At 71.4% G+C, this 115,343-nt stretch carries 105 protein-coding genes, 1 tRNA gene and 1 pseudogene (2 of these 107 cut by a window edge); 92 read left to right on the top strand and 15 right to left on the bottom strand.

The genetic code is table 11. The features are described 5' to 3' along the window. A protein-coding gene (locus ABIC61_RS02340; protein ID WP_354028664.1) for a TPM domain-containing protein crosses the window boundary here: on the bottom strand, positions 1-1,867 show its 5' portion. The gene continues 122 nt to the left of window position 1, outside the view; the window shows 1,867 of its 1,989 coding nt (coding positions 1-1,867); its start codon is at positions 1,865-1,867; its stop codon lies off the left edge, out of view. A 209-nt stretch (positions 1,868-2,076) separates the two neighbouring features. On the opposite strand from ABIC61_RS02340, the gene ABIC61_RS02335 reads away from it, so the two are divergent. Together ABIC61_RS02335 and ABIC61_RS02330 are read left to right on the top strand one after the other, a co-directional pair. After that, positions 2,077-2,280: a hypothetical protein gene (locus ABIC61_RS02335; RefSeq protein WP_071291810.1), complete on the top strand. Its 204-nt coding sequence runs from the start codon at positions 2,077-2,079 to the stop codon at positions 2,278-2,280. 21 nt (positions 2,281-2,301) lie between these two features. Then, positions 2,302-2,892 (top strand): 4'-phosphopantetheinyl transferase family protein, encoded by a 591-nt coding sequence (locus tag ABIC61_RS02330; protein ID WP_354028663.1) that lies wholly within the window; start codon positions 2,302-2,304, stop codon positions 2,890-2,892. Here the strand turns inward: ABIC61_RS02330 and map are convergent. Then, positions 2,852-3,619 carry a type I methionyl aminopeptidase gene (gene map, locus ABIC61_RS02325; RefSeq protein ID WP_354028662.1) on the bottom strand — a complete coding sequence of 256 codons (768 nt, stop codon included), beginning with the start codon at positions 3,617-3,619 and terminating at the stop codon, positions 2,852-2,854. The genes ABIC61_RS02330 and map overlap by 41 nt on opposite strands. Positions 3,620-3,664: 45 nt before the next feature. On the opposite strand from map, the gene ABIC61_RS02320 reads away from it, so the two are divergent. Then, a complete protein-coding gene (locus ABIC61_RS02320; RefSeq protein WP_144749519.1) occupies positions 3,665-3,940 on the top strand; it encodes a helix-turn-helix domain-containing protein in 276 nt (91 codons plus the stop codon). On the opposite strand, the gene ABIC61_RS02315 is transcribed toward ABIC61_RS02320, so the two are convergent. From ABIC61_RS02315 to ABIC61_RS02295, 5 genes are all read right to left on the bottom strand, one after another. Further along, positions 3,937-5,259, bottom strand: a complete 1,323-nt coding sequence (locus ABIC61_RS02315; RefSeq protein ID WP_354028661.1) for a M1 family metallopeptidase — start codon at positions 5,257-5,259, stop codon at positions 3,937-3,939. The genes ABIC61_RS02320 and ABIC61_RS02315 overlap by 4 nt on opposite strands. After that, entirely contained in the window at positions 5,256-9,191 is a 3,936-nt protein-coding gene (locus ABIC61_RS02310; protein ID WP_354028660.1) for a Pls/PosA family non-ribosomal peptide synthetase, read from the bottom strand. Before ABIC61_RS02310 ends, ABIC61_RS02315 begins: the two co-directional genes overlap by 4 nt. A gap of 44 nt (positions 9,192-9,235) precedes the next feature. Further along, the gene (locus tag ABIC61_RS02305) at positions 9,236-10,288 is read right to left on the bottom strand and encodes a Gfo/Idh/MocA family protein (protein WP_354028659.1); all 1,053 of its coding nucleotides are present in this window, start codon (positions 10,286-10,288) and stop codon (positions 9,236-9,238) included. 121 nt (positions 10,289-10,409) lie between these two features. Continuing rightward, positions 10,410-10,481, bottom strand: a tRNA-Arg gene (locus ABIC61_RS02300). Between the two features lie 110 nt (positions 10,482-10,591). After that, positions 10,592-11,170 carry a hypothetical protein gene (locus tag ABIC61_RS02295; RefSeq protein ID WP_354028658.1) on the bottom strand — a complete coding sequence of 193 codons (579 nt, stop codon included), beginning with the start codon at positions 11,168-11,170 and terminating at the stop codon, positions 10,592-10,594. Positions 11,171-11,241: 71 nt separating this feature from the next. On the opposite strand from ABIC61_RS02295, the gene argS reads away from it, so the two are divergent. The 9 genes from argS to prmC all read left to right on the top strand — a co-directional run bounded on the left by argS (position 11,242) and on the right by prmC (position 23,191). Further along, a complete protein-coding gene (gene argS / locus ABIC61_RS02290; RefSeq protein ID WP_354028657.1) occupies positions 11,242-12,912 on the top strand; it encodes an arginine--tRNA ligase in 1,671 nt (556 codons plus the stop codon). A gap of 205 nt (positions 12,913-13,117) precedes the next feature. Continuing rightward, positions 13,118-13,873 (top strand): LmeA family phospholipid-binding protein, encoded by a 756-nt coding sequence (locus tag ABIC61_RS02285; RefSeq protein WP_354028656.1) that lies wholly within the window; start codon positions 13,118-13,120, stop codon positions 13,871-13,873. A 58-nt stretch (positions 13,874-13,931) separates the two neighbouring features. Beyond that, positions 13,932-15,356, top strand: coding sequence for a diaminopimelate decarboxylase (gene lysA / locus ABIC61_RS02280; RefSeq protein WP_354028655.1), 1,425 nt, complete (start codon positions 13,932-13,934; stop codon positions 15,354-15,356). Between the two features lie 45 nt (positions 15,357-15,401). Continuing rightward, positions 15,402-16,709, top strand: a complete 1,308-nt coding sequence (locus tag ABIC61_RS02275) for a homoserine dehydrogenase (RefSeq protein ID WP_354028654.1) — start codon at positions 15,402-15,404, stop codon at positions 16,707-16,709. A 52-nt stretch (positions 16,710-16,761) separates the two neighbouring features. Then, entirely contained in the window at positions 16,762-17,841 is a 1,080-nt protein-coding gene (thrC, locus tag ABIC61_RS02270; RefSeq protein ID WP_354028653.1) for a threonine synthase, read from the top strand. 32 nt (positions 17,842-17,873) lie between these two features. Then, a complete protein-coding gene (thrB, locus tag ABIC61_RS02265) occupies positions 17,874-18,830 on the top strand; it encodes a homoserine kinase (protein ID WP_354028652.1) in 957 nt (318 codons plus the stop codon). 162 nt (positions 18,831-18,992) lie between these two features. Further along, positions 18,993-21,209, top strand: coding sequence for a transcription termination factor Rho (rho, locus tag ABIC61_RS02260; RefSeq protein ID WP_354028651.1), 2,217 nt, complete (start codon positions 18,993-18,995; stop codon positions 21,207-21,209). A 3-nt stretch (positions 21,210-21,212) separates the two neighbouring features. After that, a complete protein-coding gene (prfA, locus tag ABIC61_RS02255; protein ID WP_354028650.1) occupies positions 21,213-22,295 on the top strand; it encodes a peptide chain release factor 1 in 1,083 nt (360 codons plus the stop codon). A gap of 26 nt (positions 22,296-22,321) precedes the next feature. After that, positions 22,322-23,191 (top strand): peptide chain release factor N(5)-glutamine methyltransferase, encoded by an 870-nt coding sequence (gene prmC, locus ABIC61_RS02250; protein ID WP_354028649.1) that lies wholly within the window; start codon positions 22,322-22,324, stop codon positions 23,189-23,191. Between the two features lie 156 nt (positions 23,192-23,347). On the opposite strand, the gene ABIC61_RS02245 is transcribed toward prmC, so the two are convergent. Then, on the bottom strand, positions 23,348-23,998 hold the full coding sequence (locus tag ABIC61_RS02245; protein ID WP_354028648.1) for an HAD-IA family hydrolase: 651 nt from the start codon (positions 23,996-23,998) through the stop codon (positions 23,348-23,350). Positions 23,999-24,035: 37 nt separating this feature from the next. Here ABIC61_RS02245 and ABIC61_RS02240 point away from each other — a divergent pair, with 37 nt between their 5' ends. The 23 genes and pseudogenes from ABIC61_RS02240 to ABIC61_RS02130 all read left to right on the top strand — a co-directional run bounded on the left by ABIC61_RS02240 (position 24,036) and on the right by ABIC61_RS02130 (position 51,281). Next, on the top strand, positions 24,036-24,710 hold the full coding sequence (locus ABIC61_RS02240) for an L-threonylcarbamoyladenylate synthase (protein WP_144749546.1): 675 nt from the start codon (positions 24,036-24,038) through the stop codon (positions 24,708-24,710). Continuing rightward, entirely contained in the window at positions 24,707-25,933 is a 1,227-nt protein-coding gene (locus tag ABIC61_RS02235; RefSeq protein ID WP_354028647.1) for an MraY family glycosyltransferase, read from the top strand. Before ABIC61_RS02240 ends, ABIC61_RS02235 begins: the two co-directional genes overlap by 4 nt. Next, positions 25,930-26,409 (top strand): Cg1360 family ATP-synthase-associated protein, encoded by a 480-nt coding sequence (locus ABIC61_RS02230; protein WP_260852477.1) that lies wholly within the window; start codon positions 25,930-25,932, stop codon positions 26,407-26,409. Before ABIC61_RS02235 ends, ABIC61_RS02230 begins: the two co-directional genes overlap by 4 nt. 104 nt (positions 26,410-26,513) lie before the next feature. Continuing rightward, positions 26,514-27,374 (top strand): F0F1 ATP synthase subunit A, encoded by an 861-nt coding sequence (atpB, locus tag ABIC61_RS02225; RefSeq protein WP_144749550.1) that lies wholly within the window; start codon positions 26,514-26,516, stop codon positions 27,372-27,374. A 67-nt stretch (positions 27,375-27,441) separates the two neighbouring features. Then, the gene (atpE, locus tag ABIC61_RS02220; protein ID WP_070416292.1) at positions 27,442-27,678 is read left to right on the top strand and encodes an ATP synthase F0 subunit C; all 237 of its coding nucleotides are present in this window, start codon (positions 27,442-27,444) and stop codon (positions 27,676-27,678) included. Positions 27,679-27,687: 9 nt separating this feature from the next. After that, a complete protein-coding gene (locus ABIC61_RS02215) occupies positions 27,688-28,242 on the top strand; it encodes a F0F1 ATP synthase subunit B (RefSeq protein ID WP_144749552.1) in 555 nt (184 codons plus the stop codon). Positions 28,243-28,244: 2 nt separating this feature from the next. Next, on the top strand, positions 28,245-29,039 hold the full coding sequence (locus tag ABIC61_RS02210) for a F0F1 ATP synthase subunit delta (RefSeq protein ID WP_354028646.1): 795 nt from the start codon (positions 28,245-28,247) through the stop codon (positions 29,037-29,039). Between the two features lie 107 nt (positions 29,040-29,146). Further along, on the top strand, positions 29,147-30,775 hold the full coding sequence (gene atpA, locus ABIC61_RS02205; RefSeq protein ID WP_144749556.1) for a F0F1 ATP synthase subunit alpha: 1,629 nt from the start codon (positions 29,147-29,149) through the stop codon (positions 30,773-30,775). Then, on the top strand, positions 30,776-31,678 hold the full coding sequence (locus tag ABIC61_RS02200) for a F0F1 ATP synthase subunit gamma (RefSeq protein ID WP_079236203.1): 903 nt from the start codon (positions 30,776-30,778) through the stop codon (positions 31,676-31,678). It begins immediately after the preceding gene. Between the two features lie 47 nt (positions 31,679-31,725). Further along, entirely contained in the window at positions 31,726-33,180 is a 1,455-nt protein-coding gene (gene atpD / locus ABIC61_RS02195) for a F0F1 ATP synthase subunit beta (protein WP_022905457.1), read from the top strand. A 1-nt stretch (position 33,181) separates the two neighbouring features. Beyond that, the gene (locus tag ABIC61_RS02190; RefSeq protein ID WP_022905458.1) at positions 33,182-33,445 is read left to right on the top strand and encodes a F0F1 ATP synthase subunit epsilon; all 264 of its coding nucleotides are present in this window, start codon (positions 33,182-33,184) and stop codon (positions 33,443-33,445) included. Next, positions 33,442-34,215, top strand: coding sequence for a YaaA family protein (locus ABIC61_RS02185; protein ID WP_354028719.1), 774 nt, complete (start codon positions 33,442-33,444; stop codon positions 34,213-34,215). The genes ABIC61_RS02190 and ABIC61_RS02185 overlap by 4 nt, the downstream gene beginning before the upstream one ends. 103 nt (positions 34,216-34,318) lie before the next feature. Further along, positions 34,319-34,876 carry a hypothetical protein gene (locus ABIC61_RS02180; protein WP_354028645.1) on the top strand — a complete coding sequence of 186 codons (558 nt, stop codon included), beginning with the start codon at positions 34,319-34,321 and terminating at the stop codon, positions 34,874-34,876. A gap of 55 nt (positions 34,877-34,931) precedes the next feature. After that, positions 34,932-35,663 carry an FHA domain-containing protein gene (locus ABIC61_RS02175; RefSeq protein WP_354028644.1) on the top strand — a complete coding sequence of 244 codons (732 nt, stop codon included), beginning with the start codon at positions 34,932-34,934 and terminating at the stop codon, positions 35,661-35,663. 3 nt (positions 35,664-35,666) lie between these two features. Beyond that, on the top strand, positions 35,667-36,488 hold the full coding sequence (locus ABIC61_RS02170; protein ID WP_354028643.1) for a PP2C family protein-serine/threonine phosphatase: 822 nt from the start codon (positions 35,667-35,669) through the stop codon (positions 36,486-36,488). Between the two features lie 132 nt (positions 36,489-36,620). Further along, positions 36,621-38,033 carry a serine/threonine-protein kinase gene (locus tag ABIC61_RS02165; RefSeq protein WP_354028642.1) on the top strand — a complete coding sequence of 471 codons (1,413 nt, stop codon included), beginning with the start codon at positions 36,621-36,623 and terminating at the stop codon, positions 38,031-38,033. Beyond that, a complete protein-coding gene (locus ABIC61_RS02160) occupies positions 38,030-43,822 on the top strand; it encodes an Ig-like domain-containing protein (protein WP_354028641.1) in 5,793 nt (1,930 codons plus the stop codon). The genes ABIC61_RS02165 and ABIC61_RS02160 overlap by 4 nt, the downstream gene beginning before the upstream one ends. Before the next feature lie 29 nt (positions 43,823-43,851). Further along, a complete protein-coding gene (locus tag ABIC61_RS02155; protein WP_144749569.1) occupies positions 43,852-44,823 on the top strand; it encodes an AAA family ATPase in 972 nt (323 codons plus the stop codon). 140 nt (positions 44,824-44,963) lie between these two features. Next, positions 44,964-46,235: a DUF58 domain-containing protein gene (locus ABIC61_RS02150; protein WP_354028640.1), complete on the top strand. Its 1,272-nt coding sequence runs from the start codon at positions 44,964-44,966 to the stop codon at positions 46,233-46,235. Beyond that, on the top strand, positions 46,232-48,718 hold the full coding sequence (locus tag ABIC61_RS02145) for a transglutaminase TgpA family protein (RefSeq protein WP_354028639.1): 2,487 nt from the start codon (positions 46,232-46,234) through the stop codon (positions 48,716-48,718). Before ABIC61_RS02150 ends, ABIC61_RS02145 begins: the two co-directional genes overlap by 4 nt. Continuing rightward, positions 48,715-48,783: pseudogene (locus ABIC61_RS02140) on the top strand (zinc-ribbon domain-containing protein); the annotation flags it as partial. The gene ABIC61_RS02145 and the pseudogene ABIC61_RS02140, both read left to right, overlap by 4 nt. A gap of 84 nt (positions 48,784-48,867) precedes the next feature. After that, positions 48,868-50,487 carry a hypothetical protein gene (locus ABIC61_RS02135; RefSeq protein WP_354028721.1) on the top strand — a complete coding sequence of 540 codons (1,620 nt, stop codon included), beginning with the start codon at positions 48,868-48,870 and terminating at the stop codon, positions 50,485-50,487. Between the two features lie 101 nt (positions 50,488-50,588). Continuing rightward, positions 50,589-51,281 (top strand): hypothetical protein, encoded by a 693-nt coding sequence (locus tag ABIC61_RS02130; protein WP_354028638.1) that lies wholly within the window; start codon positions 50,589-50,591, stop codon positions 51,279-51,281. Between the two features lie 17 nt (positions 51,282-51,298). Here the strand turns inward: ABIC61_RS02130 and ABIC61_RS02125 are convergent, their stop codons facing one another. Then, positions 51,299-52,291: an asparaginase gene (locus tag ABIC61_RS02125; RefSeq protein WP_144749579.1), complete on the bottom strand. Its 993-nt coding sequence runs from the start codon at positions 52,289-52,291 to the stop codon at positions 51,299-51,301. Positions 52,292-52,385: 94 nt separating this feature from the next. Here ABIC61_RS02125 and ABIC61_RS02120 point away from each other — a divergent pair, with 94 nt between their 5' ends. The 12 genes from ABIC61_RS02120 (at position 52,386) to rbfA (ending at position 66,417) form a co-directional block, all read left to right on the top strand. Continuing rightward, on the top strand, positions 52,386-52,862 hold the full coding sequence (locus ABIC61_RS02120; RefSeq protein ID WP_354028637.1) for an OsmC family protein: 477 nt from the start codon (positions 52,386-52,388) through the stop codon (positions 52,860-52,862). A 6-nt stretch (positions 52,863-52,868) separates the two neighbouring features. Then, a complete protein-coding gene (locus ABIC61_RS02115) occupies positions 52,869-53,840 on the top strand; it encodes an FKBP-type peptidyl-prolyl cis-trans isomerase (RefSeq protein ID WP_354028636.1) in 972 nt (323 codons plus the stop codon). 3 nt (positions 53,841-53,843) lie between these two features. Then, the gene (gene dxr / locus ABIC61_RS02110; protein WP_354028635.1) at positions 53,844-54,962 is read left to right on the top strand and encodes a 1-deoxy-D-xylulose-5-phosphate reductoisomerase; all 1,119 of its coding nucleotides are present in this window, start codon (positions 53,844-53,846) and stop codon (positions 54,960-54,962) included. 73 nt (positions 54,963-55,035) lie between these two features. Further along, the gene (locus ABIC61_RS02105) at positions 55,036-56,370 is read left to right on the top strand and encodes a M50 family metallopeptidase (RefSeq protein WP_354028634.1); all 1,335 of its coding nucleotides are present in this window, start codon (positions 55,036-55,038) and stop codon (positions 56,368-56,370) included. 34 nt (positions 56,371-56,404) lie between these two features. Continuing rightward, positions 56,405-57,850: a purine-cytosine permease family protein gene (locus ABIC61_RS02100; protein ID WP_354028633.1), complete on the top strand. Its 1,446-nt coding sequence runs from the start codon at positions 56,405-56,407 to the stop codon at positions 57,848-57,850. Next, positions 57,847-58,407 carry a cysteine hydrolase family protein gene (locus ABIC61_RS02095; protein ID WP_354028632.1) on the top strand — a complete coding sequence of 187 codons (561 nt, stop codon included), beginning with the start codon at positions 57,847-57,849 and terminating at the stop codon, positions 58,405-58,407. Before ABIC61_RS02100 ends, ABIC61_RS02095 begins: the two co-directional genes overlap by 4 nt. A 57-nt stretch (positions 58,408-58,464) precedes the next feature. Beyond that, positions 58,465-59,595, top strand: coding sequence for a flavodoxin-dependent (E)-4-hydroxy-3-methylbut-2-enyl-diphosphate synthase (gene ispG / locus ABIC61_RS02090; RefSeq protein WP_079238924.1), 1,131 nt, complete (start codon positions 58,465-58,467; stop codon positions 59,593-59,595). Positions 59,596-59,639: 44 nt separating this feature from the next. Next, complete coding sequence (locus ABIC61_RS02085; protein WP_354028631.1) at positions 59,640-61,391, top strand: proline--tRNA ligase; 1,752 nt, start codon at positions 59,640-59,642, stop codon at positions 61,389-61,391. Between the two features lie 173 nt (positions 61,392-61,564). Then, positions 61,565-62,560: a transcription termination factor NusA gene (gene nusA, locus ABIC61_RS02080; RefSeq protein WP_144749593.1), complete on the top strand. Its 996-nt coding sequence runs from the start codon at positions 61,565-61,567 to the stop codon at positions 62,558-62,560. Between the two features lie 66 nt (positions 62,561-62,626). After that, positions 62,627-62,941 carry a YlxR family protein gene (locus ABIC61_RS02075; RefSeq protein ID WP_144749595.1) on the top strand — a complete coding sequence of 105 codons (315 nt, stop codon included), beginning with the start codon at positions 62,627-62,629 and terminating at the stop codon, positions 62,939-62,941. Positions 62,942-63,016: 75 nt separating this feature from the next. Further along, positions 63,017-65,869, top strand: a complete 2,853-nt coding sequence (infB, locus tag ABIC61_RS02070; protein WP_354028630.1) for a translation initiation factor IF-2 — start codon at positions 63,017-63,019, stop codon at positions 65,867-65,869. Between the two features lie 89 nt (positions 65,870-65,958). Beyond that, positions 65,959-66,417 carry a 30S ribosome-binding factor RbfA gene (rbfA, locus tag ABIC61_RS02065; RefSeq protein WP_144749600.1) on the top strand — a complete coding sequence of 153 codons (459 nt, stop codon included), beginning with the start codon at positions 65,959-65,961 and terminating at the stop codon, positions 66,415-66,417. A gap of 9 nt (positions 66,418-66,426) precedes the next feature. On the opposite strand, the gene ABIC61_RS02060 is transcribed toward rbfA, so the two are convergent. Continuing rightward, complete coding sequence (locus ABIC61_RS02060) at positions 66,427-67,338, bottom strand: iron-sulfur binding domain-containing protein (RefSeq protein ID WP_354028629.1); 912 nt, start codon at positions 67,336-67,338, stop codon at positions 66,427-66,429. A gap of 52 nt (positions 67,339-67,390) precedes the next feature. Here ABIC61_RS02060 and ABIC61_RS02055 point away from each other — a divergent pair, with 52 nt between their 5' ends. The 5 genes from ABIC61_RS02055 to ABIC61_RS02035 all read left to right on the top strand — a co-directional run bounded on the left by ABIC61_RS02055 (position 67,391) and on the right by ABIC61_RS02035 (position 70,656). Next, the gene (locus ABIC61_RS02055; RefSeq protein WP_354028628.1) at positions 67,391-67,837 is read left to right on the top strand and encodes a hypothetical protein; all 447 of its coding nucleotides are present in this window, start codon (positions 67,391-67,393) and stop codon (positions 67,835-67,837) included. A gap of 28 nt (positions 67,838-67,865) precedes the next feature. Then, positions 67,866-68,807 carry a tRNA pseudouridine(55) synthase TruB gene (gene truB, locus ABIC61_RS02050; RefSeq protein WP_354028627.1) on the top strand — a complete coding sequence of 314 codons (942 nt, stop codon included), beginning with the start codon at positions 67,866-67,868 and terminating at the stop codon, positions 68,805-68,807. Then, positions 68,804-69,169 carry a hypothetical protein gene (locus ABIC61_RS02045; protein ID WP_079236179.1) on the top strand — a complete coding sequence of 122 codons (366 nt, stop codon included), beginning with the start codon at positions 68,804-68,806 and terminating at the stop codon, positions 69,167-69,169. The genes truB and ABIC61_RS02045 overlap by 4 nt, the downstream gene beginning before the upstream one ends. Positions 69,170-69,240: 71 nt before the next feature. Continuing rightward, on the top strand, positions 69,241-69,684 hold the full coding sequence (locus tag ABIC61_RS02040; protein WP_354028626.1) for a hypothetical protein: 444 nt from the start codon (positions 69,241-69,243) through the stop codon (positions 69,682-69,684). A 9-nt stretch (positions 69,685-69,693) separates the two neighbouring features. Next, positions 69,694-70,656: a bifunctional riboflavin kinase/FAD synthetase gene (locus ABIC61_RS02035; RefSeq protein ID WP_354028625.1), complete on the top strand. Its 963-nt coding sequence runs from the start codon at positions 69,694-69,696 to the stop codon at positions 70,654-70,656. Positions 70,657-70,771: 115 nt separating this feature from the next. On the opposite strand, the gene ABIC61_RS02030 is transcribed toward ABIC61_RS02035, so the two are convergent. Together ABIC61_RS02030 and ABIC61_RS02025 are read right to left on the bottom strand one after the other, a co-directional pair. Continuing rightward, positions 70,772-72,004 (bottom strand): DUF349 domain-containing protein, encoded by a 1,233-nt coding sequence (locus ABIC61_RS02030; RefSeq protein ID WP_354028624.1) that lies wholly within the window; start codon positions 72,002-72,004, stop codon positions 70,772-70,774. Positions 72,005-72,117: 113 nt separating this feature from the next. Continuing rightward, on the bottom strand, positions 72,118-72,933 hold the full coding sequence (locus tag ABIC61_RS02025; RefSeq protein WP_354028623.1) for a peptidylprolyl isomerase: 816 nt from the start codon (positions 72,931-72,933) through the stop codon (positions 72,118-72,120). Positions 72,934-73,040: 107 nt separating this feature from the next. On the opposite strand from ABIC61_RS02025, the gene ABIC61_RS02020 reads away from it, so the two are divergent. From ABIC61_RS02020 to ABIC61_RS01975, 10 genes are all read left to right on the top strand, one after another. Then, complete coding sequence (locus ABIC61_RS02020; protein WP_440130691.1) at positions 73,041-74,435, top strand: replication-associated recombination protein A; 1,395 nt, start codon at positions 73,041-73,043, stop codon at positions 74,433-74,435. 224 nt (positions 74,436-74,659) lie between these two features. Next, positions 74,660-75,289 (top strand): 30S ribosomal protein S4, encoded by a 630-nt coding sequence (gene rpsD, locus ABIC61_RS02015; protein ID WP_022905490.1) that lies wholly within the window; start codon positions 74,660-74,662, stop codon positions 75,287-75,289. A 129-nt stretch (positions 75,290-75,418) separates the two neighbouring features. Beyond that, positions 75,419-75,601 (top strand): hypothetical protein, encoded by a 183-nt coding sequence (locus ABIC61_RS02010; RefSeq protein WP_144749612.1) that lies wholly within the window; start codon positions 75,419-75,421, stop codon positions 75,599-75,601. 55 nt (positions 75,602-75,656) lie between these two features. Further along, positions 75,657-78,314 carry an alanine--tRNA ligase gene (alaS, locus tag ABIC61_RS02005; protein ID WP_354028622.1) on the top strand — a complete coding sequence of 886 codons (2,658 nt, stop codon included), beginning with the start codon at positions 75,657-75,659 and terminating at the stop codon, positions 78,312-78,314. 8 nt (positions 78,315-78,322) lie between these two features. Further along, complete coding sequence (gene ruvX / locus ABIC61_RS02000) at positions 78,323-78,766, top strand: Holliday junction resolvase RuvX (protein WP_354028718.1); 444 nt, start codon at positions 78,323-78,325, stop codon at positions 78,764-78,766. 96 nt (positions 78,767-78,862) lie between these two features. Next, entirely contained in the window at positions 78,863-80,293 is a 1,431-nt protein-coding gene (mltG, locus tag ABIC61_RS01995) for an endolytic transglycosylase MltG (RefSeq protein ID WP_354028621.1), read from the top strand. Positions 80,294-80,338: 45 nt separating this feature from the next. After that, positions 80,339-81,559, top strand: a complete 1,221-nt coding sequence (gene aroC / locus ABIC61_RS01990) for a chorismate synthase (RefSeq protein WP_354028620.1) — start codon at positions 80,339-80,341, stop codon at positions 81,557-81,559. A 71-nt stretch (positions 81,560-81,630) separates the two neighbouring features. Then, complete coding sequence (locus tag ABIC61_RS01985) at positions 81,631-82,143, top strand: shikimate kinase (protein WP_079238919.1); 513 nt, start codon at positions 81,631-81,633, stop codon at positions 82,141-82,143. Between the two features lie 20 nt (positions 82,144-82,163). Then, on the top strand, positions 82,164-83,246 hold the full coding sequence (gene aroB, locus ABIC61_RS01980; protein ID WP_079238918.1) for a 3-dehydroquinate synthase: 1,083 nt from the start codon (positions 82,164-82,166) through the stop codon (positions 83,244-83,246). An 80-nt stretch (positions 83,247-83,326) separates the two neighbouring features. Further along, positions 83,327-83,941 carry a deaminase gene (locus ABIC61_RS01975; RefSeq protein WP_354028619.1) on the top strand — a complete coding sequence of 205 codons (615 nt, stop codon included), beginning with the start codon at positions 83,327-83,329 and terminating at the stop codon, positions 83,939-83,941. Positions 83,942-83,951: 10 nt separating this feature from the next. On the opposite strand, the gene ABIC61_RS01970 is transcribed toward ABIC61_RS01975, so the two are convergent. Both ABIC61_RS01970 and ABIC61_RS01965 read right to left on the bottom strand, forming a co-directional pair. Further along, on the bottom strand, positions 83,952-84,131 hold the full coding sequence (locus ABIC61_RS01970; protein WP_354028618.1) for a hypothetical protein: 180 nt from the start codon (positions 84,129-84,131) through the stop codon (positions 83,952-83,954). Then, complete coding sequence (locus tag ABIC61_RS01965) at positions 84,131-84,430, bottom strand: hypothetical protein (RefSeq protein WP_354028617.1); 300 nt, start codon at positions 84,428-84,430, stop codon at positions 84,131-84,133. Before ABIC61_RS01965 ends, ABIC61_RS01970 begins: the two co-directional genes overlap by 1 nt. Before the next feature lie 121 nt (positions 84,431-84,551). On the opposite strand from ABIC61_RS01965, the gene ABIC61_RS01960 reads away from it, so the two are divergent. From ABIC61_RS01960 to ABIC61_RS01885, 16 genes are all read left to right on the top strand, one after another. Next, a complete protein-coding gene (locus ABIC61_RS01960) occupies positions 84,552-86,243 on the top strand; it encodes an ABC1 kinase family protein (protein ID WP_354028616.1) in 1,692 nt (563 codons plus the stop codon). 75 nt (positions 86,244-86,318) lie between these two features. Then, positions 86,319-86,882, top strand: a complete 564-nt coding sequence (gene efp / locus ABIC61_RS01955; protein WP_144749623.1) for an elongation factor P — start codon at positions 86,319-86,321, stop codon at positions 86,880-86,882. 11 nt (positions 86,883-86,893) lie between these two features. After that, positions 86,894-87,370: a transcription antitermination factor NusB gene (nusB, locus tag ABIC61_RS01950; protein WP_354028615.1), complete on the top strand. Its 477-nt coding sequence runs from the start codon at positions 86,894-86,896 to the stop codon at positions 87,368-87,370. 24 nt (positions 87,371-87,394) lie between these two features. Further along, positions 87,395-88,039, top strand: coding sequence for a bifunctional pyr operon transcriptional regulator/uracil phosphoribosyltransferase PyrR (gene pyrR, locus ABIC61_RS01945; RefSeq protein WP_502908776.1), 645 nt, complete (start codon positions 87,395-87,397; stop codon positions 88,037-88,039). Beyond that, on the top strand, positions 88,036-89,007 hold the full coding sequence (locus ABIC61_RS01940; protein ID WP_354028613.1) for an aspartate carbamoyltransferase catalytic subunit: 972 nt from the start codon (positions 88,036-88,038) through the stop codon (positions 89,005-89,007). Before pyrR ends, ABIC61_RS01940 begins: the two co-directional genes overlap by 4 nt. Next, the gene (locus ABIC61_RS01935; RefSeq protein ID WP_354028612.1) at positions 89,004-90,362 is read left to right on the top strand and encodes a dihydroorotase; all 1,359 of its coding nucleotides are present in this window, start codon (positions 89,004-89,006) and stop codon (positions 90,360-90,362) included. The genes ABIC61_RS01940 and ABIC61_RS01935 overlap by 4 nt, the downstream gene beginning before the upstream one ends. After that, complete coding sequence (locus ABIC61_RS01930; protein WP_097178993.1) at positions 90,359-90,901, top strand: PH-like domain-containing protein; 543 nt, start codon at positions 90,359-90,361, stop codon at positions 90,899-90,901. The genes ABIC61_RS01935 and ABIC61_RS01930 overlap by 4 nt, the downstream gene beginning before the upstream one ends. Continuing rightward, positions 90,901-92,100 carry a glutamine-hydrolyzing carbamoyl-phosphate synthase small subunit gene (gene carA, locus ABIC61_RS01925; protein ID WP_354028611.1) on the top strand — a complete coding sequence of 400 codons (1,200 nt, stop codon included), beginning with the start codon at positions 90,901-90,903 and terminating at the stop codon, positions 92,098-92,100. The genes ABIC61_RS01930 and carA overlap by 1 nt, the downstream gene beginning before the upstream one ends. Then, on the top strand, positions 92,100-95,378 hold the full coding sequence (gene carB, locus ABIC61_RS01920; protein WP_354028610.1) for a carbamoyl-phosphate synthase large subunit: 3,279 nt from the start codon (positions 92,100-92,102) through the stop codon (positions 95,376-95,378). Before carA ends, carB begins: the two co-directional genes overlap by 1 nt. After that, a complete protein-coding gene (gene pyrF / locus ABIC61_RS01915) occupies positions 95,375-96,262 on the top strand; it encodes an orotidine-5'-phosphate decarboxylase (RefSeq protein WP_354028609.1) in 888 nt (295 codons plus the stop codon). The genes carB and pyrF overlap by 4 nt, the downstream gene beginning before the upstream one ends. Continuing rightward, complete coding sequence (gmk, locus tag ABIC61_RS01910; RefSeq protein WP_144749636.1) at positions 96,259-97,173, top strand: guanylate kinase; 915 nt, start codon at positions 96,259-96,261, stop codon at positions 97,171-97,173. Before pyrF ends, gmk begins: the two co-directional genes overlap by 4 nt. A 57-nt stretch (positions 97,174-97,230) precedes the next feature. Beyond that, entirely contained in the window at positions 97,231-97,494 is a 264-nt protein-coding gene (gene rpoZ, locus ABIC61_RS01905) for a DNA-directed RNA polymerase subunit omega (RefSeq protein ID WP_071249552.1), read from the top strand. Between the two features lie 5 nt (positions 97,495-97,499). Beyond that, positions 97,500-98,714, top strand: a complete 1,215-nt coding sequence (gene metK / locus ABIC61_RS01900; protein WP_354028608.1) for a methionine adenosyltransferase — start codon at positions 97,500-97,502, stop codon at positions 98,712-98,714. Positions 98,715-98,722: 8 nt separating this feature from the next. Continuing rightward, positions 98,723-100,705, top strand: coding sequence for a primosomal protein N' family DNA-binding protein (locus ABIC61_RS01895; RefSeq protein ID WP_354028607.1), 1,983 nt, complete (start codon positions 98,723-98,725; stop codon positions 100,703-100,705). Positions 100,706-101,036: 331 nt separating this feature from the next. Then, entirely contained in the window at positions 101,037-102,092 is a 1,056-nt protein-coding gene (gene tdh / locus ABIC61_RS01890; protein WP_354028717.1) for an L-threonine 3-dehydrogenase, read from the top strand. Then, positions 102,092-103,309, top strand: a complete 1,218-nt coding sequence (locus ABIC61_RS01885; RefSeq protein ID WP_354028606.1) for a glycine C-acetyltransferase — start codon at positions 102,092-102,094, stop codon at positions 103,307-103,309. The genes tdh and ABIC61_RS01885 overlap by 1 nt, the downstream gene beginning before the upstream one ends. Here the strand turns inward: ABIC61_RS01885 and ABIC61_RS01880 are convergent. Further along, positions 103,296-103,754, bottom strand: coding sequence for a DUF4383 domain-containing protein (locus ABIC61_RS01880; RefSeq protein ID WP_354028605.1), 459 nt, complete (start codon positions 103,752-103,754; stop codon positions 103,296-103,298). The two genes, ABIC61_RS01885 and ABIC61_RS01880, sit on opposite strands and share 14 nt — an antisense overlap. A gap of 87 nt (positions 103,755-103,841) precedes the next feature. Between ABIC61_RS01880 and fmt the strand changes: the two genes are divergently transcribed. From fmt to lgt, 14 genes are all read left to right on the top strand, one after another. Continuing rightward, the gene (gene fmt, locus ABIC61_RS01875) at positions 103,842-104,777 is read left to right on the top strand and encodes a methionyl-tRNA formyltransferase (RefSeq protein WP_354028604.1); all 936 of its coding nucleotides are present in this window, start codon (positions 103,842-103,844) and stop codon (positions 104,775-104,777) included. Continuing rightward, a complete protein-coding gene (locus ABIC61_RS01870; RefSeq protein WP_354028603.1) occupies positions 104,774-106,315 on the top strand; it encodes an RsmB/NOP family class I SAM-dependent RNA methyltransferase in 1,542 nt (513 codons plus the stop codon). The genes fmt and ABIC61_RS01870 overlap by 4 nt, the downstream gene beginning before the upstream one ends. A gap of 124 nt (positions 106,316-106,439) precedes the next feature. Beyond that, positions 106,440-107,099: a ribulose-phosphate 3-epimerase gene (rpe, locus tag ABIC61_RS01865; RefSeq protein WP_144749646.1), complete on the top strand. Its 660-nt coding sequence runs from the start codon at positions 106,440-106,442 to the stop codon at positions 107,097-107,099. Positions 107,100-107,155: 56 nt separating this feature from the next. Continuing rightward, on the top strand, positions 107,156-107,419 hold the full coding sequence (locus ABIC61_RS01860; RefSeq protein ID WP_079238914.1) for a phosphoribosyl-ATP diphosphatase: 264 nt from the start codon (positions 107,156-107,158) through the stop codon (positions 107,417-107,419). Between the two features lie 75 nt (positions 107,420-107,494). After that, positions 107,495-108,334, top strand: a complete 840-nt coding sequence (gene hisG / locus ABIC61_RS01855) for an ATP phosphoribosyltransferase (protein ID WP_354028602.1) — start codon at positions 107,495-107,497, stop codon at positions 108,332-108,334. After that, positions 108,331-109,095 carry an imidazole glycerol phosphate synthase subunit HisF gene (gene hisF, locus ABIC61_RS01850; RefSeq protein ID WP_354028601.1) on the top strand — a complete coding sequence of 255 codons (765 nt, stop codon included), beginning with the start codon at positions 108,331-108,333 and terminating at the stop codon, positions 109,093-109,095. Before hisG ends, hisF begins: the two co-directional genes overlap by 4 nt. 7 nt (positions 109,096-109,102) lie before the next feature. Then, the gene (hisI, locus tag ABIC61_RS01845) at positions 109,103-109,525 is read left to right on the top strand and encodes a phosphoribosyl-AMP cyclohydrolase (RefSeq protein ID WP_354028600.1); all 423 of its coding nucleotides are present in this window, start codon (positions 109,103-109,105) and stop codon (positions 109,523-109,525) included. Then, the gene (locus tag ABIC61_RS01840) at positions 109,522-111,066 is read left to right on the top strand and encodes an anthranilate synthase component I (RefSeq protein WP_354028599.1); all 1,545 of its coding nucleotides are present in this window, start codon (positions 109,522-109,524) and stop codon (positions 111,064-111,066) included. Before hisI ends, ABIC61_RS01840 begins: the two co-directional genes overlap by 4 nt. Continuing rightward, the gene (locus ABIC61_RS01835) at positions 111,063-111,779 is read left to right on the top strand and encodes a Trp biosynthesis-associated membrane protein (RefSeq protein ID WP_354028598.1); all 717 of its coding nucleotides are present in this window, start codon (positions 111,063-111,065) and stop codon (positions 111,777-111,779) included. Before ABIC61_RS01840 ends, ABIC61_RS01835 begins: the two co-directional genes overlap by 4 nt. Further along, on the top strand, positions 111,776-112,015 hold the full coding sequence (locus ABIC61_RS01830; protein WP_097179007.1) for a DUF6704 family protein: 240 nt from the start codon (positions 111,776-111,778) through the stop codon (positions 112,013-112,015). The genes ABIC61_RS01835 and ABIC61_RS01830 overlap by 4 nt, the downstream gene beginning before the upstream one ends. A gap of 16 nt (positions 112,016-112,031) precedes the next feature. Then, positions 112,032-112,817, top strand: a complete 786-nt coding sequence (gene trpC, locus ABIC61_RS01825; protein WP_354028716.1) for an indole-3-glycerol phosphate synthase TrpC — start codon at positions 112,032-112,034, stop codon at positions 112,815-112,817. A 75-nt stretch (positions 112,818-112,892) separates the two neighbouring features. Further along, positions 112,893-114,107, top strand: coding sequence for a tryptophan synthase subunit beta (gene trpB, locus ABIC61_RS01820; protein ID WP_354028597.1), 1,215 nt, complete (start codon positions 112,893-112,895; stop codon positions 114,105-114,107). Continuing rightward, on the top strand, positions 114,104-114,913 hold the full coding sequence (gene trpA / locus ABIC61_RS01815) for a tryptophan synthase subunit alpha (protein ID WP_144749660.1): 810 nt from the start codon (positions 114,104-114,106) through the stop codon (positions 114,911-114,913). The genes trpB and trpA overlap by 4 nt, the downstream gene beginning before the upstream one ends. 125 nt (positions 114,914-115,038) lie before the next feature. Then, positions 115,039-115,343, top strand: partial view of a prolipoprotein diacylglyceryl transferase gene (lgt, locus tag ABIC61_RS01810; RefSeq protein ID WP_354028596.1) — the start only. Its footprint extends 694 nt past the window's final position; only the first 305 of its 999 coding nucleotides appear in the window; its start codon is at positions 115,039-115,041; its stop codon lies off the right edge, out of view.

Genomic DNA, 115,343 nt, shown 5'->3' with positions numbered 1-115,343 from the left:
GCAGACCGCCGAGGACGATGCCGGTGACGAGCCCGCCGAGCTGCGCGCCGTTGCCGCCCCCGCCCCCGAAGCCGCCACCGCCGCCCCAGCCGCCCATGTCGTCGTTCGCAGCGTCCATCGCCGCGGCCGCGTACTGCTCGGCGGCCCGGGCGGCCTGCAGCGCCTGACCGGGGTCGGTGGTGGCGAGGTGCACGGCGTCGTCGAGGGCGCGTTCGGCCTCGGACAGCCGGGTCCGTGCGGTGGGTCCGACGCCGCCGCGGTGCAGCGAGATGAACTCTCGGGCCTGGCTGATCCGGTTGCGCGCGTCGCGGAGGGCGTCGTCGAGGGCCCGGGCCGCCCGCTGCTGCTGCTCCTGGGCACCCCGTGCCGTGGCGATCGCCTGGTCTATCTCGGTGTTCGCCTTCGTCAGGGCGTCCACCGCGGCGATCGGGTCCTTCGGGTCGAGGCCCTGGCGCAGGACGGTCTCGGCGCGGGTGACCGCGGCGGCGAGTTCCGGGCCACCGTCCTGCAGGGTGCGAGCGGCTGCGACGTCGCCCTCGATGTCGATCCGCATGGCCTCGGCCCGCGCGGTCGCCTCGGCGAAGGTGGACTCGGCCGCGACGGCGCTCGACGTGAGCTGCTGCACCTGGGCGAGGGCGTGCTGGGCGTCCCGCACGGCGACGACCGCCTCGCCCTTGTCGCCCGACGCGATGGCAGCGGTGGCGGCCTGCGAGCGTTCGGTGGCGTACGCCAGGACCTGCTGCGCCTGGTCGACGCTGTCGGACACCGTGGCGAGGGTCCGGCCGCCGTAGGCGCCCCGCACCCGCTCCAGTGCTGCCCCGGCCGCGCTGACGGACGCCGGCGCTGCGGCGACGGCCTCGGCGAGGGCCACGGCCGCCTCGTCGACGCCGTCCTCGAGTGAGCGGAGTTTGTCGAACGAGTCCGTCTGTTCCTCGATCGACGCGTGTGCCTGCTCGCAGATCGCGATGATCTGGTTCGCCCAGTCGGCGCGCTGCTGCGGGGTGTCCGGGATCTCGTCGTCGAGCTGCTGCTGGATCGTGAAGGCCTTGCGGACGTTCTGCTGCGCGGCTGCCACGGCCTCGGCGAAGGGCTTCGCGGCGTCGGCGCCGAACTGCGCCGTCGCGAACCCGACCTCTTGTTCGGCGGTGCGCAGCTCGTCGTCGATCGTGACGAGTGCGCCGCCGGCGGTCCGTTCGAGGTCGGCGAGCGAGGCCTCTTGTGCCCTGGTCGCGGCGGCGGTGCGGCGCTTGTTCCGGGCACGGATGACCAGCACGATGACGACGAGCGCGACGACGACCACCAGGAGCAGGATCCACAGCCAGGTGAGGTTCGGCGGGGCCTGCGTGTCGGTCAGGCCGTTCGCGAACGCGAGGGCGGCTCCGGCCCAGTCACCGTTCTTGAGTGCGGGGACCGCGTCGTCGTTGTACGCGGACTCGGCGTCGCTCGCCGAGATCGAGGTCTCGTTCGTCTGCTGGACGTCGGCGATCCGGTCGTCGACCGCGATGGACAGCACGATGCTGTCGGTGTCGATCTGGTTCCGCTGCATCGTGGCGTCACCCCACGCGGCGTGTTCCGACGGGTTCGTGAAGGTCGGCACGAACACGACGTACAGCTGTGTCTGCGTCTCGTCGTAGAGCTTCTTGATCGCGCTCTCGATGTCGGACTGCTGCGAGGAGCTCAGCACGTTCGCCTCGTCGAGGACGTACGCACCGCCGAGGTCGACCGGCGCCGTCGCCCGCGCCGTCGTCGCCGGCGCCAGCACGAGGAGGACGGCGAGCAGTGCCGCGGCGAGGCGTCCGATCAGTCGCGATGTCCCCCTGTCCGTGCTCGTCCTGGCCGTGGCCGATCCGCCCTGGACCGCTCGCATCCGTCCTCCGTCCGTCGCCGTGGTCGCCGTCCCGAGGACCCCCGGAACCGCGCCCCGGAGCGCTGTTGCCCGGAGTCTATCCACGCCGCGCAACGCTCGGACAGACTCCGGGCGAACCCTCGTGGAACCAGGGATCTGTGGACGGCTTGTCCCCCGGACCGGGGTATGCTCCAGGTGCGTTCGACGACGAACGAGACAGGGGAACTGCAATGGAGCGAACAACGAGTACCGAGGTCGTCCCGCTCGAGGACGGCTACCACCGTGTGTCGACGCCCGCGAGCGGCGTGATCGGCTTCGTCCGCGAGCACAACGGCCGCTACGAGGTCCTCCGTGGCCGCGTCCGACAGGCAACCCGTTCCGAGGGTCTCTACAGCACCATGAACGTCGCGCTCATCGCGCTGACGCACGCCTGATCCGCTCGTAGGCTCACCTGTGTGAGTCTCCCGCGCCTCCCGTCCGTCGTCGTGACGCTGGCAGCGCCGGGCGCGACCGCAGCGGACGACCGGGAGGCCCTGCTCGCCGCCGTCGCGTCGGCCGCGGCCGTCGACGTCTCGGCCGTGCGCGCGGGGCGCGTCTGTGCGCACTGCGGCGCGACCGACCACGGTCGTCCCTGGGCCGCGGTCGACGGCTCCGCCGTCGGCGTGAGCCTGTCGCGCACCACGGACCTCGTCGCGTTGGCCGTCGGGCCCACCGATCTCGGCGTGGACGTCGAGCGCGTCTCCCGGGTCGCCGCCGCCCCGGTCGAGGCGTTCACTGCGCGAGAGGCAGCCCGGGCATGCGGTGACACCACCGAACTCGCGGTGCTCTGGTCGGTGAAGGAGGCCGTGCTGAAGCGCGACGGCCGCGGGCTGCGCGTCGACCCACGGTCGGTGGAGGTCGACCTGGACCGCATGGTCGCCGTCCTCGACGGTGTCGAGCACCCGGTGACGGTGCTGTTCCCGGCGCCGGACACGGTCCTCGCCGTCGCGACCGGTGGCGTGCCGGTCACCGTGGCAGGGTCAGCACCTCGACGCCGTCCCCGGTGATCGCGACGGTGTGCTCCGTGTGCGCGGTGCGTGCCCCGGTGGCGCTCCGGAGCGTCCAGCCGTCCGGGTCGGTGACGAGCACGTCGGTGTCCGCCATCACCCAGGGCTCGAGCGCCAGGAGGAGTCCGGGCCGGAGTGTGTAACCGCGTCCGGGCCGGCCCGTGTTCGACACGTGCGGGTCCTGGTGCATGGTCGACCCGATGCCGTGGCCGCCGAACTCGACGTTGACCGGGTAGCCGGCGCCCGCGAGCACCGTTCCGATCGCGTGCGAGAGGTCCCCGGTGCGCGTGCCTGGCCCGGCGATCGCGATGGCGGCGGCGAGGGCGCGTTCGGTGGCGTCGATGAGGGCGAGGTCCGCGGGGTCGGGCGTGCCGACCACGAAGCTGATCGCCGCATCGGCCGCGATGCCGTCGAGGGAGACGGCGAGGTCGAGGGTGAGGAGGTCGCCGTCCGCCAGCACGCGGTCGTGGGGGAGGCCGTGCAGCACGGCGTCGTTCACCGCGGTGCAGATGTGGTGGCCGAAGGGGCCGCGGCCGAACGAGGGCGCGTAGTCCACGTAGCAGGAGTCGGCGCCGGCGTCCTCGATCATCGCCTTCGCCCAGCGGTCGATCTCGAGCAGGTTCGTGCCGACGCGGACACGGTCGCGCAGGGTGTGCAGGATCGTGCCGACGAGGGCGCCGCTCGCGCGGGCCTTCTCGACCTCGGCGGGGGTGAGGATCTCGATCATGGGATGATCATACCGGTACAGGAAGACCGGTATTAGTATGGCCGCATGGTCCGTCTCCCGCTCAGCCCCGACGAGGTCGCCCGTGGGCGTCGCCTCGGAGCGCTCCTCCGCCGTGCACGGGGTCCGCGTTCCATGCTCGACACCGCGCTCGCGGCCGGGATCTCGCCCGAGACGCTCCGGAAGATCGAGACCGGACGCATCGCGACGCCGGCGTTCTCCACGATCGCGTCGGTCGCCGGGGTCGTCGGGCTGTCGCTCGACGCCGTGTGGGCCGAGGTCAGCTGTGAGCCCGACCTGGCCGGTACCGCGGCCGCGGGTTAGACGGCTCCGGGGACGCCCGGTTCGTCGATCCACGGCGCCGTGACCGCGCGCACCGCGTCGACGGTGGTGCCGGCGGAATCAGCGAACGCGCTGAGCACGTCGTCCGGCTGCACCGTGCTGTGCCGGTGCCGCTCGGTGATCGTCCGGAGCCCCGTGAAGAACGCGTCGTCGCCGATCGAACGGCGGACGGCGTGCAGGGCGAGTGCGCCGCGCTTGTAGACACGGTCGTCGAACATGTCCTTCGCGCCCGGGTCGCCCACCACGAGGTCCTGCGGCTGCTCGAGGAGCCCGTCGCGGTACCGCTGCGCGAGTTCGTCGGCGGTGTCGCCGCCGCGGTGCTCGGACCACAGCCACTCCGCGTAGCAGGCGAACCCCTCGTGCAGCCAGATGTCCCGCCACCGGGCGACGGTCACCGAGTTGCCGAACCACTGGTGCGCCAGCTCGTGCGCGATCAGTCGGTCGGTGCCGTGCTCGCCGTCGACGTGGTTCCGGCCGAAGACCGCGAGGCCGTGTGCCTCGAGCGGGATCTCCAGGTCGTCGTCGGTCACCACGACGCCGTACGCCGGGAACGGGTACGGCCCGAACCGGTCGGCGTACAGGGCGAGCATGTCCGGCACCTTCCCGAAGTCCGTCTTCGCGGCACTCGCGAGGTCGGCGGGGTGGTGCAGGGTGACGGGGACCTCCGAGCCGCGGAGCTTCGTGGTGCGGTACCGACCGATCTGCACGGTCGCGAGGTAGGTGGCCATCGGGTCGGTCGTGGCGTAGGTCCAGGTGGTGCCGGCACGGGCACGCTCCTTGCCGAGCAGGTCGCCGTTCGCGAGGACGTCGTAGGCGGCCTCGGCGGTGATCTCGAACCGGTAGGTGGCCTTGTCGTCCGGCCGGTCGTTGCACGGGAACCACGAGGGTGCGCCGGTCGGCTGCGCGGCGACGATGACGCCGTCGGTCAGTTCCTCCCAGCCGATCTGGCCCCACGGGCTCCGCAGCGGGTGCGGGGTGCCGCGGTACTTCACGTGGACGGTGAACTCGGTACCGGCGGCGATCGGCTCGGCAGGGGTCACGGTCAGCTTGTGGGTCGCGGTCGAGGTCTTCTTCGCTCGGCGGCCGTCGACGTCCACGCGGTCCACCGTGAGTCCGTGCAGGTCGAGCACGATCCGGTCGAGGGCCGTGTCCGCCCGCGCGGTGACGGTGGCGGTGCCGTCGAGCCGGTTCGTGGCGACGCGGTACTCGAGGCGGAGGTCGTAGTGTCGGGCGCTCCACCGCCGATCGCCGCTGTGCGGGGTGTACGGGTCGGCGTCTTGGTTCGTCGAGGCGGGCTTCACGGTGCCGGCAAGTCTGCCACGCTGACGCCTGCCGCGGACGGCGCGGCGGGCACCGGCGGCGCCGATGTCCACGGAGCGATCGGGTTGCCCGCCCAGTGCGTCCCCCCGGGCACCTGCTCGCCGCGCATCACGAGCGACGCCGGCCCGACCGTGGCACCCGTGCCGATGCCCGCCGCGGGCAGGACCACGCTGTGCGGGCCGAGCGTGGCACCGGCGTCGAGGCGGACCTCGTCGAGCTGCATCACCCGGTCGTGGAACAGGTGCGTCTGGACGACCGTCCCTCGTGCCACCGAGGCGCCGTCGCCGATCGTGACGAGGTCGGCCTCCGGGAGCCAGTACGTCTCGAGCCAGGTGCCGCGACCGATCGTCGCCCCGAGGCTCCGCAGCCACGCGGCCAGTGCCGGGGTGCCCGTGGCCTGCTCGGCGAACCACGGCCGGGCGACGGTCTCGACGAACGTGTCCTGCACCTCGTTTCGCCACACGAACGACGACCACAGGGGGTGTTCCCGCGCGGCGATCCGGCCGACGAACACCCACTTCGCGATCGTCGACACCACGGCGGCCACGGCCCCGGCGACGATGAGGACGGGCCCGGCGAGCAGCACCGTCCACCCGATGCCCACCGCGGACCACAGTGCGAGCAGGGACCCGACGACGCCGAGCGCCAGCCCCGCCGACACCATCGGGGCGACGAGCCGCAGCAGCTCCCAGCAGCCCCGGGCGACCTTGAGGGACCGCGGCGGCCGGAACGTGCGCTCCTCGTCGAACTCCGTCGTGGCGCGACGGAGCCGCACCGGGGGAGACCCGAGCCACGACGAGCCGCGCTTCGCCTTCTTCGGCACGGCGGACAGCACCGCCACCAGGGCCTCGCGCGGCACCGAACGACCCGCACCCGTCATGCCGCTGTTGCCGAGGAACGCCCGCCGCCCGACCTTCGACCGACCGATCCGCACCCGGCCGCCGCCGAGCTCGTACGTCGCCACCATGGTGTCGTCGGCCAGGAACGCCCCCGACGCGATCTGCGTCAGCGCCGGGATGAGCAGGACCGTGGAGATCTCGGTGTTCCGCCCCACCCGTGCCCCGAGCAGCCGCAACCACACCGGGGTCACGAGCGACGCGTACAGCGGGAAGAGCAGCGTGCGCGCGGCGTCCAGGACCCGCTCGGTGCACCACACCTGCCAGCCGATCCGGGAACGCACCGGGTGCCGGCCCTCGTGCAGGCCGATGCCGAGCAGCCGGACCGTGCCGACGACCAACGCCGCGTACACCGCACCGGCGACGACCGTCGCGAGCGGCACCCACACCAGCGCGCGCAGCACCGCGTCACCGAGGGAGGACGCCGACCCCACGAGGAACCACGCCACCGCCACCCCGGAAGCGACACCCAGCACCGGCAACCCGGCCACGGCCACGGACCCGGCCCCGTACGCCAGCAGCCACCGACGTCGCGACGGCGGCCGTGCCTCCCGGTCGTGTCGAGCCGACCCGACGCGTTCCGCCGGCGAACCCGCCCAGCGCTCCCCGTCCGGGACCCGGCCGGCGACGGCCGATCCCGCCTCGACCTCGGCACCCGCACCGACGTGCGCCCCCGGCAGGAGCGTCGTGCGGCTGTGCACCACCGCGTCGGCGTCCACCCGGACGCGCCCGATCCGGAACACGTCGCCGTCCACCCAGTGGCCGGCGAGGTCCACCTCGGGCTCGATCGACGCACGCTTGCCGATCGTCAGCATCCCGGTCACCGGCGGCAGCGTGTGCAGGTCGACGTCCTTGCCGATCCGCGCCCCGAGGGCCCGCGCGTAGCAGCTGATCCATGGCGCCCCCGACGTCGACGGGCCGTCCACCGCCTCGGCGATCCGCTCCGCCAGCCAGACCCGCACGTGCACGGACCCACCACGGGGGTGATCGCCCGGACGGACACCGACGAGGATCAGCCGCGCCAGCACGACCGTCACCGCCATCTTCCCGACCGGCGTGACGAAGAGCAGCAGCGCGACCACGAGCACCGGCCACGGCAGCACCGGGACGAACGGCAGCGTCGTGGCGTGCAGCACCGCAGCCACCAGGGCGGTCCACGTGAGCACCCGGAGCCCGCGCAGCACCTGCACCGGCAGCCCGAGCAGCGTCATCACCAGCCCCGTCGCCGGCGGCACCGGGCGGACGTCCCGCGGGACCGACACCACCGGACCGGAGTCGTCCAGTGCATCCGCCAGCGCCCCGATCCGCGGGTGGTCGTACACATCAGCCACCGTCGTCGTCGGGAACCGCTCCCGGATCGCCGACACCAGCTGCGCCGCCGTCAGGGACCCGCCACCGTGCGCGAAGAAGTCGTCGTCGACACTCGCCACCGGGACCCCGAGGATCGCCGACCACCGCTCGGCGATCCACGCCACCGTGTCCGGCAGCATCGCCGCGTCGGAGGACCCCGGCAGCGGCCACGGCAACGCCGCCCGGTCCACCTTCCCCGAGGTCCGCGTCGGCAGCGACTCCACCACCGCCACCAGGGGCACCAGCGCCGCCGGGAGCTCCTCGCGCAGCCGGGCGTTCGCCGCCGCCACGTCCACCGACCCACCCGCCACCGGAGCCACGTACCCCACCAGCACCTGGTTGCCCGCCGGCGTCCGCTGCACCACCGCGGCCCCACCCGCGACGTCGTCGAGCGCCTGCAGTGCCGTGTCGATCTCCCCGAGTTCGATCCGCCGGCCACCGAGCTTCACCTGGTCGTCCGCGCGCCCCTGGAAGACGAGTCCCTCGGGGTCGTACCGCACCAGGTCGCCGCTCCGGTACGCCCGCTCCCACCCGAGCTCCGGGAACGGCGCGTACTTCTCCGCGTCCTTCGCCGGGTCCAGGTACCGCCCGAGCCCGACACCACCGATCACCAGCTCACCGACCCCACCGGGCTCGACCCGCTGCCCCGCGGCGTCCACGACCGCCAGGTCCCACCCGTCCAACGGCAGTCCGATCCGGATCGGCGTGCTCCCGTCCAGCAGGGCCCCGCACGCCACCACCGTCGCCTCCGTCGGCCCGTACGTGTTCCAGACCTCGCGGTCCCGGCTCGCGATGCGCGCCGCGAGCTCCGGCGGGCACGCCTCGCCCCCGAAGATCACCAGCCGCACCTGCTCCAGGGCGTCGTCCGGCCACAGCGCCGCCAGGGTCGGCACCGTCGACACCACCGTGATCCCGTGGGCGATGAGCCACGGCCCCAGGTCCACACCCGTCCGCACGAGCGACCGCGGTGCCGGGACCAGGCACGCACCGTGTCCCCACGCCAACCACATCTCCTCGCACGACGCGTCGAACGCCACGCTCAGCCCGGCCAGCACCCGGTCACCGGGACCGATCGGCGCCGGCTGCAGGAACATCCGCGCTTCGGCGTCCACGAACGCCGCCGCGGAACGGTGCGTCACCGCGACGCCCTTCGGCACACCGGTCGACCCCGACGTGAAGATGATCCAGGCGTCGTCGTCCGTCGTCGGGGCCTCGGCGCTCGCCGCGGGGTCGACGACGGGGGAGGGCTCGGCGTCCGGTGCTCCGTCGCGACGGAGCACGCCGCCCGCGCCGATGACCCCGACCACCCGGGCCTCGCCGAACACGAGCGTCGCCCGTTCCTCCGGGTCGTCGGCGTCCACCGGGACGTACGCGGCACCGGCGGCGAGCACGGCCAGGATCGACACGTAGAGGTCACGGCCGCCGGACGGGATCCGCACGCCGACCCGGTCGCCGCGCCGGACACCGCGACGCGCCAGGTCGTCGGCCCGCTCGTGCACGAGCCGCACCAGCGTGGCGTAGTCGATCGTCCCGGCGGGGTCCTCGAGCGCGAGGGCGTCGGGGTGCTCCTCGGCCGTGGCCGTGAGGACGTCGAGCAGCGTCCGCGGTGCCGGTGCGTGCTCGCCGCGGGCGAGTTCGAGCTGCGGGTTCCCGGTGGCGCTGGTCATCGAGTCCTCTTCCCGGTCGCGTGCAGGACGACCGGCCGGTGATCCTAGGGGGTCGACGTGACGCGCTGGGGAACAGCCGGGGTCGGCCCGAGTGCGGCACGGGCGGCGTCGAGTGCGGCCGCCACGCCGATGGAGTCGTCGAGGGAGTGCACCGGCGACTCGGTCCGTCCCTCTTCGACGTACCGGGCGAGCGCGGCGGCCTGCCAGACGAGCCCCTGCCGACCGCGGAGGCCGCTCGGGTCCTCCCAGCGCTCCGCGTCGGCTCCGTGGTGCAGTGCGAACGATGCCGGGAACACGAAGTGGTCGGTCCACCGGACCGTCGCGCGGCTGCCCGCGACGACCGCCAGGCCCGGAGTCCACGCCGTCATCGACGTGGTCACCACCGCCTGCGCGCCACCGTCCGCCGTCGACACGGTGACCGACTGGAGGTCCACCCCGCGATCCGACAGCGCCCCCGTCGTGCTGCTGGTCACCGGGGCGCCGGTGGCGAAGCGTGCGAACCAGTGCCCGTACACACCGGCGTCGAGGAGCGCACCCCCGCCTGCGGCGGGGTCGAACATCCGGTCCGACGGGTCGGGGTCGTGCGGCCAGCCGACGTCGACGGTCGCCAGTCGAACGTCACCGAGGGCACCGTCCGCGAGGAGCCGCGCCACGACGGTGGTGCCGGGCAGGTAGCGCGTCCACATCGCCTCCATCGCGAACACCCCGGCGTCGCGGGCCGCTGCCGCGAGGGTGCGCGTGTCGGCCTCGGACGTGGTCATCGGCTTCTCGACGAGGACGTGCTTGCCGGCGGCGATCGCGAGCAGCGCGTGTTCGAGGTGCTGCGGGTGCGGGGACGCGACGTAGACGACGTCCACCGCCGGGTCGGCCACCAGTGCTTCGTACGAGCCGTGCACGCCGGCGATCCCGTGCCGTGCGGCGAAGGCGGCGGCGCGCTCGGGGGAGCGGGAGCCGACGGCCACGACCCGCTGGTCCGAGTTGGCGTGCAGCGTGCTCGTGAAGTCGCCCGCGATCACCCCGGGCCCGATCACACCCCACCCCAGCACGGACCCGCCGCGGAGCGCAGCAACCTCAGGTTCCGGAAACGCCATCGTCATGGTTCGACGGTACCGGAGAGCCCCTGGCCCAACCGGCCCCGGAGGGAAGGTCGGCGAAGCCGACATCGCGCGCAGCCGACTGAGCGAAGCGAAGACGTCTGCTTGCGCGGGAGTTTGACTGTGCCCCCAGGAGGATTCGAACCTCCGCCCCTGCCTCCGGAGGGCAGTGCTCTATCCCCTGAGCTATGGGGGCCCTGGGTGGGAACAACCGTAGCAGGTCGGCGCCGGTGTCCGAGACCACGCGTGTCGGACGGGAGGCGCGTGGCGGGCCCGCACCGGGCCTCCAGTCGGGTGGTGGTCGGCTCAGCCGGCCGGCGTCGCCGAGCCGTTCGGCTGCACGACTCCCCGCACCGCGTCGATGACGGGCTGCGCGCCGCCGGGCTCGGTGAAGAGCGTGGACGTCGCGGTGATCCAGTACGGGTCCGCGAAGGCGTCGGCGCGTCCGACGCCGTCGGTCAGCGAGAAGTACCCCTCGACGCGGTAGGTCGGCACGGAACCGCCCCGCTCGTAGAGGGCGTCCTTGAGGTTCGTGAGCGACTTCTCAGGCAGGTCCGCGACGGCCAGGGTGATCGTCGTCGAGGCGTCGTCGGCCGCCGTCCAGTGGCACACGCGGCCGCGCTGCTGGGCGATCCGGGCGGCCGGCGACCCCTTCTCGGGCTCGTAGTCGCGGTCGATGGTGAAGGTCGTCCCGTAGACGTCGAGCGATCCCGACGGCAGGAGCTCGCCGCAGGTCTGGGCGACGCGCTTGCCGACCGGTGCCGCGGTCGCAGTGGGGCTGGCGTCGTCAGAACCGCCGCCCCCGGAGCACGCCACGAGGGCGAGGGACGCGGAGAGGGCGAGCGCGGCGACGCTGATCGCCCGGGCGCGGCTGCGGGAGGTCATCCCGACATGATGGTGCACGGGCTCGGGCATCGGCCCGGAGCCGCCTGCGTGTCCCGGTAGACTCGATCCTCGTGACTCCTGCCGAACTCTCCGCTGCGTACCTGTCGATCCTGACCGGGATCGTCGAGCGACGCGGCGCGTCCGACACCGTGACGATCGAGGAGTCCCACGTGGCCCTCGAGCGTCCGAAGAACCGTGCACACGGCGACTGGGCGTCGAACGCCGCGATGCAGCTCGCGAAGCGCCTCGGCACGAACCCGCGCGAGCTCGCGACGGAGATCGCCGGGGAGCTCACCGAGCTGGACGGCGTGGCCTCGGTCGACGTCGCCGGCCCCGGGTTCATCAACATCACGCTCGAGGCCGCGGCCGCCGGTGAGATCGCCCGCACGATCGTCGAGGGCGGCGAGTCCTTCGGTCACGGCGACCTCTACGACGGGGTCCGGATCAACCTGGAGTTCGTGTCGGCGAACCCGACCGGCCCGATCCACATGGGTGGTGTGCGTTGGGCAGCGGTCGGCGACTCGCTGGCGCGGGTGTTCCAGGCGCAGGGCGGCCTCGTCACGCGGGAGTACTACTTCAACGACCACGGCGCGCAGATCGACCGATTCGCCCGGTCCCTCGTCGCCTCGGCGCTGGGGGAGCCCACGCCGGAGGACGGCTACGGCGGCGCCTACATCTCGGACATCGCGGCGCGGGTCATCGCCACGCTGGACCCCTCGATCGACGTGCGGGACCTGCCGCGCGACGAGGCGCAGGAGGTCTTCCGGCGCGAGGGCGTGGACTTCATGTTCGCGGACATCAAGGCCTCGCTGCACGACTTCGGCGTCGACTTCGACGTGTACTTCCACGAGAACGCGCTGCACGAGTCCAAGGCCGTCGAGCGCGCCATCGAGCGGCTCCGTTCCGCGGGCGTGATGTACGAGGCCGAGGGTGCCGAGTGGCTCCGGACGACCGACTTCGGCGACGACCGCGACCGCGTCGTCATCAAGTCCGACGGCGAGCCGGCGTACATCGCGGGCGACCTGGCGTACTACCTCGACAAGCGCGAGCGCGGCTTCGAGCGGAACCTGATCATGCTCGGCGCGGACCACCACGGCTACGTCGGCCGGATGATGGCGATGTGCGCCGCGTTCGGGGACGAGCCGGGCAAGAACCTCGAGATCCTCATCGGGCAGATGGTCAACCTGCTCAAGGACGGCGAGCCGATGCGCATGTCGAAGCGCGCGGGAACGATCGTCACGATGGAGGACCTCGTCGACGCTGTGGGCGTGGACGCCGGCCGGTACTCGCTCGTCCGGTTCGCCAGCGACACCGCGATCGACATCGACCTCGACCTGCTCGTCAAGCGCACCAACGACAACCCGGTGTTCTACGTGCAGTACGCCCACGCCCGCACGCAGTCGGTGGCCCGCAACGCCGCGACCGCCGGCGTGGATCGTTCGGCCTTCGACGCCTCGCTCCTGACGCACGACACCGAGGGCGCCCTGCTCGGTGCCCTGGCGGAGTACCCGCGCGTGGTGCGTCATGCCGCCGAACTCCGGGAGCCGCACCGCATCGCGCGGTACATCGAGCAGCTCGCCGGCCTGTACCACCGCTGGTACGACGCCTGCCGGGTGACGCCCCTCGGCGACGAGGCCGTGACGGACCTGCACCGCACGCGCCTCTGGCTGAACGACGCCACGGGCCAGGTCGTCCGCAACGGTCTGGGCCTGCTCGGCGTGAGCGCGCCGACCCGCATGTAGCGACCGCTGCGCGCCGCGCTGCCGATCGCGCCCCCGCACGAACATCGCGCCCCGTCACAACGGGGCGCGATGTTCGTGACGGGGCGCGAAGCCGCGCACCCGCACGACCCGCGCAGCCGGGCCACCCGCACGACCGCAGCCGACGCGCCGGACCGGCGCCGTGCCTCCAGGCCCGCCCACGGGACCACCTGGCAGGGTGGGACGCATGTCCGCCGCCATCGAGACCCCCCGGAAGCGCCGTCGCTGGCCCGTCGTCCTGATCGTCATCGTGGTCGTCCTCGCCGCGCTCGTCGTGATCGCCGAGTTCGTCCTCCGCGGGGTCGTCGACCGCATCATCGCCCAGCAGGTCGAGCAGTCGCTGCCCTCCGGCGCGACCGGTGAGGTCGAGGCGCACGCGAACGGCATCGTCATCCCGCAGCTCATCGGCGGGAAGCTCGACGACGTCGAGATCTCCTCGCAGAAGCTCACCATCGACGGGATCCCGCTCGCCGCCGACGTCACCGCGCACGACGTGCCCATCGACGGCAAGGGCGACGTGCGCGACGTCGACGGGCACGTGACGCTCGCCGCCGGGTCGGTGAAGGAGCTGTCGAAGTACAGCCCGCTGTTCGACCGGTTGAGCCTGGTCGACGGCGGCGTCGAGCTGTCCGGCAAGACCGCGGTGCTCGGCTACGACATCACCTACGCGGCGAAGGGCGACGTCGTCGCGCAGGACGACGGCACGGGCATCACCATCACGCCGAAGACGGTGCGGATCACGAACTCGGCCCTCGGGCTCAAGGTCGACTCGATCCCTGGTGTCACGAACGTGCCCGTCCAGGTCTGCACCGCGCAGTTCCTGCCGTCGCAGCTGCGCGTCCGTTCGCTCGACATCACCGCGTCGGACGCGTCGGTGCGGGTCACGGCCGACTCGCTGCCGCTCAACGAAGCAGGGCTGCAGACGGTCGGGAAGTGCTCGTAGTCGCCTGGTCGCGTAACGCGGCCTGGAGGCACGGCTCGGCTCGGTAGGATCGGGTCCCGTGAGCGAGAACCCCCTTGCCCCGCAGCGACTGCGGTTCCCGACGGACCCCTCCGCGCTCGAGGCGCGCATCTGGCCCGCGTCCGCGACGCGGACCGACGACGGCGACCTCGTCGTCGGCGGTGTGACGGCGTCCGACCTCGTCGCGCAGTACGGCACCCCGCTCTACGTGGTGGACGAACGCGACGTGCAGTCCCGTGCCGTGCGCGTGCGGAACGCGTTCACCGAGGCGTTCGAGCGCATCGGCACCCGGGCGCACGTCTACTACGCCGGCAAGGCCTTCCTGACGACGCAGGTCGTGGCGTGGATGGCCGAGGCGGACCTCCGCGTCGACGTCTGCACCGGCGGCGAACTCGCGGTGGCGCTGGCCGGCGGCATCGACCCGGCACTGTTGGGCTTCCACGGCAACGACAAGTCCGACGCCGAGATCGCACGCGCGGTCGAGGTCGGCGTGGGCACGATCGTCCTCGACAGCCACGAGGAAGTGCAGCGCGTGGCCCGTGCCGCGGCGGACGCCGGGATCGTGCAACGCGTCCGCATCCGGATCAACAGCGGTGTCCACGCCTCGACGCACGAGTACCTCGCCACCGCCCGGGAGGACCAGAAGTTCGGCATCCCGCTGACCGAGGCGGTGGCCGCGGCCGAGGCGGTCCGTGCGGAGTCCTCACTCGCGTTCGTCGGCCTGCACTCGCACATCGGCTCGCAGATCTTCGACGAGTCCGGCTTCCGCGAGGCAGCGCGACGCCTGATGGACGTCCACGCGACGCTCGTGGCGACCGGCCCGGTGCCGGAGCTCAACCTCGGTGGCGGCTGGGGCATCGACTACACCGAGGCCGACTCGGCGTTCGAGCCCGAGGACGTCGCCGAGGCGCTCGCGACCATCGTCGCCGAGGCCTGCAGCGAGCGGGACATCCCGGTGCCGGAGATCGCGGTCGAGCCCGGGCGGTACATCGTCGGGCCGGCCGGCATCACGTTGTACCGGGTCGGGACGATCAAGCCCGTGACGCTCACGGACGAGTCGTCCGACGCATCCGGCGCGCGAGAGGTCTCCGCCACGCGCACCTACGTCTCGGTCGACGGCGGCATGAGCGACAACGCCCGGCCCGCGCTGTACGGCGCCGACTACACGGCTCGGCTCGCCCGCACCTCGGACGCCCCGGCGGTCCTCACCCGCGTCGTCGGCAAGCACTGCGAGAGCGGCGACGTCGTCGTGAACGACGAGTACCTGCCCGGGGACGTGCACCGCGGCGACCTGCTCGCCGTCGCGGCCACCGGTGCCTACTGCTGGAGCCTGGCGAGCAACTACAACCACGTCGGCCGCCCGCCGGTCGTGGCGGTCGCCGACGGCACTACCCGTATCCTCGTGCGTGGCGAGTCGATCGACGACCTCCTCGCCCGCGACACCGGGGTCGCGCCGGGGGCCTGACGTCCCCGACCCGACCCGACTCCCCACGAACAGGACCCGCACCAGATGATCGAATACCGCAACGTCCGCGTCGCGCTGCTCGGAGCCGGCTCGGTCGGCTCCCAGGTCGCCCGGCTGCTCCTCGAACACGGCGACGAGCTGGCCTCGCGTGCCGGCGCCGGCCTCGAACTCGTGGGGATCGCCGTCCGCGACGTCGACGCCCCGCGCGACGTCGACCTGCCGAAGGAGCTCTTCACGACGGACGCCGAGTCGCTGATCCTCGGTGCGGACATCGTCGTCGAGCTGATCGGCGGCATCGAGCCCGCGCGCACGCTCGTCCTCCAGGCACTGCAGTCCGGCGCCGACGTCGTGACGGGCAACAAGGCGCTCCTGGCGACCCACGGCCCGGAGCTCTTCGCCGCGGCCGAGCAGGTCGGCGCACAGCTCTACTACGAGGCCGCCGTCGCCGGTGCGATCCCGATCATCCGCCCGTTGCACGACTCGCTCGCCGGTGACCGCATCGTGCGCATCATGGGCATCGTCAACGGCACCACGAACTTCATCCTCGACCTGATGGACCGGGAGGGCGCGACGTTCGAGGACGCCCTCGCCACGGCCACCGAGCTGGGCTACGCCGAGGCCGACCCGACCGCGGACGTCGAGGGCTACGACGCCGCGCAGAAGGCCGCGATCCTGGCGTCGCTCGCGTTCCACACCTCCGTCCCGCTCGCCGCCGTGCACCGCGAGGGCATCACCTCGGTCACGATCGAGCAGGTCCGCGCCGCGCGCAAGGCCGGGTACGTCGTGAAGATCCTCGCGACCGCCGAGCGCCTGACCGACGCGGACGGCACCGAGGGCGTCAGCGCCCGTGTCTACCCGGCGCTCGTGCCCGAGTCGCACCCGCTCGCGAGCGTGCACGGCGCGAAGAACGCCGTGTTCGTCGAGGCCGAGGCCGCCGGTGACCTGATGTTCTACGGCGCCGGTGCCGGTGGTGTCGAGACCGCGTCGGCCGTCCTCGGTGACCTGGTGTCCGCCGCGCGCCGGCACGTCATCGGCGGCCCCGGTGTCGCCGAGTCGACGCAGGCCGACCTGCCCGTCTTCCCGATCGGCACCGTCCGCACCCGCTACCAGATCACGTTGCACGTCACGGACGCCCCCGGCGTGCTGTCGACCGTCGCCGGCGTCCTGGCGAAGCACGGCGTCAGCGTCGAGACCGTCGAGCAGACCGTGGCTTCGGGCTCCGACGCGACGGCGACCCTCGTGATCGGGACGCACCTGGCGCGCGAGTCCGACCTGGCCTCGACCGTGGTGGCACTCCGCAACGAGGACGTCGTCGTCGAGGTCACGAGCGTCCTGCGGGTCGTCGGCGCCTGACGCCGACGTCTGACGACACACCAGCTTTCGAACGAAGAAGAAGGGGAGCCTCATGGCCCACCAGTGGCAGGGAGTCCTGCGCGAGTACGCCGACCGTCTCGACGTCACCGAAGCGACGCCCGTCGTCACGCTCGGTGAGGGTGGGACGCCCCTCATCCCGGCGCGCCGCCTGTCCGAGCGCACGGGCGCCGAGGTCTACGTCAAGTTCGAGGGCATGAACCCGACGGGTTCCTTCAAGGACCGCGGTATGACGATGGCGATCTCGAAGGCCGTCGAGCACGGTGCGAAGGCCGTCATCTGCGCCTCGACCGGCAACACCAGCGCGTCCGCCGCCGCGTACGCCACGCACGCCGGCATCACGGCCGCGGTCCTCGTGCCCGAGGGCAAGATCGCCATGGGCAAGCTCAGCCAGGCCGTCGCGCACGACGCCCAGCTGCTGCAGGTCCAGGGCAACTTCGACGACTGCCTCGACATCGCCCGCGACCTGGCGGCGAACTACCCGGTGCACCTCGTGAACTCCGTCAACAACGACCGCATCGAGGGACAGAAGACCGCCGCGTTCGAGGTCGTCGACGTGCTCGGTGACGCGCCGGACTTCCACTTCCTGCCCGTCGGCAACGCGGGCAACTACACCGCGTACTCGCGCGGCTACCGCGAGGACGTCGCCGCGGGCCGCTCCACGAAGCTCCCGCGCATGTTCGGCTTCCAGGCCGCCGGCTCTGCCCCGATCGTCCGTGGTGAGGTCGTCCGCAACCCGGACACCATCGCGTCGGCGATCCGCATCGGCAACCCCGCGTCGTGGGAGTTCGCGCTCGAGGCCCGTGACGAGACCGACGGCTACTTCGGCGCCATCACCGACGAGGCCATCCTCGCTGCGCACCGCATCCTCTCCGCCGAGGTCGGCGTGTTCGTCGAGCCGGCCTCCGCGATCGGTGTCGCCGGCCTGCTCGAGCGTGCCGATGCCGGCATCGTGCCGAAGGGTGCGAAGGTCGTCATCACGGTGACCGGCCACGGTCTCAAGGACCCGCAGTGGGCCCTCCGTACGCAGGACGGCGGCGAGGTAGCCCCGACGAGCGTCCCCGTGGACACGAAGTCGGTCGCCGACGTGCTCGGACTGGTCGGCTCCGAGTGAGCCCCGACCGCTCGTCCGGACCGGGGGAGGGCATGACCGCCCAGATCGCTGTACCGGCCGGACGGGCGGTCCGTGTCCGCGTCCCGGCCACCTCGGCGAACCTCGGCCCCGGCTTCGACTCGCTCGGCCTCGCGCTCTCGCTCTACGACGAGGTCGTCGTCCGCGTCCGTCCGGAACCCGGCGCGACCGTCACGGTCGACGGTGTGGGCGCCGGCGAGGTCGCCACGGACGACGACAACCTGGTCGTCCGTGCGGTGCGCCGCGGACTGGAGCACGCCGGCGTCCCGCAGCCCGGACTCGAACTGCACGCCGTCAACGCCATCCCGCACGGCCGCGGCATGGGCTCGTCGGCCGCCGCGATCGTCGCCGGACTCATGGCCGCCCGCGGGCTGCTCGAGGGCGTCGTCGACCTCGACGCCTCGACCCTGCTGACCCTGGCGACCGAGATGGAGGGGCACCCGGACAACGTGGCGCCCGCCCTCTTCGGCGGCCTCACGATCGCGTGGATGACGGCCGAGGGCCCCGCGTACAAGCGGCTCCTGGTACACCGCGGTGTGTCGCCGGTCGTCTTCGTGCCGACGTCCACCTTGTCGACGAAGCTCGCGCGCTCCCTGCAGCCCGCGAGCGTGCCGCACGAGGACGCGGCGTTCAACGTGTCCCGTTCGGCGCTCCTCGTCGCGGCGCTCATCCAGAGTCCGGAGCTGCTGCTGGCGGCGACCGAGGACCGCCTGCACCAGTCGTACCGTGCGAGCGCGATGCCGGAGACCGACGCCCTGATCGGCCTGCTGCGGCAGCACGGTCTCGCGGCCGTGGTCTCGGGAGCCGGCCCGAGCCTCCTGGTCCTCGGCAGCGACCCGGGTCAGCGCCTCACCGCGGCCGAGCTGGTGACGCGACACGGTGAATCCGACTGGCGGGCGCTCATGCTGGCCGTTGATCTGGGTGGTGCTACAGTGGTGCCGCACTCGGCGCTCCAAGCCGAACCCGCGTAGGCAGCAGGAACGTTCCTCGCCATGCAGGGTCCGGTGCGCGGGGGCAATCTCTTTCTGATCACCGAATCCCGGTCCGTCGTCTGAACGGCGGTCGATGCATACCCGTGCATCCGGGACGGTGGAAACTCTCCGCGGTCTGCGGTTCGAAAGGAAACACCGACCTTGACGAACGTCAACGACTCCACCCAGGTGGAGATCCCCAGCGATCTGCGCGCCCTCCGGCTCCCGGAACTCCAGCGCATCGCCTCCTCGCTCGGCATCACCGGGCTCTCCAAGCTCCGCAAGGGCGACCTCATCGCCTCGATCGAGGACAAGCGTCCCGTGACGGACGAGGCCCCCGCGACCGAAGCGCCCGTAGCCCCCGCGGCGCAGGCGTCGGCACCGGTCGAGCAGCCGACGCTGCCCGAGCCGACCGAGGCCCCCGCCGCCGAAGCGCCCGTGGCGACCGAGACCCCCGCCGACGCCCCGGCCGAGCAGCAGCCCAGCTCTCGGGCCCGTCGCTCCCGTCGGGCCTCGTCCGGCGGCACCGTGAGCGCGGAGCCGACCTCGGCCGCCGAGCACACCAACCACGGCCAGACCGGCACCGAGGACCTCCTCGCCGGCCTCGACCAGGTCCGTGCCGAGAAGGACGCCCAGGAAGCAGCCCAGGCCGGCGGTCAGCGCCGCGGCCGAGGGGCTCGTGGCCAGCAGAACGGCCAGCAGAACCAGCAGGCCGAGCAGCAGAACGCGCCGCAGGCCGAGCAGCCGAACGACCAGCAGGACCAGGCCCCGCAGTCCCAGCCCCAGCAGGAGCAGTCGGCCGAGCAGTCCGGCGAGTCGCAGGACGGCGCCGACAACGGCGACCAGAACGACCAGCAGGGCGAGGGCGGTTCGCGTCGCGGCCGCCGCAGCCGTGGCCGCGGTCGTGGCCGTGGGCAGAACGCCGAGAACGGCGAGCAGGGTGGCGACCAGAACGGCCGCGACAACGCGCAGAAGAACGACAACGGCCAGAAGAACGGCCAGAACGGCCAGCAGGGCGAGCAGAAGAACGCCCAGCAGGACGACAAGAACGAGCAGAAGCAGAACGGCCAGCAGCAGAAGCAGGGCCAGCAGCAGAAGCAGCAGCAGGCCCAGCAGAACGCCGACGACACCGAGGGTGGCCGCAGCCGTCGCCAGCGTGACCGCAAGCGCGGCCGGGGCGGCCAGAACGACGAGTTCGAGCCGGAGATCACCGAGGACGACGTCCTCATCCCGATCGCGGGCATCCTCGACGTCCTCGACAACTACGCCTTCGTGCGGACCTCGGGCTACCTCCCGGGCCCGAACGACGTCTACGTCTCGCTCGGCCAGGTGAAGAAGTACCACCTGCGCAAGGGTGACGCGGTCGTCGGCGCGATCAAGCAGCCGCGGGACAACGAGCAGCAGAGCCGTCAGAAGTACAACGCCCTCGTGAAGGTCGACTCGGTGAACGGGCAGACCGCTGAGGAGGCCGCCGCGCGCGTCGACTTCCAGGACCTCACCCCGCTGTACCCGAACGAGCGCCTCCGCCTCGAGACGGAGCCGGGCAAGCTCAGCACGCGGATCATCGACCTCGTGTCGCCGATCGGCAAGGGCCAGCGCGGCCTCATCGTCTCCCCGCCGAAGGCCGGCAAGACGGTCGTGCTCCAGGCCATCGCGAACGCGATCGCCAAGAACAACCCCGAGGCGCACCTCATGGTCGTCCTGGTGGACGAGCGTCCCGAAGAGGTCACCGACATGCAGCGCACGGTGAAGGGCGAGGTCATCGCCTCGACCTTCGACCGTCCGGCAGAGGACCACACCACGGTCGCCGAGCTCGCCATCGAGCGTGCGAAGCGTCTCGTCGAGCTCGGCCACGACGTGGTCCTGCTCCTCGACTCGATCACCCGCCTGGGCCGTGCCTACAACCTGGCGACGCCGGCCTCCGGTCGCGTGCTCTCCGGTGGCGTCGACTCGTCGGCGCTGTACCCGCCGAAGCGCTTCTTCGGCGCGGCGCGCAACATCGAGGACGGCGGCTCGCTGACCATCCTCGCCACGGCGCTCGTCGAGACCGGGTCGAAGATGGACGAGGTGATCTTCGAGGAGTTCAAGGGCACGGGGAACATGGAGCTCCGCCTCAACCGCCACCTCGCCGACAAGCGGATCTTCCCCGCCGTCGACGTCAACGCCTCCGGGACCCGTCGCGAGGAGCAGCTGCTCTCCGCCGACGAGGTCAAGATCACGTGGCGCCTGCGTCGTGCCCTCGCCGGGCTCGACCCGCAGCAGGCCCTCGAGATCGTGCTGCGGAACCTGAAGGAGACGCAGTCGAACGTCGAGTTCCTGGTCCAGGTGCAGAAGTCGGTCCCCACGACCGGCGGGCACCACAACGGTCACCAGGAGTAACGCGTGTTCGAGTCGGTAGCGGGGCTGCTGGCGGAACACGAGGACCTGACGCAGCAGCTGTCGGACCCCGCGCTCCACGCCGATGCGGCCCGGGCGAAGAAGGTGAACCGGCGGTACGCCGAGCTCAACCAGATCAAGTCCGCGTACGAGGCCTGGAAGGCGGCGGGGGACGACCTCGCCGCCGCCCAGGAGCTCGCGCGCGAGGACGAGGCGTTCGCGGACGAGGTCCCGACACTCGAGGAGCAGCTGTCGGAGCGCCAGGAGCGTCTCCGGCGGCTGCTCATCCCGCGCGACCCCGACGACGGGCGCGACGTGATCATGGAGATCAAGGGCGGCGAGGGCGGCGAGGAATCGGCGCTGTTCGCGGCCGACCTCCTGCGCATGTACTCGCACTACGCCGAGTCCAAGGGCTGGAAGATCGAGATGCTCGAGCGCACCGAGTCCGACCTCGGTGGCTACAAGGACGTCCAGGTCGCGATCAAGTCGAACGCGACCGACCCGTCCCAGGGTGTCTGGGCGCACCTCAAGTACGAGGGCGGCGTGCACCGCGTGCAGCGTGTGCCGGCGACCGAGTCCCAGGGGCGCATCCACACCTCGACGACGGGCGTGCTCGTCTTCCCCGAGGTCGACGAGCCCGAAGAGGTCCAGATCAACCAGAACGACCTCAAGATCGACGTCTACCGGTCCTCCGGCCCCGGCGGTCAGTCCGTCAACACGACGGACTCCGCGGTCCGCATCACGCACCTGCCCACGGGCATCACAGTCGCGATGCAGAACGAGAAGTCGCAGCTGCAGAACCGCGAGGCCGGCATGCGCGTCCTGCGTGCCCGCATCCTTGCGCGGCAGCAGGAAGAGCTCGACGCCATCGCCTCGGACGCGCGCAAGTCGCAGATCCGCGGCATGGACCGTTCGGAGCGCATCCGCACGTACAACTTCCCGGAGAACCGCATCGCGGACCACCGCACCGGGTACAAGGCGTACGACCTGGACCGCGTGATGAACGGTGCGCTCGAGCCCGTCATCCAGTCCGCCATCAGTGCGGACGAAGAGGCACGCCTGGCCGCCATCGGCGACCAGGACGCCTGATCGTCGGACTGGAGGCACGGATCACCGTGGGTGGTGACGGAGCGTTCGCCGCGGATCGCCTCCTCAGGGAGGCGACCGCGGCGCTCGGTGCTGCGGGCGTGCCGACGCCGCAGGTCGACGCCGAGCTCCTGCTCGCGTGGGCGACTGACACCTCGCGCGGCGCCGTCCAAGCCCGCGCGCTCACCGGCGGTGCGATCGCGGCCGAGCACGTGGAGCGCTTCCGGCACGCTGTCGCGCGACGGACGACCCGCGAGCCGCTGCAGCACATCACGGGCGAGGCGTACTTCCGCGCGCTCACCCTGGCGGTCGGCCCGGGCGTCTTCGTCCCGCGGCCCGAGACCGAGGGCGTCGTCCAGTTCGGCATCGACGCACTCCGGGCGGTCGCCGTCCCGGAGCCGGTCGCGGTCGACCTCGGCTCCGGCAGCGGTGCCATCGCCATCGCCATGGACACCGAGGTGCCGAACGCCGTCGTGTACGCGGTCGAGGCCTCGCCCGAGGCCCTGCCCTGGACCCGCCGGAACATCGACGCCCACGGCGGCACGGTCCGCCTCGTCGAGGGCGACCTCGCCGACGCGCTGCCCGAACTCGACGGCACCGTGTCGGTCGTCGTGTCGAACCCGCCGTACGTCCCGGACGACGCGGTGCCGATCGACCCCGAGGTCCGCGACCACGACCCGGCGATGGCGCTCTACGGCGGGCCGGACGGCCTCGACGCCGTGCGTGCGCTGGCCGAGACCGCGTGGCGTCTGCTCGTTCCCGGGGGAGTCCTCGTGATCGAGCACGCCGAGCCGCAGGGCGCCGGCGTCCGCGAGGTCCTGGCGCGCCGGGGGTTCCGTTCCCCGGAGACGCACCAGGACCTGACGGGACGCGACCGCACGACCACCGCGACCCGCTAGCCCGAGCCGCCCCGCGCCTCCAGTCCGGGTGTGGCGCTGCCCACTGCCGGACGTCACCTGGTCGTTCCGGGCGTACCTGGTCGGTTCTTTCCGCTCGGTACGCCCGTTTCCACTCTCCATCGCGAGAGCGATGGGAAAGATCGGGCGGTCCCGGTGCTACGCGACGGGGGCTGCGGCGTGCTGTTCCGCGACGAAGGCGAGGACCGCTTCGCGCAGGTCGGTGTGCTCCTCGACCAGGACGGCGTGGATGCCGACGCCCCGGGCGCCCTCGACGTTGATCGGCATGTCGTCCGCGAAGAACGTGCGCTCTGCCGGTACGCCGTGGTGCTCGACCGCCCGGAGGAACACCTCGGGCTCGGGCTTCCGCGCCCCGAAGTTGCTCGTGGTGTCGAGGTGCTCGCCGAACAGCGGCGGCAGGGACGGCGCCCAGCGGTCGATCCAGCGACCGGCCAACGGCCCGTTGTTCGTGAGGAGACCGACCCGCCCGTACTCGCTCGCCACGCGGACCGCCTCGATGCGCTCGGGCAGCTCGGTCATCGCGGCACCGCGGATCCGTGCCCAGTCGGCCTCGGGCACGTCGCAGCCCATCGCCTCCTCGAACGCGGCGAGGTACGCGTCGCCGTCGGCGTACCCGCCGGCCTCGGCACGCTGCTCGTTGCCGCAGTCCCACCACCGGCGGCGGAGCTCCTGGAAGTCGTGCCCGGTGAACTCGGCGAGGGCGGCCATCCGCACCTGCCAGTCGTACCGCACGAGGACCTCGTCCATGTCGAAGAGGAACAGGAGTCGGGGCGCAGGCGTCTCGTTCACGATGCCACCCATTGTGTCGCACTATCATCGTCGAGTCATGGCATCCCGATACGACTGCACCGACTCCGACGGGCTCCTGACCGGGATGCGGCTCGCACGTGCCGCACTCGGGCGCGGAGAACTCGTCGTCGTCCCCACCGACACCGTCTACGGCGTGGCCGCGGACGCCTTCAGCGCGGCCGCCGTCCAGCGCCTGCTCGACGCGAAGGGCCGCACCCGCCAGTCGCCGCCGCCGGTGCTGATCCCGGGTCCGCCGACCCTGGAAGCACTGGCGAGCGACATCCCGCAGCAGGTGCGCGACCTCGTGGCCGAGTTCTGGCCCGGCGGTCTCACCGTGATCCTGCGCGCCCAGCCGTCGCTCGACTGGGACCTCGGCGAGACGCGCGGCACCGTCGCCCTCCGCATGCCGGACTCCCGGATCGCGCTCGAGCTCCTGCAAGAAGTGGGGCCGCTCGCGGTGTCCTCGGCGAACTCCACGGGTGACCCGGCAGCGATGGACGCCGACCAGGCCGAGGCCATGCTCGGTGACAGCGTCGCCGTGTACCTCGACGGCGGCCCGATCGAGGCGCACGACGGGTTCGAGGCCTCCACGGGTTCGACGATCGTCGACGCCACGGGACTCTCCGACGGCGGGAAGCTCCTGATCGTCCGTCACGGCGTGATCTCGGACGACGAGATCACCAGGGTCGTCGGAGCCGACCTCGTCGGATGAAGTACTACCTGCTCGCCGGTGCCATCGCGGCCGTGGTGAGCTTCTGCGTCAGCTGGCTCGTGTGGAAGCTGGGGCTGAAGTACAAGTGGTACCCGAAGGTCCGTGAGCGGGACGTGCACCGCACGCCGACGCCGCGGCTCGGCGGGATCGCGATGTACATCGGCGTGATCGTCTCCCTGCTCGCGGCGTGGTTCCTGTTCCCGTCGATCGCCGGGACGGACTACTTCCGTCTCGTGTTCTCCGAACCGGGGCGCGTCCTCGCGGTGCTCGGGGGAGCGACGATCATCGTGGTCCTCGGTGTCGCGGACGACATCTGGGACCTCGACTGGATGACGAAGCTCGCCGGGCAGATCATCGCCGCGGGCATCCTGGCGTGGCAGGGCGTGGCGATCGTGTCCCTGCCGATCGGCAACACGCTCGGTGTCGGCTCGTCCTACATGAGCCTGATCTTCACCGTGCTGGCGGTGGTGCTCGTGATGAACGCCGTGAACTTCATCGACGGCCTCGACGGGTTGGTGGCCGGCGTCGCGATCATCGCCGGCGGTGTCTTCTTCCTGTACACGTTCTTCATCAACCGCGTGGTCGTGCAGACCGAGTTCTTCTTCAACCTGCCGTCACTGCTGACCGCGGTGCTCGTCGGCGCCTGCTTCGGGTTCCTCATCCTGAACTGGCACCCGGCGAAGCTGTTCATGGGGGACGCCGGCGCCCTGCTCGTGGGCTTCCTGATGGCGACGAGCGCCGTGTCCGTCACGGGCAACATCGACCCCGCCGCGGTGCAGACACGCCAGGCGCTCCTGCCGGCCTTCATCCCGATCCTGCTGCCGTTCGCGATCCTCATCGTGCCGATCCTCGACTTCGGCCTCGCCGTCACGCGACGCTTGAGCGCCGGCAAGTCCCCGTTCTCGGCCGACCGGAAGCACCTGCACCACCGGCTGCTCGACATGGGGCACTCGCACTTCCACGCCGTGCTGATCTTCTACGCGTGGACGGCCACGGTCGCCGTCGGCTGTCTGCTGTTCCTCTTCGTGGACTGGTACTGGGTCGTCGTGTTCGTCGCCGTCGGCTTCACGGTGTGCGCCGTCGCCACCTTCGCCCCGCTCGGCCGGAAGCGCGCCGAGTTCGCCGCCCAGGCCGCCACCCGCTCCACCACCGTGGTGGACGCCAGCCTCGACCCGCTCGACCGGGCCGCCAACGACCGCTCGATCCCAGGAGACATCACGTGACCGCACCGAACGCGCTCGACCACGTCCGGCCGGTGTTCCGCCGCATCATCACCTGGGGAGCGATCCTCGCCGTGGGACTCGCCGTGGTCGGGGGAGTCGTCGGACTGCTCGTCGCCGGCGTCCCCGGGCTCGTGGGCGGCCTGCTCGGTGCCGTCCTGAGCGTGGTGTTCCTCGGGCTGACCGCGGTGAGCGTGCTCGTGGCCCTTCGGGTGTCGAAGGGGCAGATGATCTCCGGTGCGTTCTTCGGCATCGTGATGGGCACCTGGCTGCTGAAGTTCATCGTCTTCATCGTCGTGCTGGTGCTGCTGCGGGACCGTGACTGGGTGGACTTCCCGGTGCTCGCGATCGCGATCATCGTCGGCGTCGTCGGCTCGCTCGTGATCGACGTCGTCGCCGTCGCGAAGGCGCGGATCCCGATCGGGGTGTCCCTCCCCGGAGACTCCGCGTCTCCTGAGAAGGACGCACCCCGCAACTGAGAGCCCGGGAAGCCTCTCGCACCTGATAGGCTTCTCGGAGTCCGCGTCCGGAGCAATGCTCGGAGCGGACGAGCCTCCACAACGTCCACCATCGCGTGCCATGCGTGCGCGCGCCGACACAGGAGACAGCGCTGCTATCCCACGCTCTTCCCCTGTCCCTCACCGCTGCGGGTAACACCGTCGCGGCGGGGAGCAGCAAGGCCGCCGAGTTCCATGGTCCGTCGATCAACGAGTTCTTCCCGGATGCGATCTTCTTCGCGGGGACGCCCTTCGAGATCGACCGACTCGTCATCATCCGGTTCGTCGCCGTCGCGGTCCTGCTGCTGATCGGCATCATCGGGACCCGTTCGCTCAAGCTCGTGCCCGGCCGCGGCCAGGCACTCATCGAGTACGCGTTCGACGTCGTCCGCCGGAACACCTTCGACAACCTGGGTGAGAAGGACGGCAAGCGGTTCCTGCCGATCCTCGCGACGATCTTCTTCTCCGTGCTGTTCCTGAACCTCACGGGTCTGATCCCCGGGTTCAACCTGCAGGGCACGAGCCGCATCGCGTACCCGATGATCCTCGCGGTCGTCGCGTACATCGCGTTCATCTACGCGGGCCTCCGCAAGCACCCCGGGACGTTCCTGCGCAACGCGCTGTTCCCGCCCGGGGTCCCGTGGCCGCTCTACATCATCGTGACGCCGATCGAGCTCGTCTCGACCTTCGTGCTCCGCCCGGTGACGCTGACGCTGCGACTCCTGATGAACATGGTCGTCGGCCACCTGCTGCTCGTCCTGTTCTTCGCTGCGACGCAGTTCTTCTTCTTCGACAGCGAAGGCCTGTTCAAGCTCTTCGGCGTCGGGACGCTCGCGTTCGGCATCGCGTTCAGCTTCTTCGAGATCCTGGTCGCGCTGCTGCAGGCCTACGTCTTCATGCTGCTGACCGCGGTGTACATCCAGCTCGCGCTGGCTGACGAGCACTGACCAACGACCTGTACTGACCCCCAATACGGCACGGCATCCGCCGGGCCGCATCTTGAAAGGAAAACACGTGGACGCAACGACCGTTCTCGCGGAAATCTCCGGCAACATCGCGACGGTGGGCTACGGCCTCGCGGCGATCGGCCCGGCCATCGGCGTGGGCATCGTCGTCGGCAAGACGATCGAGTCCGTCGCTCGCCAGCCGGAGCTCCAGGGCCGTCTGACGACCCTCATGTACATCGGTATCGCCTTCACCGAGGCGCTCGCCTTCATCGGCATCGCCACGTACTTCATCTTCACCAACTAAGGCCTCTCGATGCAGAACGCACTCATCATCGCGGCCGAGGAGACGCACAGTCCCCTCGTCCCGCCGCTATACGACATCGTCTGGTCGCTGGTCGCGTTCATCGTCATCCTGCTGGTCTTCTGGCGGGTCATCATCCCGCGGATCACGAAGATGCTCGACGAGCGCACCGAGGCCATCGAGGGTGGCATCAAGAAGGCGGAGGCTGCTCAGGAGCAGGCCGCTGCCGCGCTCGACGAGTACAACAAGCAGCTCGCCGAGGCCCGTGCCGAGGCGTCGCGGATCCGTGAGCAGGCCCGTGCCGACGCGAACGCGATCGGCAACGAGCTGCGCGAGCAGGCGCAGGCCGATGCAGCACGCATCGCCGCGAACGCCCAGGCGCAGATCGAGGCCGAGCGTCAGAGCGCTCTCCAGTCCCTCCGGTCCGAGGTGGGCACCCTTGCCCTCGACCTCGCGTCCGGCGTGATCGGCGAGTCCCTGAAGGACGACGCCAAGTCGAACGCGGTCGTCGACCGCTTCCTCGCTGACCTCGAGGCCTCGCAGGCCGAGAAGACCGGGGAGCACTGAGCATGCGCAGCGCCACCAGAGAAGCACTGGCGTCCACGAGGGCGGTGCTCGCCGACCTCGGCGGTGCAGCCGACCTCGCCGTCGGTGCCGAGATCCTCGCCGCAGGGCGTGCGATCGCCGGTGCGCCGCAGCTGCTCGGTCTGCTGTCCGACCCGACGGCCGACCCGGCCGGCAAGAAGGTCGTCATCGACCGCGTCTTCGCCGGCCAGTCGGCCGCGACGCGTGCGGTCCTGACCGCGGTGGCCGGCTCGCGCTGGTCCTCGCACCAGGACCTCCTCGTCGGCATCGAGGACGCGGGCATCCGCGCCGTCGCCGCCACGGCACCGTCGGGGACCTCGATCGAGGCCGAACTGTTCTCCTTCGAGACCGCCGTCCGTTCGGACGCCGACCTCGAGCTGGCGCTGGGCACCAAGCTCGGCAGCCCGTCGGAGAAGAGCGGACTGGTCGAACGACTGCTCGGTGGCAAGGTCTCGGCGCAGACGATCGCGATCCTGTCGCACCTCGTGCAGCAGCCCCGCGGCCGTCGCATCGGTGAACTGGTCCGCGACGCCTCTCGCATCGTGGCCGACCAGGCGGGCAAGCTCGTCGCGACGGTCATCACCGCTGCACCGCTCTCGGACGGTCAGGCGGCTCGCGTCGCCCGCGGCCTGTCCGAGAAGTACGGCAAGGACATCAGCATCAACCACGTGGTCGACCCCTCGGTCGTCGGCGGGGTCCGGGTGCAGCTCGGCGGCGACGTCATCGACGGCACCGTGTCCACGCGGCTCTCGGAGCTCCGGCTCCAGCTCGCCGGCTAGGCGTACCGTCGAAGCCGCTCCTCCCAAGTCCACAACGGGAACTGCTCAAGTCAGCAGCGTCACCCTCTCGGAGCCGAAGGGCCCCGGAAACCAACAAGGAAAATCCCATGGCAGACATCACCATCAGCCCCGATGAGATCCGTGATGCCCTGAAGGACTTCGTCTCGAACTACGAGCCGACGAAGGCCTCCACGGCCGAGGTCGGGCACGTCATCGACGCCGGCGACGGCATCGCGCACGTCGAGGGCCTCCCCGGCGTCATGGCGAACGAGCTCATCCGCTTCGAGGACGGCACGCTCGGCCTCGCGCAGAACCTCGACGAAGACGAGATCGGCGCCATCGTGCTCGGCGAGTTCGCCGGCGTCGAAGAGGGCCAGGAAGTCACCCGCACGGGCGAGGTCCTCTCCGCCCCCGTGGGCGACGGCTTCCTCGGTCGCGTCGTCGACCCGCTCGGCGCACCGATCGACGGTCTCGGCGAGATCCCGGCCGAGGGTCGTCGTGCCCTCGAGCTCCAGGCTCCCGGCGTCATGTCCCGCAAGTCGGTGCACGAGCCGCTCCAGACCGGCATCAAGGCCATCGACGCGATGATCCCCGTCGGCCGCGGTCAGCGTCAGCTGATCATCGGCGACCGCCAGACCGGCAAGACGGCCATCGCGATCGACACGATCATCAACCAGAAGGCCAACTGGGAGTCGGGCGACGAGAACAAGCAGGTCCGCTGCATCTACGTCGCCATCGGCCAGAAGGGCTCCACGATCGCCTCCGTCAAGGGTGCGCTCGAGGACGCCGGCGCGATGGAGTACACGACCATCGTCGCCGCTCCGGCCTCCGACCCGGCCGGCTTCAAGTACCTCGCCCCCTACACCGGCTCGGCCATCGGCCAGCACTGGATGTACCAGGGCAAGCACGTCCTCATCATCTTCGATGACCTGTCGAAGCAGGCCGAGGCCTACCGTGCGGTGTCGCTCCTCCTGCGTCGTCCGCCGGGCCGCGAGGCCTACCCGGGTGACGTCTTCTACCTGCACTCCCGTCTGCTGGAGCGTTGCGCGAAGCTGTCCGACGAGCTCGGCGCCGGTTCGATGACGGGTCTCCCGATCATCGAGACCAAGGCGAACGACGTCTCGGCGTACATCCCGACCAACGTCATCTCCATCACCGACGGTCAGATCTTCCTGCAGTCGGACCTGTTCAACGCGAACCAGCGTCCGGCCGTCGACGTGGGCATCTCGGTGTCCCGAGTCGGTGGTGACGCGCAGGTCAAGTCGATCAAGAAGGTCTCCGGCACGCTGAAGCTCGAGCTCGCGCAGTACCGATCGCTCGAGGCGTTCGCGATGTTCGCGTCCGACCTCGACCAGGCGTCGCGTCGTCAGCTCGAGCGCGGTGCGCGTCTGACCGAGCTCCTCAAGCAGCCGCAGTACTCGCCGTACCCGGTCGAGGAGCAGGTCGTCTCGATCTGGGCCGGCACGAACGGCAAGCTCGACGAGGTCCCCGTGGCCGACGTCCTGCGCTTCGAGTCCGAGCTGCTCGAGCACCTCCGCCGCAACTCGGAGGTCCTGACCACGCTGCGTGAGACGAACCAGCTGAGCGACGAGACCGTCGCCGAGCTCGGTTCGCAGATCGACGCGTTCAAGAAGGGCTTCCAGACGAGCGACGGCAAGACGCTCGGGTCCGAGCAGTTCGAGGCCGCTTCGGCCGAGGACGTCGACCAGGAGCAGATCGTCAAGGGTCGTCGCTAGATGGCAGCGCAGGTCCGGGTCTACCGACAGCGAATCAAGTCCGCGAAGACCACGAAGAAGGTCACGCGCGCCATGGAGTTGATCTCGGCGTCGCGGATCCAGAAGGCGCAGGCCCGCATGGCCGCGTCGGGTCCGTACTCGCGGGCCGTGACGCGTGCGGTGTCGGCCGTGGCGACGTTCTCGAACGTCGACCACGTCCTCACCACCGAGCCGGAGTCGTCGACGCGGGCAGCTGTCGTGCTGTTCACGTCGGACCGCGGTCTCAACGGCGCGTTCAGCACCAACGTCCTCAAGCAGGGCGAGGAGCTCGCCTCCCTGCTCCGCAGCGAGGGCAAGGACGTCGTGTTCTACCTGGTCGGGCGCAAGTCCGTCGGGTACTTCGCGTTCCGTGAGCGTGCGTCGGAGCAGCAGTGGGTCGGCAACACCGACCAGCCGGAGTTCTCGACGGCGAAGGAGATCGGCGACGCCGTCGTGGCGAAGTTCCTCCAGGACACGGCGGAGGGCGGCGTGGACGAGATCCACATCGTCTTCAACCGCTTCCTGAGCCTCGCCACGCAGGAGCCGCAGGTCGTCCGGCTGCTCCCGCTCGAGGTCGTCGAGGGTGTCGAGGCACCGTCGAACGACGAGCCGCTGCCGCTGTACGAGTTCGAGCCGGATGCGGACGCGGTGCTCGACGCACTGCTCCCGGTCTACATCGAGAGCCGCATCTTCAACGCCATGCTGCAGTCGGCTGCCTCCGAGCACGCCGCCCGTCAGAAGGCGATGAAGGCGGCGAGCGACAACGCCGACTCGCTCATCCGCGACTTCACGCGTCTCGCGAACAACGCCCGACAGGCCGAGATCACCCAGCAGATCTCCGAGATCGTCGGCGGCGCCGACGCCCTCTCGTCGAAGAAGAAGTAGTCCGCGTCGTTCGCGGACAGTTACCCACCCTCAGGAAGGCACCAGCCATGACCGACACCGCAACCACCGCGGTCGAGACGTCGTCGGCGCCCGGTGTCGGCCGGATCGCCCGTGTCACGGGCCCCGTCGTCGACATCGAGTTCCCGCACGACGCCATCCCCGAGATGTACAACCTCCTGTTCACGACCATCACCATCGGTGACTCGTCGCAGGAGATCGGCCTCGAGGTCGCGCAGCACCTCGGCGACGACCTCGTCCGCGCCATCTCCCTGAAGCCGACCGACGGTCTGGTCCGTGGCCAGGAGGTCCGTGACTCGGGCGCTCCGATCTCGGTCCCCGTCGGCGACGTCACCAAGGGCAAGGTCTTCGACGTGCTGGGCAACGTGCTCAACACCGACGAGAAGCTCGAGATCACCGAGCGCTGGCCGATCCACCGCAAGGCGCCGGCCTTCGACCAGCTCGAGTCGAAGACCTCCATGTTCGAGACCGGCATCAAGTCGATCGACCTCCTCACGCCGTACGTGCAGGGTGGCAAGATCGGCCTCTTCGGTGGTGCGGGCGTCGGCAAGACGGTCCTCATCCAGGAGATGATCCAGCGCGTCGCGCAGGACCACGGTGGTGTGTCGGTGTTCGCCGGTGTCGGCGAGCGCACCCGTGAGGGCAACGACCTCATCGGCGAGATGGAAGAGGCGGGCGTCTTCGACAAGACCGCCCTCGTGTTCGGCCAGATGGACGAGCCGCCGGGAACGCGTCTGCGCGTGGCCCTGTCGGCGCTGACGATGGCGGAGTACTTCCGCGATGTCCAGAAGCAGGACGTGCTCCTCTTCATCGACAACATCTTCCGCTTCACGCAGGCAGGTTCCGAGGTCTCCACGCTGCTCGGTCGCATGCCGTCCGCGGTGGGCTACCAGCCCAACCTCGCCGACGAGATGGGTGTGCTCCAGGAGCGCATCACCTCGACGCGTGGTCACTCGATCACCTCGCTGCAGGCGATCTACGTGCCGGCCGACGACTACACCGACCCGGCTCCGGCGACCACGTTCGCGCACCTCGACGCCACGACCGAGCTCTCCCGTGAGATCGCGTCGCAGGGTCTGTACCCGGCCATCGACCCGCTGACCTCCACGTCGCGGATCATGGACCCCCGGTACCTGGGCGCCGACCACTACGAGACGGCGACGCGCGTCAAGCAGATCCTCCAGAAGAACAAGGAACTGCAGGAGATCATCGCCATCCTCGGTGTCGACGAGCTCTCCGAAGAGGACAAGATCACGGTCGAGCGCGCTCGTCGTATCCAGCAGTTCCTCTCGCAGAACACCTACATGGCCAAGAAGTTCACGGGTGTCGAGGGTTCGACGGTCCCGCTCAAGGACACGATCGAGTCCTTCCGCGCGATCGCCGACGGCGAGTTCGACCACGTGGCCGTGCAGGCCTTCTTCAACGTCGGTGGCATCAACGACGTCGAAGAGAAGTGGGCGCAGATCCAGAAGGAGAACCGCTGACATGGCGGCACTCACCGTGAGCGTCGTCTCGGCCGACCGCGAGGTCTGGTCGGGAGACGCCACCATGGTCGTCGCTCGCACGACGGAGGGCCAGATCGGTATCCTCGCGGGACACGAGCCGCTGCTCGCGACCCTCGCACAGGGTCAGGTCCGCATCACCCGAGCCGACGGCTCGACGGTGGCGGCGGACGCCGAGGACGGCTTCCTGTCGGTCGAGCACGACACGGTCACGATCGTGGCGCGGCAAGCCGCGCTGGCGTCCTGACCGGACTGACCGTCCTCCTCCCGCCTTCGGAGACGAAGCGGGAGGGTGGGGACACGGACCGCACGCTCGACCTGCGTGCGCTGTCGTTCCCGGAACTGGCTGCAGAACGGGCCGCGGTGATCACCGCGGCCCGTTCCGTCAGTTCTGAGGAGTCCTCTGCCCGGACGGCGTTGAAGCTCGGCCCGAAGTCGATCGAGGAGCGGTTCCGCAACCTCGCACTCGACACCTCGGGCACGATGCCGGCGATCGACCGGTACACCGGGGTGCTCTACGACCCGCTCGGGGCGCTCGACGCGGACGCCGTGACCCGTGCGTGGTGGTTCGACCACGTCGTGGTGCAGTCTGCGATGTTCGGCCCCCTCGGCGGTGGTGACCCGATCCCGGCCTACCGGCTCTCGCACGACTCGCGGCTCGGCAGCATCCGTCTGGCCTCGCACTGGCCGGGGGTCTCGGCGCGCGTGATCGCTGAGCGCACCGAAGGTGGCCTCGTGCTGGATCTCCGGTCCGAGGGGTACCGGCAGCTCGGTCCGGTGTCCCATGCCGTCGCGCCGCGCGTGGTGAGCGTGGACGGCACCGGGCGCCGGAAGGCCCTGAACCACTGGAACAAGACCGCGAAGGGCCGCCTGGTGGCGTTGCTCGGCCGTTCCGGTGCAGCGGTTTCGTCGATGGCGGAGCTCGTCGACTGGGCGTCCGAGCACGGCGTGGTCTTCGAACAGCATGCAGGAGGGTGGGACCTCGTGGCCGAGAGCCTCGAACCCGCCTCGGTCTGACGCCCGCCGACTCGTTCCTCCACAGATCGGGTGGGGCGGGTCGCCTTCCACAGACGGCCGCCGCGGGCCTGCCTGGAGGCGCGGTGTGCGTTTCGATGTCGACATGATCCCCCTGACGACACGAACCCTCGACGAAGCCGCTGTGCGCTACCCGCGTGAGATCGCAGCAGCGGTCACACTCCCGGCAGCGTGCGCGGCGCTCGTCGCGCCCGGCGCGGGGCCGCTGCCGCGCACCGCCGCGATCGCGGTGCTGACCGCCTGCGGGGCGCTCGCGCCCCGCTTCGCGCTGATCGACTTCCTCGCGGCGCGGGATGAACCCGAGCCGCGTGGCATCGTCGCGTTCAACCCCTTCCACGACGAGACGCCGCCGGCGCTGCGTGGCTGGGGGCCGGAGCCGGACCGCGCCCGGGTGCGGATCGCAGGAGACCGGTGCGCGGAAGCCTGGCAGCGGTGGCGGACCGAGGACCCGTCGGCGGACACCGCGACGGGCGCAGCCGGTGCCCTTGCGATCGCCTCGTGGTGCTCGTGGGCACTCGGGTCGACCGCTCGTGCGCAGACCCGCGCGCAGCACGCGCTCGACACCTGTGCGAGCGACCCGCTCGCGGCGGTCGTCCTGCGCTCGGTCCGAGCCGGGAGCGGGCCGGTGTGGGAGCGCCGATGACGACCGGGGGACAGGATCGTCTACGGTGGTGTGCGACCACGCTTGGAGGGCTCGGTTGCGCGACGACGACATCGACGACACCGTCATCCGGCGACCGCGGGTGCAGCCCTCCGGCGACCGGGTGGGCGACGCCCTCGACGACACGGTCATCCGCGCCGTCCCGACGGTCCCCGGCCGGCCGGACATCGGTGCGGACGACGACACCGTGATCCGCCCGGTCGCCGCGCCGCGCCCGACCGACGACGCGCTCGACGACACGGTCGTGCGCGCGCCGACGCGACCGGACGACGGCGTGACCGCGTCCGTCGGAGCCGAGCCGCGCCTCCAGGCCGACCCAGCCGCACCGCAGACCAGGGTGCCCTCGATCCGGATCGGTGACCGCGTGCTCCGCCTCGACCGCCCCGTGATCGTCGGGCGGCGACCCACGCTGCCGCGGATCCTGCGCGGCGCGACCCCGGAACTCGTGACGGTGCCGTCGGCGGCCGGTCAGGTGTCCTCCTCGCACGTGCTCGTGCACGCCGAGGGGGAGGCGACGGTCGTCGACGACCTCCGGTCGACCAACGGGACGGTGGTGCGACCAGCCGGCGCAGCGCCGTTCCGGATGCCGTCCGGTGCCTCGAACGTCGTCCTGACGGGTACGGTTGTCGAGATCGGTGACGGCAACGTCATCGAGGTCCTCTCGCCGTACCACCGGGTCGCACCGACGGCGGGGGACCTCCCGCCACTTCCCACGTGGCCGTCCGATCCACCAGCCGGCACGCCCCGAACCCCCAGAGAGCGATCCTGAAACGTGACCGAACTCGGCCGAGCAGCGACTGCGCACGCCATCGACGTCCCCGGTGCCGACGGTGCCACACTGACGCTGTCGTGGGGAGCGGCGACCGACGTCGGCCGCCGTCGCGACCACAACGAGGACAGCTACATCGTGGGGGCGCCGTTCTTCGTCGTCGCCGACGGGATGGGCGGTCACCTCGCGGGCGACCGTGCCAGCGATGCCGTCGTCCGTCGCCTCGAGCAGGCGACCGAGAGCGACTTCTCGTCGCGGCAGGCCATCCAGCGGGCGCTGCTGCTCGCCACGGCCGACATCGAGCGTGCCGCCGGCGGCAACGCGATCGGCGCGGGGACCACCGTCACGGGGATCGCCCTCGTCGCGTCCCACGGTCAGCCGGCCGCCCTCGTCTTCAACGTCGGCGACTCGCGGACGTACCGGATCGAGGACGGCGTGCTCCGTCGCGTGACGGTCGACCACTCGGTCGTGCAGGAGATGGTGGACGCCGGGCTGCTGCGGGCGGAGGACGCCGAACGCCACCCCGACAGCAACGTCATCACGCGTGCCGTGGGCTTCGGCGAGCCGCCGGAGCCGGACTGGTGGACGCTGCCGCTGCGTGCCGGCGACCGCTACATCGTCTGCTCGGACGGTCTGACCAAGGAGCTCGGTGACGGCGGGATCGGTCGCATCGCCGCGCGCGAGCCGAGTGCCCAGGGCCTGGCCGAACGCCTGGTGGGCGACGCGGTGGTCGCCGGCGGCCGGGACAACGTGACGGTCGTCGTCGTGCAGGTCGACGACGCACCGGACGACGGTGACGTGGAAGACACGCTGCCGCGCCACTGAGGGTGACCCCCCGAACTGGGGGAGTGCCGACCCGCTGCCCGATGCGGTGTGCGGAATGTCGGTCACCCACGGTTCGTACAATGGCAGGGCCGTGACGAGAGAGCTGGCCGCTCGGCCGGGGAGGAGGGCACGATGGCGAGACGCCTGCCGTCCACGCCACCCGTGATCCCCGGGTTCAGCCCCGTGCACGTCCTCGGGTCGGGCGGGTTCGCCGACGTGTTCCTGTACGAACAGGACATGCCGCGACGCCAGGTCGCCGTGAAGGTGCTCCTCGACGAGGTCGTCGACGACCGCGTCCGCCAGATGTTCCAGGCCGAGGCGAACCTGATGGCCCGCCTCAGCACGCACCCGTCGATCCTCACGGTGTTCCAGGCGAGCGTGGCGTCCGACGGGCGTCCGTACCTGGTCATGGAACTGTGCTCGTCGTCGCTCAGCGAGCGGTACCGCCGCGAGCCGATCCCGGTGTCCGAGGTGCTGTCGATCGGCATCCGCATCGGGTCCGCACTCGAGACGGCGCACCGCGAGGGCGTGCTCCACCGCGACATCAAGCCGTCGAACATCCTGCTGACGGCGTACGGTAACCCCGTCCTGTCCGACTTCGGCATCGCCGCGACGATCGGCGGCACGGACCCCGACGAGCCCGTCGGCATGTCCATCCCGTGGTCGGCGCCCGAGGTGCTCATCGACGAGTCCCGCGGCACCATCCAGTCCGAGGTGTACTCGCTGGCGGCAACGGTGTTCTCGCTGCTCGCCGGCCGCAGCCCCTTCGAGGTGCGCGGTGGCAAGAACGGCGCCGCCGACCTGATGAGCCGCATCGACAAGGGTGGCGTGAAGGCGACGGGGCGTACCGACGTCCCGCCGTCGCTCGAGCGCCTGCTCGCCGCGGCCATGTCGCGCAGGGTCGCCGGTCGACCGTCGACCGTGATGGAACTCGTCCGCGGGTTCCAGCAGGTCGAAGCCGAGCTCGGCATCCCCCAGACCGCGGCCGACGTCGCGGTCGAGGCGTGGGCCGTCGCGACCCCGACGCCGGACGGCGACCGCACGATGATCCGGGAGCTCCAGCCGCCGACGCGTGTGGGGGCTCGGCGCCGGACCCGCAAGGCCGTCCAGGGCGGATCGTCGGCTGCTGCGTCGCAGAGCGTCGGCACCGTGCACCGCACCGGTTCCGTCACCCGCGCCCGACGTCGGTCCCGTTCCACCCTGGTATGGGCGACGTGCCTCGCGGTGGTCGTCGTCGCGGCGCTGGCCATCGCCACCGTGGTGGTCGTCGGACGCCTGGGCAGCGGAGCCATCCCCGTCGTGTCGGACGTCCAGGCGGCATCGACCGCGTCCTCCGTCACGTTCACCTGGGACGACCCGGGGCTCCGCAACGGCGACACGTACGTCATCTCGTCGAACGGCGCAGCCAGCCAGCAGACCGGCGCCCGTTTCGTCGTCTCCGGGAAGAAGGGCGACGAGGAGTGCATCGCCGTCGCGGTCAACCGGGACGGCAAGACCGGCGTGGCCAGCGCCCAGAAGTGCGCCACGATCGGGAGCGCCGGGTGATCCGCGCGCTCCTCGCCAAGCACCGTTCGGCCGCGGTGACCGTCGCTGCGTCCATCGTCGTCGGCGCGGTCGTCGCGACCGCCGCCGTCGCCTCCACCGGGTACCACACCCAGCGCGTCGACCTCGGTGACGGCACCGTCTGGGTGCCGTCGGCCGAGTACGGCGCGGTCGGCCGCGCCAACACCGGCGTCCTGCAGCTGAACACCGCGGTCGAGACCGCGAGCGACAGCCTCTCCGTCCTGCAGCGCGGCTCCACCGTGTACAGCGTCGACGCCACGAAGGGGACCGTGGCGAAGGTCGACGTCGCCGACGCAACCGTCGCCGACCCGGTGACCCTGCCCGCCGGTTCGCCGCAGGTGTTCTTCGCGGGCTCCACAGCGGTCATCGGCAACGGCGACACCGGGGAGCTGTGGGCGACGCCGGCGAAGGACCTCGGCGAGTTCGACGCGTCGACGAAGGCGGACCTCACACTCGGCGCCGACGCGGTCTTCGACGCCTCCGACGAGCACGTCGCGGTCTACTCCCCGAAGACCGGGACGGCGTCGCTCGTCGACGTCGGCACGACCCTGACGGTGGCCGAGCGCTGGACCGTCAAGATGGACCGCGCCGACGACTTCCAGGTCGCGTCGTTCGGGGACCACGTCGCGGTGCTCGACCGGACCTCGGGCGAAGTGTCCGTCGACGGTGACACGGTGGACCTCGGCGACCGCGTCGGGACGTCCCCCTCGCTCCAGCGGTCCACGGACGACGGCTCCGAGGTCGTCGTCGCGGGGACAGCGGGGCTCGTCCGCGTCTCCGCGTCGGGCAACGTCGACGCGACCGCCCTCAGGGTGTCCGGTCGGGCGGCCCGGCCGACCGTCGTCGGGTCCTGCACCTACGCCGCGTGGGCAGGCGGGCAGGCGATCGACACCTGCCGTGGCAGCGCGCTCCAGCGGTTGGCCAGCACGGCGGGCACGAGCGACCTCCAGATCCTGCACAACGGCGAGACGGTCGTCGCGAACGACCCGCAGAGCGGTCGCTCGTGGGCGATCGACCGCAGCGGTCAGTTGATCGACAACTGGTCCGACCTCATCAAGAAGGACGACGATCAGCAGCAGGAGCAGGTTTCCGACGACGACCCGGAGGTCGAGAAGGACCAGAAGCCGCCGGTCGCGGTCGACGACGACCTGGGCGCTCGTCCGGGACGCACCACGAGCCTCCCGGTCCTGCTGAACGACTACGACCCGAACGGCGACCCGATCGTCATCAGCGAGGTCGGCACGGTCGACGACGCCGTCGGTGACGTCGCGATCGTCGGCGACGGTCAACGCCTGCAGATCACGCTGGCGGCACGCGCCAGCGGCACGGTGTCGTTCCCGTACACGATCACGGACGGCAACGGCGGTTCGGACACGGCGACCGTGAAGGTCACCGTCCGTCCCGACTCGGCCAACGACCCGCCGAGGCAGGCGCGGGACACGTCGGCGGACGTGGTGCAGAACGGCCACGTCGTCACGAACGTGCTCGGCGACTGGGTGGACCCCGACGGGGACCCCGTGTACCTGAAGTCGGCGACGGCGTCCGACGGCGACCGGGTGTCGACCACGCCGGACGGCCTCCTCGACTACCGCAACGCCAGTGGCCGGACGGGCGACCGCGCCGTGCAGCTCGTCGTCAGCGACGGTCGTGCCGACGGCCGCGGCTCGGTCACGGTCCACGTCGCGAAGCAGGGGAGCGTGCCCCTTTACGCCGATCCCTTCCCGGTGCAGGGGTACGCCGGCAAGGCCTTCAGCGTCGACCCGCTCGACCACGTGCGCGGCGGCAACGGCACCGTCACGTTGACGAGCGTCTCCTCGGCCTCGGGGCTGACCGTCACGCCGAGCTACGACGCCGGGACCTTCCGCGTGCTCGGGGCCAGCGCCGGCGACCACCAGCTCGAGTACACCGTCACGGACGGCACGAAGACGACCAGCGGCGTCGTGCGGATCACGATCCTCGCGCCACCGGACGCGTCGACCGCGCCGATCACGACACCGAAGACCGTGTTCGTCAACACCCTGTCCACGAAGGACACGGACGTCACCGCGACGGACATCGACCCCGCTGGCGGCGTGCTCCTGGTTACCGCGCTGACCGGGCCGGAGCGGGGGTCCGGCGTGCAGGCGAGTATCCTCGACCAGCACACCGTCCGCGTCACGCTGACCGCGCCGCTCGACGGACCCGTGTCGTTCGGGTACACCGAGACCAACGGGCTCGCCTCGGCGACCGGGACGATCACCGTCGTCGAGATCCCGAAGCCGGACCGCATCCAGCCGCCGGTCGCCCAGCCCGACACCGCGACCGTGCGGGTCGGCGACGTCGCCAACATCGACGTGCTCGCGAACGACACCCAGCCCGAGGGCGAACCGCTCACACTCCAGCCCGAGCTCGTGCAGAACGTCCCGGGCGACGGCGGGCTGCTCTTCGCATCGGGCGACCACCTCCGCTACCTCGCGCCGAACACGCCGGGCAGCTACACGGCCGTGTACCGCGTCGCCGGACCGGACGGGCAGTACGCCGACGCGACCGTCTCCATCTCCGTGCGGGAGCAGGACGCAGCGACGAACAACCCGCCCGTCCTGCAGACCGTCACCGCGCGCGTCGTCGCCGGGCAGTCGGTCCGGGTGTCGATCCCCCTGAACGGCATCGACCCCGACGGCGACTCGGTGCAGCTCGTCGGCGTCGCGTCCAACCCGGACAAGGGCTCGGTGAGCGACGTGGCGTCCGACTCCCTGACCTACGAGGCCGGCGACTACTCGGCCGGGACCGACGAGTTCACCTACACGGTCGTCGACGCCCTCGGCGCCCGCGCCACCGGCACCGTGCGCGTCGGGATCGCCCCGCGTGCCGAACAGGCGTCGAACCCCGTCGCCGAGGCCGACCACGTCACCATCCGACCCGGCGGCTCCGTCACCGTCCGCGTCCTGCAGAACGACTCCGACCCCGAGGGCGGTCAGCTGACCGTCACCGCGGCGGAGCCCACGGCGGAGGACGTCACGGCGAAGGTCCTGCAGAAGCAGCAGATCCGAGTCACCCCGCCCAAGACCGCCAAGAACGGTGACTACGCCGTCCTGTACACGGTCGCGAACGAGAACGGCGGAGCCAGCACCGCGTTCCTCACCGTCACCGTCGACCCGGACGCACAACCACTGCGCCCGGAGGTCGACGACACGACGCTCGACCTGCAGGACATCCTGCACCGGCAGAGCGTCACCGTCGACGTGCTCGACAACGTGTTCTTCGCCGAGGGCACCACGGCCGACCTGCAGGTCGGTGTCGTGGACGGCTACGGCGACACCGCGCGCACCACCGACGACCAGCGGATCGTCGTCCGCCTGACCGACGACTCGCAGGTGATCCCGTTCTCGGTCGCTCGGATCGACCACCCGGACATCGTGTCCTACGGCTTCATCCACGTGCCCGGTTTCGACGACGCGCTGCCCCAGGTCAACCGGACGGCCGGCGCGATCACCGTCAAGAGCGAGGCCACCGTCCGGATCCCGCTGTCGAAGTACGTGGTGACGGCGAACGGCCAGACGGCGAAGATCACGGACGACGGCACCGTGAAGGCGACGCACGCCAACGGGCAGGACCTCGTCGTCGATTCGTCGAACCTGCAGTTCACCTCGTCGAAGCTCTACTACGGCAACGCCTCGATCTCGTTCGAGGTCACCGACGGATCGAACGCGAACGGCGGGAAGGGTCGCGTCGCGACGCTCGTGCTGCCGATCAAGGTGACGCCCCGGTCGAACCAGCCGCCCGCGTTCACCGGCTCCGCGGTGGACATGCAGCCGGGGGAGTCGCGCACGATCGACCTCACCAAGCTCACCGACTACCCGTACCCGAAGGACCTGCCGGAGCTCCGCTACTCGGTCGTCAGCAAGCCCTCGGACGGCACGACCGCCACGATCTCCGGGCAGAAGCTGACCGTCAAGGTCGCCGACACCGCGAAGAAGAACACCACGGCCGCCATCGGCATCGGCGTCGCCGACGACGCGAACCAGGGCCGGAGCGGCGTCGTGAACGTCGACGTGGTCGCGTCCACCCGACCGCTCGTCCAACCCGGTGCCGACAAGTCGGTCACGAAGCGCGGCGAGACGACGACCATCGACGTGCTCGCCAACGACCAGCCGACGAACCCGTTCCCCGAGCAGCGACTGCGCGTCGTGAACATCCGTGGGCTCTCCGGCGGGCTGCCCGGCGGCGTGACGGTCACCCCGAGCGCGGACAAGTCCCGTCTGCAGGTGAGCGTGTCCGCGAACGCCAAGCCCGTCGACACGCACCTGCAGTACCAGGTCGCCGACGCCACCGACGATCCGGACCGGTACGTGTGGGGCGACGTGACGATCTCGGTGCAGGACGTCCCGGACGCACCCGGTGCCCCGACCCGCACCGGGTCGTACGAGGGCGGTCAGGCCACGCTGACCTGGTCGACCCCGCAGGCGAACAACTCGCCCATCACGGGGTACCGACTGCAGGGCACGAACGGCGTCGCGAAGGACTGCGGCACCGCGACGGTCTGCACCATCACCGGCCTCGACCCGAAGTCGTCGTACCAGTTCTCGGTGGTCGCGAAGAACGCGATCGGTGACTCCGCGGCCTCGCCGAACTCGGCACCGATCAGTGCCGACTTCGTCCCGGCGCCGCCGACCGGGATCACCGTCTCGCCGAGCAAGAGCACCCCGAACCAGCTCGACGTGAGCTGGAACCGGGTCGGTGCGCCGAACAACGGCACGGCGGTCGACAACTACGTCGTGTCGATCGAGGGTCCGGGGCTGTCCACCTCGAAGAACACCGGGACGGCCACGAGCACGTCCTTCACCGGCGCCCAGAGTGCGGCGCAGTACACGGTGACCGTGTCGGCCCGCAACGGTGCGGACCGCAACGGCACGGTGGTGCAGTGGAACTCCGGCACCGGCACCGGAACCGCTGTCGGCAGCCCGGCCACACCTCGCCTGAGCGCCAACGGGAACCGACAGGGCTCCCGGACCGCCGTCGCGTTGAGCGCGAGCGAGTCTGACTGGGGTGGCGGGAACCCGAGCTGGCGGATCGCGAAGTACTCCGCCGGCACGCCGATCCCGTCGGGCTGCTCGACCTCCGGCGCCGAGTACGTGTGGACCGACTCGACTGCCTCGGACACGATCACCAGCCAGTACCGGTACGTCGCACTCGCCGACAACGGGCTGTTCTGCACGGCGTCGCAGCCCGCGAGCGTCGAGGGCTACCAGACGCCGGACGCCCCGACCGGCACGGTCACGGTCGATGCCGACCCGGGCAACCGACAGAACTACGTCGTGAACCTGCGCGCCGACGGTTCCACCTCGTACCTGTACTACTCGGTGAACGGTGGATCGTCTGTGCGGTTCAGCGGTTCCACCTCGATCGGTGCTGGTGCTGGCTTCGGCATCGTGTCCAGGGTCGTGTTCACGTCCTGCGCTGTCGACGGCGACTACTGCGCATCGAGCGCGGAAGCAAAGGGGACCGCCTACACGACGCGCGCGAGCGTCACTGGCGCTGTCGTCGGGCAGGCGCCCGTCATCAACGCGCCGGACAACAACGGAAACTTGCAGCCAAGTTCCTACAAGATCACGTACTGCACGAATGGGCTGTTCGGGTCTTGCACGGACACGAACCCGACGACATCGAAACCGTGGACTACAAGCGATGCTGTGCCGAGTGGGTACGACACGATCAAGGTCCAGGCCACGGTGAACGACAGTCAGGACCCGGACGGTGCAGTGCGCTCGATCGATCCGGCGAACGACAACTGACCATCCCCGAGAACGAGGAACGACACCGCATGAGCATGACCCCGGAGCAGGCCACCTGGTTCGCCGACGTCGCAGGCCGCATCGTGACCAACGTCGAGCAGGTGCTCCTCGGGAAGACGTTCGTGATCCGCCTGGCGGTCACGGCGATGCTCAGCGAGGGCCACCTCCTCCTCGAGGACGTCCCCGGCACGGGCAAGACGAGCCTGGCCCGGGCGATGGCGCAGAGCGTGCAGGGTTCGACGAACCGCATCCAGTTCACGCCGGACCTGCTGCCGGGCGACATCACCGGCATCAGCGTCTACGACCAGAAGACGCAGGAGTTCGACTTCCACCGCGGTCCGGTCTTCTCGAACATCGTGCTGGCCGACGAGATCAACCGCGCGAGCCCGAAGACCCAGTCCGCGCTGCTCGAGGCGATGGAGGAGTCCGCGGTCACGGTCGACGGCGTGAACCACAAGCTCGCCGCCCCGTTCATGGTCATCGCGACGCAGAACCCCGTCGAGCAGGCGGGAACGTACCGCCTGCCGGAAGCGCAGCTCGACCGCTTCCTGATGAAGGCGTCGATCGGCTACCCGGACCACGCCGCGACGGTGAAGATCCTCGAGACGTCCTCCGCGCCGTCGAGCTCGGTGCCCCTCGCGAGCGTCGTGCCGGCCGCGACGATCACCGAGATGGCGACGCTCGCCCGGTCCGTGCACGTGGATCCGGTGATCGCCGACTACGTCGCGCGCCTGGTCGACGCCACGCGTTCGGCGAGCGAGGTCCGCCTCGGCGTCAGCGTGCGTGGTGCGATGGGCCTGATGCGCGCGTCGCGGGTGTTCGCTGCGCTCAACGCGCGGCACTACGTCACGCCCGACGACGTGAAGGCGCTGGCCGTGCCGGTCCTGGCGCACCGTCTGGTCCTCGACGCCGAGGCCGAGTTCGACGGCGTCAGCGCCACGAGCGTCATCGCGCAGCTGCTCGTCGAGACGCCGCCTCCGGCGGACCGGGCCGCGTCGTGACCGACCGCCGGCCCGTCTCCACGCGGTCGCGCCGCCCGTCCTCGACGCGGTCGCGCCGCGGGACGACGGCGTACGAGCGCACGGGGACGGTCGCCGGCCTCACGAACGTCCGCACACGGCTGGTCGGGGACCGTGAGGGCGTGGCAGCGGATGCTGTCGTCGGTCTCGCCAGGGCCTGGTCGACGGCCTGGAGGCTCGTCAAGCGTGGGTGGGCAGAGGTCTCGGCCGTGGTCACCGGCTTGGGATGGACGGTGGCGGCACTCACGCTGGTCGCGTTCGTGCTCGGGTACCGGTTCGGACTGCGCGAGGTCGTCGTGGTCGGTTTCGCGGGTGCGGTCCTGGTGGTCGTCGCCGTGATCGCGCTGATCGGTCGGTCGCGTCTGGTGATCCGGATGCGGTTGCCGCAGCACCGGGTGGCGGTGGGGGACCCGGCTGGCGTCGTGGTCACGGCCGAGAACCCGGTCCGGCTGCCGTCGGTCCCGATCACCGTGGAGGTCCCCGTGGGCGCGGGTCTGGTCGACGTGGCGATCCCGTCGATCGGCTCCCGTGGGACCTTCGAGCAGGAGGTCCCGGTGCCGACGGTCCGGCGCGGTGTGCTCGACGTGGGTCCGGTGACCGGTGTCCGTGCGGACCCCGTCGGCCTGGTGCGCCGCGAGATCGTGTGGACCGCACGGGAGCAGGTCATCGTGCACCCGCGGACCATCGCGATCCCGTCCACGAGCACCGGACTCGTGCGGGACCTGGAGGGCCAGGCCACGACGGACCTCTCACCCTCGGACATCGCCTTCCACGCGATCCGCGAGTACATGCCCGGCGACGACCCGCGCACGATCCACTGGAAGTCGACGGCGAAGTCGGGCGCGCTGATGGTCCGCCAGTTCGAGGACACCCGGCGGTCGCACCTCGTGGTCGCGTTGGGTCTCTCGCGCGCCGAGTTCGCCGACGACGAGGAGTTCGAGCTCGCGGTCAGCGCAGCGGCGTCCCTCGGCACCCGGGCGATCCGGGACGGCCGGGAGGTCTCCGTCGTCGTCTCCGAGCGCACGCCCGAGTTCGCGAAGCGCGCGGTGTACGCCGTCCGTTCGTTGCCCACCGTCACCCCGACGCGACTGCTGGACGACTTCGCGTCGGTCGGTCTCGCGGACGCCTGCCTGCCGGTCGCCGAGGTGTCCCGCATCGTCGGCAACGACACCGCGGGCATCTCGGTCGCGTTCCTCGTGGTCGGGTCCACCGTCGAGCTGCCCGCACTGCGGCTGGCGGCGACACGGTTCCCCGTCGGGGTCGAGGTCGTCGCAGTGATCTGCGAACCCGAGGCGCAGCCCCGGTTCCTCCGCGTCGCCGGACTCACCGTCATGACGATCGGCTACCTGGACGACCTGCGCCACGCACTGCACCGATCGGCGGCGGCCGCATGAGCGTCGCAGCGTCCCCCGACACCCGGGCCCGGAAGACGGTCCGCCGCGACGCCCGCCGGCTCGCACCGTCACGGCTGGTGGGCGGGACCCTCGCGACCTGGTTGCTGCTCGCCGTGGCGAGCGTGGCCTGGTGGCCGGTCTACCGCGACGACTCGATGATCGTCGCCGCCGTGACCGCGGTGGTCTTCGGCACCCTCGTCGCCCTCGTCGGTACCGTCTTCCGGCTCCCGACCGCGGTCGTCGCCGTGGCGACAGTCGCGGTGTTCGCCCTGGCCGGAGTCCCCGCTGCCGTCCCCGGCCAGGCCAACGGGGTCCTGCCGACCGGGCAGGGCCTGGTCGACCTGTTCGCCGGCGTCGCCCTCGGCTGGAAGCGGTTGGTGACCATCAGCCTGCCGGTCGGGTCCTACGAGGCGCTGCTCGTGCCGTTCTTCGTGACGTTGCTCGTCGCGACGGTGACGGCCGTGAGCGTGGCGACCCGTGCCTCCAGGCAGGAACTGGCCAGCATCCCGGCGCTGGTGCTCTTCGCGGCCGGTGTCGTGGTCGGGCCGAGCCGGCTGGACACGTCGATCGTGACCGCCGTCGTGCTCACGGGGATCGCGCTCGTGTGGGCGCTGACCGTGCGGCACGCGCGGCGGGCGGTCGCTGTGGCGACCACCATCGGTGCCCGGGTGCCCCTCGTGCGCTCGGTCCTGCGACCCGCCCTCGTCGGGACCGGGACCATCGTCGCCGCGGCCGTCGTCGCGACCGGGCTCGGGCTCGTCGCACCGCCATCGGCCGGGAGGACCGTCGCCCGGACCGACGTGGTGAAGCCGTTCGACCCGCGGGACTACGTCAGTCCGCTGAGCGGGTTCCGCGCGTACGAGGAGCAGACGGAGGCGCAGACGGCGCAGTTGCGCGTGACCGGGCTGCCGGCGAACGGGTTCGTGCGGATCGCGACCCTCGACACGTACGACGGGGTGGTGTACCGGGTCGGTGGTGCCGACGGTTCGACCGCGTCCGGGACGTTCGAGCGGGTACCGACGTCGGTCGACGTCCGCGGGGTGCAGGGCAGCACCGTCCGCGTCGGCGTGACCGTCGACGGGTACAGCGGCGTGTGGCTCCCCACCGTCGGGGACCTCGAACGGTTGGAGTTCACCGGGTCGGGCGCAGAGAAGGAGCGCGGCGCGTTCTTCTACAACGGTTCCACGGGGACCGGCGCGGTCGTGGGAGGGATCGGCGACGGGACGCGGTACGACCTGACGGCGGTGGTGCCCGACCAGCCGACCGACGACCAGCTCGCCTCCGCACGACCGGGCACTGCGTCCGTCCCGACACCGCGCTCGGTGCCCGACGCGGTCCGCGACACCGTGGACGCGTCCACGGCCGACGCGGAGACCGACGGCGCGAAGCTCGTCGCGATGGTGCAGGACCTCAAGCGGAACGGGTACGTCAGCCACGGTGTCGGCGACGACCGCGCGAGTCGCTCCGGCCACGGAGCGGACCGGATCCAGGAACTCCTCACATCGCCGTTGATGATCGGCGACCAGGAGCAGTACGCGGCGGCCGCTGCCCTGATGGCGAACCAGATCGGGTTCCCGGCACGGGTGGTGATGGGGTTCTCTGCCGGCGGTGACGCGGGCGGGAACGCTGCCGCGGGGACGACCTCGGGCGGGACGACGACCTTCCGCGGCTCGGACGTCACCGCGCGGGTGGAGGTCGACACGGCGCAGTGGGGGTGGGTCATGATCGACCCGAACCCGACCGTGCGCGACATCCCGGACGAGCAGCAGCAGACACCGCAGCCGGTCACCCGGCCGGAGACCGTCGTCCCGCCGCCCCCGGCCGAACAGCAGGACCAGTCGCAGCAGGCGCCGCCGCAGAGTGACCGCAACACGCCGCCCGTCCAGCCGCTCTGGCTGCAGATCCTGCTCGCCGCCCTGCCGTGGGTGCTCGCCACGCTCGGCTTCGTCGCGCTGGTGCTGCTGCCGTTCGGCGTCATCGTGCTCCTCAAGCGGATCCGCCGTCGGCGACGACGCCGGGCTCCGACCCCACGAGCACGGATCGTCGGCGCATGGGACGAGTACCGCGACGCACTCGTGGACCGCGGGCACGACGTCGAGCGTTCCGCGACCCGGCGCGAGGCGGTCGTCGGCGCACCGGGCGACGGCGGTACGGGTCTGGCCGCGCTCGCTGACCGGTCCGTGTTCGGCCCGAACGACGCCGACGTCACCGCGGCCGACCGGATGTGGTCCGCCGCGGACGACGCGATCGCGAGCCTGCGGGCCGGCCGGACGCGCAAGGAGCGCATCCGCGCGGCGGTGTCGCTCAGGTCCCTGCGGATCGCCGACGCCTCGAGATCGGCCGGGGCCTCCGTGGCATCGGTCGTCGGCCGACGCGGTTCGCGCTCCGCTGACGGCCAGGGTCCGGGGGAGCCGCGTGACTACGATGGCCTGCAGGCCGGCGAGCGTCGTGGACGGCCGAGTGAGGACAGAGGCAACCCGTGATCAGATGCGAACACTGCGGATCGATGCTCCCGGACGGAGCGATCTTCTGCGGTGAGTGCGGGCGTGCGGTGACCGCTGCGGCGAGCCGGCGACCTGCCGCTCAGCCGCCGGTCGAACAGGCTCCGCCGCCGCCACTGCAGCAGCCCGACGTGCACGGACGCCGCCAGGACCCGGCCACCGACGCCTGGTTGCCCGAGGCGACCCTCGACCCCGCCACCCGCGCGTGGCTCACCGGCGCGGACCGCGCCGACGAACAGCCGCCGGCCGCCGTGCCCGTCCAACGTCCCGACGACTACGCCCCGCGTACGGCGCCGACGCACGTGCACGGCGCGGGCTCCGGTCTCACGGACTGGTCCGGTCAGCAGCAGCGCGGGGCCGACGTCCCGCCGGCGCCGTCCCAGCCCGAGGCACCGCGGCCACCGGCGGCCCCGGTGCAGCCGTTCGCGCCGGAACCGGTCGAGCCGCCGCTCGACCCCAACGCCTTCCCGTCCGAGCCGGAGGACCCCGAGGTCACCCGCCTCGCCGAACGGCCCGAGTCGGACACTCCTGTGTGGAGCCGTCCCGAGGAGCAGGCACCGCCCGCTGCCCCAGCCGGGCCGTCCTGGTGGGTCGGGCGGTCGGGAGCCCAGGCTGCCGAGCCCGCCGAGGACACCAGCGTCGAGTCCGTCGAGGCGCCCGCGGTGCCGTCGCCGCCCCAGGCGAACGACACCGCCGTCGTCGAGCCCCTGGTCGACCGTCGTCCGCTCCGCCCGACACCCCTCGTGACGCCGGTGAACCAGGCGACCACCTGCCACGTGTGCGGGCACCGACTGGAACCGGACGACATCTTCTGCGCCGAGTGCGGGGCAGTGCGTCCGGCCGTGACGGCTGCCTTCACCGGCCCGATCGTCCCGCTGCCGATGGACCGGCCGGACTGGGCGGCGGACGACTCTGCCGATGCCGATGCCGATGCCGATGCCGATGCCGATGCCGATGCCGCAGTCGGGGTGGCCGGCGCCGACGCCGCGGGCGAGGCGGCCAGCGCCGCCGACGGTCCGGTCCAGGGGTCCCCGTCGTCGGACGACGTCGTCGAGTCGGCGACCGAGACGGCGACCGACCCGTCCACCGAGGCACCCTCCGACACCGAGGGGGAGCTGCCGGAGACGACCCCGCGTGCCCCCCTCCGACAGCGCGGCGTCCACGCGGCCCCGCTCGCCGACCAGGCACCGGACGACGTCCCGCACGCTCCGACGGCACCCGGGTCCGCGACCCACCCGTCATCGGCGCCGTCCGCCCCGGACACCGCCGCGATGGGCGTCCTGGTCGCAGCCCCGCTGCCGCCGGTACCCGGGATGACCGGCCCCGTGCTGCCGCTGCCGACGTCCGACGACGGTCCGACGAGCGCCGACGGCGACCTCGAGGACGACGTCGACGAGACCCGCATCGTCACGAAGACCCCGACCCGCGCGCCGTTCGTCCTGCACTTCAGCACGGGCGAGCGCTTCGGCGTGCACGGCACCGGCCTGGTCGGACGGCTCCCGCGTCCGCAGCCGGGCGAGCGGTTCGACGACCTGCTGACCGTGCACGACCCGGGCAAGTCCGTCTCGAAGACCCACCTCGAACTCGGTCGTGACGGCGACGACCTGTGGGTGTCCGATCGGTTCTCCGGCAACGGCACCGTCGTCCGGCACATCGACGGCTCGATCCGTCGCTGCGAGCCGGGTCGTCGCTACCGGGTGGAGCGTGGCGCGCGCGTGGACGTCGGGGAACAGTTCTTCCTGGTGCAGTGACGCAGGGGGCTCTTCCTCAACAGGGGAGGCCCTGTGCTGTTCTGTGCACAGCTCACGTCGGATGATCCCGACGCTCGGGTGTTCCGTGGTGCGCTGAGGGGATGACAGCCTTCGCCGCTCGTTGCCTCCTGGTGGGGGCGGCGGTCGTCGTGGGAGTCGTCGGCGTCGTGGCACCCGTTGCCGGGCCGTCACGGGTGGCGCTCTTCGTGGCAGCAGCGTGCTGCGCGGTGATCGACGTCCTGCTCGTCCGCGCCACCCGAGCCGCGGCGGCCGGAGCGGAGTGGCCGACCGACGTGCCCGTCGCGACCGACGGCCCAGTGGCGATGGTGTCGGGGCCGTCCGACGACGCCCGGCTGCCCGCGCCGCCGACGATCGTGCTCGGATCGACCGATGACGGGCGATCGATCGGCGTCGAGGGTCCGGGGCACGCCCACATCGCGGTCGTCGGCACCGGCGTGCTCGCGGTGGCGGTGTTCCGTGCGGTCGCCGCACAAGTCCGCACGGCCACGGTGGCCTCAGGGACGTCGACCCGGGTCGCGAGCGCGCCAGACCTCCGGACCGTCGTCGCCGGCCCGGGCGAGCCGTGTCCACCGATGCCCGCCGGCACCGCGGCTCTCGTCAGCGACGCCGAGGGCCGCCGCACCACGACGGTGGTGCTCGTCGCCGGACTCGGGCAGGTGCCGAGGGTTTGGGACGTCGCGGTCGAGGTCACCCGGTACGGCTGCTCCGTGCGTCGGCACGACGAGCCGATCGGCGTCCCGGTGTCTCCGGTACTTCCGGAACTCGACCCGTGACCTGCGGACCTGAACGGTCAGCGGAGCCCGTCGCCCGCGCGCAGGACGCCCACGGGTACGCCGCCACCGAGGACCTTCTCGCCGGTCGCGGCCATCACGTCCGCCACGCCGGCAGCGTCCACGAAGCCGTTGCGCTCGAGCAGGGTGAGCGCCGCGAGTGTACCTGCACGCTGCGCACCGTCGAGGGTCTTCACCGCGACGGCCGCTCCGCCGGGCAAGCCCATGACCATGACGCCCTCGGCGCCGAGCTTCGCGAGCACCCGCAGTCGCTCGATCGTGACGGTGTTCGCCCGGCCGATGCCGTCGATCGCCCACGGGTGGTCGAGCACGGCGTCGGTGAGCGCCGCAGTGTCGGACTCGGCTCGTGCGACGACCCCCGCGAACCCGCGGGCGAGTCCGGCAAGGGTGAGCGGGAACACGGGGGCTCCGCAGCCGTCCGTGCCCACCACGTCGACGGTCTCGTGCGTGAACTCCTCGACGGTGGCACGTACGCGCTGCTGCAGCGGGTGGGCGATGTCGAGGTAGGTCTCCTCGTCCCACCCGTTGACGCGGCAGGCCGCGAGCATGCCGGCGTGCTTGCCGGAACAGTTCATCGCCAGACGCCGGGGTTCGGTCATGGTGCGCGCGGTCGACCGGTCGAACGGCAGGTCCGGCGGGCAGCCGAGGTCGGCCTCGACGTGGTCGAACGACTCGAGCATGTGGAGCGCGATCGCCTGGTGCGCGGCGGTACCGGCGTGGCTCGCCGTGGTGAGGACGAGTTCCTCGTCGGAGAAGACCGCACCGGCGCGCCGGATCGCGAGCGCCTGGAACGGCTTCATCGTCGAGCGGGGGTAGATGCTCGCCTGCACGTCGCCGACGGAGTCGATGACGGTGCCGTCGGCGGACACCACCACGCCGGCGCCGACGTGGCGGCTCTCGTCGAACCCGTTGCGGTCGAGGACCGCGAGTTCGACCGACCCGTCGGCGGTGAGAGGATGGCGATCAGTGCGGACGTCGGGGCTCACCGTCATGCCGCAATCGTACCGAGCCGGCATCCCGCAGTCGTACCGAGCGGCGACCACCGGCCCGTGAACCCGCAGTCGTACCGAGCCGAAGGGGCACACCGTGACCGACCACTCCTACGAGGTCTCCGTCCGCTGGACCGGCGACCGCGGCACCGGCACGAACGGCTACCGCGAGTACGGCCGCGATCACGACGTCCTGGCCACCGGCAAGCCCGACATCGCGGGCTCTGCCGACCCGACGTTCCGCGGTGACCGCGACCGGTGGAACCCCGAGGAACTCGTCGTCGCCGCCCTCGCGCAGTGCCACATGCTCAGCTACCTGCACGTCGCCGTGACGCAGGGCTTCACCGTCGTCGACTACGAGGACCGCGCGACCGCGAGCCTGAACCTCAACCGAGACGGCTCCGGCGAGCTGACCGAGGCCACTCTGCACCCGGTCGTGACCATCCTCGAGGCGGACCGCGTCGCCGACGCCGAGGCAGCCCACGCCACGGCGTCGGAGCTCTGCTTCATCGCCCGGTCGGTCGCGTTTCCTGTGCACCACGCGCCGCACACCAAGGTGCGTGCGGCAGACTAGGTCCTCGTGAAGCGTCTGCGTCTGCTCCCGATCGCCCTCGTCCCCGCCGTCGTGCTGGGACTCGCCGCGTGCTCCGGATCCGGTTCGTCCGGGTCGTCGGCCACGCCGAGTGCGTCGTCGAGCGCCACCGCGGCGGCGATCACGGCGTGCCCCGATCCCGGTTCGGCCTCGAAGGCGATCGACGTCAGCGGCGCGTTCGGGGGCACGACCGCGCCCACCGTGCAGTTCGACAAGGGCCTGTCAGCGAAGAAGCCGCAGGCCAGCACCGTCGTGCAGGGCAAGGGCAAGGCGCTCAAGGACGGCGACTACGCGCAGGTGTCGTACAGCGTGTACCAGGCTTCCGACGCCAAGAAGCTCGGCACGGTCGGCTTCGACCAGGGCAACCCGCAGGTGCTGTCGGTCGGCGGCACCGGGTTCGGCGCGCTGCTGGCGTGCGCGAACGTCGGCGACCGCATCGCCGCGGTCGGCCAGTCCTCGGCGCTCGGCTTCAACACCGGCGGCGAGATCGTGGTCGTCGCCGACGTGGTCGCGCAGACCCCGACGAAGTCGAACGGCACCCCGCAGACGCAGGACCCGAAGCTCCCGACGGTCACGGACAAGGCAGACGGCGAGCCGGAGATCACCATCCCGAAGGGCGTCGCGGCGCCGACGAAGACCCAGGTCGAGGTCATCAAGCAGGGCAACGGAGCGGCCATCGCCGAGGGTGACACCGCTCTGGTCCAGTACAAGGGCGTCCTGTACGACGGCGGCAAGGAGTTCGACTCGTCGTGGTCGAAGGGTGTTCCGACGACCTTCACGATCTCCGAGGGTGCACTCATCAAGGGCTTCGTCACCGGGCTCGTCGGCCAGAAGGTCGGCTCGCAGGTCCTCATCGTGGCGACCCCCGAGGACGCCTACGGCGACACCCCGCGCGAGGGTTCGGGCATCCCGAAGAACGCCCCGCTCGTCTTCGTCGTCGACATCCTCGCCAAGGGCTGACCCGTGACGACGACCGGCGCCACGGACCGCTCCGTGGCGACCGCGAAGCGCCGCATCGTCATCCTCGGCAGCACCGGCTCGATCGGCACGCAGGCCCTCGACGTCGTCGCCCGCAACCCGGACCGCTTCGAGGTCGTCGGCCTCACCGCCGGCAGCAACCGTGACCTCGTCGCCGAGCAGGCCGAGCGCTTCGGCGTCCGCGACACCGCGTTCGGCGCGGAGGACTCGGAACGCCTGGTTCGCAGCGTCGAGGCCGACGTCGTCCTGAACGGCATCACCGGCTCGGTCGGCCTCGGTCCGACCCTGGCCGCGCTCGAGTCCGGCGCGACGCTCGCCCTGGCGAACAAGGAGAGCCTGATCGTCGGCGGTCCGCTCGTGCAGGCCGCGGCGGCCCCCGGGCAGATCGTCCCCGTCGACAGCGAGCACTCCGCGATCGCCCAGGCGCTCCGTTCCGGCGCGCCGGACGAGGTCCGCCGGCTGGTCCTCACCGCGAGCGGCGGTCCGTTCCGCGGCCGGTCGCGCGCCGAGCTCCGCGACGTGACTCCCGCGCAGGCGCTCGCGCACCCGACGTGGGACATGGGCCTGGTCGTGACGACGAACTCCGCGACGCTCGTGAACAAGGGGCTCGAGGTCATCGAGGCCCACCTGCTCTTCGGCGTCCCGTACGACCGCATCGACGTCACGGTGCACGCGCAGTCGATCGTGCACTCGATGGTCGAGTTCGTGGACGGTTCGACCATCGCTCAGGCATCGCCGCCGGACATGCGGTTGCCGATCGCGCTCGGCCTCGCGTGGCCGGACCGCGTCCCGCACGTCGGCGTGCCACTCGACTGGACGACGGCCAGCACCTGGACGTTCGAGCCGCTCGACACCGACGCGTTCGGTGCCGTCGCGCTCGCGAAGCGCGTCGGCGAGCTCGGCGGCTCGTTCCCCGCGGTGTTCAACGCCGCGAACGAGCAGGCGGTCGCCGCGTTCCACGCGGGTGCGATCGGTTTCCTCGACATCGTCGACACGGTCGAGCGGGTGGTCGGGGAGCACACGCCGGGGGAGTCCTCCCTGCAGGGCGTGCTGGCAGCGGAGCGCTGGGCGCGCACCGCGGCGGACCGCGCGCTGTCCCGCTGACGGACTGGAGGCACGACTCACCTCCCAGGGTGCGCTCGGCTCCGTCATGGCGAGCGTCCCGTACCCTTTCCCGGTGACCGTCGAATCCGTTCTGCTCTTCGTCCTCGGCGTGGTCGTCTTCATCATCGGCCTGCTGGTCTCGATCGGACTCCACGAGCTGGGACACCTGTCCTTCGCGAAGCTGTTCAACGTCAAGGTGACGCAGTACTCGCTGGGCTTCGGCAAGGCGATCTGGTCGTTCCGGCGCGGCGAGACGGAGTACGGCATCCGCCCGATCCTGCTCGGCGGCTACATCTCGATGGTCGGCATGCTGAAGCCGCGGGCCTCGGGGCGGGCGAACGCGATCACGAACACCGGCATGTACGGCGCCTTCGTGCAGGACGCGCGGCAGGCGAGCGCCGAGCAGATCGCGGACTCGGGCGGCGACGACTCCCGGGCGTTCTACCGGCTGATCTGGTGGAAGCGCATCATCGTGATGGTCGCCGGTCCCGCGATGAACCTCGTGATCGGCATCTTCCTGTTCGGGGTGCTGCTCGTCGGGTTCGGCGCGCCCACGACGACGTTCACCTCGAGCGTCGACTGCGTCCTGCCGACGAGCCAGGCCACCACGTGCGCCTCGGGCGATGCGGTCTCCCCGGCGAAGCAGGCCGGCATCCGGTCCGGCGACGTCGTGCTGTCGGTCGACGGCAAGCAGGATCCGACCATCACCGAGGTCTCCGAGGTGTTCCAGGAGTCCGCGGGCAAGGACGTCACCGTGGTCGTGGAGCGCGACGGTGCCGAGAAGACGCTGCACATCACGCCGACGACCGCGACGCGTGACGTCTACACGGCCGACGGCACGGTCGCGAAGAACGACGACGGCAGCACGAAGACGCAGCAGGTGGGCGTGGTCGGGGTGAGCATCGGGCAGTCGCTCGTGCGGCAGTCGCCCGCCACGGTGCTGCCGGCCACGGGGGCGCAGATCTCGGCGTCGGCCCACCTGATCATCGACCTCCCGCAGCGACTCGTCGCCGTGTGGAACGCGGCCTTCGGCACGCAGGAACGGTCGCAGGACAGCCCGGTCTCGGTGGTCGGCGTCGGACGGGCGATCGGCGAGGTCTCGTCGATGAGCGGCGTGCCGGTGATCGACAAGGCGTACACGATCCTCGGGCTCCTGGCGTCGCTCAACATCGGGCTGTTCGTGCTGAACATGGTGCCGCTCCTGCCGCTCGACGGCGGGCACATCGCCGGTGCCCTCTGGGAGGCCGTGAAGCGCCGTTCGTTCAAGCTCGTCGGCAAGGCGGATCCGGGGCCGATCGACCTCGCCAAGACCATGCCGCTCACGATGGTCGTGGTGGTCCTGCTCGCCGGCATGAGCGCGCTGCTCATCTACGCCGACATCGTGCGGCCCGTGAACCTGTTCGGCTAGTCGCGCGGCGCGGACGGAGCACTACGCTCAGTCCATGAGCACAGCTCCGGAAGTCCGCACGGTCGAGCGGCAGGGCACCGACGTCATCGCTGAGTCCGACCGGAAGGGACGTCCGAGGGACCTCTTCTGGCCGTGGTTCGCCGCGAACATCTCGGTGCTCGGTCTTGCCTACGGGTCGTTCGTCCTCGGGTTCGGCATCTCCTTCTGGCAGGCCACGATCGTCTCCGTCATCGGGGTGGCGTTCTCGTTCCTGCTGTGCGGGATCGTCGCGATCGCCGGCAAGCGGGGCTCGGCGCCGACGATGGTCCTCGGTCGGGCGGCGTTCGGCGTCCGTGGCAACCGGCTGCCGGCGTTCCTGAGCTGGATCCTCACGGTCGGGTGGGAGACTGCGCTCGCGTCGCTGGCCGTCCTCGCGACCTCGACGGTGTTCCGCGAGCTCGGCTGGGACGGCGGCGTCCTGACGAAGCTCGTCGCGCTCGTGGTGGTCGCCGCCCTGGTGGTCGGTGCCGGGATCGCCGGGTTCGACGTGATCATGCGACTGCAGACCTGGATCACCGTGATCACCGCCGTGCTCACGATCGTCTACGTCGTGCTCGCGCTGCCCTCGATCGACCTCGGTGCGATCGCCGCACTGCCGTCCGGGAGCGCCCAGAACGTGGTCGGGGCACTCGTCCTCGTGATGACCGGGTTCGGGCTCGGCTGGGTGAACGCCGCGGCGGACTACTCCCGGTACCTGCCCCGCTCGGCCTCGACCCGCGGGGTCGTCTGGTGGACGACCTTCGGCGGTGCACTCGCGCCGATCGTGCTCGTCGTCCTCGGTGTCCTGCTCGCCGGGTCCTCGAAGGACCTCAACGCGGCCATCGGCGCCGACCCGATCGGTGCGCTGACGACGGTGCTGCCGGTGTGGTTCCTCATCCCGTTCGCGCTCGTCGCGGTGCTCGGGCTGGTCGGTGGCGCCGTGCTCGACATCTACAGCTCCGGGCTGGCACTGCTGAGTGCTGGCATCCGCATCCCGCGTCCGGTGGCTGCCGGGGTGGACGGCGTGTTCATGGTCGCCGGCGCCGTCTACGTGGTGTTCTTCGCCGACTCGTTCATCCAGCCGTTCCAGGCGTTCCTCGTCACGCTGGGCGTCCCGATCGCCGCGTGGTGCGGGGTGTTCGTCGCCGAGGTCGTGATCCGCCGGGCGCCGTACGCCGAGGGCGAACTCGAGGACCGACGTGGACGCTACGGCGACGTCCGGTGGCTCGCCGTCGGCCTCGTCGTCGTCGGGACCGCGCTCGGCTGGGGGCTCGTGACGAACACCTACGGCGTGCCGGCCTGGCTCAACTGGCAGGGGTACCTGCTCGAGCCGTTCAGCCTCGGCGGGCGCACCGGCGCGTGGGCCTACGCGAACCTCGGTGTCCTCGTGGCGCTCGTCGTCGGGTTCCTCGGGACCCTGCTCTTCGCCCGCGGGTCGGTCCGTCGGCAGGAGCAGGCATGAGCGCGGTCGACCTGGCGGTCGCGGGTGTGCCCGACGACGCGTGGCTCGTCGTGGTCGACATGCAGGAGGTCTTCACCGGTGACAGTCCCTGGGCCACCCCGCGCTACGTCCACGCCGCCGCGGGCATCGAGCGGTTGCTCCCGCGGTTCACCGGCCGCACGGTCTTCACCCGTTTCGTCGCACCGGAGCACCCGCAGGGTGCCTGGGTGCCGTACTACCGCGACTGGCCGTTCGCGCTCGTGCCGGACACCGACCCCGTCTGGGACCTGACCGAACCCTTCCGGACCGCCGCGGCCGACCGACGTGACCCCGTCGTCACCGAGACGACCTTCGGGAAGTGGGGGACGGGCCTCCAGGAGGTCACCGGTGACCACCCGCACCTCGTCCTGGTCGGCGTGTCCACCGACTGCTGCGTCCTGTCCACCGCCCTGGCGGCCGCGGACGCCGGCGCCACCGTGACCATCGTGGCGGACGCGTGCGCCGGCGCGAGCGACGACGACCACGAGCGGGCCCTCGCGGCGATGCGGCTCTACGCACCCCTCATCACGGTCGTCTGATCCGAACGCCCGACCACTGCGCGTAGAGTGCACCTCGTGCCTGCAGTGAACCTCGGTCTGCCGAAAGTCCCCGAAACCCTCGCCCCGCGCCGCAAGTCCCGGCAGATCCGGGTCGGCAAGGTGCTCGTGGGCGGCGACGCGCCGGTGTCCGTCCAGTCGATGACCACGACGCCGACGACGAACATCAACGCCACCCTGCAGCAGATCGCGGAGCTCACGGCCTCCGGTTGCGACATCGTCCGTGTGGCGGTCCCGACGCAGGACGACGCCGACGCGCTGCCGATCATCGCGAAGAAGTCGCAGATCCCGGTCATCGCCGACATCCACTTCCAGCCGAAGTACGTCTTCCAGGCCATCGACGCCGGATGCGCCGCGGTCCGCGTGAACCCGGGCAACATCCGGAAGTTCGACGACCAGGTCGGTGCCATCGCCCGTGCCGCGAAGGACGCCGGTGTGTCGCTCCGCATCGGTGTCAACGCCGGATCGCTCGAGCCGAGCCTGCTGCAGAAGTACGGCAAGGCCACACCCGAGGCGCTCGTCGAGTCCGCCGTGTGGGAAGCCAGCCTGTTCGAGGAGCACGACTTCCACGACTTCAAGATCTCGGTCAAGCACAACGACCCGATCGTCATGGTCAAGGCTTACCGGCAGCTCGCAGCCGCGGGGGACTGGCCGCTGCACCTCGGCGTGACCGAGGCCGGACCGGAGTTCCAGGGCACCATCAAGAGCGCCACGGCGTTCGGCATCCTGCTCGCCGAGGGCATCGGTGACACCATCCGCGTGTCCCTCTCCGCCCCGCCGGCGCAGGAGGTCAAGGTCGGTCTGCAGATCCTGCAGTCCCTGAACCTCCGCGAGCGCAAGCTCGAGATCGTCTCCTGCCCGAGCTGCGGCCGCGCGCAGGTCGACGTCTACCAGCTGGCGAACGACGTCACCAAGGGCCTCGAGGGCATGACCGTCCCGCTCCGCGTCGCCGTCATGGGCTGCGTCGTGAACGGCCCGGGCGAGGCCCGCGAGGCCGACCTCGGCGTCGCGTCGGGCAACGGCAAGGGCCAGATCTTCGTCAAGGGGCAGGTCATCAAGACCGTGCCCGAGGCCGAGATCGTGGAGACGCTCATCACCGAGGCGAACCGTCTCGCCGAGGACATGGGCCCCGCGGCCGGCACCGGCAAGCCCCTCGTCGTCACGTCCTGAGGCGCAGGGCCGAAGCCCGCCCCGCGCGCCGCTAGGCTTGCCCCGTGGTCACACGGCTTTCGCATCTCTTCCTCCGTACGCTCCGCGACGACCCCTCCGACGCCGAGGTGACGAGCGCGAAGCTGCTCGTCCGCGCCGGCTACGTCCGTCGCCAGGCCCCGGGCATCTTCGCCTGGCTGCCGCTCGGCCTCCGGGTCCGTGCGCGCATCGAGGGCATCATCCGCGACGAGATGGTGGCAGCCGGCGCGCAGGAGGTCCTGCTCCCCGCGCTCCTGCCGCGCGAGCCGTACGAGGCGACGAACCGCTGGACCGAGTACGGCGACGGCATGTTCCGCCTGCAGGACCGCAAGGGTGCCGACTACCTCCTGGCCCCCACGCACGAGGAGATGTTCGCGCTCCTGGTGAAGGACCTGTACTCGTCCTACAAGGACCTCCCGGTGACGCTGTTCCAGATCCAGGACAAGTACCGCGACGAGGCCCGTCCCCGCGCCGGTCTGCTGCGCGGCCGCGAGTTCACGATGAAGGACGCGTACTCGTTCGACCTCACCGACGAGGGCCTCGAGCGCAGCTACCAGGTCATGCGCGACGCGTACGAGAAGATCTTCGCCCGGCTCGGTCTCGAGTACGTCATCGTCAAGGCGGACGCCGGGGCGATGGGCGGCTCGAAGTCCGAGGAGTTCCTGCACCCGATCGGCGTCGGCGAGGACACCTTCGTCCGGAGCGCGAACGGCTACGCGGCGAACGTCGAGGCGTACGTCACCCCGGTGCCCGACGCCCTGCCGATCGAGGGGCAGCCGGAGCCCGTGCTCCTGCCCGCGTCGGACACGCCGACGATCGACACGCTCGTCGCCCACGCGAACGAGGTCGCCCCGCGCGACGGCGCGCCGTGGACCGCCGCCGACACGCTGAAGAACGTCGTCCTCGCCCTGACGCACCTCGACGGCACCCGCGAGGTCGTCGTGGTCGGCCTCCCCGGTGACCGCGACGTCGACCTCAAGCGCGCCGAGGTGGCCTTCGCGCCGGCCGAGGTCGAGGCGGCGGGCGACGACGACTTCCGGAAGCACAAGGGCCTGGTCAAGGGCTACATCGGCCCGCAGGTCCTCGGTGCCGACAGCGCCACGGGCATCCGCTACTTCGTCGACCCGCGCGTGGTCGACGGCACCGCGTGGATCACCGGAGCGAACGAGCGCGGCGTGCACGTCTCCGGCCTGGTCGCCGGACGTGACTTCGTCGCCGACGGTGTGGTCGAGGCGTCCGACGTGCGTGCGGGCGACCCGGCGCCGGACGGCTCCGGCCCCCTCGAGACCGCTCGTGGCATGGAGATCGGGCACGTCTTCCAGCTCGGCCGCAAGTACGCCGAGGCGCTCGGCCTCAAGGTGCAGGACGAGAACGGCAAGCTCCGCACGGTCACGATGGGCTCGTACGGCATCGGCGTGACGCGCATCCTCGCGATCCTGGCCGAGGCGCACAACGACGAGAAGGGCCTCGCCTGGCCGAAGAACGTCGCCCCGTTCGACGTGCACGTGGTCGCGACCGGCAGGGACGAGGTCGCCTACGAGCTGGCGACCGAGCTCGTCTCCCAGCTCGAGGGCGAGCGGTTCGAGGTCGTGTACGACGACCGGCCGAAGGTCTCGCCGGGCGTCAAGCTCCGCGACGCCGAACTGCTCGGCATGCCGATCGTGGTGGTCGCCGGTCGCGGCGCCGCCGACGGCGTCGTCGAGCTGTGGAACCGCGCGAGCGGCGAACGCCGCGACGTGCCGGTCGCCGAGCTGCTCGACGCGGTGCGCACGATCTAGCGGGTCACGTCCTCGACGCGACAGCAAGACGGACGGGAGGCGCGGTGCCAGCTGGCACCGTGCCTCCCGTCCGTCGTCGGGCCGGGTCCGCGACCCGCAGTGCGGTAGTCTGGTCGCCGACTTCCGCGCGGTTCCATCCGCGGGAGCGACTCATCTGAATACGGAGGCCCTCGGTGAAGATCGATCTCGCAGTCCTGCGACTCATGGAGCGTGAGCGGGAGATCCCGTTCGACGAACTCGTCCAGATCATCGAACAGGCCATCCTGACGGCGTACCAGAAGCACCGCACCGAGAACGAGGAGCCCGTCGACGCGGACGTCCGCGTCGAACTCGACCGCAAGTCCGGCGAGGTCTCGGTCTACGTGCCCGAGCGCGACGACGAGGGCACCGTGATCGGCGAGGCCGTCGACCAGCCCAGCGACTTCGGTCGCATCGCCGCGTTCGCCGCCAAGCAGGTCATCAACCAGCGTCTGCGCGACATCGGCGACGACAAGATCCTCGGCGAGTTCCGCGGCAAGGAAGGCGACATCGTCGCGGGCATCGTCCAGCAGGGTCCGAACCCGAAGATGGTGCACGTCGACCTCGGCACGGTCGAGGCGATCCTGCCGCCGGAGGAGCAGGTGCCGGGCGAGGACTACAAGCACGGGTCTCGCATCCGCGTGTACGTCACGAGCGTCGGTCGCGGTGCCAAGGGTCCGCAGATCACGGTGTCCCGCACGCACCCGGGCCTGGTCCGGAAGCTGTTCGCCCTCGAGGTCCCGGAGATCGCCTCCGGCGTCGTCGAGATCACCTCCCTCGCTCGCGAGGCCGGCCACCGCACGAAGATCGCGGTCAAGGCGAACGAGCCGGGCGTGAACGCGAAGGGTGCGTGCATCGGCGAGCTCGGTGCCCGCGTGCGCGCCGTGACGACGGAGCTCGGTGCCGAGAAGATCGACATCGTCGACTACTCGTCGGACCTCGCGTCGTTCGTCGCGAGCGCCCTGTCGCCCGCCAAGGTCACGAGCGCCTTCGTGCTCGACGCCTCGACGAAGGCCGTCCGTGCCCTCGTGCCGGACTACCAGCTCTCGCTCGCGATCGGCAAGGAGGGGCAGAACGCTCGCCTCGCCGCCAAGCTCACGGGTGCCCGGATCGACATCCAGCCGGACTCGATCCTGGACGGCGAGGACTGACGGTTTCGCTCGCGGCATGTCCGGTCCGGGCGTGCCGGATCGCGGTCGTCGGAGGGGAGGAGTAAGGTGGTTCCCGTCAGAACATGCATCGGCAGTCGTCGTCGTGCTCCCCGGTCCTCCCTCCTCCGTGTCGTCGCCCTGAGCGACGGTCGCGTCGTGGCGGACCCGAAGGCAGTCATGCCGGGTCGGGGAGCCTGGCTCACACCGACGGTCGAAGCACATGATCAGGCCACCAAGCGCAGGGCTTTCCGCCGGGCGCTCCGGCTGGATCATGAACCGGACACGTCCGCGGTGCGTGACTACCTCGAAGCGCTCAGCGCTGAGGGACAGGCACGTCACCAGGACACGACAGAACAGGCTGAACGGCTTATGGACAACTGATGAGCGGCTCGAAATGAGACCCGTCATCCATTGAGTCCTGCCCCTTGCACGGGGTGGGACCCGTGAAGGAGAACAGTGGCAAAACCACGCGTACACGAGATCGCATCCGAACTCGGTGTCGACAGCAAGACCGCAATGGAGAAGCTCAAGGAACTCGGCGAATTCGTCAAGGGCCCGAGCTCGAGCGTCGAACCCCCCGTCGCACGCAAGCTCCGCGCTGCACTGCAGGCTGACGGCGCCTCGGCGTCGAAGCCGGCCGCGGCACAGACCCCGAGTGCGCCCGCCACGGCGGCCGCACCGAAGTCGAGCGCACCGAAGCCGGGCGGCCCCCGCCCGGGTCCGGCGCGTCCGGCACCCACCCCCGAGCCCGAGCCCGAGGTGCAGGCGCCCGCCGCCGACGTGCCGACGCCGGCCGTGCCGAAGTCCGTCGCACAGCGGCAGGCCGAGGCCGAGGCCGCGCGGAAGGCCGCCGCTGCCGAGAAGGCCGCCGCCGAGAAGTCCGGCGACGCCGGTGACGGCGCAGCCCCCGAGGCGAAGAGCGACGCCGTCAAGCCCGGTGGCGCTCCGAAGCCCGGTGCCGCAGCCGGTCCGAAGCCGGGTGGCCCGAAGCCGGGTGCACGCCCGGGCAACAACCCCTACGCGTCGAGCCAGGGCATGGGCTCGCGCCCGCCGCGTCCGGGCAACAACCCGTACTCGTCCAACCAGGGCATGGGCCAGCGTCCCGCCGGTGGTGCCGGTGGCGGCAACGGCATCCCGCGCCCCGCTCCGCCGCGTCCGGGCGTTCCCCGTCCGGGTGCTCCGCGTCCCGGTGGTCCCGGTCAGGGCAACCGTCCGAACGGCTTCGGGCAGCGCCCGGGCCAGGGTGGCGGCGGTCGTGGCGGCCCCGGTGGTCGTCCGGGTGGTGCCGGTGGTGCCGGTGGCGGCTTCCCGCGTCCGGCCTTCAGCGGCCCGCGTCCCGCCGGTGGCGGTGGCCGCGGTCGTGGCCCCGGTGGCGGTACCGCTGGTGCGTTCGGTCGCGGTGGCGGCAAGAGCCGTGCCCGCAAGTCGAAGCGGACGAAGCGCGCCGAGTACGAGATGCGGCAGGCGCCGTCGCTCGGTGGTGTGCAGGTCCCTCGCGGTGACGGCAACACGGTCGTGCGGCTCCGTCGTGGTGCGAGCATCTCGGACTTCGCGGACAAGATCGACGCGAGCCCCGGCAACCTGGTGACGGTGCTGTTCCACCTCGGTGAGATGGCGACCGCGACCGAGTCGCTGGACGAGGCCACGTTCGAGGTCCTCGGCGACGAGCTGGGCTACAAGATCCAGATCGTCTCGCCCGAGGACGAGGACAAGGAGCTCCTCGAGGGCTTCGACATCGACATCGACGCCGAGTACGCCGACGAGGACGACTCCGTCCTGCAGCAGCGTCCCCCGGTCGTCACCGTCATGGGTCACGTCGACCACGGCAAGACCCGCCTGCTCGACGCGATCCGGAACTCGAAGGTCGTCGAGGGCGAGGCCGGTGGCATCACCCAGCACATCGGTGCGTACCAGATCGTCACCGAGCACGAGGGCATCGAGCGTCCGATCACGTTCATCGACACCCCGGGTCACGAGGCCTTCACGGCCATGCGTGCCCGTGGTGCGCAGGTCACCGACATCGCGATCCTCGTGGTCGCGGCGGACGACGGCATCATGCCCCAGACGATCGAGGCGCTGAACCACGCCCAGTCGGCGAACGTGCCGATCGTGGTCGCGGTGAACAAGATCGACAAGGAAGGCGCGAACCCGGCCAAGGTCCGCCAGCAGCTCACCGAGTACAACCTGGTGGCCGAGGAGTACGGCGGCGACGTCATGTTCGTCGACGTCTCGGCTCGTCAGAACATCGGTATCCAGGAGCTCCTGGACGCCGTGCTGCTGACCGCCGACGCCGGTCTCGACCTGCGTGCGAACCCCGACAAGGACGCCCGAGGCGTCGCGATCGAAGCACGGCTCGACAAGGGCCGTGGTGCGGTGGCGACCGTCCTCATCCAGTCCGGGACGCTGCACGTCGGCGACGCCATCGTGGCGGGTACGGCCTACGGCCGGGTCCGTGCGATGACCGACGAGAACGGCGTGGCGGTCAAGGCCGCGACGCCGAGCCGCCCGGTCCAGGTGCAGGGTCTGTCCTCGGTGCCCCGCGCCGGTGACACGTTCCTCGTCACCGAAGAGGACCGCACGGCACGTCAGATCGCCGAGAAGCGTGAAGCCGCCGAGCGCAACGCCCAGCTGGCCAAGGCCCGCAAGCGCATCTCGCTCGAGGACTTCACCCGCGCACTCGAAGAGGGCAAGGTCGACTCGCTCAACCTCATCATCAAGGGTGACGTCTCCGGTGCCGTCGAGGCACTCGAGCAGTCGCTCCTGGACATCGAGGTCGACGACAGCGTCCAGCTCCGCATCCTGCACCGCGGTGTGGGTGCGATCACGGAGTCGGACATCGACCTGGCCACGATCGACAACGCGATCGTCGTCGGCTTCAACGTCCGCCCGGACGTCAAGGCACGCGAGCGTGCGGCGCGCGAAGGCATCGACGTGCGCTTCTACTCGGTCATCTACAACGCACTCGAGGACATCGAGCAGTCCCTCAAGGGCATGCTCAAGCCCGAGTACGAAGAGGTCCAGTCGGGTGTCGCCGAGATCCGCGAGGTGTTCCGTTCCTCCAAGTTCGGCAACATCGCGGGTGTCATCGTCCGCTCCGGCACGATCACGCGCAACGCCAAGGCGCGCGTCATCCGCGAAGGCGTGGTGCTCGCCGATGGTCTGGCCATCGAGTCGCTGCGTCGCTTCAAGGACGACGTGACCGAGGTCCGCACGGACTTCGAAGCCGGTATCGGTCTGGGCAAGTTCAACGACATCCAGATCGGCGACGAGATCGAGACCACCGAGCTCGTCGAGAAGCCGCGCGACTAGTCGCGTGAGTACCCTGGGCCCCGGTCTCCTTCACGGGAGGCCGGGGCCCAGCCCCGTTCCAGAGCAAGACATCTCCACAGGAGGCACCCATGGCCGATCCGCAGCGCGCACGCAAGATGGCGGACCGCATCAAGGAAGTCGTCGCACGCCGACTCGACAAGGGTCTGCGTGACCCCCGGCTCGGGTTCGTGACGATCACCGACGTCCGCGTGACCGGTGACCTGCAGCACGCCTCGATCTTCTACACGGTGTACGGCACCGACGAGGAGCGTGCCGACTCGGCAGCAGCGCTCAAGGCCGCGACGGGCATGCTCCGCTCGGAGGTCGGCAAGAACATCACGGCGCGGCTCACCCCGTCGCTCGAGTTCATCGCCGACGCCCTGCCGGAGACCTCGGCGCACATGGAGGACCTGCTCGTGCAGGCCCAGGTGCGCGACGAGCAGGTGCGTGCGGCGGCGGCCGGTGCGAGCTACGCCGGTGACGCCGACCCGTACAAGCACGACGAGGACGAGGACGAGGACGGCGACGCCGACGAGGCGCGCGCCTGACCCGTCCGGTCAGCCGTCGGGAAGCCGGTAGCCGCTCGCGTCGTCCCCGACGGCCAGTCCGTCGCGCAGGAGCGACGCGAGCGCCCGGTCCCGTTGCTCGGCATCGGGCCACACCGGCTCGATCTCGTCCCGTGTGACGGGGACGTCGCTCGCGCGGAGCTCCGCCATGATCAGCCCGCGCACCTGCCGGTCGCTGCCAGCGAACTTCGCCTGCTTCGGCGCGCGCGGCCCCTCGTGCTCCGGGTAGCCGGCGGCCCGCCACGCGCAGCGGTCCGCGATCGGGCACGCCCCGCACGCGGGGGAGCGGGCGACGCAGACGAGCGCGCCGAGCTCCATCACGGCGGCGTTCGTCGCCGCGGCGTCGTCACGGTCCGCGGGCAGCACGGACTCCATCAGCGGGAGGTCCTGCTTCGCCTTCGCCGGGCCGGGTTCGCCCTGGCCGAGCAGGGCGCGCGCGAGGACGCGCCGGACGTTCACGTCGACGACCGGGTGCCGGTCGCCGTACGCGAAGACCGCGACGGCGCGAGCCGTGTAGTCGCCGATGCCGGGCAACGCGAGCAGCGCGTCGACGTCCCGGGGCACCACGTTGTCGTGCTGCTCGGCGATCGCCGTCGCGGCCGCGTGCAGCGCGAGCGCGCGCCTCGGGTAGCCGAGCCGGTCCCAGGCACGCACCGCGTCCGCCGGGGGTGAGGCCGCGAGGTCCGCAGGCGTCGGCCACCGGGTGAGCCATGCCTCCAGGCGGGGGATGACGCGCGCCACCTGCGTCTGCTGCAGCATGATCTCGCTGACCAGGGTTCCCCACGCGGGGAAGCCGGGACGGCGCCACGGCAGGTCCCGCGCCTCGGCGCGGAACCAGGCGATGAGCGGTGTCGCGATGTCCGTTCCCGGGGTCGCGTCCTGTGGACGGGTCGGGTTGTCCACATTCGGACTGGAGGCACGACTCGCGTTCACCACGACAGCCTACGGTGGGCACATGGCACGTTGGGCACCCCAGGAGACCGACACCATGGCCGCGATCGCGGCCGAGGTGATCGCACAGGTCGGCACGAACCGGACGGTCGTCGGCATCGACGGACAGGACGGCGTCGACCTCGAGCGCGTGGCCTCCGGGCTCGTCGACGGATTCCAGCAACACGGAGTGTCCGCGATGGCCGCTGCGGCGCCCTCGGGCGACGCCGACGAGCTCCGCTCCGGACTCGTCGCGCCGTTCCGGTCGACGGGCGAGGGGCCCGGCGTGCTCGTCGTGCACGGACACGGCGTGCTCGCGCACGGAACCCGAGCGCTGTGGCGGTGGTCGCTGTGGGTGGAGCAGGAATCCGGACGGCTCGAACGCCGGGCGGACGTGAAGATCGCTGCCTCCGCCGTGCTCGACGTCACCGACCCCGAGCACCCACGTCGGGAGTGGAACGACGCCTGCTGACCGGTACGACCGCTGGTAATCTCCTCTGGTGCTCGAAACCGCGCCCGACGGCATCCTCCTCGTCGACAAGCCGCAGGGGATCTCCAGCCACCGGGTCGTCTCGATCGCCCGGCGTCGGCTGGGGCTGAAGAAGGTCGGCCACGCCGGCACGCTCGACCCGATGGCGACCGGCCTGCTGCTCCTCGGCATCGGCTCGTCGACCCGACTCCTGACCCACCTCGTCGGCCTCGGCAAGACCTACACGGCGACGATCCGTCTGGGCGTCTCCACCGACTCCGATGACGCTGACGGCGCGCCGACCGTGGCCGTCGGCACCGCCTCCGCCGACGTCTCGGACGCCGCGGTCGAGACGGCCGTCGCCGCGCAGCGCGGCGAGATCGAGCAGGTGCCGTCGACCGTCAGCGCCATCAAGGTGGACGGACGTCGTGCGTACGACCTCGCGCGCAAGGGCGAGGAGGTCGTCCTGAAGTCCCGACGCGTGACGGTCTCCCGTTTCGACGTGACCGGCCGGAACGAGCGGGTCGTGTCGGTGGACGGAGTCGACGTCACCGTGGTCGACCTCGACGTGGTCGTCACCTGCTCCTCCGGCACCTACGTCCGCGCGCTCGCCCGAGACGTCGGTGCCGCGCTCGGCACCGGGGCCCACCTGACCGCACTCCGGCGCACCGAGGTCGGGCCGTTCGACGTCGACGACGCGATCGACCTCGAGGACGAGTCCGTCGACGTCCGCGCAGCCCTCGCCCGGCCGGCCGACGTCGCCCGACGCCTCTTCTCCTCGGTGACGCTCGACGCCGCGGCGGCGAAGGACCTGACCGACGGCAAGCGCGTCGCGGCCGACCACCCCGACTCCGACGGCCCGGTCGCCGCGGTCGCGGCCGACGACGACCGCCTGGTCGGCCTCGTGTCGGTCCGTCGCGGACTGCTCCGGGTCATCACGAACTTCCCGACGCCGACGGGGGTGCGCGCGTGATCGAGTGGTTCATGTGGGTGCAGCTCGTCATCGCGGTCGTCGCGGGGCTGTTCGCCGTGGTGGTCGGCTTCATCGGGTGGAAGCCCAACGACTACACGGTCGGGTCGCTCGTCCTGGTCGAGCTGCTGCTCCTGGCACAGGGCGTCATCTCCCTCGTGCTCCCCGCCGTCGGCAGTCCGCCGAAGGGCAACGGACTGGAGTTCGGCGTGTACGCGGTGTCGGTGCTCCTCGTGCCCCCGGCGACCATCGTCTGGGCGCTCATCGACCGGACGAAGTGGAGCACCGTGGTGCTCGGCGCCGGCGCGTTCACCGTCGCCGTGATGGTCTACCGGATGTACCAGATCTGGTTCGCCCTGAACTGATCCCGGTGTCAGGCCGAGCCGATCGTCGCGGTGCGTCATGGGTCGGCCGGACCGTCGGTAGAATCGGTGCAATGGCGACCAGATCCTCACTCGCGACGGGCATCGGCCGCGTCCTCATCGCCGTGTACGGCATCCTCGCGCTGGCGGCGACCGGGCGGAGCGTCGTCCAGATCATCGAGAAGTTCGACTTCGCGCCGTTCGCGTACACGCTCAGCGCCATCGCGGCCGTCGTGTACATCGTCGCGATGATCGCCCTGATCGTCCCCGGCCGGTTCTGGTACCGGGTCGCCTGCGTGACCATCGTGTTCGAGATGACCGGCGTCCTGGTCATCGGGACCCTGTCGCTCTTCGACCGTGCGCTGTTCCCCGACGACACGATCTGGTCGTACTACGGCATGGGCTACGCCTTCGCACCCCTCGTGCTGCCCGTGGCCGGCCTGTGGTGGCTGCGGAAGCACCACCGCACCGCGGTGACCGCCGACACGACGCCGTCCACCGTGACGGCCGGCGAGTAGGGGCACGGCATGCAGTACTACGACGACACCGCCGACGTGGCGCAGGGCTTCGGGCCCAGCGCCGTGACCATCGGCAAGTTCGACGGCGTGCACGTGGGGCACCGCGCGGTCATCGCGCACCTCGAGCGCGCCGCTCGTGAGCACGACCTCGTCTCCACCGTGGTGACCTTCGACCGGCACCCGCTGAGCGTCATCGAGCCGGGCAAGGTCCCTCCAGCGCTGACGAGCATCGCGCAGCGCCGTGAGCTCCTCGACGAGGTCGGGGTCGACGCGACGCTGCTGCTCCGCTTCGACCACGAGCTGCAGTCGAAGGCGCCGGAGGCGTTCGTCTCCGAGATCCTCGTCGACACCCTGCACGCCCGGCTGGTTTTCGTCGGCAGTGACTTCCGCTTCGGCGCGAAGGGGGCCGGGGACGTCACGCTGCTGCGCGCCCTGGGGGAGCAGCACGGGTTCGCCGTCGAGCTCATCGACGACGTCGACCTGGTGGACGACGTCCGGCCGGACGGCGAGCGTCGGGTCTCGTCCACGTGGATCCGTGAACTCCTCGGGGACGGCCGCGTCGCCGAAGCGGCACGGCTCCTCGGTCGCGAGCACGCCGTCCGGAGCATCGTCGTGCACGGCAACGAGCGAGGCCGCGCGATGGGGTACCCGACCGCGAACCTCGACCCGGCGTGCGAGGGCTTCGTTCCGGCCGACGGTGTCTACGCCGCCCGGGTCCTGCACGACGGCACGGTCTACCCGGCGGCGGTGTCGGTCGGCAACAACCCGACGTTCGAGGGTGTGCCGGCGAAGCAGATCGAGGCGCACCTGCTCGACGTCGACATCGACCTGTACGACGAGACCATCTCGGTCCTGTTCGTCTCCTACGTCCGCGGCATGGTGAAGTTCGACTCGATGGACGAGCTCGCGGCGCAGATGCGTCAGGACGACCGGGACATCCGGACGCTCCTGGGCCTGCCCGCGGTCGTCTGACCGCGGCGCGCGCCTCGCACCGTGCGCGGAACCTCGCACACTGCGTGCGCCGCGTGCCCGCACGACGAAGCCCCCGCGACCGATCGGTCGCGGGGGCTTCGTCGTACGGGGTGGATCAGCTGCCGAGGGCGTCGAGCCAGATCTTGCGGGCGTCGAGCGCTTCCTGCGCGTCCTTGATCTTGCGCGCGTTGCCGGAGGCCTGGGCCTCGGCGAGCTCCGACTCGAGCTTGCCGATGGCGTCCTCGAGCTGGCTCGCGAGTCCGGTCTGCCGGGCCTTCCGCTCCGGGTCGGACGCCTTCCAGTGCTGGTCCTCGAGCGACCGCACGTGGTCCTCGACGGCGCGCAGCCGGTCCTCGATGCGGCGGACGTCGCCGCGCGGGACCTTGCCGATCTCGTCCCAGCGACGCTGGATGCCCGTGAGCGTCCGGCGTGCCGCGACCCGGTCGGTCGCCTGCAGCAGCGGCTCGGCCTCGGTCAGGAGGGCCTGCTTCGCCTCGAGGTTGCCGGAGAACTCCTCGTTCTCGGCAGCGCTCTCGGCGTGACGCTGCTCGAACAGCACGTCACCCGCGGCCTTGAACCGGGCCCAGAGCGCGTCGTCGTGGCGCTTGCCGGCGCGACCCGCCTGCTTCCAGTCGTCGAGGAGTTCCCGGTACGCCGGGATCGCGTCCGAGCCGCGCGGTGCGAGGGCCTCGGCCTGCTGGACGAGTTCCTGCTTGCGGTTGCGGGCGTCGCGGTGCTGGGCGTCGAGCTCCGAGTAGAACGCGCGACGGTGCTGGTCGACGGTCGAGCGTGCGGCACGGAACCGCTTCCAGAGCTCGTTCGCCTCGTTCTTGGGGATCCGCGGCCCGTCGTGCTGGTGCTGCTGCCACCGGGCGAACACGTCGTCGAGCTGCGCGGTGATCTGCTTCCACTGCGCACGAGCCGGGTCGACGGCGGCCAGCGCCTCGGCTTCCTCGACCAGTGCGGCGCGGTGCGCGAGCGCGTCGGCCAATGCCTGCTGCGCCTGCTCGGCCTGCTCCTTGGTGAGGGAACCGAGCTGTTCGGTGAGCGCCCCGACGCGGGTCTCGAGCGACTTGAGGTCGCCGACCACGCGGGCCTCGGCCACGAGGGTCTGGAGGTGCTCGACCGTCCGGGCGACGTCGTTCGCCGACGCCCCGCGCTGGACGCGCTGCTCGGCGATCTTCACCTGCCCCTCGAGGTCGGCGTACTTCCGCGCGAAGTAGGCGAGGGCCTCGTCGGGCGTCGCGTCCGGGTACTCACCGACGGCTTTCTCGGTGTCCTCGTACCGGACGTACACCGTCCCGTTCTCGTCGACCCGCCCCCAGGTCGTTGCTTCGTCAGATCCCACAGGTCTCGCCTCGATCGTGGTAGTGCATCACCGACGTCGCCGTCGGCACGGTCAGGTCGTCAGCCTATTGCACGGACGGCCTCTGCGACCCGCCCGGACAGCGCGCCTGTGGACTACTTCTCCTGCTCGATCGTCGCGCCGGTGATCTTGGTCGCCACCTTCGGCTCGCCGGTGCCGTCGCTGCCGGCCGAGGAGATGCCCTTCGACGTGATCTTCGACTCGAGTTCGTCGAGGCCGCTCGTGACCTTCCCGACCACGGTGTACCCGCCCGTCGAGCCGTCGAGCGTGGTGTCGCCGTAGACGATGAAGAACTGCGTCGTCTGCGAGTAGGCGGACGAGCTGCGGGCGATCGCGATGGTGCCCTTCTCGTACTTCCCGTCGCTCGGGACGTTCTCGAGCGGGCCGTACTGGAACCCGGCGTCGCCCGTGCCGTCGCCGTTCGCGGAACCGCACTGCAGGAACTCGAACCCGTCGCTGTCGGCGAGCCGGTGACAGGTGGTGCCGTTGTAGAACTGCTCCTGGATGAGCTTGATCTCGACGCTGGCGGCCTGCGGTGCCTTCTTTCCGTCGAGCTCGATGCCGAGCTTCACGTCCTTGTTGAGCGTCAGGGACCCCGTCCAGGTCGAGTCCTTCGCGATCGACTTGCTCGGGACGTCGCCGGTGTTCGCGGCGGTGGCGCTGGCCGACGGGGTCGGCGTGGACGTCGCGCTGGCGCTGGCGTCGGCCTTCTCGTCGGATCCCTGCGAGCCGGCGAACGCGAGTTGCGATCCGGTGGCCAGTGCGGCGACGAGGACGAGCACGCCCGCACCGACGAGGTTGTCCCGCAGGCGACGGCGGCGCTGCCGGTCGTGCAGGCCCTGGCGGGCCTTGTAGAGGCGGAGGCGCTCACGTGCCTCGCGGTTGTCACGCGCCTGGTTCTTCGGTGCCACGGTGCTGGTCGTACCTCTCGTCGAGTGTGCGACGAGCGTACTAGAACCCCCACCCCCACCGCCCTGGAGGCACGCCCCTGTCAGCGGGTCGGCCTACGATTGGGTGCATGGCAGCGGACCGTTCGGGAATGCGTGCGCCCACCACCGGCGGTCGCGCCGGGCTCGCGCAGGGTTCCGTCCCGCTCGCGGTCCGGATGCGGCCGACCAGCCTCGACGAGGTCGCCGGCCAGCAGCACCTGCTCGGCCGCGGCAGCCCCCTCGTGCAGCTCGCGACGGGCACGCGCGACAACCCCGGCGGTGTCTCGGTGATCCTCTGGGGGCCGCCCGGCACCGGCAAGACGACCCTGGCCCAGGCGATCGCGCGGCAGTCCGGCCGCGAGTTCGTCGAGCTCTCCGCGGTGACCGCCGGCGTCAAGGACGTGCGCGAGGTCATGGAGAAGGCGCTCACGCACCGCGACCTCTACGGCTCCACCACGGTGCTCTTCCTGGACGAGATCCACCGCTTCAGCAAGGCGCAGCAGGACGCGCTGCTGCCAGGCGTCGAGAACGGCTGGGTGATCCTCATCGCCGCGACGACCGAGAACCCCTCGTTCTCGGTGATCTCGCCGCTGCTGTCCCGGTCGCTCCTGCTGACCCTCAAGCCCCTCACCGACGAGGACCTCGGCATGCTCGTCGACCGCGCGGTGGAAGACCCCCGGGGGCTCGGCGGATCGGTCGTCCTCGGGGACGAAGCCCGCAGTGCCATCGTGCGGCTGTCGTCCGGGGACGCGCGCCGGGCCCTCACCGCGCTCGAGGCCGCAGCGTCATCGGCCGTGGCTGCCCAGGCCGACGACGGTGACGACGCCCTCGACGGCGTGGAGACCGTCCCCGTCATCGACGCCGACACCGTTGCCGCGGCCGTGGACCGTGCCCTCCTGCGCTACGACCGGCAGGGCGACGAGCACTACGACGTCATCAGCGCGTTCATCAAGTCCGTGCGGGGGAGCGACGTCGACGCCGCGCTGCACTACCTGGCCCGGATGATCGAGGCGGGCGAGGACCCGCGGTTCATCGCCCGCCGGATCATCATCTCGGCGTCGGAGGACATCGGCATGGCCGACCCGCAGGCCCTGCCGATCGCCGTGGCCGCCGCGCAGGCCGTCCAGCTCATCGGCATGCCGGAGGGACGGATCCCGCTGGCCGAGGCCGTCGTCTACCTGGCGACCGCGCCGAAGTCGAACGCCGCCTACAACGGCGTGAACGCTGCGATCGCCGACGTCAAGGCCGGCCGGCTCGGGGTCGTGCCGATGCACCTCCGCGACGCCCACTACCCCGGGGCGAAGCGGCTCGGGCACGGCAAGGGCTACGTCTACTCGCACGACGCCGAGCACGGGGTCGCCGAGCAGCAGTACCTCCCCGACGCGCTCGAGGGCACCGAGTACTACACGCCGACGGCGAACGGCTTCGAGCGCGAGGTCGGCCCCCGGCTCGAGCGACTCCGGAAGATCACCCGCGGCGAGTAGTACCCGGGTCGAGTTCCTGCTAGCATTGCCGGGCCTACGTCCTGGTCCTCGAGCACGGCTGCGTCGAGGACAGAGTGCCACTCCGCTGGTACGGGGGCAGAGGTTCGGACTGTAGCCGTCCGATCCCACAGGCTCATCCCTCTGGATCCCTTCGTCGGGTTCGACCACACGTGCGCGTGCGGTGGCCGACGATCCGTTCAGTTCAGTACAGAGAAAAGGACCCTGTGTCTACCAAGTCACGTACCCGCAGCAAGACCCGCCTGTCGCGCGCGCTCGGCATCCCGCTGACGCCGAAGGCGGCCCGTTACCTCGAGAAGCGCCCCTACGGCCCCGGTGAGCACGGCCGCACCCGCCGTCGTGCGGACAGCGACTACGCCGTCCGCCTCCGTGAGAAGCAGCGTCTGCGCGCCCAGTACGGCATCCGCGAGAAGCAGCTCCGCATCGTCTTCGAAGAGGCCCGCAAGACGAAGGGCCTGACCGGTGAGAACCTGGTCGAGCTCCTCGAGCAGCGCCTCGACGCCCTCGTGCTCCGTGCCGGCTTCGCCCGCACCACCGCGCAGGCCCGTCAGCTGATCGTGCACCGTCACATCCTCGTCGACGGCAAGCTCGTCGACCGTCCGTCCTTCCGCGTGAAGGAGGGGCAGCTCATCCACGTGAAGCAGCGCTCCGAGTCCCTCGAGCCGTTCCAGGTCGCCGCCGCCGGTGGGCACCAGGAAGTCCTGCCGAAGGTCCCGGGCTACCTCGAGGTCGAGATCGACAAGCTCCAGGCCCGCCTGGCCCGTCGTCCGAAGCGCGCCGAGGTCCCCGTGACCTGTGAAGTGCAGCTCGTCGTCGAGTACTACGCAGCTCGCTGATCCACTGATCACACCCGAACGGCGGGTCGTCCTCTCACGAGGGCGGCCCGCCGTTCGGCGTCGGTGGTCGGTGTCGTCGGTAAGATCGTCTGGGCACGCACCGCTCGCGTGCACAGAGGGAGAGGCACCGTGAAGCAGCTGTTCTTCGTCGCCGTCGGCGTCGTCATCGGGTTCGCCGTCGCGCACAAGGTCGCGAACACCCCCGGAGGCGCTCGGTTCTTCGCCGACGTGAACGCTCGCACGCAGGCCTTCCGGGGCGCCGTCGCCGAGGGCTACCGCTCTCGTGAGGCCGAGCTCCGCACCGACGTCTGACCGTCGTCCGACCGACCTCTCCTCCCACGCACACGACCTGAAACCAGGAAGCACCATGCAGACCGCAGAGATCCGCCGCCGTTGGCTCCAGTTCTTCGGTGACCGCGGCCACACCGTCGTCCCGTCCGCCTCCCTCGTCTCGGACGACCCCTCGCTCCTGTTCACGGTCGCCGGCATGGTGCCGTTCATCCCGTACCTGACCGGGCTCGTCCCCGCGCCGTACCCGCGTGCCACGAGCGTGCAGAAGTGCATCCGCACCAACGACATCGAGGAGGTCGGCAAGACCCCTCGGCACGGCACGTTCTTCCAGATGAACGGCAACTTCTCGTTCGGCGACTACTTCAAGGAGCAGGCGATCCAGTTCGCCTGGGAGTTCCTGACGAAGCCGGAGTCCGACGGCGGCCTGGGCTTCTCGCCCGACGACCTCTGGGTGACCGTCTACGAGGAGGACGACGAGGCGATCGCCTTCTGGAAGCAGCACTCCTCCCTGCCCGAGGAGCGCATCCAGCGCCTCGGCAAGGACACGAACTACTGGTCGACCGGACAGCCCGGCCCGGCGGGTCCCTGCTCGGAGGTCTTCTTCGACCGCGGCCCCGAGTACGGCATCGACGGCGGCCCGGCCACCGACGACGACCGCTACGTCGAGATCTGGAACCTCGTGTTCATGCAGTACCAGATCGCCGACGTCCGCTCCAAGTACGACTTCGAGATCACCGGCGAGCTGCCGAACAAGAACATCGACACCGGCATGGGCCTCGAGCGCGTCGCGTTCATCAAGCAGGGCGTCGACAACATGTACGAGATCGACCAGGTCCGCCCGGTCCTCGACCAGGCCGCGGCGATCTCCGGCCGGCAGTACGGCGCCGTGCACGAGGACGACGTCCGCATGCGCGTCATCGCCGACCACGTCCGGTCGTCCCTCATGCTCATCGCCGACGGCGTCAGCCCGTCGAACGAGGGCCGCGGGTACATCCTCCGTCGCCTGCTCCGCCGCACGGTGCGCGCGATGCGCCTGCTCGGCGTCGAGGACGCGACCTTCCCGCGCCTGTTCCCGGCGTCCCGTGACGCCATGCGCGAGGCGTACCCCGAGGTCGCGTCGGACTACGACCGGATCGCCCGGATCGCCTACGCGGAGGAGGAGACCTTCCTCCGCACGCTCGCGCAGGGCACCACGATCCTCGACGTCGCCGTCGAGCGCGCCAAGCAGGACGGTGCGCCGTCGATCGGTGGCGACACGGCGTTCCTGCTCCACGACACCTTCGGCTTCCCCATCGACCTCACGATGGAGATGGCCGAGGAAGCCGGCGTCCGGGTCGACCGGTCAGCGTTCGAGACCCTCATGTCCGAGCAGCGTGCCCGCGCGAAGGCGGACGCGAAGAGCAAGAAGACGGCTCTCGCCGACCTCAGCGTGTACAGCGCGTTCCGGGCCAAGGGCGAGACGGTCTTCCTCGGCTACGACGCGCTCGAGGCCGAGACGAACGTCCTCGGCATCATCGTGGGCGGTGTCAGCGTCGACCGTGCGGTCGCGGGCGACATCGCCGAGGTCATCCTCGGCGAGACCTCGCTGTACGCGGAGTCCGGCGGCCAGGACGCCGACCAGGGCTCCATCGTCGGCAACGGCTTCGACCTCGAGGTCCTCGACGTCCAGCGTCCGGTCGCGGGCCTCTGGAGCCACACCGTGCAGGTCCGCTCCGGCGAGGTCGGTGTCGGTGCCCCGGCGACCACCGTCGTCGACGCGGAGTACCGCCGCGGTGCGACCCAGGCCCACTCGGCGACGCACCTCGTGAACGCCGCGCTGCGCGACATCCTCGGCCCGGAGGCGCTCCAGGCCGGCTCGTACAACAAGTCGGGCTACATGCGCCTCGACTTCTCGTGGTCGCAGCCCGTCTCCACCGAGACCCGCTCCGAGATCGAGGAGGTCGTGAACACCGCGATCCGCTCCGACCTCGAGGTCTCGACGCGGGTGCTCCCGCTCGACGAGGCGAAGTCCCTCGGCGCGCAGGCGCTGTTCGGCGAGAAGTACGGCTCCGAGGTCCGCATGGTGGACATCGGCGGGCCGTGGTCCCGCGAGCTCTGCGGTGGCACGCACGTGGCATCCAGCGCCCAGGTCGGGCTCGTCAACCTGGTGGGGGAGTCGAGCGTCGGGTCGACCAACCGCCGTGTCGAGGCCCTCGTCGGACTCGAGGGCTTCCGCGACCTCGCCGTCGAGCGCACGATCGTGTCGCAGCTGTCGAGCGCCCTGAAGGCTCCTCGCGCGGACCTGCCGACCCGCGTGCAGTCCCTGATGGAGGACCTCCGGACCGCGCAGAAGCGGATCGCCGAGTTCGAGTCGGCGAACCTGCAGCAGCGCGTGCCGTCGATCGCACGACAGGCCACGACCGTCGGCGCGACCACCGTGGTCGCCGAGACCGTCGAGGGCCTGCAGTCCGGCGACGACCTCCGTGCCCTCGTGACCGGCGTCCGCAGCCAGCTCGGCGACGGCGCTGCCGTGGTCGTCCTGGGCGCGGTCATCAACGACAAGCCCGTCGTCATCGTGGCCACCAACGACGCTGCCCGCGCGGCCGGTGTCCAGGCCGGTCCGCTCGCGAAGGAGGCGGCCGGGGTCCTCGGTGGTGGCGGTGGCGGCAAGCCCGACCTCGCGCAGGGCGGTGGCACCGACGCGTCGGCGCTCCCGGCCGCGTTGCGTGCGGTGACCGACCGGCTCGCGGCCTGACCGTGGCGATCCGATCCGGGCGCCGGCTCGGCGTCGACGTCGGGCGAGCCCGGATCGGTGTCGCCGTGTGCGACCGTGACGGGCTCCTCGCGACGCCCGTCGAGACCGTCGCCCGGAAGGAGGCCACCGACGTGCGCCGGATCGTCGAGATCGCCGAGGAGTACGACGTCCTCGAGATCGTGGTGGGTCTGCCGCTGTCGATGTCCGGCGGGGACACCCCGTCGACCGCCGACGCCCGAGCGTTCGCCGAGCGTCTCGCCGAGCACCGGCCCGTGCGGCTCGTGGACGAGCGGCTCTCGACGGTGACCGCGCAGCGCGGGCTGCACCAGGCCGGGAAGAGCACGAAGAAGTCCCGCGCCGTGATCGACCAAGCGGCCGCTGTTATCATTCTGCAACACGCGCTCGACCACGAGCGTGCGTCCAGTGCCCCACCGGGGGCCACGCTCCCCTGACAGTGCGCCACAGCACCGTTCCCCTGACCGCGGCTGCCACACCGTCGCCCAGCACCGTAGCCCAGGCGGAGTTCCCGACCGAGAGACCGAGGACCGTTGGCAGACGACCTGGACTGGAACGCGATCATCGCGCCCGGCAACGACGCCGAGGGGCGGAAGACGACTTCCGCCCGAGAGGCCACCGCACGACCGATGTCCCGCCGCGAGGCCCGAGCAGCCGAGGCGGCGGCTGAGGCAGCTCGCGCTGCTGACGCCGACGCACCCGCTCCGGCCGGAGCGGCACCCGCAGCACCCGTCCCTCCGACGCGTGCGGGCGTCGACCCCGAGGTGCACGCGCTGCTCACGGGCGAACTGCACGTCGACGACGACGGCCTTGGAGGCGCGGGAGACGACGGACGCGGCGGTCGCGGCGGACGCGGGGGAGCCTCCAGGGCGCCACGCGAGCCCCGTGAGCCGCGACGCCGCCGACGCCGCGGACCCCTCATCGCCGGCATCGTGATCGTCGCGGTCGTGCTCGGCGTCGGGGTCTCGGCGTACGCGTTCGCTGCGCCGAAGGTGCAGCAGGTCATCGCCGCGATCAGCGGCGACAAGGAACCCGACGACTACACGGGCAGCGGCACCAGCAAGGTGACCATCACGATCAAGCAGGGCGACATCGGCGAGGACGTCGCGAAGACGCTGCAGCGCAGCGGCGTCGTGAAGGACTCGAAGGTGTTCTACAAGCTGCTGCTCGCCTCGCCCGACGTGCAGTTCCAGCCCGGCTCGTACTCCCTCAAGAAGGAGATGAGCTCGAAGTCGGCCCTCGCAGCGCTGCAGGACTCGAAGAACCACGTGCAGGCCTCGATCGTCATCCCCGAGGGCACGGCCCTCAAGGACATCGAAGCGGGCATGGTCTCGAAGGCCGGGCTCACGGCGGCCGAGGTCGACGCCGCGGCGAAGGACCTGTCCGCCTACGGCCTGCCGGCGAACGTCACCACGCTCGAGGGCTGGCTGTTCCCCGCGACGTACCCGATCAACCCCGGGTGGACGGCCACCCAGTACTTCAAGTCGATGGTCGACACGATGAAGGAGCACCTGGCCGCGGCCGGTGTCGCCGAGGCCGACCAGGAGCACGTGATCGTCTTCGCGTCGCTCGTGCAGAAGGAAGCCGGCCTCGCGGCCGACTACCCGAAGGTCGCGCGGGTGTTCCAGAACCGTCTCGACAAGGGGATGCTCCTGCAGTCCGACGCGACGGTGGCGTACGGCACGGGCAACACGCACACCGTCACGACGACCGACGCCGAGCGCGCGGACGCGTCGAACAAGTACAACACCTACGTGCACGAGGGGCTCCCACCGGCGCCGATCTCGAACCCGGGCGACCTCGCGATCACCGCGGTGACGAAGATGGCGACGGGCAACTGGGAGTACTTCGTGACGGTCAACCTGGAGACGGGCGAGACGGTCTTCTCGGACACCTACGCCCAGCACCAGGTGGCGGTCAGGCAGTTCCAGGCGTGGCTGCGCGCGCACCCCGATTACCAGTAGTCGGGGGCGCGTCGCACGGGTCGGCGCTGTGGGAAGATGGACACCATGCTTCGTTGGTTGACTGCTGGTGAGTCCCACGGACCCGAACTGATCGCGATGCTCGAGGGCCTGCCCGCGGGTGTCCCGGTGTCGTTCGAGTCCATCCGTACCGATCTCGCGCGTCGCAAGCTCGGCTACGGCCGCGGCTCGCGCATGAAGTTCGAGCAGGACGAACTGCACGTCTCCGGCGGCGTCCGTCACGGGTACTCCCTGGGCAGCCCGATCGCGATCCGCATCGGCAACACCGAGTGGCCGAAGTGGGTCGAGGTCATGAACCCCGAGCCGGTCGAGCAGACCGAGATCTCGCGTGGTCGCAGTGCGCCCCTGACCCGGCCGCGTCCCGGGCACGCGGACCTGGTCGGCATGCAGAAGTACGGCTTCGACGAGGCCCGTCCGATCCTCGAGCGTGCCTCCGCCCGCGAGACCGCGGCCCGGGTGGCGCTCGGCGCCGTCGCGAAGGCCTTCCTCGCCGAGCTCGGCATCCGGTCGGTCGCGCACACCCTGCAGGTCGGCACCGTCCGGGTGCCGGACGGCACGGCGCTCCCGCTCCCCGACGACGTCGACCGTCTCGACGACGACCAGCTGCGCTGCTTCGACGCCGAGACCTCGGCGCGCATGGTCACCGAGGTCGAGGCCGCGAAGAAGGACGGCGACACGCTCGGCGGTGTCGTCGAGGTCCTGTTCTACGGCGTGCCCCCGGGCCTCGGCTCGCACGTGCAGTGGGACCGCCGTCTCGACGCCCGGCTCGCCGCAGCGATCATGGGCATCCAGGCGATCAAGGGCGTCGAGGTCGGCGACGGCTTCGCGACCGCCGCTCGTCGCGGGTCCGAGGCGCACGACGAGTTGTTCCGTGAGGACGGCGAGATCTACCGCACGACCGACCGCGCCGGCGGCACCGAGGGCGGTATGTCCACGGGCACCGTGCTCCGCGTCCGCGCCGGCATGAAGCCGATCGCGACGGTCCCGCACGCGCTGCACACCGTCGACGTCACCACCGGTGAGGACGCCTCGGCGCACCACCAGCGTTCCGACGTCTGCGCCGTCCCGGCTGCGGGCGTCGTGGCCGAGGCCATGGTCGCGCTCGTGCTCGCCGACGCCGTGCTCGAGAAGTTCGGCGGCGACAACGTCGTCGAGACGAAGCGGAACCTCGACGCGTACCTCGCGTCGATCCCGGAGACGCTGCGCACCCGGCGCACCGAGGCCGCCGAGCACACCTCGGCCTGGTGACGCACGCACCCGAGCCGGCGGCGGAGTCGTCGTCGGCCGGTCCCGCGGCACCGGTCGTCATCATCGGGCCGATGGGCGCCGGGAAGTCCAGCGTCGGCAAGCGCGTGGCCAAGGCGCTCGGTGTGCCCTTCACGGACACCGACCGGGTGATCGTCCGCGAACACGGACCCATCCCGGGCATCTTCGCCGACCGCGGCGAGCCGGCGTTCCGCGAGCTCGAGGCGCAGGCCGTGCGCACCGCGATGGCGACCGGCGGCGTGATCGCCGTCGGTGGCGGGGCCGTCACACACGTGGCGACGCGCGAGGCCATGGCCGGCGCCGCCGTAGTCCTGCTCACCGTCTCGCCCGAGGCCGTCGCCGACCGCATCGCCGGCAGTGACCGACCGCTGCTGGCGAACGGCGGCATCGACGCCTGGCAGACCATCATGGACGAGCGGGCGGCCACCTACGCCGAGCTCGCGCACGCGGTGTTCGACACCTCGCGCCGGCCGATGTCGCACGTCGTCGACGACGTCGTGGCGTGGCTGCGGCTCGCCGACGGGCCCACGGGACCGTCCAGCACCACGAACGAAGGAGCACCGTGACCGAGTCCCCCCAGTCGATCCTGCCGGAAGGCACCACCGAGATCCGCGTCGGCGGGGACGACGGGTACGTCGTGGCCGTCGGGAACGGTCTGCTCGGGTCCGTGCCGGCACTGCTCGGCCCGCGCGTGGCGAAGGTCCTCATCGTGCACGCGCCGACCCTCGGTGCGCGCGCGAACGACCTCCGCCAGCTGCTCGTCGACGCCGGCCTCGAAGCCCTCATCGCCGAGGTCCCCGACGCCGAGGGCGCCAAGCGCGTCGAGGTCGCGGCGTTCTGCTGGCAGATCATGGGGCAGTCCGACTTCACCCGCACCGACGCGGTCATCGGCCTCGGCGGCGGAGCGGTCACCGACCTCGCCGGGTTCGTGGCGGCGACGTGGCTGCGCGGTGTCCCGTACGTCGCGATCCCGACGAGCGTGCTCGGCATGGTCGACGCGAGCGTCGGCGGCAAGACCGGCATCAACACGAACGAGGGCAAGAACCTCGTCGGCGCCTTCTACCCGCCGCGTGCCGTCGTCGCGGACATCGACCTCGTCCGCACCCTGCCGCGCAACGAGATCCTCACCGGGTTCGCCGAGATCGTGAAGGCCGGGTTCATCGCCGTGCCGGAGATCCTCGAGATCGTCGAGGCGGACGTCGCCCGGGTCACCGATCCGTCGACGCCGGAGTTCCGCCGGGTCGTCGAGCTCGCGATCGAGCTCAAGGCGCAGGTGGTCTCCGACGACTTCACCGAGCAGGGCCGCCGCGAGATCCTCAACTACGGACACACCCTCGGGCACGCGATCGAGCACGCCGAGCGCTACCAGTGGCGGCACGGTGCCGCGGTGGCCGTCGGGATGGTGTTCGCCGCCGAACTCGCGCGCCTCACCGGACACCTCGATGACGCGACGGTCGACCGGCACCGAGCGATCCTCGAGTCGCTCGAGCTCCCCACGTCGTACGGCCTCGGCCGCTGGGAGGGCCTCCTCGCCACGATGCGTCGTGACAAGAAGGCCCGCGCCGGCATGCTGCGGTTCATCATCCTGGACGGCGTCGGCAAGCCGGTCACCCTCGAGGGTCCCGAGGACCACCTGCTGTTCACCGCCTACCAGGAGGTCGGGGTCTAGGCAGCGAACTGCTGCAGGTGTTTCCGCCGCGTTTCGACCGGGAAACACCCTCGAAACCGAGCGCCGCTAGCGTTCTCGCCATGTCCGGACCAGTCCTCGCCCCGTTCCCCACCGAGCTCCGTGTCGGCGTCCCCGAGTGGCTCCGGGCTGCGCAGCTCGCGGCCCCGAGCACATTGCACGGTCGCGCGGAACGGTTCGCGCTCGTGACCGAGCTGGCCACCCGGAACGTCGACGAGGGCACCGGCGGACCCTTCGCCGCGTTGGTCGTCGACGAGGAGTCCGGCGACGTGCTGTCGATCGGCACGAACCTGGTCCTGCACTCCAACGTGTCGTCGATGCACGCCGAGGTCGTCACGATCGGCCTGGCGCACGCCCGGGTCGGCGCGTGGAACCTCGGCCGTGACGTCGGGCGGCGACGCACCCTCGTGGTGAACGCGCAGCCGTGCGTGATGTGCCTCGGTGCACTGCTGTGGTCGGGGGTGTCGGCCGTGGAGTTCGCCGCCGACTGTGCCACGGTCGAGCGCATCACCGGGTTCGACGAGGGGCCGGTGCCGTCCGACTGGCAGGAGCAGCTGCGCGCCCGGGGCATCGACGTCCACCAGGAGCACGGTGTCGGGGCGGAGCACGCGTTGCACCGATTCCGGGAGCTCGTCGAGTCCGGCGCCACCGCTCGCTACAACGGCGACGGCGCCTGACCCGGCCGGCTCACCGCAGCACGCGGCGGGTGCGCCGCCACCACCACTTCACCCGCATCGAGACGGTGATGACGTCGGTCCGTCGCCACTCGCGGTACTCCGGCATGGTGGCTCCGAGCTCCCAGGCGTCCACCTCATCGTCATCGTCGTCCATGCCCGGCGCGTCGGGCAGCGGTCTGAAGATCGCCATCAGTCGTCTCCCTCGGGTCGTTCGGTCGACCGCGGTGTCGAGCGTCTCCGGAGCGCCCGAGACGCCAGCCGTCGGTCCTTCTTCGACCACCACGCTACGGTCTCGAGCCGTCGGAGCACAGTCGCTGAAATGTCGTACGCACGGTCCTCTTCTCGCTGCGACACGGACCACGTGAACCGGTCCCACGCGTGGTCGCGATCGGCGGTCCGGCGGTTCTGGAACGCCCCGAACCAACTGACGACGGCGGCGACGATCGCCGCGCCCGCGGCGATCACCGCCCCGATGACTGCTGTCTCCATGCCCGCAGCCTGACGCCGTGGAGGCGCACCGACGGCGGACGTCAGCCGATCTGTGGACGGTGAGCCGCGCCTCCAGGCTGTGGAGGACCGACCACGCAGGCCGGGGGAGCACACTGGACCCGTGCCCACTCCGCCCCGCCTGAGCGACCTCGGCGGCTCGCCGGAGGTCGCGGCCGGAACGCTCCGGTCCCGCGGCCGACGGTTCGCCGAACTCCTCGCCATCGCCCGCCGTCACGAGCTCCTGCCGTTCCGCCGCCTCGACTTCTCGCACGACCCGGCGACCTCAGCGCTCCGGACCCGCCAGGCCGACCACCTGCGCCGTGCCCTCGAGGAGGCGGGCGGCGGGTTCGTGAAGATGGGACAGCTGCTGTCGACGCGCGACGACCTGCTCCCCGAGGAGTGGACCGAGGGCCTCGCGCACCTGCAACGGAGCGTCACCCCGGCCGACCCGGACGACGTCCGGGCGCTCCTCGAGCGCGAGCTCGGTGCTCCCGTGGACCAGGTCTTCGCCGCCTTCGACCCGGTCCCGGTCGCCGCGGCGTCGATCGCCCAGGTGCACCGCGCGCGGCTCGTGGACGGGACGAGCGTCGCGGTGAAGGTGCAGCGGCCGGGGATCGACCGAGCGGTGCGTCGGGACGTCGACATCGCGCTCCGGGTGGTCCGGTTCATGTCCCGGCTCTCGACCGAGGCCCGTCAGGTCGGCGTGCAGGACGTCGCCGCGCAGTACGCCGACGACCTCGTGCGGCAGGTGGACTTCTCGTCGGAGCTCCGGAACCTCGTCACGCTCCGGGCCGCCCAGGCCCGCAGCGCCCGCCCGGACGAGGTGCGGTTCCCCACCCCGTACCCGGACCTCTCCGGGCGTCGGGTGCTCGTGATGGAGTTCCTGGAGGGCGACACCCTGAGCGCCATCCGGTCGGAGCGGTCCGACCGTGACCTCGACGAGCCGATGCGTGCGATCCTGCGCGCGTTCCTCCGGCAGGTCGTGTTCGACGGGGTGTACCACGCCGACATGCACCCCGGGAACATCCTGCTGCTGCCGGACGGCCGACCCGGACTCATCGACTTCGGATCCGTCGGGCGGCTCGACCCCGGCCTCCGGGACACCGTGCAGCAGCTCCTCGCCGCGTACATCCAGGACGACACCGAAGCGATCGCCGACGCGGTGCTGCGGATGGCGCCCGTCCGTGACGCCGAGGACGAACCCGACTTCCGTCGCGCCATCGCCCGTTTCGTCGCGGACGAGCTCGGGCCGGGTGCCCGCATCGGCGTGGAGACGGTGGACGATGCCGTCGAGGTGTTCGGACGGTACCGGTTGAAGCCGCCGCCGGACTTCGTGGCCGCGGCCCGCGCCCTCGCGATCTTCGAGGGCACGCTCCGCACGCTCGCGCCGTCGTTCGACCTGCTCGAGGAGTCCCGCGGCCTCGCCCGCGAGCAGATCCGCGACCAGCTCCGGCCCGGGAAGCTCCGGGACGTCGCGGTGCGCGAGCTGTTCGGGGTCGTGTCGGCCGCACGCCGTCTGCCCCGGCGCGTGGACCGGATCGGCGAGGCGATCGAGACCGGCAAGCTCTCGGTCAACATCCGGCTGTTCGCGGACCGACGGGACCGACGCACGCTGAACGGCGTCGTCCGCCGGGTCCTGCTCGTGCTGCTCGGTGCCGGGGCGGGCATCCTGGCGATCGTGTACCTGGCGTCACCGGCCCGGCCGACCGCCGTGATCTCCACGGGCGTCGCCGGTGCACTGCTCGGGGGAGCGGCGGTGGTGCTGCTCGGCTGGGCGGCGATCGACTCGGTGCTGGCGCGGAAGCGCGAATGAGCCGTCCGCTACACTCGTCCGGGGCGTTCTCGCCCGCAGACCTTCACAACACGACGAACGGGACATCGAACACTCATGGCCAGTACCACTGACATCAAGAACGGCGCCGTTCTCATCATCGACGGGCAGCTCTGGTCGGTCGTCGAGTTCCAGCACGTCAAGCCGGGCAAGGGCGGTGCGTTCGTCCGCACCAAGCTCAAGAACGTCGTGTCGGGCAAGGTCGTCGACCGCACCTTCAACGCCGGCGCGAAGATCGACACCGCGGTCGTCGACCGTCGCGACTACCAGTACCTCTACGAGGACGGCGACTCGTACGTGTTCATGGACACCGACACGTACGACCAGATCCCGGTGTCGGCGACGGTCGTCGGGGACGCCAAGAACTTCCTGCTCGAGTCGGCGATGGTCACCATCGCGATGAACGAGGGCAACCCGCTGTACGTCGAGCTCCCGACGTCGATCGTGACCGAGGTCGAGACCGAGCCCGGCCTGCAGGGCGACCGCTCGTCCGGCGGCACCAAGGACGCGACGATCATCGCGACGGGTCACCGCATCCAGGTCCCGCTGTACCTCGAGAGCGGCACCCTGGTGAAGATCGACACGCGCGACGGCAGCTTCCTCGGCCGCGTCAACTCCTAGGCGCTGACCGTATGAGTGCTCGTTCGAAGGCCCGCAAGCGCGCCCTCGACATGCTGTACGTGGCCGAGGTGCGGGAGCTGCCGATCTCGGACGTCCTCGCGACCGAGACCGTGCGGCACCTGGACCAGCCGGAGCGCGCCTCCAGCTGGGACTACGCACGACAGATCGTGACGGGTGTCGACGACGACCGCGCGGAGCTCGACAAGGTGATCGTCGAGCACGCGCAGGGCTGGTCGATCGCCCGGATGCCCGTCCTCGACCGGTGCATCCTGCGCATGGGCGTCTGGGAGCTCCGGTTCAACCCCGAGGTGCCCGACGCCGTGGCGATCGCCGAGGCTGTCGAGCTCGCCCAGTCGCTCTCGACGGAGGAGTCCGCCGGGTTCGTCAACGGCGTGCTCGGAGCGGTCGCCGGCGGGCGCGCACCCGGCGAGAAGTCGAGCGGTGCACCGTCCGGTCGGACGGTCGCAGAGGACCAGGAGTCCCGGTAGGGTTGACCACGTCAGCATCCTTTAATGCCGTCCGGTGAGGCGGGGAAGGAGGTCGGCGTGGGAACCAGAACGGTTCTGCAGCACCCCGACATCACGCGTGCTCTGACACGCATCGCGCACGAGATCCTCGAGGCCAACCACGGCGCCTCGGACCTCGTGCTCCTGGGCATCCCGACACGGGGTGCCGTCCTGGCCGAGCGCCTCGACCGCATCCTGTCGGACATCGAACCCGAGTGGACGAGCGAGCCGGCGGTGACCGGGGCGGACGGGTCGACTCCCGGGCGGTCGCACCGCGTCGGCACGCTCGACGTCACGATGCACCGTGACGACCTCGGGCACGGCATCGGTCGCGCCCCGCACCGGACGACCATCCCGGCGAGCGGCATCGACGGCAAGGTCGTCGTGCTCGTCGACGACGTCCTGTACTCCGGCCGCACGGTCCGGGCGGCGCTCGACGCGCTGCAGGGGATCGGGCGCCCGCGTGCGGTCCGGCTCGCGGTCCTGGTCGACCGGGGGCACCGCGAGCTCCCGATCCGTGCAGACCACGTCGGCAAGAACCTGCCGACGGCCTCCGACGAGCGGGTCACCCTCCGCCTGACCGAGACCGACGGCACCGACGAGGTCGTCATCGAACAGAGCGAGACGCAGAGCGACGGGGGGACCGCGTGAAGCACCTCCTCTCCACCGCCGACCTCTCCCGCGCCGAGGCGATCCACATCCTCGACGTCGCCGAGGAGATGGCCGAGGTCAACACCCGCGAGGTCCGCAAGCTCCCGGCACTCCGCGGCAAGACGGTCGTGAACCTCTTCTTCGAGGACTCCACGCGCACCCGGATCTCGTTCGAGGCCGCCGCGAAGCGACTCTCCGCCGACGTCCTGAACTTCGCCGCGAAGGGCTCGAGCGTCTCGAAGGGCGAGTCCCTCAAGGACACCGTGCAGACCCTCGGCGCCATGGGCATCGACGGCATCGTCATGCGGCACGGCGCGTCCGGGGCGCCCCGCGTCCTCGCCGACGCCGACTGGATCGACGTCCCCGTGGTCAACGCCGGCGACGGCACGCACGAGCACCCCACGCAGGCGCTGCTCGACGCGTTCACGATGCGCCGTCGCCTGCACGGTGCCGGCAGCCGCGGCCAGGGCCTCGACGGCGTGCGCGTGCTCATCGTCGGCGACGTCCTGCACAGCCGCGTCGCACGGAGCAACGCGTGGCTCCTCCGGACCCTCGGCGCGAGCGTGACGTTCGCCGCGCCGCCGACGCTGCTGCCCGCGACCACGACGCCGTTCGGGGCCGCCGTGCACCACGACCTCGACGTCGCCCTCGCCGAGGACCCGGACGTCGTGATGACGCTCCGCATCCAGCAGGAGCGGATGAACGACGCCTTCTTCCCGAACCCGCGGGAGTACACCCGGCACTGGGGGCTCACGGCGAGTCGATTCGCTCGGCTGGACGAGCGCACCCTGATCATGCACCCCGGTCCGATGAACCGCGGCCTCGAGATCGCCGGCGTCGCCGCCGACGACCCGCGCTCGACGGTCGTCGAGCAGGTCGAGAACGGCGTGTCGGTCCGGATGGCCGTGCTCTACCTGGCCCTCACAGGGTCCGAACCGAACGCAGCAACGAAGGAGACCGTCGCATGACCGCCCACCTCATCCGCGGCGCGCAGCTGGTCGACGGCACGCGTGCCGACATCCGTCTGGAGGCGCGGCGCATCACCGCGGTCGGGTCCGGTCTCGACGCGGCCGGCGCCACGGTCGTCGACGCGGACGGGCTGATCGCCCTGCCCGGTCTCGTGGACCTCCACACCCACCTGCGCGAGCCCGGCTTCGAGGAGTCGGAGACGGTGCTCACCGGCTCGCGTGCCGCGGCCGCCGGCGGCTTCACCGCCGTGAACGCGATGGCGAACTCGTCGCCGGTGGCCGACACGGCCGGCGTGGTCGAGCAGGTGCAGGCGCTCGGTGACGACGCCGGGTACGTCACGGTCCGCCCGATCGGCGCGGTCTCGCAGGGACTGCAGGGGACGCACCTGTCCGAGATCGGTGCGATGGCGACGAGCCGGGCGAAGGTGCGGGTGTTCTCGGACGACGGCTCGTGCGTGTCCGACCCGCTCCTGATGCGTCGGGCGCTCGAGTACATCAAGGGCTTCGGCGGCGTGCTCGCGCAGCACGCGCAGGAGCCCAGGCTGACGATCGGCGCGCAGATGAACGAGGGCCGACTGTCGTCGGAGCTCGGGCTCGCGGGTTGGCCGGCCGTCGCGGAAGAGGCGATCATCGCCCGCGACGTGCTGCTCGCCGACCACGTCGGAGCACGACTGCACGTCTGCCACGTCTCGACCGCCGGCAGCGTCGAGGTGATCCGCTGGGCGAAGTCCCGCGGCATCGACGTCACGGCCGAGGTCACCCCGCACCACCTCGTGCTGACCGAGGACCTCATCGCCGGACACGACGACGCCCCGGGGTACGACGCCCGCTACAAGGTCAACCCGCCGCTGCGCTCCCGCGAGGACGTCGACGCGCTCCGGGCCGCCCTGGCCGACGGCACGATCGACATCGTCGCGACCGACCACGCCCCGCACACCGCCGAGGCGAAGTGCTGCGAGTGGCCGGCGGCGGCGAACGGCATGGTGGGCCTCGAGTCGGCGCTGAGCGTGGTGCACGCAGCCGTGGTCGACAGCGGCCAGCTCGACTGGGCTGACGTCGCCCGGGTGCTGTCCGAGGCACCCGCCCGCATCGGGCAGGTCGAGGGCCACGGGCAGCGGATCGCCGAGGGTGCCCCCGCCGAGATCACCCTCTACGACCCGTCGGTCCGCCGGGAGTTCGCGGTCACCGACCTCGCGGGCCAGTCGCAGAACTCGCCGTACCTCGGCATGCAGCTGCCCGGCCGTGTCGTCGCGACCTTCCACCACGGGTACCCCACGGTCCTGGCGGGGGAACTCGTCGACGCCGAGACGATCGCCGGGCACGCCCGCGCGACCCGGACGGCGGCGACCGCATGAGCGGTGATGCGCTGCGCTGGCTCGAAGGCGGGATCATCCTCGCCCTCGTCGTCGCGCTGTTCGTCGCCATGGCGCGCACCTGGCGGACGCGGGCCAGGAAGCAGGCGGAAGCCGTGCCTCCAGTCGGTGTCCCGGCCGACCTGTCACCGGCGGCCGGTGCGTGGGACGGGTTCACCGTCGCGACGACCCGCGCCGACCAGCCGCTCGAACGGATCACGGCGGGCGGTCTCGGCTTCCGGGGCCGTGGCGGCGTGACCGTCCACGACACCGGCGTGGTGCTGCACCACGCCGGCACCCCCGACCGGTGGATCGCAGCCGACGCCGTCCGCGGCGCCGACCGTGCCACGTGGGCCATCGACCGTGTGGTCGAGCCCGGGGGACTGGTCCGTCTGCGATGGACGGCGACCGGCGCCGCAGGTGCGACGGATCTCGACACCTACTTCCGGTTCCCGGAGGGCGACGCAGCAGCGCTCGTCGCCCTGCAGGGACTGTCGACGAAGCACGAACACCCGCACACCGCGGGCGAAGGGACGAACTGATGACACGCGAACGGGCCGTACTGGTCCTCGAGGACGGCACCCGGTACGACGGCTGGGCCTACGGCGCCCGCGGGCGCACGCTCGGCGAGGTGGTCTTCGCGACCGGCATGACCGGGTACCAGGAGACGCTCACCGACCCCTCGTACGCCGGGCAGATCGTGGTGCAGACCGCGCCGCACATCGGCAACACGGGTGTGAACGACGAGGACCCCGAGTCCCGTCGCATCTGGGTCGCCGGCTACGTCGTGCGCGACCCCAGCCGCGTCGTGTCGAACCACCGTGCGAACGCGTCGCTCGACGAGCACCTCGTGCGTGACGGCATCGTCGGCATCTCCGGCATCGACACCCGGGCGCTCACCCGCCGGATCCGCGACGCCGGCGCCATGAAGGGCGGCGTGTTCAGCGGTGCCGACGCGGCGCTGTCCGAGTCGGAGCAACTGGACGCGGTCCGCGGGCAGGCGACGATGGCGGGCGCGAGCTTCTCGTCGATCGTGTCGACGCCCGAGGCCTACGTGGTCCCCGCGGTCGGCGAGCAGATCGGCCGGCTGGCCGTGCTCGACCTCGGCGTGAAGGCCTCCACCACGCGCTACCTGGCGCAGCGCGGGTTCGAGGTGCACGTCGTGCCGCAGGACATCACCGCGGCTTCGCTGGAGGAGCTCGCGCCCGACGCGCTGTTCTACTCGAACGGCCCCGGTGACCCCGCGGCATCCGACGCCCAGGTCGAGCTGCTGCAGGCGAGCCTGAAGACCGGACGCCCGTTCTTCGGCATCTGCCTCGGCAACCAGCTGCTCGGCCGTGCGCTCGGCTTCGGCACCTACAAGCTGCCGTTCGGGCACCGCGGCATCAACCAGCCGGTGCTCGACACGACCACGGGCAAGGTCGAGATCACGAGCCAGAACCACGGCTTCGCGGTCGACGCGCCCCTCGGCGAGGTCCTCGAGTCGCCGGCCGGCTTCGGTCGCGTCGAGGTCTCGCACTACTCCCTGAACGACAACGTCGTCGAGGGCCTCCGCGCGCTCGACGTGCCCGCGTTCAGCGTGCAGTACCACCCGGAGGCGGCGGCCGGTCCGCACGACTCCATGTACCTCTTCGACCGGTTCGCGGACCTGGTGCGCGCGCGTCGTGACGGGGAGCCGCTCGACGCGGCCACCGCCGACGCCACGACCCCCGCAGCAGACATCACCAAGGAAGCGAACTGATGCCCAAGCGCGCAGACATCAACTCCGTCCTCGTCATCGGCTCCGGCCCGATCGTCATCGGTCAGGCCGCCGAGTTCGACTACTCCGGTACCCAGGCGTGCCGCGTCCTCCGTGCCGAGGGCGTCCGCGTGATCCTCGTCAACCCGAACCCGGCGACGATCATGACCGACCCGGACTTCGCCGACGCGACCTACATCGAGCCGATCACGAGCGCCTCGCTCGAGGAGATCATCAAGATCGAGCAGCCGGACGCCGTGCTGCCGACCCTCGGTGGTCAGACCGCCCTGAACGCCGCGATCAAGCTCGACGCCGAGGGCATCCTCGACAAGTACGGCGTGGAGCTCATCGGCGCGAAGGTCGACGCCATCCAGCGCGGCGAGGACCGCCAGCTCTTCAAGGAGCTCGTCCTCGAGTCCGGTGCCGACGTGGCCCGCAGCCACATCGCGCACACGCTGGAAGAGGCGAAGGAGTTCGCGAAGGACCTCGGCTACCCGCTCGTCGTCCGCCCGTCCTTCACCATGGGCGGTCTCGGTTCGGGCTTCGCCTACAACGAGGAAGAACTCGTCCGATTCGTCGGTGACGGGCTGCAGTCCAGCCCCACGACCGAGGTCCTGCTCGAGGAGTCCATCCTCGGGTGGAAGGAGTACGAGCTCGAGCTGATGCGCGACAACTACGACAACACCGTCGTGATCTGCTCCATCGAGAACGTCGACCCCGTCGGCGTCCACACGGGCGACTCGATCACCGTCGCCCCCGCGCTGACGCTGACCGACCGCGAGTACCAGAACATGCGGAACATCGGCATCGACATCATCCGTCGCGTCGGCGTGGACACCGGCGGCTGCAACATCCAGTTCGCCGTCGACCCGTCGAACGGCCGCGTCATCGTCATCGAGATGAACCCGCGTGTGTCCCGCTCGTCCGCGCTCGCGTCGAAGGCGACGGGCTTCCCGATCGCCAAGATCGCCGCGAAGCTCGCCATCGGGTACCGCCTCGACGAGATCGAGAACGACATCACCCGCGTCACCCCGGCGAGCTTCGAGCCGACGCTGGACTACGTGGTCGTGAAGACCCCGCGCTTCGCGTTCGAGAAGTTCCCGGCCGCCGACGCCACCCTCACCACGACGATGAAGAGCGTCGGCGAGGCCATGGCGATCGGGCGCAACTACGCCACGGCGCTGCAGAAGTCGCTCCGGTCGCTCGAGAAGCGCGGCTCGTCGTTCCACTGGGACACCCCGGCGGCCGAGCTCGACAAGGACGCCCTGCTGCAGAAGTCGACGATCCCGACGGACGGCCGCATCGTCACGGTGCAGCAGGCGCTCGTCGCCGGCGCCACCGCGGAGGAGGTCTTCGAGGCCACCAAGATCGACCCCTGGTTCATCGACCAGATCGTCCTCATCAACGAGGTCGCGGAAGAGGTTCGATCGGCCGGGACCCTCGACGCGGACACCCTGCGCTGGGCGAAGGAGCACGGCTTCAGCGACGTCCAGATCGCCAGCTTGCGGGGGATCACCGAGCAGGACGCCCGTGACGCCCGCCACGCCCTCGGCATCCGTCCGGTGTTCAAGACCGTCGACACCTGCGCCGGCGAGTTCCCGGCCCTGACGCCGTACCACTACTCGTCGTACGACGCCGAGACCGAGGTCGCCCCGAGCGACCGCAAGAAGGTCGTCATCCTCGGCTCCGGCCCGAACCGCATCGGGCAGGGCGTCGAGTTCGACTACTCCTGCGTGCACGCGTCCTTCGCGCTGAGCGACGCCGGGTTCGAGACGATCATGATCAACTGCAACCCGGAGACGGTCTCCACCGACTACGACACCTCCGACCGCCTGTACTTCGAGCCGCTGACCACCGAGGACGTCCTCGAGGTCATCGAGGCCGAGGCGGCGTCCGGCGAGCTCGTCGGCGTCGTCGTGCAGCTCGGCGGCCAGACGGCCCTCGGGCTCGCGAAGCCGCTCGAGGCCGCGGGCATCCCGATCCTCGGCACCTCGCCGACGGCCATCGACTCCGCCGAGGAGCGCGGGCAGTTCTCCGCGATCCTCGACGAAGCGGGCCTGCTCGCACCGCGGAACGGCACGGCGCACGACCTCGCCAGCGCGACCGCGGTGGCCGAGGAGATCGGCTACCCGGTCCTCGTCCGCCCGTCCTTCGTGCTCGGCGGCCGCGGCATGGAGATCGTCTACGACTCCGCGACCCTCGCCGACTACTTCGACCGGATGGCCGACCAGGCGATCATCGGCCCGGACCTCCCGCTGCTCGTCGACCGCTTCCTGGACGACGCGGTGGAGATCGACGTCGACGCGCTCTACGACGGCGAGCGGCTCTACATCGGCGGCATCATGGAGCACCTGGAGGAGGCCGGCATCCACTCCGGTGACTCGGCCTGCACCCTGCCGCCGGTCGGCCTCGGCCGTGCCGAGATCCAGGGCGTCGTCGACGCGACCGAGAAGATCGCGCGCGGGATCGGCGTCCAGGGGCTGCTCAACGTGCAGTTCGCCATCGGCGCGGGCGTGCTCTACGTCCTCGAGGCGAACCCGCGCGCCAGCCGCACGGTCCCGTTCGTCTCGAAGGCGCTCGGCATCCCCCTCGCGAAGGCCGCGGCCCGCCTGATGACCGGCACCACCATCGACGCGCTCGTCGCCGAGGGCCTCCTGCCCGCCCGCGACGGCGCCTTCGTGCCGATGCAGTCGCCGATCGCCGTGAAGGAGGCCGTCCTGCCCTTCCGCCGCTTCCGCACCCGCGAGGGTCAGGTCGTCGACTCGGTACTCAGCCCCGAGATGCGCTCGACCGGTGAGGTCATGGGCATCGACCGCGACTTCCCGCGCGCGTTCCTCAAGTCGCAGGAGGCCGCGTACGGCGGACTCCCGACGAGCGGCACCGTGTTCGTGAGCGTCGCCGACACCGACAAGCGCCAGGTCGTCCTGCCGGTGCACCGGCTGCAGCAGCTCGGCTTCACGATCACCGCGACCGAGGGCACCGCCGAGGTACTCCGTCGCAACGGCATCGAGGTCACGATCGTCGGCAAGTACAGCGAGGGCGGCGAGAGTGTCGTCGACCTGCTGGCCCGCAACGAGGTCGACATCGTCATCAACACGCCGTCGGGTGCCGCCGGTCGTGCGGACGGGTACGAGATCCGTGCGGCGACGGTCGCGGCGGACAAGCCGCTGTTCACGACGATCGCGCAGCTCGGGGCCGCGGTCGCGGCGATCGAGACGATCGGGTCGCCGCACAGCGTGCGGAGCCTGCAGGACTACGCGCTCGAGCGCGCGACCTGGTGAGCACCACGACCCTGACTGGAGGCCCGGCCTCCTTCGGCGTCCGGCTCGCGTCCGCCATCGGGTCGCGTTCCGCCCTCTGCGTCGGCATCGACCCCCATGCCGCCACCCTGGCGGCGTGGGGGCTCGGCCGCGACGAGCAGGGCCTGACCGCGTTCGGCGCGACCCTGGTCGACGCGGCCGCCGGCCGCGCCGCGGTCGTGAAGCCGCAGATCGCCTTCTTCGAGGCGGCGGGGGTCGCGGGTTACCGTGCGCTCGACGCGACGATCCGTCGGGCACGCGATGCGGGCCTCCTGGTCGTCGCCGACGTCAAGCGGGGCGACATCGGCTCGACGGGGGACGACTACGCGCTCGCGTGGCTGGACCGCGACGGGCCGTTCGCGGCCGACGCGATGACGGTCTCGCCGTACCTCGGGTACGGCTCCTTCGCGGGGACGGTCGAGGTCGCGCGCCGGAACGGTGCCGGCGTCTTCGTGCTGGCCGCGACGAGCAACCCGGAGGCCCGCGTGCTGCAGACCGCCGTGCTCGCCGAGGGGCCTCGTGCGGGGCGGAGCGTCGCTGCCGGTATCGTCTTGGACGTGGCAGACGACAACCGGGCCGGCGGCGACCAGCCCCTCGGGGACGTCGGGCTCGTGCTCGGCGCCACCCTCGACCTCGACGACTTTGGCATCGACGCGGACACCATCGGCACGTCGCCGATCCTCGCTCCGGGCTTCGGTGCCCAGGGCGCCCGCATCGAGGACCTCCGTGCGCTGTACGGCGCGCGAGCGGAGCAGGTGCTCGTGAGCGAGTCCCGCGGCCTGCTCTCCGACGGACCTGACGGCGTGGCGGCCCTCGTCGCCGACCGCGCCGACCGCATCCGCGCCGCGCTGGGGGCGGCCGCATGACGTCGGACCGCGACGACCTCCCCGCCCACCGGAACCCGCCGGAGGTCGACCGTGTCGCCGCTGCGGCGGCCGCGGTGGCGGCACGACGCGCCCGGGCCGCGGTGAAGGCCGCCGTCGCCTCGGGGGAGCGCTCGGCGCTCGACGTCGCCCGCACCGCGTGGTCGGACGCCGAGGCCCCGGCGGAGAAGTCCCTGCGGGTCCGCGACCTGCTGACGAGCCTGCCCGGCATCGGCCCCGCGCGCGCCGAGTCGATCATGGGGGACCTGCGGATCGCGCCGTCGAAGCGCCTCGGCGGCCTCGGCACCCGGCAGCGTTCGGAGCTCGCCGAGTGGCTCGCGGCCCGCGGTCGGAAGCGCGGTTCCTCGAAGCTCGTCGTCCTCGCCGGGCCCACCGCGGTCGGCAAGGGCACCGTGAGCGCGTACATCCGGGAGCAGTACCCCGACGTCAACCTCAGCGTGTCGGCGACCACCCGGAAGCCCCGCCCGGGCGAGGTCGACGGGGTGCACTACTACTTCGTGGACGACGCCGAGTTCGACCGGATGGTCCGCGACCGCGAGCTGCTCGAGTGGGCGACGGTGCACAACTCGTACCGGTACGGCACGCCCCGCCCGCCGATCGACCGCGCACTGGACGCCGGCGACAAGGTGATGCTCGAGATCGACCTGCAGGGCGCCCGGCAGGTACGCGACGCCATGCCGGAGGCCGTCCTCGTCTTCCTGCTGCCCCCGTCGTGGGAGGAACTCGTCCGCCGACTGATCGGTCGTGGCACCGAATCGGCCGAGGAACAGGCCCGCCGGCTCGACACCGCGAAGGTCGAACTCGCCGCCCAGGACGAGTTCGACGTGCGCATCGTGAACTCCGATGTCGGCACTGCGGCACGCGAGGTCGTAGACTTGTTCACTGCGCCCTAGCCGGGCGCGCCTGCGCCCCGCCGGGTGCGACCGATCTTTCCGTCGACAGGAGACACCATGGCCAACCCCCAGGGCATCATCGACCCGCCCATCGACGACCTGCTCGCCAAGGTGGAGTCGAAGTACGCGCTCGTCATCTTCGCGTCGAAGCGCGCGCGGCAGATCAACGACTACTACGCCGACTTGCACGAGGGCTCGCTCTTCGACAACGTCGGCCCGCTGGTCGACTCGACGATCGACGACAAGCCGCTGTCCGTCGCTCTGCACGAGATCAACGAGGACAAGCTCACCGTCACCAAGCAGCAGCAGCCCGCCGACTGATCGCGGTGACGAGCAGCAACCTGCGCCTCTTCACGTCCGAGTCGGTGACCGAGGGGCACCCCGACAAGATCTGCGACCAGATCTCGGACACGATCCTCGACGCACTGCTCACGGTCGACCCGCACGCGCGCGTCGCCGTCGAGACGATGGTCACGACCGGCCTGGTGCACGTCGCCGGTGAGGTCACGACCTCCGGCTACGTCGAGATCCCGAAGCTGGTCCGTGACGTCATCACGGGCATCGGGTACAACTCCTCCGAGGTCTCCTTCGACGGCCGCACCTGTGGCGTCGAGGTCTCCATCGGTGCGCAGTCGCCCGACATCGCCCAGGGTGTCGACGAGTCCCTCGACGCGCGCTCCGGCGCCGGCGTGGACCCGCTCGACCGGCAGGGCGCAGGCGACCAGGGCATCATGTTCGGCTTCGCGACGAACGAGACCCCCGAGTACATGCCGGTGGCGATCTGGCTCGCGCACCGCCTGGCCGAACGCCTGGCAGCGGTCCGCAAGTCGGGCGAGCTGACGTTCCTCCGCCCGGACGGCAAGACCCAGGTCACGGTCGGGTACGACGGCGTCGTGCCGAAGACCGTCGAGACCGTGGTGCTCTCCACGCAGCACGCGCCGTCCGTCACGCTCGACGAGCTCACCGCCGCCATCACCGAGCACGTGATCCGCCCGGTCCTCGACCAGGTGGACCTCGACTCGTCGCACGTCGACGTCATCGTGAACCCGACCGGCCGGTTCGAGATCGGTGGCCCCCAGGGCGACGCCGGACTCACCGGGCGCAAGGTCATCGTCGACACGTACGGCGGTGCCTCCCGGCACGGCGGCGGTGCGTTCAGCGGCAAGGACCCGTCGAAGGTCGACCGCTCGGCCGCCTACGCCCTGCGCTGGGTCGCGAAGAACGCGGTCGCCGCGGGTCTCGCCGACCGTCTCGAGGTGCAGGTCGCGTACGCGATCGGCCGTGCGAAGCCGGTCGGACTGTACGTCGAGTCGTTCGGCACCGGTCACGTGGACGACGCCACGATCGAGGCCGCGATCCTGCAGGTCTTCGACCTCCGTCCGGCCGCGATCATCCGCGACCTCGACCTGCTCCGTCCGATCTACGCGCAGACCGCGACGTACGGGCACTTCGGCCGCGAGCTCCCCGGGTTCACCTGGGAGCAGCTCGATCGTGTCGAGGAACTCCGCGCCGCCGCAGGACTCGTCGCCGCAGCCGTCTGAGCCACCGCGTGACCACCGTCGCGCGCGTCGTCCTCGACTCGCCGCTCCCGCAGTTGGACCGTCTGTTCGACTACCGGGTGCCGGACGGGCTCGAGGACGACTGCGTGCCGGGGGTCCGCGTCAAGGTCCCGCTCCGGACGGGTGCGCGGATGTCCGACGCGTACGTCGTCGAGCTCGTCGACCAGGGGGACTACCCCGGGGAGCTCAGCGACATCGAGACGGTGGTCTCCCCGGTGCCGGTGCTCGCCCCGGAGATCTGGACGCTCGCCCGCGCCGTGGCCGACCGGGCCGCCGGAGTCGCGTCGGACGTCCTCCGGCTCGCCGTCCCGACGCGCCAGGTCCGTGCCGAGAAGGCCTGGCTGGCCCGCGACACGTCGTGGTCGCCACCGGTGGTCGAGGCCCCGTCCGTCACCGGCTACGCCGACGGCGTCCTGGAGGCACTGCTCGCCGACCACGGTCGCGCTGCGGTCGCCGCCGTCCCCCACCCGGTCGCGCTCGGTGACGCAGACGCGCCGGTCTGGGTCCCGGGGTGGGCCGCGACGCTCGCCCAGGCAGCAGCGCACACCGTCGCCGCCGAGCAGTCCGCCGTCATCGCCGTGCCGGACTTCCGCGACGTCACCGACCTCGAACGGGCGCTGCTGGCGGTGCTGCCCGCCGAACGGGTGGTGCGGTTCGACGCCAAGCAGACGAACGGGCAGCGCGCCAAGGCCCTGCTCCAGGCGCGGACCCACGCGGTCGTCGCGATCGGCAACCGGACCGCGATGTACGCGCCGGCGACCGAGCTCGGCCTCATCGCGATGTGGGACGACGGGGATGCCTCGTTCATCGAGCCGCGTGCCCCGTACGTGCACACCCGGGACGTCGCCCTCGTCCGGGCTGCACAGTCCGGTGCAGCGCTGCTGTTCCTGTCGCACGCCCGGAGCACCGACGTGCAACGGCTGGTCGAGCTGCACTGGCTGCAGGACGTCACGCCGTACCGGGTGAAGACACCCAAGGTGATCCCCACCGTCCAGCAGACCGGTGCGGAGGGCTACGCCGCCCAGGCCCGCATCCCGAGCTCCGCGTGGCGTGCCGCGCGCGAGGCCAGCCAGCACGGGGCGGTCCTCGTGCAGGTCGCCAGCCCGGGGTTCGGCACCGGACTGGTGTGCGCCGAGTGCGGCGAGCGGGCGCACTGCCGGATCTGCGGCGGCCCGCTCGGCAGTCCGCACCGGGGCGCGACGCCGCAGTGCCGGTTCTGCGGCGCACTCGCGGTCGGGTTCCGCTGCCCGACGTGCGGCAACGGCACCGTGAAGCCCGTCGGCCAGGGAGCCCAGCGCACCGCGGACGAGCTCGGGCGCGCCTTCCCGGGGACGCGGATCGTGGTCGCCGACGGCTCACGACCCCTCGACGAGGTCCCGGACCGGCCGTCGGTCGTCGTCGCGACCCGCGGGGCCGAGCCGAGCGTGCCCGGCGGCTACGCCTGCGTCCTGCTGCTCGACGGCGAACGCATGCTCGCCCGCGAGGGGCTCCGCGTGCAGGAGGACGTCCTGCGCTTCTGGACGAACGCCGCCGCGAAGGGTGCGCCAGGGGCCGAGGCCTACCTCGTCGGCATCGGCGGCAAGCTCGCGACGGCCCTTGCGCTCTGGCGACTCGACGGGCCCGCGCACGACGAACTCGTCGATCGGCGCGAACTGCACTTCCCACCGGCGGTCCGGGTCGCGACGTTGAGCGGTACGGACGAGGCCGTGACGGCCGCGGTCGAGGCGCTCGAGGGGCTCACCGCCGGCGCAGTGCTCGGGCCCGTGCCGGTCGAGGACGACGCGCTCCCGGGGACCGTCCGCGCGATCGTGCGCTTCCCGTACGCGCACGGCGCCGAGGTCGCGGCGACGCTCAAGGCCGAGGTGATCCGGCGGTCGTCGACCCGTCGGGTGCTGCCGGGCGGGAACCGACGTCGTGCGGCGCCGGCGCTCCGGGTGCGGCTCGACGACGCGGAGCCCTTCAGCGAGGTCTGACCCGGCCGGCCGCGCACCCGTGTCCGCGGGGGCGAGGCGGACCCGCACCGTGCCTCCAGGCCGCCCGTCGCGCCGCGCGCCGCCCGCGCGCCGTCCGCCCGCCGACCCGGAACGACGAGTCCGACGTCGTACGACATCGGCGATGTCGCTCCCGCGCGTCCGCGAATGCGCGCGTGCGCAACGAACGACGAGTCCGACGTCGCACGACGTCGGCGATGTCGTACCGAGTCGACCGTCGCCGACCCGCACGACCTGTGCCAGGCTGGACGACGGCGGTCACGAGCCGCCACGGACACACATCACGCACGACGAGGTGACGCGGATGACGCCGATGAGGGCGCTGTACAAGCCGGACACTGCTCCGGGACTGACCATGACCGAACGGCCGGTGCCGGTCCCGACGGAGGACGAGGTCCTCATCCGGGTGCTCCGCACCGGGATCTGCGGGACCGACCTGCACATCCGTCGGTGGGACGCCTGGGCGGCCTCCGCGGTCACGGCCCCGCTCGTCCCCGGACACGAGTTCTTCGGCGAGGTGGTCGAGGTCGGCTCCGCCGTCCGTGACGTCGCCGTGGGGGACCGGGTGTCCGGCGAGGGGCACATCGTGTGCGGGACGTGCCGGAACTGCCGCGCCGGCCGACGCCAGATGTGCATCCGCACGAAGGGGCTCGGGGTCCAGCGTGACGGCGCGTTCGCGGAGTACCTGACCCTGCCGGGCGCGAACGTCTGGGTGCACCACACCGACGTCGACCCCGACGTCGGTGCGCTGTTCGACCCGCTCGGCAACGCGGTGCACACGGCGCTCGCGTTCCCGGTGATCGGCGAGGACGTGCTCGTCACCGGGTGCGGTCCCATCGGGCTCATGGCGATCGCGGTGGCCCGGCACGCCGGCGCCCGGTTCGTGGTCGGCACCGACGTCAGCACGAACCGGCTCGCGATGGCGACCGAGATGGGGGCCGACCTCGGCGTCGACGTCAGCGGTGGCGACGGTGTGGCCGCGCTGCGCGGCGCGCAGGAACGGCTCGGCATGCGCGAGGGCTTCGACGTCGGCTTCGAGATGTCCGGTGCACCGACCGCCCTGCCGTCGATGGTCGACACGATGAACCACGGCGGTCGGATCGCGATGCTCGGGCTGCCGACGGGGGAGATCGGCGTCGACTGGGGGAAGGTCGTCACCCACATGCTGACCGTGAAGGGCATCTACGGTCGCGAGATGTTCGAGACCTGGCAGACCATGAGCTCGATGCTGCAGACCAGCGAGGTCCTGCGGGACCGCATCGGCTCGATCGTCTCGGCGCGGTTCGCCGCCCGGGACTGGGAACCGGCGTTCGCCGCGGCGGCGAGTGCGGACGGCGGCAAGGTCGTCATCGACTGGACGGAGATCTGATGTACGGCGCGATCAAGGACCACCTGGCGGCGGAGCTCGCGGGCATCGAGGACGCCGGGCTGACGAAGCGGGAGCGCGGCATCGCCGGACCGCAGCGCGCGGCGATCGAGGCGGACGGCGTCGACCTGCTGAACTTCTGCGCGAACAACTACCTCGGACTCGCCGACTCCGCCGATCTGGTCGAGGCTGCGAAGGGTGCCCTCGACCGGTGGGGCTACGGCATGGCGAGCGTGCGGTTCATCTGCGGCACGCAAGACCTGCACCTCGACCTCGAGCGACGGGTCTCGTCCTTCCTGGGGACCGAGGCGACGATCCTGTACTCGTCGTGCTTCGACGCCAACGGCGGCCTGTTCGAGGTGCTCCTCGGCGCCGAGGACGCGATCATCTCCGACGAGCTGAACCACGCCTCGATCATCGACGGCGTGCGGCTGTCGAAGGCGCAGCGGTACCGCTACCGGAACCGCGACGTGCAGGACCTCGAGGCGCAGCTGATCGCCGCCGGGGACGCCCGCTTCCGCGCGATCGTCACCGACGGCGTGTTCTCGATGGACGGTTCGATCGCGCCCCTGGCCGAGATCTGCGACCTCGCGGACCGGTACGACGCGCTCGTGATCGTCGACGACTCGCACGCTGTCGGCTTCGTCGGCGAGCACGGTCGGGGCACCCCGGAGCTGTGCGGGGTCGCGGACCGGGTCGACGTCTACACGGGCACGTTCGGCAAGGCCCTCGGGGGCGCCAGCGGCGGGTACGTGGCCAGCCGCCGGGAGATCGTGGACCTGCTGCGGCAGCGGTCCCGCCCGTACCTGTTCTCGAACTCGCTCGCACCGGTGATCGCCGCGGGGACCGTCGCCGCGCTCGACCTCATCGAGCAGTCGGACGACGCTCGAGCCCGGTTGCGCGAGAACGCCGCGCTGTTCCGGTCGCTCATGACGGATGCCGGGTTCGACCTGCTGCCGGGGGAGCACCCGATCGTCCCGGTGATGTTCCACGACGCCGCCCTGACCGCGCGGGTCGCGGACGAGATGCAGACGCGCGGGATCTACGTCACGGCGTTCAGTTACCCGGTCGTCCCGAAGGGCCGGGCGCGGATCCGCGTGCAGCTGTCGGCAGCGCACACCGAGGAGCAGGTCCGGCGGTGCGTGACGGCCTTCACCGAGGCCCGTGCCGCAGCCGACCCCGGCGCCGGCACCGGCACCGCTTCGGTCACGCAGCGCTGACGGGGTGGCGGCGCTCGCGCGGGAACACCACGCCGAGCGCCACCATCCCGATCGAGAGCACCAGGTGGAGCCAGTTGTCCGCCCAGTTCAGCGGCACGAAGTTCGCGCCGAAGGAGTGCCCGGCGGTGAAGAGCCCGTACACCCAGAGCACGAAGTAGACGACGCCGCCGAGGACGAGGTACATCCGTGACCCGGTCGCGTACCCGGCCGCCAGCAGACCGACGACACCGAACAGCAGGTGCACGATGTTGTGCAGCACCGACACCTGGAACAGTCCGAGCAGCATCGCCATCGATCCGTGCCCGGCACCCCCGAGGTCACCGGTGGTCAGGCCGGGGACGAACCCGGCGATCCCGACCAGCAGGAAGACGATCCCGACGAGGAGTGAAACCTTCTGGATGCTCGAACCGGCGTAGCGGTCGGTGGGGGTGGTGACGTCGGACATGGTGGAACCTCCTCGTTCGGCTGCGGCCGACGGTACCGATGCCGGACCCGGCCGTCCGGATGCTGCGGACATGGGAGGATCGAACCCATGCGTCTCGTCGTCGCCGGCAGCCCCGCTGCGGCCGTCCCCACCCTCCGCCGCCTCGCGGCGTCCGAGCACGAGATCGCCGCGGTGCTCACCCGTCCGGCGACCCCGCAGGGCCGGAAGCGCGTCCTCACCCCGACCCCCGTCGCCCAGGTCGCCGAGGAGCTCGGCCTCCCGGTGATCGAGGCCTCCCGCGTCGACGACGAGGTCACCGCGCGCATCGCCGACCTCGGGGTCGACCTCGGCGTCATCGTCGCCTACGGCGCGCTGCTCCGTCGCCCGGCGCTCGACGCCCCGCGGCTCGGCTGGGTCAACCTGCACTTCTCCGACCTGCCGCAGTACCGCGGCGCCGCTCCGGTCCAGCGTGCGGTGATGGCCGGCGACACCCGCACCGCCGCGACGGTGTTCCAGCTCGTCGAGGCGCTCGACGCCGGCCCGGTGTACGCGAGCGACCCGTTCGACATCGACCCCGAGGCCACCTCCGGCGAGGTCCTCGCCGCGATGGCCGAGACCGGCGCCGAGACGGTCGTCCGCGTCGTCGACGGCATCGCCGCCGGCACCGCGGTCGCCACCGAGCAGTCCGGCGAGCCCACCCTCGCCCCGAAGCTCACCATCGACGACGGCCGCGTCGACTTCGCCGCACCCGCCGCCGCCGTCCACGCCCGCCTGCGCGGGGTCACGCCCGAGCCCGGTGCGTACGCCCACCTCGGCGAGACCCGCGTCAAGCTGCTCCGCAGCTCCAGACTGCCGGGAGGCACGCCGGACCCCGCCCCGTCGCTCGCCCCCGGCGCGCTGACCGTCCAGGGCGGTCGGCTGCTCGTCGGGACCGCCGACGATCCGCTCGTGCTCACCGAGGTGCAGCCGGCAGGGAAGAAGGCGATGGACGCCGCCGCCTGGGCCCGCGGCCTGGGCGGACTCGACGGGAAGGTCCTCGCATGAGCGGCACGAACTCCGGCCAGCGCCGGAACCACGGTCCCCGGCAGACCAGCGCCCGACGGGTGGCGTTCGACGTCCTCCGCGCCGTGCAGGTCGACGACGCGTACGCGAACCTGCTCCTGCCGACGCGCATCCGCCGTGCGGGCCTGAGCGCGCGAGACGCTGCGTTCGCGACCGAGCTGACCTACGGGTCCATCCGGATGCTCGGTCGGTACGACGCGATCGTCGCCCTCGCTTCGGGACGCCGGATCGACAACATCGAGTCCGACGTGCTCGACGTCATGCGCCTCGGTGCCCACCAGCTGCTCGGCATGCGCACCCCGACGCACGCCGCGGTGTCCGCCACGGTCGAGCTCGCCCGCGAGGTCGGCGCCCACCGTGCCACCGGCTTCGTCAACGCCGTGCTGCGCAAGGTCGGCGCCCGCACCGACGACGAGTGGGACGCGCTCATCACCGAGGGGCGTGGTGGTGACGCGCTCCTCGCTGCCCGCTGGTCGCACCCGGTGTGGGTCGTCTCCGCGCTCCGTGACGCCCTCGCGGCAGAACGCTCGCGCGACGAGCTCGCCGCACTCCTCGCCGCCGACAACGTCGCACCCCGCGTGCAGCTCGCGGCGCTGCCCGGGCTGGCCACCGACGAGGACGTCACCGCCGCCACCGCCCACGCCGCCGTCGTCGACGACGTGCCCGATGACGTCGACGTGCCGTCCGACGAGCCGGCGCCGGCCGCCTCCGGAGCCGCAGCCGACGAGGACACGGAGGCCGCGCCTCCCGTCCGACCCACCGACCACGAGGCGGACCTGCCGGTCTCACCCGTCGGCATCCGCGGGATCAGTGGCGACCCGGCCCGCGTGCCCGGCGTCAGTGCCGGGCGGCTCCGCGTGCAGGACGAGGGCTCGCAGCTCGCGGCGCTGGCGCTGAGCCGGTCGTCCGCGGTCCGACCGGGGGAGCGCTGGCTCGACCTGTGCGCCGGGCCCGGTGGCAAGGCCGCGTTGCTCGCGGCCGAGGCGGCGCAGGGCGGGGCCGCCCTCGTGGCGAACGAACTCGTGCCGGCGCGGGCCGGACTGGTGCGGAAGGCCCTCGCGGGGTTCGGCGACGGCGTGACCGTCGTCGAGGGCGACGGTCGGCGCTTCGGGCGCGACGGCGCCGGTGTGACGTTCGACCGGATCCTGCTCGACGCCCCGTGCACCGGGCTGGGGGCGCTCCGGCGTCGCCCGGAGGCACGGTGGCGGAAGCAGCCGGAGGACGTCCCAGAGCTCGCCGCCCTGCAGGCCGAGCTGCTCGACGCGGCCGTCCGGGTGCTCGCGCCCGGCGGGACCCTGGCGTACGTGACGTGCTCGCCGCACCTGGCGGAGACGCGCGGGCAGGTCGATGCCCTGATGGCGCGGCACGGGGGCGTGCTCGAGCAGCTCGACACCGCGTCCGTCGTGCGGTCGGTCGCTGCTCGTGACCCGCACGTCGCGGACGGCAACACGGCGCAGCTGTGGCCGCACCGCATCGGGACGGACGCGATGTTCATCGCCCTGTTCCGTCGCACCGCCTGACGCGTCGCCCCGCGGGTGCCGCGGGGCCGATTCTCGCGCTGAGCGACAGTCCTCGAGCCGCGGGGCCCGAGAACCGTCGCTGGCGCCGAGTCCCGCGTGCCCGAGCCGCCGGTAGGCTTGCCCGGTGACGATCCGCATCTCGCCGAGCATCCTGTCCGCCGACTTCGCGAACCTCGAGCGCGAGCTCCACCGCATCGAGACCGCCGACCTGGTGCACGTCGACGTGATGGACAACCACTTCGTGCCGAACCTCACGCTGGGCCTGCCGATCGTGCAGCGCCTGCAGGAGGTCTCCCCGGTGCCGCTCGACGTCCACCTGATGGTCACCGACGCCGATGCGAACGCGCCGAAGTACGCCGAGACCGGGGCGTCGAGCGTCACGTTCCACTTCGAGGCGGCGAACGACCCGGTGGCCACCGCCGCCGCGATCCGGTCGAACGGGGCCCGTGCCGCGGTCGCCGTGAAGCCGGGCACGCCGATCACCCAGGTCCTGCACCACCTCGACGCCTACGACATGATCCTGCTCATGACGGTCGAGCCGGGCTTCGGTGGCCAGTCGTTCATGCCGTCCGTGATGCCGAAGCTCGCCGACGCGCGTGCCGCGGTGGACGCCTCCGGGCTGGACGTCTGGCTCGAGGTCGACGGCGGCATCGCGGTCGACACCGTGCCCGAGGCCGTCGCGGCCGGCGCGGACACGCTCGTCGCGGGCTCCGCCGTGTACGGCGGCGAGCCAGCCGCGCGCATCGCGGACCTCCGCGAAGCAGCAGCCCGGGCCCGATCGTGAGCACCCGTCCGGACGGTACGGCGGCCCTCGGGTCCGAGGACGGTAGCCTGGTCGGCGTGAAGACGTTCGACGACCTGTTCCAGGAGCTCACCGAGAAGGCGCGCACGCGCCCCGAGGGCTCCGGCACCGTCGCCGAACTGGACGCCGGCGTGCACCAGATCGGCAAGAAGATCGTGGAAGAGGCAGCCGAGGTCTGGATGGCGGCCGAGTACGAGGGTGACGAGCGCACCTCGGAGGAGATCTCGCAGCTCGTGTACCACCTGCAGGTGCTCATGATCGCGAAGGGCCTCACCCCGGCGGACGTCTGGCGACATCTGTAGGGATCCGCACGCGCCACCCGGCGTCGTCGCGACCCGCAGTCGTCCCCGACCTCCAGCAGAAAGCAGACCCACCTGATGCTCCGCATCGCCGTGCCCAACAAGGGCTCCCTGTCCGAGACCGCTTCCGAGATGCTCCGGGAGGCCGGGTACGCCGGTCGCCGCGACCCGAAGGCGCTCCACCTGCTCGACGAGCGCAACGGGGTGGAGTTCTTCTTCCTCCGTCCCCGCGACATCGCCACGTACGTCGGCTCGGGCGCGCTCGACGTCGGCATCACCGGGCGCGACCTGCTGCTCGACTCCGGATCGGCGGCGCACGAGGTCGACGCGCTCGGCTTCGCCGACTCGACGTTCCGGTTCGCCGGGACGCCCGGTCGGTTCAGCACCCTGCAGGACCTCGACGGCGTGCGGGTGGCGACGAGCTACCCGGGGCTCGTCGGGGACTTCCTCGCGAAGCACGGCGTCACCGCGACGCTCGTGAAGCTCGACGGCGCGGTCGAGAGCGCCGTGCGCCTCGGTGTCGCGGACGCCGTCGCCGACGTCGTCTCGACGGGCAGCACGCTGCGGCAGGCCGGCCTCGAGATCTTCGGCCCGGTCATCCTCGAGTCGACCGCGCTGCTCGTCTCGACCGACGAGTCGATCCCGGGCATCGACGTGCTCCGTCGCCGCCTGCAGGGCGTGCTCGTCGCCCGCGGGTACGTCATGCTCGACTACGACATCCCGACGACACTGCTCGAGCAGGCCACGGCGGTGGCCTCGGGCATCGAGTCGCCGACGGTGTCGCCGCTGCACGGTCGCGACTGGTCCGCGGTGCGCGTGATGATCCCGCGCGAGGACGCGAACCTCATCATGGACGCGCTGTACGACCTCGGCGCCCGTGCCATCCTCGTCAGCCCGATCCACGCCGCGCGGCTGTGACCGGGGTCTCCGTCCGGGTCATCCCGTGCCTGGACGTCCAGGGCGGACGCGTCGTCAAGGGCGTGAACTTCCTCGACCTGCAGGACGCCGGCGACCCCGTCGAGCTCGCGGCCCGCTACTACGAACAGGGTGCGGACGAGCTGACGTTCCTCGACGTCGGCGCGACGGTGGAGAACCGCGCGACGATGTACGACACCGTGACGCGCACCGCGGAGCAGGTCTTCATCCCGCTCACGGTCGGCGGCGGGGTCCGCAGCGTCGACGACGTCTCGCGCCTGCAGCAGTGCGGCGCCGACAAGATCGGCGTGAACAGCGCCGCGATCGCCCGCCCGGACCTCGTCGGCGAGATCGCGGACCGGTTCGGCGCACAGGCAGTCGTCCTGTCCCTGGACGTCAAGCGTTCCGACCGGATGCCGTCCGGGTTCGTCGTCACGACGCACGGCGGGCGGACCGAGTCCGACCTCGACGCGATCGCCTGGGCCCGCGAGGCCGTGGAGCGCGGCGCGGGGGAGCTGCTCGTCAACTCCATCGACGCCGACGGGACGAAGAACGGGTTCGACCTCGAACTCGTGGCCGCGGTCCGTGCGGTGTCCTCGGTGCCGGTCATCGCGTCTGGAGGCGCGGGTCGGCTCGAGCACTTCGCCCCCGCCGTCGACGCAGGTGCGGATGCACTCCTCGCCGCCTCCGTCTTCCACCGCGGCGAGATGACGGTGGGCGACGTCAAGGACGCGCTGCGCGCGTCCGGTCACGCCGTACGCTAGGAGTCTCATGACCGACAGCACCAGCACCAGCACGGACGCGGTCCTCGACCGCGCGCGGTTCGGTGCGGACGGGCTGCTCCCCGCCGTCGTGCAGGAGGAATCGTCGAAGGACGTCCTCATGCTCGGCTACATGGACCGGGAAGCCCTCCGCCGCACCCTCACCGAGGGACGCGTGACCTTCTGGTCCCGCTCCCGGAACGAGTACTGGCGCAAGGGCGACACGTCGGGACACGCGCAGTACGTGCGCGGCGCGGCGTTCGACTGCGACGCGGACACGCTCCTCGTCACCGTCGAGCAGGTCGGTGCCGCGTGCCACACGGGTGCGCACCGCTGCTTCGACGTCGACCCCCTCGATCCCGTAACGGCGACAGCCCCGACCAGCACAGTGGCGTCTGCTCCGGCGAGCGGGGCAGTGGAGGCGACCCGATGACGACGGCGACGCTCTCCGACAAGCCGCACACCACCTCCAGGCCGGAGTTCGACGCCCTGCTGGGCGGCCACCGTGTCGTCCCCGTCGTGCGCGCGCTCTACGCCGACAGCGAGACGCCGGTCGGCGTCTACCGCAAGCTCGCGGACGGCCGGCCCGGCACGTTCCTGCTCGAGTCGGCGGGGCAGGGCGGCCTGTGGTCGCGCTGGTCGTTCGTCGGTGTCCGCAGCTTCGGCGTGCTCACGCAGGACGGCGACCGCGCCGCGTGGATCGACACCGGGATCCCGGCGTCGCGCGCCGTCGACTCGCTCGACGGTGAGCCGCTCGAGGTCCTCGCGCGGCTGCACGAGCGCTGGGCGACCCCGCGCATCCCGGGGACCCCGCCGCTCGTCGGCGGCACCGTGGGCTTCATCGGGTGGGAGGCCGTACGCCAGCTCGAACACCTGCCGAACATGCCCCCGGCCGACTTCGACGTCCCGGGCCAGGCGCTCTCGTTCGTGTCGGAGCTCGCCGCACTCGACCACCGCACCGGACTCGTCCTGCTCGTCGCGAGCGTGCTGAACGACGGCACCGACGACGCCGAGACGCTCTGGTCGGACGCGCAGACCCGGCTCGACCGCATGCAGGCCGACCTCGTCGCGCCGAGCATCGCGACCGTGGCCGAGGCGTTCGACATCGCCGAGCCGACGCCGACGCACCGCTCCACCCCGGCCGAGTACCAGGCCGCGGTCGAGCGCTCGAAGGAGTTCATCCGCGACGGCGACGTGTTCCAGGTCGTCATCTCGCAGCGGTTCGACCACGACGTGACGGCGGACCCGCTCGACGTCTACCGCGTGCTCCGGACCCTGAACCCGAGCCCGTACATGTACTTCCTGTCGCTGGCCGACACCGCGGGTGACCCGTTCTGGATCGTCGGAGCGTCGCCGGAGGCCCTCGTGAAGGTGCAGGCCGGTCGTGCCATCACGCACCCGATCGCCGGTTCGCGCCCGCGTGGTGCGACCCCGGAGGAGGACGTCCGCCTCGGCGAGGACCTGCTCGAGGACCCGAAGGAGCGCGCCGAGCACCTCATGCTCGTCGACCTGGCCCGCAACGACCTGCAGAAGGTCTGCGAGCCCGGGACCGTCGCGGTCACCGAGTTCATGACGGTCGAGCGGTTCAGCCACATCATGCACCTCGTGTCGAGCGTCGAGGGCGCGGTGCGTCCCGAGGCCTCGGCGATCGACGTGTTCCGCGCGACGTTCCCCGCCGGCACCCTGTCCGGGGCGCCGAAGCCGCGGGCGTTGGAGATCATCGACGAGCTCGAGCCCGCCAAGCGCGGCGCGTACGCCGGGGTCGTCGGCTACTTCGACTTCGCGGGCGACGCGGACCTCGCGATCGCGATCCGCACGGCGCTCATCAAGGACGGTGTCGCGCGCGTGCAGGCCGGTGCGGGGCTCGTGGCGGACTCCGACCCGGAGACCGAGCACGTCGAGGCGATCAACAAGGCCGCTGCCCCGCTGCGTGCCGTCGCGACCGCGAACCGGATGCGCGAGGTGCGCGCGTGAACGCCCGCCGCTCCCGTCCGCTCGTCGTCGTCGCCGGGCTGGCCGTCGCGGGCATCATCATGCTGTCGTGGACGCAGACCTGGTTCACGGTGCACCTGCACGCCGGTGCCGCGGTCACGTCGACGGTTGACGCCGACGGTGCCGCCGCCGTGCCGTCGTACACCGCGCTGGCGATCGCGAGTCTGGCGCTCTTCCTGGCGATGACCATCGCGGGTCGGGTCGTGCGGATCGTGCTCGCGTGCGTCGAGGTCCTGCTGGGCCTCGGTGTGGTCGTGTCCGGCATCACCGCCCTCGCGGACCCGGTGGCGGCGGCCAAGGGTGCCGTCGGCGAGGTCGCCGGCGTGAGTGACCTGACCGCGGTCCGTCGCGTCGTGTCGACCGTGGACGTCACCGCCTGGCCCGTCGTCGGGATCGTCGGCGGCGTACTCGCCGTGCTGCTCGGCATCGTGGTCCTGTTCGTGCAGCGCTCCTGGCCGGGCCCGAGCCGCAAGTACGGTGCCGCGACCGCCGGCGCCGCCGCGCAGGCACGGGCCGCCGCGCCGGTCGAACGGGACGCCGTCGTCGACTGGGACGACCTCAGCGCCGGGGTCGACCCGACCGCCGCGGACGACACCGCCGCCGACACGGGTGCCGGTGCACCCGGGGACGACCCGGTAGGATCGAAGGGGCGCCGGTCGAACGACGGCGCCGGAGCAGAACGAGGAGCACCGTGAGCAACACTGAGCCCGCAGAACTCGGCGAGGGCCACTCGCCGGCCGCCTGGACCGCCGTCGTGATCATGCTGATCGGATTCGCGGCAGGCACGCTGTTCTTCTGGTTCGACATCGCCGCGGGCGTCTGGGCCTCCGCAGCCGTCGTGCTCGTCGGGCTCATCGTCGGCGCCGTGATGGCGAAGGCGGGCTACGGCGTGAACGGCCCGAAGTTCGTCCCCAAGCACCACTCCGAGTAGGTCCGGCATGCCGAACGTGCTCGAGACCCTCGTCGCGGGCGCGCTCGAGGACGCCGCGGCCCGTCGCGTCGACCGTCCGTACTCGGACGTCGAACGCGACCTGGACCGTGTCGCGTCCCCGCTCGACGCCCTCGAGTTCCTGGCACCAGGCGACCGGGTGAAGATCCTCGCCGAGGTCAAGCGCGCCAGCCCGTCCCGCGGGTCGATGGCGCCGATCGAGGACCCGGCGTCGCTCGCGGCCGACTACGAGCGCGGCGGGGCGTCGACGATCAGCGTGCTCACCGAGGGGCGCAAGTTCCTCGGCAGCCTCGCCGATCTCGAAGCCGTCAAGGCCCGCGTCGGGGTGCCCGTCCTGCGCAAGGACTTCATCGCCGACCCGTACCAGGTGATCGAGGCACGCGCGGCGGGGGCGGACGTCGTGCTCCTGATCGTGGCGGCGCTCGAGCAGCAGCAGCTGGTCGAGCTCCACACCCTGGCCGAGGAGCTCGGCATGCGCGTCCTGGTCGAGGCACACTCCGGTGACGAAGTCTCCCGTGGCCTCGACGCCGGCGCGCGGATCCTCGGCGTGAACGCCCGCGACCTGACCGACTTCTCGCTCGACCGCGACCTGTTCGGATCGCTCGCCGACCGCATCCCCGACGGGGTCGTCCGCGTCGCCGAGTCCGCGGTCGCCGGTCCTGCCGACGTCGCGCACTACCGCTCCGCGGGTGCCGACGTCGTCCTGGTGGGGGAGGCGCTCGTGACGGGCGACGACCCCGCCGCCACACTCGCGTCGTTCATCGCAGCCGCCGACCGCGGCTGACGGCGGCGCCCATCCGGCCCGGTTCGCCGGGCATGTCCCAGCCCGCTCCGGCGGGCGCGTTCCGGGAGACCCATCGTGACCTCACTCCGTGACCTACACGGCCCGTACTTCGGCGACTTCGGCGGGCGGTTCGTCCCCGAGTCGCTCGTCCTGGCGCTCGACGAGCTCGAGGCGGCGTTCCGCGAGGCCTGGGCCGACCCGACGTTCCGCGAAGAACTCGACACGCTCCAGCGCGACTACACCGGCCGCCCGTCGATCATCACCGAGGCGCCCCGGTTCGCGAAGCACGCCGGCGGTGCCCGGATCATCCTCAAGCGCGAGGACCTCAACCACACCGGCTCGCACAAGATCAACAACGTGCTCGGTCAGGCGCTCGTGGCGAAGCGGCTCGGCAAGACCCGCCTGATCGCCGAGACGGGTGCCGGTCAGCACGGCGTCGCGACGGCCACCGCGGCAGCGCTGTTCGGCATGGACTGCGTCGTCTACATGGGCGCGGTCGACACCGAGCGCCAGGCGCTGAACGTCGCCCGGATGCGGCTGCTCGGCGCCGAGGTGATCCCGGTCGAGACCGGTTCGCGCACCCTGAAGGACGCCATCAACGACGCCCTACGCGACTGGGTCGCCAACGTCGACTCCACGCACTACCTGCTCGGCACCGTGGCGGGCCCGCACCCGTTCCCCGAGATGGTCCGCGAGTTCCACAAGGTCATCGGCGAGGAGGCCCGGCAGCAGGTGCTCGACAAGTTCGGCCGGCTGCCCGACGCCGTCGCCGCGTGCGTCGGCGGCGGGTCGAACGCGATGGGCATCTTCGAGGCGTTCCTCGACGACGAGTCGGTCGCGCTGCACGGCTTCGAGGCCGGTGGGGACGGCGTCGAGACCGGACGTCACGCCGCGAGCATCACGCTCGGCCGCGAGGGAGTCCTCCAGGGCACGAAGTCCTACCTCATGCAGGACGAGGACGGCCAGACGATCGAGAGCCACAGCATCTCCGCCGGGCTCGACTACCCGAGCGTCGGTCCGGAGCACGCCTACCTGGCGTCGATCGGCCGTGCGAAGTACGAGCCCATCACCGACGACGAGGCGATGGAGGCGTTCCGCCTGCTGAGCCGGACCGAGGGCATCCTGCCGGCGATCGAGTCGTCGCACGCCCTCGCCGGCGCGATCAAGCTCGGCAAGGCGCTCGGTCCCGAGGGCGTCATCCTCGTCTCCCTGTCCGGCCGCGGTGACAAGGACGTCGCGTCCGCCAGTCGCTACTTCGGCATCCTCGACGAGAACGCGGTGCAGCTGTGACCAACACCCAGACGAACGCGGACCGCACGGTCGCGACGACGATCGACACCGCCAAAGCCGAGCGCGCGGGCGCCGTCATCGGCTACCTGCCGGCCGGCTACCCGGACGTGCAGACCAGTGTCGACGCCGCGGTCGCCCTCGCCGAGAACGGCGTCGACGTCATCGAGCTCGGCCTGCCGTACTCCGACCCGGTGATGGACGGCCCGGTCATCCAGCGTGCCGCCGAGGAGAGCCTGGCGAACGGCTTCCGTGTCGCGCAGGTGTTCGACGCCGTGCACCAGATCACGGAGCGGGCGAACGTGCCCGTGCTCGTGATGACGTACTGGAACCCGGTGCTCCGCTACGGGGTCGAGCGGTTCGCCGACGACCTCGTCGCCGCAGGGGCCGCCGGGCTCATCACGCCGGACCTCATCCCGGACGAGGGCGCCGAGTGGATCCGCGAGTCCGAGCGCACCGGCCTGGACCGGGTGTTCCTCGCCGCACCGTCATCGTCGGACACGCGCATGCAGCAGGCGGTGGAGTCGAGCCGCGGGTTCGTCTACGCCGTCTCGACGATGGGCGTCACCGGTGCTCGTGAGGGCGTCGACGTCGCCGCGCGCACCGTCGTGTCGCGGCTCCGTGACGCCGGGGTCGCGCGCACGTGCGTCGGTCTCGGCATCTCGACCGCGGAGCAGGTGGGCGAGGTCCTCGAGTACGCGGACGGCGCGATCGTCGGGTCCGCCTTCGTGCGCGCGCTGGCCGACCTGGGTGTCCAGGGTGTGGCCGACCGGGCAGCGGACCTCACCACGGGCGCACAGCGCCGCTGACGGTCACAGTTTCCACAGGACCGCCGTCCGCGTTCCTGACGCAGGCACGTCCCGCGCTACAGTGAGCGGGGCCGACGACAAGTCGGCACCGCGCCCAGCCAGTACCGAAAGGCGACAGCACCTCCATGCCCCTCCTGAGCATCCCGAGCCCGAGCACGGCCTGGCAGTACTTCGACCTCACGGCCTGGCTGCGCGACGTGTTCGGCTGGTCGCTGCCCCTCGACTTCCGCATCCACGCCTACGCGATCTGCATCCTGCTCGGGATCGTCGCGGCGGTCGTGCTCGCCAACCGCCGCCTGAACGCGCGTGGTGTCGAGCGCTGGATCATCATCGACATCGCGATCTGGGCGGTCCCGGCCGGCATCATCGGCGGTCGACTGTTCCACGTCTTCACGCACGTCAGCGACTACTTCGGCCCGGGCCGTGACCC

This window comes from Curtobacterium sp. 1544 (assembly GCF_040544915.1).
Classification (GTDB): Bacteria; Actinomycetota; Actinomycetes; order Actinomycetales; family Microbacteriaceae; genus Curtobacterium; species Curtobacterium pusillum_C.
The sequence above is the reverse complement of the archived record's forward strand: the minus strand, read 5'-3'. Positions and strand labels throughout refer to the sequence as shown.

Bases quoted from the DNA above. Each gene is read 5' to 3' on its own strand.
- thrB (WP_354028652.1), top strand. From the start codon at position 17,874: ATGACCGCCCAGATCGCTGTACCGGCCGGACGGGCGGTCCGTGTCCGC.
- ABIC61_RS01840 (WP_354028599.1), top strand. From the start codon at position 109,522: ATGACGACGGCGACGCTCTCCGACAAGCCGCACACCACCTCCAGGCCG.
- thrC (WP_354028653.1), top strand. From the start codon at position 16,762: ATGGCCCACCAGTGGCAGGGAGTCCTGCGCGAGTACGCCGACCGTCTC.
- hisI (WP_354028600.1), top strand. From the start codon at position 109,103: ATGACCGACAGCACCAGCACCAGCACGGACGCGGTCCTCGACCGCGCG.
- ABIC61_RS02100 (WP_354028633.1), top strand. From the start codon at position 56,405: ATGAGCACAGCTCCGGAAGTCCGCACGGTCGAGCGGCAGGGCACCGAC.
- carB (WP_354028610.1), top strand. From the start codon at position 92,100: ATGCCCAAGCGCGCAGACATCAACTCCGTCCTCGTCATCGGCTCCGGC.
- tdh (WP_354028717.1), top strand. From the start codon at position 101,037: ATGAGGGCGCTGTACAAGCCGGACACTGCTCCGGGACTGACCATGACC.
- ABIC61_RS02055 (WP_354028628.1), top strand. From the start codon at position 67,391: ATGGCACGTTGGGCACCCCAGGAGACCGACACCATGGCCGCGATCGCG.
- atpD (WP_022905457.1), top strand. From the start codon at position 31,726: ATGACCGACACCGCAACCACCGCGGTCGAGACGTCGTCGGCGCCCGGT.
- ABIC61_RS01970 (WP_354028618.1), bottom strand. From the start codon at position 84,131: ATGGCGATCTTCAGACCGCTGCCCGACGCGCCGGGCATGGACGACGAT.
- fmt (WP_354028604.1), top strand. From the start codon at position 103,842: ATGCGTCTCGTCGTCGCCGGCAGCCCCGCTGCGGCCGTCCCCACCCTC.
- ABIC61_RS02295 (WP_354028658.1), bottom strand. From the start codon at position 11,170: ATGACCTCCCGCAGCCGCGCCCGGGCGATCAGCGTCGCCGCGCTCGCC.
- ABIC61_RS01885 (WP_354028606.1), top strand. From the start codon at position 102,092: ATGTACGGCGCGATCAAGGACCACCTGGCGGCGGAGCTCGCGGGCATC.
- rbfA (WP_144749600.1), top strand. From the start codon at position 65,959: ATGGCCGATCCGCAGCGCGCACGCAAGATGGCGGACCGCATCAAGGAA.
- ABIC61_RS02095 (WP_354028632.1), top strand. From the start codon at position 57,847: ATGAGCGCGGTCGACCTGGCGGTCGCGGGTGTGCCCGACGACGCGTGG.
- ABIC61_RS02285 (WP_354028656.1), top strand. From the start codon at position 13,118: ATGTCCGCCGCCATCGAGACCCCCCGGAAGCGCCGTCGCTGGCCCGTC.
- pyrR (WP_502908776.1), top strand. From the start codon at position 87,395: ATGCCGTCCGGTGAGGCGGGGAAGGAGGTCGGCGTGGGAACCAGAACG.
- gmk (WP_144749636.1), top strand. From the start codon at position 96,259: ATGACGTCGGACCGCGACGACCTCCCCGCCCACCGGAACCCGCCGGAG.
- ABIC61_RS02125 (WP_144749579.1), bottom strand. From the start codon at position 52,291: ATGACGGTGAGCCCCGACGTCCGCACTGATCGCCATCCTCTCACCGCC.
- ABIC61_RS02215 (WP_144749552.1), top strand. From the start codon at position 27,688: ATGCAGAACGCACTCATCATCGCGGCCGAGGAGACGCACAGTCCCCTC.
- ABIC61_RS02190 (WP_022905458.1), top strand. From the start codon at position 33,182: ATGGCGGCACTCACCGTGAGCGTCGTCTCGGCCGACCGCGAGGTCTGG.
- map (WP_354028662.1), bottom strand. From the start codon at position 3,619: ATGATCGAGATCCTCACCCCCGCCGAGGTCGAGAAGGCCCGCGCGAGC.
- ABIC61_RS02305 (WP_354028659.1), bottom strand. From the start codon at position 10,288: ATGACGATGGCGTTTCCGGAACCTGAGGTTGCTGCGCTCCGCGGCGGG.
- nusB (WP_354028615.1), top strand. From the start codon at position 86,894: ATGAGTGCTCGTTCGAAGGCCCGCAAGCGCGCCCTCGACATGCTGTAC.
- ABIC61_RS01975 (WP_354028619.1), top strand. From the start codon at position 83,327: ATGTCCGGACCAGTCCTCGCCCCGTTCCCCACCGAGCTCCGTGTCGGC.
- ABIC61_RS02035 (WP_354028625.1), top strand. From the start codon at position 69,694: ATGCAGTACTACGACGACACCGCCGACGTGGCGCAGGGCTTCGGGCCC.
- ABIC61_RS02210 (WP_354028646.1), top strand. From the start codon at position 28,245: ATGCGCAGCGCCACCAGAGAAGCACTGGCGTCCACGAGGGCGGTGCTC.
- ABIC61_RS02145 (WP_354028639.1), top strand. From the start codon at position 46,232: ATGAGCGTCGCAGCGTCCCCCGACACCCGGGCCCGGAAGACGGTCCGC.
- ABIC61_RS02320 (WP_144749519.1), top strand. From the start codon at position 3,665: ATGGTCCGTCTCCCGCTCAGCCCCGACGAGGTCGCCCGTGGGCGTCGC.
- ABIC61_RS02335 (WP_071291810.1), top strand. From the start codon at position 2,077: ATGGAGCGAACAACGAGTACCGAGGTCGTCCCGCTCGAGGACGGCTAC.
- ABIC61_RS02275 (WP_354028654.1), top strand. From the start codon at position 15,402: ATGATCGAATACCGCAACGTCCGCGTCGCGCTGCTCGGAGCCGGCTCG.
- ABIC61_RS02040 (WP_354028626.1), top strand. From the start codon at position 69,241: ATGGCGACCAGATCCTCACTCGCGACGGGCATCGGCCGCGTCCTCATC.
- ABIC61_RS02180 (WP_354028645.1), top strand. From the start codon at position 34,319: ATGATCCCCCTGACGACACGAACCCTCGACGAAGCCGCTGTGCGCTAC.
- ABIC61_RS01965 (WP_354028617.1), bottom strand. From the start codon at position 84,430: ATGGAGACAGCAGTCATCGGGGCGGTGATCGCCGCGGGCGCGGCGATC.
- ABIC61_RS02310 (WP_354028660.1), bottom strand. From the start codon at position 9,191: ATGACCAGCGCCACCGGGAACCCGCAGCTCGAACTCGCCCGCGGCGAG.
- hisG (WP_354028602.1), top strand. From the start codon at position 107,495: ATGCTCCGCATCGCCGTGCCCAACAAGGGCTCCCTGTCCGAGACCGCT.
- ABIC61_RS01870 (WP_354028603.1), top strand. From the start codon at position 104,774: ATGAGCGGCACGAACTCCGGCCAGCGCCGGAACCACGGTCCCCGGCAG.
- rpoZ (WP_071249552.1), top strand. From the start codon at position 97,231: ATGGCCAACCCCCAGGGCATCATCGACCCGCCCATCGACGACCTGCTC.
- ABIC61_RS01880 (WP_354028605.1), bottom strand. From the start codon at position 103,754: ATGTCCGACGTCACCACCCCCACCGACCGCTACGCCGGTTCGAGCATC.
- ABIC61_RS01985 (WP_079238919.1), top strand. From the start codon at position 81,631: ATGGGCGCCGGGAAGTCCAGCGTCGGCAAGCGCGTGGCCAAGGCGCTC.
- ABIC61_RS01930 (WP_097178993.1), top strand. From the start codon at position 90,359: ATGAGCGGTGATGCGCTGCGCTGGCTCGAAGGCGGGATCATCCTCGCC.
- atpA (WP_144749556.1), top strand. From the start codon at position 29,147: ATGGCAGACATCACCATCAGCCCCGATGAGATCCGTGATGCCCTGAAG.
- ABIC61_RS02155 (WP_144749569.1), top strand. From the start codon at position 43,852: ATGAGCATGACCCCGGAGCAGGCCACCTGGTTCGCCGACGTCGCAGGC.
- ABIC61_RS02200 (WP_079236203.1), top strand. From the start codon at position 30,776: ATGGCAGCGCAGGTCCGGGTCTACCGACAGCGAATCAAGTCCGCGAAG.
- alaS (WP_354028622.1), top strand. From the start codon at position 75,657: ATGCAGACCGCAGAGATCCGCCGCCGTTGGCTCCAGTTCTTCGGTGAC.
- ABIC61_RS01935 (WP_354028612.1), top strand. From the start codon at position 89,004: ATGACCGCCCACCTCATCCGCGGCGCGCAGCTGGTCGACGGCACGCGT.
- ABIC61_RS02240 (WP_144749546.1), top strand. From the start codon at position 24,036: ATGGCATCCCGATACGACTGCACCGACTCCGACGGGCTCCTGACCGGG.
- ABIC61_RS02235 (WP_354028647.1), top strand. From the start codon at position 24,707: ATGAAGTACTACCTGCTCGCCGGTGCCATCGCGGCCGTGGTGAGCTTC.
- efp (WP_144749623.1), top strand. From the start codon at position 86,319: ATGGCCAGTACCACTGACATCAAGAACGGCGCCGTTCTCATCATCGAC.
- ABIC61_RS02020 (WP_440130691.1), top strand. From the start codon at position 73,041: ATGGCAGCGGACCGTTCGGGAATGCGTGCGCCCACCACCGGCGGTCGC.
- aroC (WP_354028620.1), top strand. From the start codon at position 80,339: ATGCTTCGTTGGTTGACTGCTGGTGAGTCCCACGGACCCGAACTGATC.
- carA (WP_354028611.1), top strand. From the start codon at position 90,901: ATGACACGCGAACGGGCCGTACTGGTCCTCGAGGACGGCACCCGGTAC.
- ABIC61_RS02130 (WP_354028638.1), top strand. From the start codon at position 50,589: ATGACAGCCTTCGCCGCTCGTTGCCTCCTGGTGGGGGCGGCGGTCGTC.
- ABIC61_RS02165 (WP_354028642.1), top strand. From the start codon at position 36,621: ATGGCGAGACGCCTGCCGTCCACGCCACCCGTGATCCCCGGGTTCAGC.